Annotated in this window: 78 protein-coding genes, 1 pseudogene and 1 other annotated feature; of the genes and pseudogenes, 26 read left to right on the top strand and 53 right to left on the bottom strand. The window is 52.8% G+C overall.

The features are described 5' to 3' along the window. Positions 1-335, bottom strand: a 335-nt coding sequence (locus tag C814_RS09870; protein WP_016315545.1) for a DUF3102 domain-containing protein, incomplete at its 3' end; no start/stop codon positions are given. A gap of 429 nt (positions 336-764) precedes the next feature. On the opposite strand from C814_RS09870, the gene C814_RS22865 reads away from it, so the two are divergent. Then, positions 765-1,040: a helix-turn-helix domain-containing protein gene (locus C814_RS22865; RefSeq protein ID WP_081644926.1), complete on the top strand. Its 276-nt coding sequence runs from the start codon at positions 765-767 to the stop codon at positions 1,038-1,040. A 1-nt stretch (position 1,041) separates the two neighbouring features. Here C814_RS22865 and C814_RS24885 read toward each other — a convergent pair. The 4 genes and pseudogenes from C814_RS24885 to C814_RS09845 form a co-directional block, all read right to left on the bottom strand. Further along, positions 1,042-1,098, bottom strand: a pseudogene (locus C814_RS24885) (hypothetical protein); the annotation flags it as partial. 87 nt (positions 1,099-1,185) lie between these two features. Further along, positions 1,186-1,968, bottom strand: a complete 783-nt coding sequence (locus tag C814_RS09855) for a ParA family protein (RefSeq protein ID WP_016315542.1) — start codon at positions 1,966-1,968, stop codon at positions 1,186-1,188. A gap of 10 nt (positions 1,969-1,978) precedes the next feature. Next, positions 1,979-2,398 carry a single-stranded DNA-binding protein gene (locus C814_RS09850; RefSeq protein ID WP_016315541.1) on the bottom strand — a complete coding sequence of 140 codons (420 nt, stop codon included), beginning with the start codon at positions 2,396-2,398 and terminating at the stop codon, positions 1,979-1,981. Beyond that, positions 2,383-2,799: a hypothetical protein gene (locus tag C814_RS09845; RefSeq protein ID WP_016315540.1), complete on the bottom strand. Its 417-nt coding sequence runs from the start codon at positions 2,797-2,799 to the stop codon at positions 2,383-2,385. The genes C814_RS09850 and C814_RS09845 overlap by 16 nt, the downstream gene beginning before the upstream one ends. Positions 2,800-2,923: 124 nt before the next feature. Here C814_RS09845 and C814_RS23490 point away from each other — a divergent pair, with 124 nt between their 5' ends. After that, the gene (locus tag C814_RS23490) at positions 2,924-3,088 is read left to right on the top strand and encodes a hypothetical protein (protein WP_155846338.1); all 165 of its coding nucleotides are present in this window, start codon (positions 2,924-2,926) and stop codon (positions 3,086-3,088) included. Positions 3,089-3,303: 215 nt separating this feature from the next. Here the strand turns inward: C814_RS23490 and C814_RS09840 are convergent, their stop codons facing one another. The 3 genes from C814_RS09840 to C814_RS09830 form a co-directional block, all read right to left on the bottom strand. Continuing rightward, positions 3,304-3,573, bottom strand: a complete 270-nt coding sequence (locus C814_RS09840; protein WP_016315538.1) for a hypothetical protein — start codon at positions 3,571-3,573, stop codon at positions 3,304-3,306. Next, positions 3,570-3,794: a hypothetical protein gene (locus tag C814_RS09835; RefSeq protein WP_016315537.1), complete on the bottom strand. Its 225-nt coding sequence runs from the start codon at positions 3,792-3,794 to the stop codon at positions 3,570-3,572. The genes C814_RS09840 and C814_RS09835 overlap by 4 nt, the downstream gene beginning before the upstream one ends. Positions 3,795-4,182: 388 nt before the next feature. After that, a complete protein-coding gene (locus tag C814_RS09830) occupies positions 4,183-4,461 on the bottom strand; it encodes a hypothetical protein (protein ID WP_016315535.1) in 279 nt (92 codons plus the stop codon). Between the two features lie 100 nt (positions 4,462-4,561). Here C814_RS09830 and C814_RS09825 point away from each other — a divergent pair, with 100 nt between their 5' ends. The 3 genes from C814_RS09825 (at position 4,562) to C814_RS09815 (ending at position 8,136) form a co-directional block, all read left to right on the top strand. Continuing rightward, a complete protein-coding gene (locus C814_RS09825; protein ID WP_016315534.1) occupies positions 4,562-4,960 on the top strand; it encodes a hypothetical protein in 399 nt (132 codons plus the stop codon). A 473-nt stretch (positions 4,961-5,433) separates the two neighbouring features. Then, positions 5,434-5,952 carry a helix-turn-helix domain-containing protein gene (locus C814_RS09820; RefSeq protein ID WP_016315532.1) on the top strand — a complete coding sequence of 173 codons (519 nt, stop codon included), beginning with the start codon at positions 5,434-5,436 and terminating at the stop codon, positions 5,950-5,952. Between the two features lie 561 nt (positions 5,953-6,513). After that, complete coding sequence (locus tag C814_RS09815; RefSeq protein ID WP_016315531.1) at positions 6,514-8,136, top strand: recombinase family protein; 1,623 nt, start codon at positions 6,514-6,516, stop codon at positions 8,134-8,136. A 108-nt stretch (positions 8,137-8,244) separates the two neighbouring features. On the opposite strand, the gene C814_RS09810 is transcribed toward C814_RS09815, so the two are convergent. From C814_RS09810 to C814_RS09795, 4 genes are all read right to left on the bottom strand, one after another. Then, a complete protein-coding gene (locus C814_RS09810; RefSeq protein WP_016315530.1) occupies positions 8,245-9,654 on the bottom strand; it encodes a hypothetical protein in 1,410 nt (469 codons plus the stop codon). Between the two features lie 6 nt (positions 9,655-9,660). Beyond that, positions 9,661-14,799 carry a fibronectin type III domain-containing protein gene (locus C814_RS09805; protein ID WP_016315529.1) on the bottom strand — a complete coding sequence of 1,713 codons (5,139 nt, stop codon included), beginning with the start codon at positions 14,797-14,799 and terminating at the stop codon, positions 9,661-9,663. 324 nt (positions 14,800-15,123) lie between these two features. Further along, positions 15,124-15,909: a TPM domain-containing protein gene (locus C814_RS09800; RefSeq protein ID WP_016315528.1), complete on the bottom strand. Its 786-nt coding sequence runs from the start codon at positions 15,907-15,909 to the stop codon at positions 15,124-15,126. 214 nt (positions 15,910-16,123) lie between these two features. Then, positions 16,124-16,705 carry a LemA family protein gene (locus C814_RS09795; protein WP_016315527.1) on the bottom strand — a complete coding sequence of 194 codons (582 nt, stop codon included), beginning with the start codon at positions 16,703-16,705 and terminating at the stop codon, positions 16,124-16,126. Positions 16,706-17,227: 522 nt separating this feature from the next. Here C814_RS09795 and C814_RS09790 point away from each other — a divergent pair. Together C814_RS09790 and C814_RS23485 are read left to right on the top strand one after the other, a co-directional pair. Then, a complete protein-coding gene (locus C814_RS09790; RefSeq protein ID WP_016315526.1) occupies positions 17,228-18,979 on the top strand; it encodes a DEAD/DEAH box helicase in 1,752 nt (583 codons plus the stop codon). Positions 18,980-19,035: 56 nt separating this feature from the next. Continuing rightward, positions 19,036-19,191 (top strand): hypothetical protein, encoded by a 156-nt coding sequence (locus tag C814_RS23485; RefSeq protein ID WP_016315525.1) that lies wholly within the window; start codon positions 19,036-19,038, stop codon positions 19,189-19,191. Positions 19,192-19,457: 266 nt separating this feature from the next. Here C814_RS23485 and prfB read toward each other — a convergent pair whose 3' ends face one another. Then, positions 19,458-20,588 carry a peptide chain release factor 2 gene (gene prfB / locus C814_RS09785; protein WP_016315524.1) on the bottom strand — a complete coding sequence of 377 codons (1,131 nt, stop codon included), beginning with the start codon at positions 20,586-20,588 and terminating at the stop codon, positions 19,458-19,460. 371 nt (positions 20,589-20,959) lie between these two features. Here prfB and C814_RS09780 point away from each other — a divergent pair, with 371 nt between their 5' ends. The 7 genes from C814_RS09780 to ymfI all read left to right on the top strand — a co-directional run bounded on the left by C814_RS09780 (position 20,960) and on the right by ymfI (position 28,670). After that, the gene (locus C814_RS09780) at positions 20,960-21,502 is read left to right on the top strand and encodes a dihydrofolate reductase family protein (RefSeq protein WP_016315523.1); all 543 of its coding nucleotides are present in this window, start codon (positions 20,960-20,962) and stop codon (positions 21,500-21,502) included. Between the two features lie 149 nt (positions 21,503-21,651). After that, the gene (locus tag C814_RS09775; protein ID WP_016315522.1) at positions 21,652-22,659 is read left to right on the top strand and encodes an RING finger protein; all 1,008 of its coding nucleotides are present in this window, start codon (positions 21,652-21,654) and stop codon (positions 22,657-22,659) included. A gap of 76 nt (positions 22,660-22,735) precedes the next feature. Further along, complete coding sequence (gene galU / locus C814_RS09770) at positions 22,736-23,611, top strand: UTP--glucose-1-phosphate uridylyltransferase GalU (protein WP_016315521.1); 876 nt, start codon at positions 22,736-22,738, stop codon at positions 23,609-23,611. 66 nt (positions 23,612-23,677) lie between these two features. Then, positions 23,678-23,907: a binding site (T-box leader), on the top strand. Positions 23,908-24,000: 93 nt separating this feature from the next. Further along, complete coding sequence (gene pheS, locus C814_RS09765; RefSeq protein WP_016315519.1) at positions 24,001-25,020, top strand: phenylalanine--tRNA ligase subunit alpha; 1,020 nt, start codon at positions 24,001-24,003, stop codon at positions 25,018-25,020. 14 nt (positions 25,021-25,034) lie between these two features. Beyond that, the gene (gene pheT / locus C814_RS09760) at positions 25,035-27,416 is read left to right on the top strand and encodes a phenylalanine--tRNA ligase subunit beta (RefSeq protein WP_016315518.1); all 2,382 of its coding nucleotides are present in this window, start codon (positions 25,035-25,037) and stop codon (positions 27,414-27,416) included. Between the two features lie 169 nt (positions 27,417-27,585). Beyond that, complete coding sequence (locus tag C814_RS09755; protein ID WP_016315517.1) at positions 27,586-27,831, top strand: IreB family regulatory phosphoprotein; 246 nt, start codon at positions 27,586-27,588, stop codon at positions 27,829-27,831. A 98-nt stretch (positions 27,832-27,929) separates the two neighbouring features. Further along, positions 27,930-28,670 carry an elongation factor P 5-aminopentanone reductase gene (ymfI, locus tag C814_RS09750; RefSeq protein WP_155846337.1) on the top strand — a complete coding sequence of 247 codons (741 nt, stop codon included), beginning with the start codon at positions 27,930-27,932 and terminating at the stop codon, positions 28,668-28,670. Positions 28,671-28,731: 61 nt separating this feature from the next. On the opposite strand, the gene C814_RS09745 is transcribed toward ymfI, so the two are convergent. The 10 genes from C814_RS09745 to C814_RS09710 form a co-directional block, all read right to left on the bottom strand. After that, on the bottom strand, positions 28,732-29,034 hold the full coding sequence (locus tag C814_RS09745; RefSeq protein ID WP_016315515.1) for a hypothetical protein: 303 nt from the start codon (positions 29,032-29,034) through the stop codon (positions 28,732-28,734). A 154-nt stretch (positions 29,035-29,188) separates the two neighbouring features. Next, positions 29,189-31,570, bottom strand: coding sequence for an endonuclease MutS2 (locus C814_RS09740; protein ID WP_016315514.1), 2,382 nt, complete (start codon positions 31,568-31,570; stop codon positions 29,189-29,191). A gap of 56 nt (positions 31,571-31,626) precedes the next feature. Continuing rightward, positions 31,627-32,388: a DNA repair protein RecO gene (gene recO / locus C814_RS09735; RefSeq protein WP_158604927.1), complete on the bottom strand. Its 762-nt coding sequence runs from the start codon at positions 32,386-32,388 to the stop codon at positions 31,627-31,629. Further along, positions 32,333-32,521 carry a hypothetical protein gene (locus C814_RS24080; RefSeq protein WP_196809904.1) on the bottom strand — a complete coding sequence of 63 codons (189 nt, stop codon included), beginning with the start codon at positions 32,519-32,521 and terminating at the stop codon, positions 32,333-32,335. The genes recO and C814_RS24080 overlap by 56 nt, the downstream gene beginning before the upstream one ends. A 105-nt stretch (positions 32,522-32,626) precedes the next feature. Then, positions 32,627-33,520, bottom strand: a complete 894-nt coding sequence (gene era, locus C814_RS09730) for a GTPase Era (protein ID WP_016315512.1) — start codon at positions 33,518-33,520, stop codon at positions 32,627-32,629. A 28-nt stretch (positions 33,521-33,548) separates the two neighbouring features. Then, positions 33,549-34,025 carry a diacylglycerol kinase family protein gene (locus C814_RS0104075; RefSeq protein ID WP_016315511.1) on the bottom strand — a complete coding sequence of 159 codons (477 nt, stop codon included), beginning with the start codon at positions 34,023-34,025 and terminating at the stop codon, positions 33,549-33,551. After that, the gene (gene ybeY, locus C814_RS09725; protein WP_016315510.1) at positions 34,003-34,512 is read right to left on the bottom strand and encodes an rRNA maturation RNase YbeY; all 510 of its coding nucleotides are present in this window, start codon (positions 34,510-34,512) and stop codon (positions 34,003-34,005) included. The genes C814_RS0104075 and ybeY overlap by 23 nt, the downstream gene beginning before the upstream one ends. Continuing rightward, complete coding sequence (locus C814_RS09720) at positions 34,509-35,486, bottom strand: PhoH family protein (RefSeq protein ID WP_016315509.1); 978 nt, start codon at positions 35,484-35,486, stop codon at positions 34,509-34,511. The genes ybeY and C814_RS09720 overlap by 4 nt, the downstream gene beginning before the upstream one ends. Before the next feature lie 164 nt (positions 35,487-35,650). Continuing rightward, positions 35,651-36,874 (bottom strand): sporulation protein YqfD, encoded by a 1,224-nt coding sequence (locus C814_RS09715; RefSeq protein ID WP_016315508.1) that lies wholly within the window; start codon positions 36,872-36,874, stop codon positions 35,651-35,653. A gap of 34 nt (positions 36,875-36,908) precedes the next feature. Next, positions 36,909-37,202 carry a YabP/YqfC family sporulation protein gene (locus tag C814_RS09710; RefSeq protein ID WP_016315507.1) on the bottom strand — a complete coding sequence of 98 codons (294 nt, stop codon included), beginning with the start codon at positions 37,200-37,202 and terminating at the stop codon, positions 36,909-36,911. A gap of 84 nt (positions 37,203-37,286) precedes the next feature. Here C814_RS09710 and C814_RS09705 point away from each other — a divergent pair, with 84 nt between their 5' ends. The 3 genes from C814_RS09705 (at position 37,287) to C814_RS09695 (ending at position 41,541) form a co-directional block, all read left to right on the top strand. Then, positions 37,287-38,399, top strand: a complete 1,113-nt coding sequence (locus tag C814_RS09705; protein ID WP_016315506.1) for a sporulation integral membrane protein YlbJ — start codon at positions 37,287-37,289, stop codon at positions 38,397-38,399. Positions 38,400-38,446: 47 nt separating this feature from the next. Continuing rightward, positions 38,447-38,665 carry a hypothetical protein gene (locus tag C814_RS09700; RefSeq protein ID WP_016315505.1) on the top strand — a complete coding sequence of 73 codons (219 nt, stop codon included), beginning with the start codon at positions 38,447-38,449 and terminating at the stop codon, positions 38,663-38,665. Between the two features lie 68 nt (positions 38,666-38,733). Further along, positions 38,734-41,541, top strand: coding sequence for an N-acetylmuramoyl-L-alanine amidase (locus tag C814_RS09695; protein WP_016315504.1), 2,808 nt, complete (start codon positions 38,734-38,736; stop codon positions 41,539-41,541). A gap of 56 nt (positions 41,542-41,597) precedes the next feature. Here C814_RS09695 and C814_RS09690 read toward each other — a convergent pair whose 3' ends face one another. The 6 genes from C814_RS09690 to C814_RS09665 all read right to left on the bottom strand — a co-directional run bounded on the left by C814_RS09690 (position 41,598) and on the right by C814_RS09665 (position 48,242). Beyond that, entirely contained in the window at positions 41,598-42,074 is a 477-nt protein-coding gene (locus C814_RS09690; RefSeq protein WP_016315503.1) for a YbaK/EbsC family protein, read from the bottom strand. Positions 42,075-42,395: 321 nt separating this feature from the next. Then, positions 42,396-42,821 carry an ACT domain-containing protein gene (locus C814_RS09685; RefSeq protein ID WP_022788284.1) on the bottom strand — a complete coding sequence of 142 codons (426 nt, stop codon included), beginning with the start codon at positions 42,819-42,821 and terminating at the stop codon, positions 42,396-42,398. Positions 42,822-42,993: 172 nt separating this feature from the next. Further along, entirely contained in the window at positions 42,994-44,295 is a 1,302-nt protein-coding gene (locus C814_RS09680; protein WP_016315501.1) for a phenylacetate--CoA ligase family protein, read from the bottom strand. A 170-nt stretch (positions 44,296-44,465) separates the two neighbouring features. Beyond that, positions 44,466-45,041, bottom strand: coding sequence for an indolepyruvate oxidoreductase subunit beta (locus tag C814_RS09675; protein ID WP_016315500.1), 576 nt, complete (start codon positions 45,039-45,041; stop codon positions 44,466-44,468). After that, positions 45,041-46,786, bottom strand: coding sequence for an indolepyruvate ferredoxin oxidoreductase subunit alpha (iorA, locus tag C814_RS09670; RefSeq protein ID WP_016315499.1), 1,746 nt, complete (start codon positions 46,784-46,786; stop codon positions 45,041-45,043). The genes C814_RS09675 and iorA overlap by 1 nt, the downstream gene beginning before the upstream one ends. A gap of 148 nt (positions 46,787-46,934) precedes the next feature. Further along, positions 46,935-48,242: a phenylacetate--CoA ligase family protein gene (locus C814_RS09665; RefSeq protein WP_016315498.1), complete on the bottom strand. Its 1,308-nt coding sequence runs from the start codon at positions 48,240-48,242 to the stop codon at positions 46,935-46,937. A gap of 302 nt (positions 48,243-48,544) precedes the next feature. Between C814_RS09665 and C814_RS09660 the strand changes: the two genes are divergently transcribed. From C814_RS09660 to C814_RS09640, 5 genes are all read left to right on the top strand, one after another. Further along, a complete protein-coding gene (locus C814_RS09660; protein WP_016315497.1) occupies positions 48,545-51,277 on the top strand; it encodes a hypothetical protein in 2,733 nt (910 codons plus the stop codon). A gap of 268 nt (positions 51,278-51,545) precedes the next feature. Then, complete coding sequence (locus C814_RS09655; RefSeq protein WP_016315496.1) at positions 51,546-52,634, top strand: ABC transporter substrate-binding protein; 1,089 nt, start codon at positions 51,546-51,548, stop codon at positions 52,632-52,634. Further along, positions 52,612-53,373 (top strand): ABC transporter permease, encoded by a 762-nt coding sequence (locus tag C814_RS09650; protein WP_031219511.1) that lies wholly within the window; start codon positions 52,612-52,614, stop codon positions 53,371-53,373. The genes C814_RS09655 and C814_RS09650 overlap by 23 nt, the downstream gene beginning before the upstream one ends. A 4-nt stretch (positions 53,374-53,377) precedes the next feature. Beyond that, a complete protein-coding gene (locus C814_RS09645; RefSeq protein ID WP_016315494.1) occupies positions 53,378-53,974 on the top strand; it encodes an ATP-binding cassette domain-containing protein in 597 nt (198 codons plus the stop codon). A gap of 13 nt (positions 53,975-53,987) precedes the next feature. Continuing rightward, positions 53,988-54,857, top strand: a complete 870-nt coding sequence (locus C814_RS09640) for a radical SAM protein (RefSeq protein WP_016315493.1) — start codon at positions 53,988-53,990, stop codon at positions 54,855-54,857. A 57-nt stretch (positions 54,858-54,914) separates the two neighbouring features. Here the strand turns inward: C814_RS09640 and C814_RS09635 are convergent, their stop codons facing one another. The 7 genes from C814_RS09635 to C814_RS09605 form a co-directional block, all read right to left on the bottom strand. Then, on the bottom strand, positions 54,915-55,616 hold the full coding sequence (locus C814_RS09635) for an alpha/beta hydrolase (RefSeq protein WP_016315492.1): 702 nt from the start codon (positions 55,614-55,616) through the stop codon (positions 54,915-54,917). Positions 55,617-55,688: 72 nt separating this feature from the next. Beyond that, the gene (locus C814_RS09630; protein WP_016315491.1) at positions 55,689-56,504 is read right to left on the bottom strand and encodes a sugar phosphate isomerase/epimerase family protein; all 816 of its coding nucleotides are present in this window, start codon (positions 56,502-56,504) and stop codon (positions 55,689-55,691) included. Positions 56,505-56,569: 65 nt separating this feature from the next. Next, positions 56,570-58,549, bottom strand: coding sequence for a PASTA domain-containing protein (locus tag C814_RS09625; protein ID WP_016315490.1), 1,980 nt, complete (start codon positions 58,547-58,549; stop codon positions 56,570-56,572). Between the two features lie 28 nt (positions 58,550-58,577). Then, positions 58,578-60,248, bottom strand: coding sequence for an AMP-binding protein (locus tag C814_RS09620; RefSeq protein ID WP_016315489.1), 1,671 nt, complete (start codon positions 60,246-60,248; stop codon positions 58,578-58,580). A 619-nt stretch (positions 60,249-60,867) separates the two neighbouring features. Next, positions 60,868-62,415 (bottom strand): hypothetical protein, encoded by a 1,548-nt coding sequence (locus tag C814_RS09615; RefSeq protein ID WP_016315488.1) that lies wholly within the window; start codon positions 62,413-62,415, stop codon positions 60,868-60,870. A gap of 302 nt (positions 62,416-62,717) precedes the next feature. Continuing rightward, positions 62,718-64,094 (bottom strand): NAD(P)/FAD-dependent oxidoreductase, encoded by a 1,377-nt coding sequence (locus C814_RS09610; RefSeq protein WP_016315487.1) that lies wholly within the window; start codon positions 64,092-64,094, stop codon positions 62,718-62,720. Then, positions 64,087-65,373 carry a glycosyltransferase gene (locus tag C814_RS09605; protein WP_016315486.1) on the bottom strand — a complete coding sequence of 429 codons (1,287 nt, stop codon included), beginning with the start codon at positions 65,371-65,373 and terminating at the stop codon, positions 64,087-64,089. The genes C814_RS09610 and C814_RS09605 overlap by 8 nt, the downstream gene beginning before the upstream one ends. A gap of 234 nt (positions 65,374-65,607) precedes the next feature. On the opposite strand from C814_RS09605, the gene C814_RS09600 reads away from it, so the two are divergent. Then, entirely contained in the window at positions 65,608-67,059 is a 1,452-nt protein-coding gene (locus C814_RS09600; RefSeq protein ID WP_016315485.1) for a nicotinate phosphoribosyltransferase, read from the top strand. A 37-nt stretch (positions 67,060-67,096) separates the two neighbouring features. Here C814_RS09600 and C814_RS09595 read toward each other — a convergent pair whose 3' ends face one another. The 15 genes from C814_RS09595 to C814_RS23480 form a co-directional block, all read right to left on the bottom strand. Beyond that, the gene (locus C814_RS09595) at positions 67,097-68,758 is read right to left on the bottom strand and encodes a DAK2 domain-containing protein (RefSeq protein WP_016315484.1); all 1,662 of its coding nucleotides are present in this window, start codon (positions 68,756-68,758) and stop codon (positions 67,097-67,099) included. A 48-nt stretch (positions 68,759-68,806) separates the two neighbouring features. Continuing rightward, positions 68,807-69,163 carry an Asp23/Gls24 family envelope stress response protein gene (locus C814_RS09590; protein WP_016315483.1) on the bottom strand — a complete coding sequence of 119 codons (357 nt, stop codon included), beginning with the start codon at positions 69,161-69,163 and terminating at the stop codon, positions 68,807-68,809. A gap of 120 nt (positions 69,164-69,283) precedes the next feature. Beyond that, positions 69,284-70,822: an ABC transporter substrate-binding protein gene (locus tag C814_RS09585; RefSeq protein WP_016315482.1), complete on the bottom strand. Its 1,539-nt coding sequence runs from the start codon at positions 70,820-70,822 to the stop codon at positions 69,284-69,286. 265 nt (positions 70,823-71,087) lie between these two features. After that, a complete protein-coding gene (locus tag C814_RS09580) occupies positions 71,088-71,855 on the bottom strand; it encodes a TIGR00282 family metallophosphoesterase (protein ID WP_016315481.1) in 768 nt (255 codons plus the stop codon). Between the two features lie 262 nt (positions 71,856-72,117). Beyond that, positions 72,118-72,840 (bottom strand): amino acid ABC transporter ATP-binding protein, encoded by a 723-nt coding sequence (locus tag C814_RS09575; protein WP_016315480.1) that lies wholly within the window; start codon positions 72,838-72,840, stop codon positions 72,118-72,120. Next, a complete protein-coding gene (locus C814_RS09570; protein WP_016315479.1) occupies positions 72,827-73,525 on the bottom strand; it encodes an amino acid ABC transporter permease in 699 nt (232 codons plus the stop codon). The genes C814_RS09575 and C814_RS09570 overlap by 14 nt, the downstream gene beginning before the upstream one ends. 206 nt (positions 73,526-73,731) lie before the next feature. Continuing rightward, positions 73,732-74,598, bottom strand: coding sequence for an ABC transporter substrate-binding protein (locus C814_RS09565; RefSeq protein WP_016315478.1), 867 nt, complete (start codon positions 74,596-74,598; stop codon positions 73,732-73,734). 139 nt (positions 74,599-74,737) lie between these two features. Continuing rightward, entirely contained in the window at positions 74,738-75,616 is an 879-nt protein-coding gene (locus C814_RS09560) for an RluA family pseudouridine synthase (protein ID WP_016315477.1), read from the bottom strand. Further along, positions 75,613-75,789, bottom strand: coding sequence for a hypothetical protein (locus tag C814_RS24075; protein ID WP_016315476.1), 177 nt, complete (start codon positions 75,787-75,789; stop codon positions 75,613-75,615). The genes C814_RS09560 and C814_RS24075 overlap by 4 nt, the downstream gene beginning before the upstream one ends. Before the next feature lie 90 nt (positions 75,790-75,879). Beyond that, entirely contained in the window at positions 75,880-76,083 is a 204-nt protein-coding gene (gene rpmE / locus C814_RS09555; RefSeq protein ID WP_016315475.1) for a 50S ribosomal protein L31, read from the bottom strand. Positions 76,084-76,211: 128 nt separating this feature from the next. Continuing rightward, entirely contained in the window at positions 76,212-77,921 is a 1,710-nt protein-coding gene (locus C814_RS09550; protein WP_016315474.1) for a phospho-sugar mutase, read from the bottom strand. Positions 77,922-78,073: 152 nt separating this feature from the next. Further along, the gene (locus C814_RS09545) at positions 78,074-78,553 is read right to left on the bottom strand and encodes a response regulator (RefSeq protein WP_016315473.1); all 480 of its coding nucleotides are present in this window, start codon (positions 78,551-78,553) and stop codon (positions 78,074-78,076) included. Between the two features lie 417 nt (positions 78,554-78,970). After that, complete coding sequence (gene sigE, locus C814_RS09540) at positions 78,971-79,681, bottom strand: RNA polymerase sporulation sigma factor SigE (RefSeq protein ID WP_196809913.1); 711 nt, start codon at positions 79,679-79,681, stop codon at positions 78,971-78,973. Between the two features lie 68 nt (positions 79,682-79,749). Then, entirely contained in the window at positions 79,750-80,577 is an 828-nt protein-coding gene (locus C814_RS09535) for a sigma-E processing peptidase SpoIIGA (protein ID WP_016315471.1), read from the bottom strand. 335 nt (positions 80,578-80,912) lie between these two features. Then, positions 80,913-81,146: a hypothetical protein gene (locus tag C814_RS23480; protein ID WP_147407889.1), complete on the bottom strand. Its 234-nt coding sequence runs from the start codon at positions 81,144-81,146 to the stop codon at positions 80,913-80,915. A 354-nt stretch (positions 81,147-81,500) separates the two neighbouring features. On the opposite strand from C814_RS23480, the gene larE reads away from it, so the two are divergent. The 3 genes from larE (at position 81,501) to larC (ending at position 84,530) form a co-directional block, all read left to right on the top strand. Next, positions 81,501-82,247, top strand: coding sequence for an ATP-dependent sacrificial sulfur transferase LarE (gene larE / locus C814_RS0104060; protein WP_031219507.1), 747 nt, complete (start codon positions 81,501-81,503; stop codon positions 82,245-82,247). Positions 82,248-82,383: 136 nt separating this feature from the next. Continuing rightward, positions 82,384-83,145: a nickel pincer cofactor biosynthesis protein LarB gene (gene larB, locus C814_RS09525; protein WP_016315469.1), complete on the top strand. Its 762-nt coding sequence runs from the start codon at positions 82,384-82,386 to the stop codon at positions 83,143-83,145. Next, positions 83,142-84,530: a nickel pincer cofactor biosynthesis protein LarC gene (larC, locus tag C814_RS09520; RefSeq protein ID WP_016315468.1), complete on the top strand. Its 1,389-nt coding sequence runs from the start codon at positions 83,142-83,144 to the stop codon at positions 84,528-84,530. Before larB ends, larC begins: the two co-directional genes overlap by 4 nt. Positions 84,531-84,539: 9 nt before the next feature. Here the strand turns inward: larC and mnmA are convergent, their stop codons facing one another. Together mnmA and C814_RS0104055 are read right to left on the bottom strand one after the other, a co-directional pair. Beyond that, positions 84,540-85,580: a tRNA 2-thiouridine(34) synthase MnmA gene (gene mnmA / locus C814_RS09515; protein ID WP_016315467.1), complete on the bottom strand. Its 1,041-nt coding sequence runs from the start codon at positions 85,578-85,580 to the stop codon at positions 84,540-84,542. Positions 85,581-85,663: 83 nt separating this feature from the next. Continuing rightward, positions 85,664-85,963, bottom strand: a complete 300-nt coding sequence (locus C814_RS0104055; RefSeq protein WP_147407888.1) for a hypothetical protein — start codon at positions 85,961-85,963, stop codon at positions 85,664-85,666. Positions 85,964-86,329 lie beyond the last annotated feature (366 nt).

Genomic DNA, 86,329 nt, shown 5'->3' with positions numbered 1-86,329 from the left:
TCCTCCTCCGGGACCTGTAAAAGCGCCAGCATCTTGGTGTAGCCCAAATCGGCAACCGGTTGCCGATTTCCGTATTCGGTTGCCAGCCGCATAAAGTTGCGGGCTGAACGCTCGCTGAAGTCCACTGCATCCCGCAGCCAGTCCGCCCATTCCCCATGCGGCAGGCGCTCCTTGGCTTCGATCAGCCGCTTGCCGATCTCGATGATGTTCTGAACCGTCTGCGCCTTATAGAAATTGATCTCCACCGCGATCTGTTCCACTGTACGCGGCCTGTCCACTGTTTCTGTGCTGGATTCCTTCGGGACCATCATCTCTCGGACGTTAAACTTCCCCATTTGCTCCCTCCTAGACGTTTAGATTTTGAAATGTTGCTATGTAATAGATGTTCCCCTGTTCTTCACTTGAATTTACGATTTCATCGGCATTTCGCCCTTTCTCCCTGCGTTGGAAATGTTCGCAGGTGTCATACGCGAAGTAATATCTGCGGCGTTTCCGGAAAAACGTACAGTGTCCACCATCAAGCGGTGCCTCTCCTGTAACAAATATGGGGTCTTTTACGTAATGCTGGCAAAAGTACTCGCAGTTGATGCAAAACGGCATGTTCCGAATAGATGCTTTGTCTCCGCTATAATATAATTTGCTGCGCTCCTTGAGCGTCATTTTACATATCTCCTTTTTTGCACCCATTTTGGACGTATATTCCAAAATCAGTATAACGTACAATATGGGTGTATGTCAAGAAATTTTGACAGGAGGAATATAAAATGTTTAACGACCGGCTTCGTTCGGCACGCATTTTTCGTGGTTATACGCTCCAGAAAACTGCTGACGCGCTAGGGCTTTCTTTGCGCGCGATTCAAAAATATGAAGGAGGCGAACGAGAACCGAATTTATCTCTACTTGTGGAAATGGCAGATTTTTTTGATGTCCCTACGGATTTTCTTCTCGGTCGAGATGTTTACTTGTGTTCTCTCGGAGTATCCGTTGATGTACCCCCAGAAGGTCCTCCAAGGCGTCCCAAACCTCAAAAGAGCCCTTAAGATTTGCATATTCAATTTTTTGATAATGTCGCAGAGTGATTCCCAATTCATCCGCCATGTCCTGTTGGGTCATGTCTTTGTCTCGTCGGGCTTGCCGTAGATTTTCACGCACTTTTCATCAGTCCCTTTTTGCGTATTTTCCTGTTTATTGGGTACTGTTTCCCTCCTCTGCCTGCTCCAGATACTCCGCCACCAGCGCGACGTAGTCTTGCGTCGCTGTGCTGCGGGGCGCATGGATCAGCAGCGGTTTGCCCTCGTAGGTCGTTTCGGTGACCTTCACAGTGCTGCGGATGCGGGTTTTGAAGATAGGGTAATTCCCGGCGTCATGCAGCCAATCGTCTCCGCGCTGGTTGGCCTTGTTGCGCTGGTACATGGTAAAAAAACAGCCCGCAAACCGCAGGCTGGGATTGCTCTCCCGGATCTCATCCACCTGCTCGATCAGCTCCGCGAGGCCGTCGAACGCAAACTGATCGATCTTGACCGGTACGAGCACATCGTCTGCGGCCATAAGCGCATTGATGACGCCCACGTTGATGTCAGGGGCATTGTCGATCACGCAGAAGTCGTACGCATCCCGCACCGGGTCGAGCGCCCGTCGGAGCCGGTAGTCCCTGCCCCGGCTCATGTTGATGAGCAGCGAGCTGTTCGCCGAAAGCAGGGACATGTTTGCGGGGATCAGGTCGATCCCCGCAATCCCGGTCGGTCGGATCACCCGCCGGACGTCCAGCCCGGGTTGGGTAAGCAGCTCGGCGATGCCGGGCCGGTCATAGCTGTGCAGTCCCCAGAATTTGGTCGTGTTGCCCTGCTTGTCGTTGTCGATCATCAGGACGCGCTGATGGTGGACCGCAGCCAGCACATGGACGATATTGATCGCACTGATCGTCTTGGCCACGCCGCCTTTCAGGTTGATGATGTCAATCACTCTCATGCTGTCACCCCTAAAATGGAAGGTCTCCTTCCGGAGGCATCTCGGTAAAATCCGCCTGCTCTGTTTGCTTGGGCGCTGGCGGTGCCTCCGGCAGTCCTTTGTCTGTTTTGCTGCCATCCCCACAGAACCGGACGCTCTGGGCGATCACTTCGTAAAGTTTTCGCTTGATCCCGTTCTTGTCTGTGTAGGTGCGGGTTTCGATCCGGCCGTCCACCAGGCATGGCTTACCCTTGTGAAAATACTTGCTGACAAACTCCCCGAGTTCCCGCCAGGCGATGACATCGAAAAAGTCCGCCTGGCGTTTGCCGTCCTTGTCCGCATATTGGCGGTCCACTGCGATTGTGAAGGTTGCCACGCTGACCCCGCTGGGCGTCTGACGAAGCTCTGGATCCGCCGCCAGTCTGCCCATCATGATTACCTTTTGATACATCCGTCTATCTCCTCCGAAACCGTTTTGGGGCATACCGGTCTTGATGTATACGGCGGATGGACAGGCGGCACACCGATGCATCTGCCGCCTATATACGATGGGCAGGTGGTTGTCTGGTCGGTATACGCCATTCTGACCTGTCCATCCACCGGGCAGCTGCCATCCGATACAGGTAGCGCGAGCACCTGCAAAATCAGCTGCAAATCATCCAAAGCCAGGGCCTTTCTTTCGATCAGGCTGCCGAGCTTCACCAGATCTTCCGGCGATCCAGCGGGGACGAACCGACGCCAGACCAATCCTTTCGCTGCCTTTGCCGCCGCCTCGTTCAGCTCCACCTGAAGCTGACGGGACTTCTCAAGCAGGTCTTCCAATTCCTGATCCTTTTTTCTCATAAACTTCATCTTAATCCTCCTCATGAAATTTTATTACCTTATTCTTCCTTGAAATTTGCTATTCGGCTTGATTATTCTGGGATTATATGCTATAATTATATTGATTTTACAATTATTTTTTAAGAAAGGGGGGTTGGCTATCAATAAGAAAGTTTCAACACGTTCAGTTGAGGAAAAAGAACGCTTCTTAAAGGAAGGCTACGCAATAGTTTCACTGGCTCAATTTGTGCCTAACGGCAAATGGACTTTCCATCTTGAAAAAGGATCGGATTGGAGTCGGATGCTGGGTAGTAAATAGTCTTCGGATCTCTCCATGTAATGGCATGGAGAGATCATTCTTTTTAGCTCAATTACAAAGCAGGCGCGATAGATTTTTGCTCGCCGTTTCGAACACTATCCCGAAATTCTTTTAATGCGGAGTGTCGGTACATCAGCCTGCATCTGCACCTCAATAGTAAGCGGCTCGACATCCCCTTCTCTCGTTTCGATGATGATTTTCATAAGTTCCCTCCTTCAAAAAAATTGGATCAGCGCATTGGGGTAGTCGGGATCGTAGTCCAACACCATCTTAAACTTCTCATGCTTTAGCTCAATGTTGATGAACTCGGGCATGAATAAAAGTTTTTTTAGATATTCAGACTTATCCCAATGCTGGCGCCATTCTGATTCTTCCTGGATTTCTGAATATCCAAAATGGCGCAACGTATTTTCGATAGGACCTTTTGCGTCATACCGTCTCATGATTTCTTCGAATTCTTCTGCGGTTAATTTTCCTGCGGTCATTTTGGCTGTTCCTCCTCGGTTAAACGTTCCACGTATTTGTGATACATAACGGCCATATCCCGGATGATCCCGTCGCATACCCGCTCTTCGTCTTTGGTCATTCTGCCGGGCTTCGGTTCGACATCTACATCACGATAGATTTTTACGGTCCTAGCAATAGAGCCGTCCGGTGCGCGCAGACCGACTACGCCCGCCCAGACACGCCCTTTACGTTCCATCATACTTTTTCCTTTCCGCCGCCTGTCGGGCGGCTTTTTCTGATTGACTTTTCTAACATCTTGCAGTATTATGAGTTAAAATACATAAATTTACATGAAACGGAGAATTGTTCTATGTATGACACTGATAGGGTCGAACAATACGACCTACTTACTTCGGAGGAACGATCGCTCTTGTGCTCTTGGATAAAGGAAAATCTTTTTCCCATCAAAACATTTGCATGTCAGTCCACTTCCTACGGACTAAAACATATTTTTGAAAACAGTCCAAACGGATTTTACATTACCAACGGAATGTTCAAACAGGCCATGAAAGTTTGTGGTTTTTTGGTCAAGGATGAATCTGAAACCAACTGGACTTTCAATATTTCAAAAAAGTCTCCCGTCTTCCTTAGTCCACACAATCACTAAAATTAGCAACCTTGCATTGCAACTCCACGTCTAGACATATGTATTTTTGTTCATGCATCTCCAGCACCTGATAGCCATGCTTCTGCAGCACCTTACACAGAGTGCTTTTCCCCGTTGGACCCCGTCTCCCATCAATGATGATAAACCGCGACTCTTTTTCTTGGCTGCTCATTGAGAAGAGTTCCTCCGCCACGTCAGGGCCGACTATCGACATTAGATAATTAAAAAATGTAATGTTAGCAGTTGTAAAATGTCCCATAGTTTTCCTTCCCGCCGCCCGCCGGGCGGCTCTTTAGTAGTTGCTCCCTACATCCTTCTCTGTTATACTAATTTAATACACTATGAAAGAAGGATCGAAAATGTCAAACATTCCAGAAGACCTCTCATTTCAAATACTTGAACATATACAAAACAAGGCAGATATAGAAATGGATCTTTATCAAAAATCTCTGAATATGAATTCTGAAGAATCTGTACACGCCATGCTTCATGTTCCTTATTATGAAACAGAAGAATTCAAATGCAAAATTCAAGATATTATGCAATCCCAACGCGAAATAAAAGCTCGGGTTCAAGAGATTGAATTCAATTTTGAAGTTGAAAGACAATCCCGTGTCGAATCTGAAAAAAAAGCAATGGAGGTGGCTAATAGGCGAAAAAATATTGATCGCATTCGCTTCTGGACATCTCTCATCGCTACACTTATAGGCAGCATTGCTGCTGTAGGGAGTTTAGTCGCGACTATCGTTTTGCGTTAGGACCATACCATACATAGAAAAGTATCATAACGATAATATTACACACTGCTGTAACCGAGTTAAAAATGATTGTGATCATATGACCTGTCATCTCCAGCACCTCCTCTCCGCCGCCCGCCGGGCGGCTTTTTTATGCGCTGCGTGGTACGCTCTTCAGATCATCGCTCCTGCCGGGGCAAAAGGAAAGTTTGCGTGCTAGCCGTATCCCAGCAATTACGCCCTGAATCCGAAGACAATCCTCGTTGGAAAGCTCTTCTAACAGGATTGCAAGCTCCCGAGAATCCTGCTTTTGCTGTTCGCTCATAAAATTTAACCTCACTTTCTTTGAATATCAGAATATTGAGACGTCTATGACGTTATTATATTCGCTTAAGACGAATTTGTCAATATAGATTTACGCCATAGAAGAAAAAACTTGACAATGACGTATTTCAGCACTATACTAATAGCAATAAGGAAGGAGGAAGGAACTATTGACTTTGGGTGAACGTATAAGAAAAGTACGTAAAGACTTGGGCCTTACACAACAAGAGTTTGCGGGCCGTATTGGCACGACAGCAAATGTTCTTACTAACTATGAAACCGGACGCAGAAACCCTTCAGCATCAGCTTTTAATAACATCTGCAAAACATTCAATATTTCTGAAGAATGGCTTCGAATCGAGGATGGAGAAGTATTTCTGCCAACACCGGAGACAAGTATAGATCAGCTAGTGAAAGAGTTTCACTTAGGAGACATGGAAAAACAAATCATCTTAGAATTTGTCCAACTTGATGATAAGGATCGAAAGGGTGTGATTGAATACATCCGACGGCTGGCCCAAAACCGCGCTTTCCAAGGGAAGAAAAAGTCGACTCAACTATCAGAAAACGCTATAGAACAAGAAGCAGATAAATTCGCGGCAATGGCGCGAGCTCAATTTCTTGCCGAAAAGATTCAGGAATCCCCGACCTCGTCTGTGAAAGAATCCGTCGGGGCAAAACCAGCATAAAAAATCCCCCGCTCAAACGAACAGGAGAGCAGTGCAAGGTCATAGACATCTGCAATTTGCTGAAAAAATAAAAAAGCCGCCCCCGGCAAGTAACCGGAAGCGGCCGATTGACAATTTCATATTATGCGGTTATAATAAAAACAGAAGGCGCTGCCGATAGACGGTTAGCCCCTCGTGTAGTTACAAGAAGTAACCGCAAACATTGGGACGTGGGCGGTTACTTCTTTTTTTTACGCCGAAATTCCTTCAGGAGCTTCCGGGCTTCGTGAAGCACTCTTTCGAGTGCCAACAAAACGAGGAGCGTCCATATGTATTCCATAGCGTCACCCCCTCTCGAAGGAGGGGGCCGAGAAGTCCCCTCCTTTACAGAGGGACCAACCGCCTACCCGTTACTGGCAGCGCCATCCACATAATAACACAGGAAATCCTATTTGTCTACAAAAAATCCGCTCTCGGTGTTACCAGCACCGAAAGCGGATTCCATAGGGGCAGTAAAATTTTCACCAGCTTACTGCCCCTTTATTTTAGCATACTCTTATGCAAAAAGAAAGGGGATTTTTTATGAAACATGCAGGAGCCACCGCCCGAAACGCGGTTATATACGCCCGTTATTCCAGCCATGGACAAACCGAACAAAGCATCGAAGGACAGCTGCGCGATTGCTATGCCTACGCCCAGCGTGAAGGATATGTCGTCATTCATGAATATGTCGATCGTGCGCTGACGGGGCGGTCTGACGATCGCCCCGATTTCCAACGCATGATTTCTGATGCCCCCAAAGGGCAATTTTCAGCTGTGATTGTCTGGAAATTGGATCGGTTTGCCCGCAACCGCTTCGACAGCGCAAACTACAAGCACCGTCTAAAGAAAAGCGGCGTTCGCGTAGTATCCGCAACCGAACACATCAGCGATGATCCGGAAGGAATCATGCTCGAAGGGATGCTGGAAAGCCTTGCCGAGTATTACAGCGCGAATCTGTCCAAGCATGTGAAACGCGGACAGAGGGAAAGTGCGATAAAAGGAACTTACATAGGCGGCATCCCCCCTTTCGGCTTCAAAATCCAGAACAAGCGGCTTGTGGCCGACGAAGAAAAGGCGCCCATCATAAAATGGATTTTTGAGCAATATGCATCCGGTATATCAAAAAAACAGATTATGGATGAACTCAATGCACGCGGGGTAAAGAACTACTATGGCCGGCCAATGTCCCTATCCAGCCTCCAACATGCTTTGCGCAACCGGAAATACATAGGAGAGTATGTGCATAACGGCATGGAAGTCACCGGAGGCTGTGAGGCCCTTATTGATGAACAAACTTTTCTCCAAGTACAGAAACAGCTGGACAGGCTGCGTCATGCCCCTGCTATAAAAAAGGCGCGGGAAGAATACCTGTTGCAGGGTAAAGTCTTCTGCGGTTATTGCGGTACGCGACTGGTCGGGGATTGCGGCACCAGCAAAACAGGGGTGCTTCATCACTATTACGCTTGCGGCCAGCGAAAAAGGCTGCATACCTGCAAGAAACACAACGAGAAAAAGGATTTCCTCGAATGGTATGTCGTAGAGCAGACCGCCGAATATGTGCTCACCCCTTCCCGCATTGACTACATTGCCGGCCGTCTTGTTGAACAGTACGAAAAAGAGTTTGGCGGCAATAAAATAAAAGATATGGAACGCCAGATCGACAAGCTGGAAAGAGAGATCGCCAACGCTGTCGACGCTTCGATAGAATCTGACTCTCCACACGTTCGCAAGCGTTTCTTTGATAAAATCGAGTTGCTGGAAAGCCAAAAGGCCGATATAGAGCTCGATCTTTCAAGGCTACGTCTGGTCAATGGTATACACTATTCGAAAGAACAAATCATGGCATGGCTGAAAACATTTTGTGATGGAGATCCATGCGACAGCTTTTTTAGAAAAAGAATTATCGACGTATTTATAAATTCAGTGTATGTCTACGATGACAAGATCGTAATTTACTACAATATTAAAGACAGTAAGCAGGTATCTTATATGGATATGTGCGACGACTTGGAGGACTTGGAAAATCAGGACGCGGAAAGCGGTCCAGAGGCTGCTGCTCGCAGTGAAAACAAGGCGGCTCGCGTTCGGATAATAGATAATGTGGCCCGCCATGAGCCTGTCTACAGATTTTGTAGGCAGGCTTTTATTTTATTCACTGGCTGAAACAATTCTCCCAAAAATATATGTTGAGCGGGGTATAAAACATACCCCGCTCATAACATCATCAGGACTCATGCAGTTGGCCTATTGGCCAGCGCTTTTATAACATTTTTAATAATCATCTTCCCTGTTGGCACGCACTCGGAGGATGATTACCACTGCCACACCGACAGCTCCTGCGATCAGCAGCAGGATCACCACCGGCAGAATCCAGTTTGTACCGCCTCTGCTGGGCTCCTCGACCTCTGCATCCACCGGCTGTTCCGGCTCAAGATCGTCCGGCTCACTTTCGGAGGGGACTTCCTCGTCAGGCTCATCGGATTCATCCGGTTCTTCAACCTCATCCTCAGGCGGAACTGTGACATTAGAGCTTCCTCCAGCAGAACCGGTCGATCCAGATGGAGCTGTGGTTCCGCCCTGCTGTTGCTGCTGTGCCGGCGGTTCCCAAACATCTTTGGAAGCAATCACATATTTGGACGCATGGGTAAACGTGTAATCTATCATGCCGTTCGACGCCACTTTTGCACTCTCCAGATAGTCGAGGGTCGCTTCATTTTCATTATAGTAGGAAAGATGCGCTGTCTCCCCAACATAGTGACTGCCTACTCGGTAAGAGAGCGTCGCTTCACAAGGAAGCTGTCCGCTATAAGCAATCTCAAACTGCACCAGATCGGTGTTTTCCACCGCTGCGGAAAGGTTCTTATACCGTATCTTCTCAATCGAAAAATCATAATACATCCGGTTGGTGGGAATCGAAATTCCCTTGGTGATATGGAAAGTCCAGATGTAATCTCCGTAATCAAGTACTAGCTGAATTCCCTTCTGTGCGGCCTGGCGGAAGATCTCATGCCCGATCACCTGTCCCTCCCGGACGCGGATGGTCAGCACTTTCTGTCCGTCACTTTCTGTGACACGGCTGGAAACGTCATCCCAATCAAGGGTTTTGCTGCTATCGGAAGAAGAATCATCCGAATCAGAATCGGAGCCGCCTCCGCCGCCTCGATTGCCACCCGAGCTGCTGCTAGAACTGCTGCTCCCCGCAGTCGATCCAGTGACCTTCAACGTCGGATTCTGAAAGACCGTTTTTTCCTGATCCCCATCCAGTGCGATCATCTCGTTCCCGACTGAAATCCGGGAGCTCGGGATTGACTGGTCAAATGTCAGCTCCGCAAGCTCTATGCTGTTGCTGTTGGCAATCGGCCTGAGCCGGTCAATATAAACCGTCAGGATTGTTTTTCCGTCTTTCTGGCTTGTGTCGATTCTCTGGAAATGCGCCGAGGAATTGTCCCTCCAGGTTACCTCCGGCGCATTCACCTGGCGGTCGATGCAGATATCAAACTGCACCGATTCAAACCTGCTGCTGAACTCCTCCAGACGCAGGATATACTGGTTGCGTACGCCGCTTTCCTTCAGAACGATTCGGGGCTGTTGTGCGACAGCGGCAAATGCCGCCATCGCACAACAGGAAATCGCTGTCACTGCCGCAAGCAGTACGCCCATAAACTTTCCTAGCTGTTTCATCTGTGTTTAATCCTCCAGTATGATCGTGGGCATCGACTCGTATGTGGGAGAAGGAATCCAGCGGGTATCGCTTGTGATACGGCCGTTCCCCCCCTCTGGGACATCCTTCCGATGGAGCTCCGCCATGATCTGAGTTGGGAGTATGCTGCCGGCACATGCCGCAGAACCATCTTCCTGTACAGAGCCTGTTGTATCGCTCTGCTGTTTGGGAACAAAGATCCAGAGGCCGTTGTCGATCTCCGCCATATCCCCTTCTTTGGGCATTGCGGCAAAGAGATAGATCTCACCTTCGAGCGGAACCTTGTCGGTCTCGGTGTCGTTCTGCTCCTCTCCCGTATAATCAACATTCTGGCTCTTGCCATAAACCCGGATGGTATTGAACACCGGGTTGCCGCGGAAGCTGCCGGTTACGATGAGTTTGCCTGATGCAATCTCACCATAGCTCCTGCCCAGAATCCCGATCCCATTGATGCCAAATTCGATATTGTCTCCGGGATACGCTGCAAAGTCAATCTTCTCAGCAGAGATGCCTGCTGGCAGGCCGCTGACTTCAATTGTCTTTGCATCAAACGGGCAGATGCTTCCATCCGCTTCTTTCCGGGTGAAGAACCGCAGTTTCGCAGGATCCTTGCGGATTTCCTCATAGCTGATTTCCAGCACTGTTGTCTTCTTGCCGGCTGCATCGGTGACCACAACTTTGACAGTCCCACTTTCCGCTGCTTTTACCGGGGTTTCTTCTTCTGTAATTACCGGGAATCCAGGGCCGCTGTCCTTTACCGGAGCATTGGGCTGACTATTCGACGGTTCATCCATACCCGATGCTGGGGCAGAAGAAGTATTTTCCGTCGAACTTCCCGATACTTCGGATTCACTCTGTGAAGAAGCGGAAGAAGCATTTTCCGATGCACTGCTCGAGGATTCATCTGTACTCTGTGTGGGATCGGAAGAAGTGTTTTCTGACGGGCTGCTTGAGGTCTCTGTTATGTCAGACGAGGAACTTTCGCCCGAAACGGCTGCCGTCTGCCCTGCTGCTGGGAATTCATTGAATACGATGCCAGCGATCGACTGTGGGCTACTCCCGAAATCAACAGTCAAAAGACCGTCCGCCAAACTTGTGGTATACTTCCCTTTCTCAATCAGATTGTTATGCTCAACCTTGAGCTCTGGTGCGGAATCCTCCGCAATAACATAACCGAGGATATCAACCGCCTTGACTGAATAGGTAACCGCCTTGTTGTTTACCGAACCGAGTGAATCATCCCATGTAGTTTTTCCGGATTTTGCCGAGAGGAACGCTACCGGTTCGGTCTTGCCGTTCAGTGTACGGCTGATCTCATAGCCAAGCATCTTGGCCCCCGATGCAGGAGTGACGCTGACGGTCGCTTTTTTGGTTGCAGCATTGTACGATGCGCTGATCCCAACCGATCCGGACTGCCTGGATGTCCCGGCAATACGCTCTCTGCGGGATTCATCGGTCAGATACTGAATCTTGCGCTCCTCGGCGCCACCGCCCTGACCGCTCGGCTCCAGGCCCCAGCTCCGGAAGAATTCACTGAGGTCTTTGCCCGAGACCTGGCTGGCTGCGGCCATAAAGTTCGCGTCCCCGCCGCCGATCTTGTTCAGCTCGTTGTAGAAGTTGTCATCCGGACCGTCATACGCCAGATGCAGCTGCCAGTACATACCAAGGCTGACAAACACGTCGTTCGCCATCCCCTTCTGTCCGGAAGTGACCTTCTGGAAGATTGCCTCGTACTTGTTCGAGTTTTCCAGACGGGAATTCAGCGCGTTGTTCCTGCCATCGTAGGTCTGGGCGAAGAGAGAATAGATATTGTTGGTGATCTCGGCTTTTCCGAGGGTATCCATCACATGTCCAATCTCGTGCTGGATGCCCCATCCAAACAGTCCGTTGGCATTGTTCGCCCCGGTGACTGTGGTCGGCCTGCCGCCGATCATCCCAGAGCAGGAACCGTATCCGATGCCGATATGACTTCCGCTTGCATACATGAAGGCGTTGCCGAACATCCGCATATACCGGATATTGTGTCTCGAGGCAGACTTTTCAAGGTCCGCTTCGTCGATTCCGTGGGTCCTGTACATCAGCTTCATCAGCTCTTCCCACGCCAGGCCATCATTATAGAGGGCATTAGCACCGTTCGACCCAAGCCCGGCCCGTACCTGGCTGGCTGGCAGCGAAAGCAGCACATGTGGGAAAGCGATCTCGGTCGCATTTAGGATATGGGTTTGCAGAGTATTATTGTTCATTCCGCTCAACTTCGAGGTGTAATAGCTTTCCAGCTCGCTCACATAAGCGGAAATCCGCGCTTTTACTTCGCTCTCCCCGATCTCATGCCAATCGGAAAGTTCAAGAACCGGGATTTTGTTCCCGCCGCGCACCTGCATTTTGATCTCGCTGGCCTTCGACCCGCTGTATTGCAGATAGAGTGATCCGCCCTTCTGCGGAGAAACATCGTTCAGACGCGGGATTGTGATGATGTTGCGCCCGTTCTCCAGCTTGATTGCGCTTCCACTCCATCTGGCGGCCTCTGCGAAATGCTGGGTCGGGATCAAATTGACCGTCTCGCCTTCCGGAATCTGTGCATAGACTACAATCTGTTTTCCGGCCTCTGCGGTCACACCGAGCGGCTGGAAGGTATTGATCTTTTTCGGGTCTCTCGAGCTGTCGCGTGACTGTACCTGATCCATCACCGCGCCAATCCCGGACTTGTCGCCCTTCAGCAGCGATTCCGCCAGCGAAAGCTCATCCAACAGGATCTCCTTATTGACGTAATAGCCGTCCCCACTCTCAAGCCGGGCACGCAGTTCATCAATTTTGGCCTGTGTTGCCCCAGATGCCACCGCTGTGTAGGTATTGTCGGTAAACAGGCTGCGGATGCTGTCATCAATATCATCATAGGTATAGAACGCGATCTCAGCAAGCGAGGAAGGCTGCGGTGTACCGTCGCCCTGACGCACCAGCACTGAAATCTTCTTGATATGGTCGTTGCGCTTAAACGGCAGGATTGCATATCCGGTCTCTTTTGGATTGTTCCTGACAATCGGCGCGCTCCCCACATTTCCTTCGGGACGGTTGCCCAGCTTGCCCTCATCAGCGGTCAGCCAGGTCATATTCCCATCCTTGTCCCATGCTGCGATCGAATACCGCTGGAGCGACTCTGGGAACCCTTTGTTCAGACGGGGAACATAGATCAAGTAGTCCATGCTCTTCTCTTCGTCAAACTCAAAGGTGATTCTGCTGCTCTCCCACCAAGCACGTGCAGTCCAATGGGTTTCAAAGTCTCCGTCGTAGACCCACTTGATGTCAAATTTTCCATCGTATTCGCTGGAAACATTGTTCTTGTTTTCCAACTCCGCACGAATGATCGCCGAATTAGGGATCCGGTTGAGGGTAGGCAGCTCAGGAATTTTTAACGTTTCTTTTTCCGGTTTTCCAGTCGCAGTCAAGGAAGGCTTGCTGAATCCGATTTTATTGCCTGCTGTGACATAGAAATCATAGGATACGTCATTCGTCAGACCGCTGACCCGGAACGAAGTACCGGCCTGCTTCTCTTTTGCCAGTTTAAACTCACTTTCAGAGGATGCCTTGTAGTAAACGTTGTAGAACTCCGCATCCTCTGCATTTTTCCAGTTCACAACGATTGCGCTGTCTTCCGGCGTCAACGAAAGGTTATCTGGGGGCAGCGGCGCCTTATTTGGCTGCGGAACACAGGTTACCGTTGCAGAGGGGTCGCCCGTCCATTCTCCGCTATACGCTGACACCGTAAAGTAATAGGTTTTGAGGTTTTCCAGCCCAGTGATGACCGCTTCATTCGTGCCGACACGGAGCTGCTTGTTCAGTGCATTTGCGGAAAGCCCGTATTTTACAATATAACCATCCACATTGTCCACCGCGCGCCAGGTGAGCGATGCCTGTTTGGCGCCTGGTTCTGCGTAAACATTTTTGGGAATCGACGCACCAAGATCAATATTATCCGGTATGATATCCCTCAAAAATTCGATCTTCTCAATGACCGTATAACTGACCTTGCCGTTCTCCCCAATCACCTTCTCAATTGTGATCGTGATTTTCTTTACCGGCACCCGCTTGTTCAGCTTGATAACGACCGTACTATCCCCAGGGCTGCGTTCAATAGCGTGAGCCCCTGCAGGAGATGTGTTATCAAATGTGATCTGCTCGGTGGTACCGTCCTCGTATTCGATTTGCGCATTTCCCTTTTCGGGCGCTCCATTGATCGACGGGGACACAATCTCAATCTGCCCCATCACTTTTGGCGTCTCAAAGGTAATGGGAATCTGGAGCGGCCCGCCTTTGGTATTAACTAGCTTTACTGCCTGCCCGTTATCCTCAAACAGGTCCTCCAGACTGCCCTCAAGCTGGACACCGCTCTTCGAAAGCTCCTGTGCGATGGCATCTGTATCCAAAATCCCGGCTGTGACCATCGCACCCTCGTAAACCTCTGCGGGGCGCTTGGCCCCCATGTTATGGTGAACCAATGCAATATCTGTAATATCTACCTTTCCGTCAAAGTTCAGATCAGCGTCCCCAGAAGACTTTCCAAGTGCAGCAGATATCTTGCTGAAATCCGTCTGGTCAATCTTTTGGTCACCAGTGACATCCCCCAGTGCAAATCCGCCGCTCTCTGCACTGACACAAAGTTTCGGCACGTATTCGTTGATCGAAAGTTCCTGAGAGGTGAAGCTGCTGTATCCGTCCCCCTCAAAACTCACCCGATATTTGAGATTTCGGGGCAGATCGAAAAACTCCAGAAGATAAAATCCAACCTTGTCATTTCCAGCAAGCGGAACATCCTGTGGATTATGTAAGGTCAGCTTTACTTTGGCTTCTTTTCCGCCAAATGAAAACTTCTGCTCGCTGCCAATTTTGCTCAGTTCAAGCCGGCAGGACTCATTGTTATCCCCTGTCAATGTCAGTGCAAGGTTGCGTTTTGCGAGTGTTTCGGCAGCTTCTCGGTAACCCATCTGCAGCACAACGCTCAACCGCCCTGCATTCTGCGCTGGAGATGACATCACATTGATGACTTCAAGCGGCTCCTGTGCATAGGCCGGCAGCGGAAAACCAGACAGAACCAATGCCGCTGACAAAAACCCTGTAAGCATTCGTTTCATGGTTTCTACTCCTCTATCGTGGGATCGGCAATCTAAGCCAAGAAACAGTATAACACAAAGTTCGACCCTATTCCAGACATTTTTTGTAATCTTTTAACAAAAAACAACCTTTTGTTCTGTCTAAAGTGCAAAGCAAAAGAACTTTCCATTCTTGAATTTTCCATTTTTAAAAAAGGATTCTGTAAAGGTATTTTCCATTACATATAAAAACAGACGGGAACATCCCGTCTGTCCTTTTGTCTGCATCAAATCATTTTTTGCTGCCCGCCGCCAAGTGGAAAGGCCGGGACGACAGATCGTTTTGGACGCGAAGCTGGTTTCCTTTTAGAATCTTCTGCCCGCGCCGCCTCCGCCGAAGCTCCCTCCCCCGCCGAAAAATCCTCCGCCGGAGAAGCCTCCGCCGCTGTGGAATCCGCCTCCACCGAACCCGCCAAAGCCACCGCTCCCAAAACCGCCCCCGCCTGTAAACGGTGGCCATCTGCGATATCTGTTGTGTGGTCCATTGCCATTGACCAAAAAGACGAGGATAAGCACAAGCACAACAATCAGCATAACCAGATCGAATGTATCCTCAGCGCTGAGACCAGAAGAACCTTGCTCCATTTCTGGAAGATCCTCCAATCCGTACTCCTTCATAACCTCTGAAAGCAACGCCTGATAGAGCCGCAATGTTCCTGCATCAAAGGCTTTATTCCGGTAATCTTCGAGCGCGTATCGGTCGATCAGCCGCCCGACCTTCGCATCGTTCAGCACCCCTTCCAGACCGCGGCCAACCGCAGTATAGATTTGTCCTTCGTCTGGGCAGAGCAGCAGCAAAACCCCGTTGTTTTTCTCCTTATCTCCAATCCCCCACTGACGTCCGGCGTGGAGGGCATACTGTGCAGCCGGCTCACCATCAAGTGTTTTGACAGTCAGCACTACAATTTGTGCACCAGTCCGCTCCGCCAGAGAGGAGGACTGGCTGACGATATAGGATTCTGTCTCATTGGAGAGCACCTCTGCATAATCGTTTGCATAGAACTGCTCGGTTGGCTCGGGGTAAGCGGCGGCACAGAACAGAAAAAATGCTGCCGCTATCAGCCCTGCAACTATTGTCTTTGCTTTTTTCACAATCCTCTTTTGCCCCCTCTACTTCCAAAAACCGGGTAATCATGGAAGCCATTGAAAAGAGCTATTCCTAGCTCTTTTCAAGTCTACTTAAATCTACAACGCCTTGCCGCAGAATACTGCTATCGGCAGCCTATTTTCATTTACTATAGCCATCAGACGCACTTTGTATCCTGGCGGACTTTGCCTGTCATTTCAAAATGAAGTGTATTGGCTATCATCCGAGCAATGATCCCACATCCGGGACATTCTGCGCAGACTCAGGCGCTGTAAAGTATTCTGCCTTTTCAAAGCCAAATAACCCTGCAATTAGCTTATTGGGAAATGTTATCACTTTTTGGTTATATCTCTGCACAGCTTCATTATAGTCTATCCGCGCTGCTGCAATCCGGTTTTCAGTTCCTGCCAGCTCATCCATCAGTGAAGTATACGCCGGTGTAGATTGGATGTCTGGATAGTTCTCAACCACGACCATCAGGCGGGAAAGTGCACTGGTGAGGTTGTCATTCGCCGCAGCAAGCTCCTCCATCCCTCTGGCCCCAGCAAGTTGTGCACGCGCTTCGGTCACGCTGTCAATCACAGACTGTTCATGCGTTGTCAGACTCTTGACCGTACTGGTCAGATTTGGGATCAGGTCCGACCGCCTCTGGAGCTGGGTCTGGATTGTGGACTGTTGGGTATCCACTGTTTCGCGAAGGGTGGCCAAACCATTATAGGCGCCAAACAGCGACATTCCAACTACAACCGCCAAAACTGCAACCACAATCAAGATCATTTTTCCGGTTGACATTTTCTTCATAGAGAAACCTCCTTTTTTAAGATTCTGTCCGGCTCTCATTCTACCAGTTTCCGAATTTCAATACAAGCTTCCCCGTTATAATTCACAAATTATCTGCGGTTTATTTTTAAAAATTTCATGGAAGTTTTTTTGAAAATGGTGCGACAAACTTTTCTTTTTATGATATGATTATACGAAAGTATCTTAAAATCTTGTGTTACCTAGAACGGATGCTTCGTGGCAACCGCGTTCAAAATCAGTCTACAGGCGGGCAAGGAGATCTATCCTTGCTTTTTTTGAATGGCTGCTTCGAAAATCAGGAGCTGTTTAAAAAATCAAATAACTGTCTTTTTCTGAAAAAGCGGCATCTGCTGCGTCGGAAATCCATGGAATACACAAAGTATTTCTGTGCTTTTCTCCTTGTGCCGCCCGTCCATTATGAAAAAATTTCCAGTTTATCTGTTTTTAAACAGGCCCCATCCGAAACAACAACATAACCCATCTTTATTTCATTTTGAAAGAAACTTAGAAAGTGAGAGATTTATGAGCAATACCCTATTTGAAAGTATCGGGCTTTCTCCCGAACTCTGCCGGGCAGTCAGCGACATGAATTATACCGAAGCAACCGGCATTCAAGCGGGAGCAATCCCATTATTGATGCAGGGGTTGGACGTAATCGGCCGCAGCAGTACCGGAACCGGTAAAACTGCCGCATTCGGTATCCCCGCAGTTGAACGGGTGTCTGGAGGAGATCGTCGCGCACAGGTCCTGGTGCTCTCCCCTACCCGTGAACTTGCAATGCAGATTTCCGAGGAAATGCGCAAATATGCAAAATACAAAACCGGTATTTCGGTCGCGGCAGTTTATGGTGGCGCGCCGATGGATGCTCAAATCACCCAGCTTCGCACCGCCAACATTGTTATCGGCACACCGGGGCGGGTGATGGACCACATGCGCCGCCGCACTCTCAGGCTTGATACTCTTAAAATGGTGGTTTTGGACGAGGCGGACGAGATGCTCAATATGGGATTTCTGGAAGATATCCAGTCGATCCTTTCGGCGACTCCGGAAGACCGGCAGACGGTTCTTTTCTCAGCCACGATGCCACCCACAATCTTGAAGATCACTTCCGAGTTTCTGAAAGATCCGCAGACTGTCCATATCCGGACCCCACAGAAAACAATCGAAACGATCGACCAGTATTTTTACCAGGTACCGCAATCCCGTAAAATGGACGCGATCAACCTCCTTCTCCAGATGCAGGAGCCAAGCCGGTCGGTGATCTTCTGCAACACCAAGTCGATGGTAGATGATCTGGTGCAGTATCTGGGTGATCGAGGATTTCAGGCGCTCGGCCTACATGGAGACATGAAGCAGTCCGGCCGCACACAGGTGATGCAGAGTTTTCGTAATGGAAAGGCGAGCATTCTGGTTGCGACCGATGTGGCGGCCAGAGGAATTGACGTCGAAGACATTGAAGCGGTTTACAACTTTGACATTCCACAGGAGTTTGAGTACTATATCCACCGAATTGGCCGCACCGGACGGGCAGGAAAAAGCGGGACCAGCCATACGCTTGTGTGTGGTTTCCGGCAGCTCAATACGATGAAAGAGCTGCGCCGGTACATCAATGCAGACATCCGGGAAGCGCCACTCCCCTCAGCGGAAGATATTCTGCGCAGACGGCAGGAGCATTTTTCCGCCAAGGTGGCTCAGACACTCGAGTCAGGAGGATACGAGGCGTTTGGTGGGCAGATAGACGAAATTCTTCAGAATCAGGGTTGCGGCCTGCGCGATGTCGCCTGCGCACTTGCACAGATTATTTCTTCCAGTGAGAAAAAGACGATTCCTGTGGTGAAAGCCACTGTTTCTGCGGATTCTTCCAGGCGGGGTGGCAAACGGGTGGTACTCAACGCAGACATTGGAAGCGCCAATCGAATTGGAGCTAATTTTATTGTCGGCGCCATCGTGGATTCTACCGGACTCCCCTCCCGTTCGATCGGCAGGATTGACATTTTTGACGACCATACCCTGATTGAAATGTTTGAAAATGATGCACTTACCGTCCTCAATGAAATGTCCAGTGTGCGGATTCGGGGATGCGAGACCCATTTCACCCTCTCGACGGAAAAACCGCGCCCTGCCTTTCAGGGGAATCGACGTCCCCGTTCAGCGGAAGCCCCCTTTGCTTCCCGTGACCGGTTGAGTGGGAAGCCGTCCCGCCGGGGCCACCGCCGCAACAACGAAAAATGGTCTAGAAAACAGGAGCGCCGCAACCGTCTGGAGATCGACTAATCGGATATCCCCTGCTTGCGCGCTACGAAATAAGAAGTCATGAGGAGGCGAACACAATGGGAATTGGGGGATGGATTCTGCTGATCTTCGCAGTCGTGGTAGGTATCTATGCCTGCGTCGTGATGGATAAAGCGAAATCCAGATGCCATAAGGGTGGCTGTACCAAATGTGGCCGCTGCCACCGGATGCGCGAGGACGCGGAACAATCTTAAAACCTTTCGAGGGGTCTTTCTACAAGATAGAAAGACCCCTTCTTGCTGTCTCAGCAGTATGAAAAATCAACCTTTGTAACGTGGTGCTCTTGATTCAAAGTAAAAGAAAGCGCTTTTTAGGAGGGGGTTCTTCGAACCCTTTTTAAATATTGTAAAAGCGCCTTGCTGCGATTTCTTGTCTACCACTATGTAAAATCCCCCCTTGAGATCGGAGAAGGTTCCAATCCCAAGGGGGGGATATATATTCCAGAGGTCAGATAAACCGGTCAATCATCGGCAGGTTGGCCCAGAGTTCCTAGGCTTGCAGCCTTCAAATAGGCGTTGATAAAACCATCCAGATCACCGTCCATCACCGCATTGATATTGCTGTTCTCAAATTTGGTCCGCGTGTCCTTCGCCAGGGTGTACGGCATAAATACATAGGAACGAATCTGGCTGCCCCATGCAATCTGCGCCTGCTCCCCTTTGATCTCCTGAATATTCGCTAGGTGCTCGCGCTCCTTGATTTCGATTAGCTTTGCGGTTAGCATCTTCATACACATTGCTCGGTTTTGAAGCTGACTGCGCTCGTTCTGGCAAGCAACAACAATCCCAGTCGGCAGATGGGTCAGACGTACTGCGGAAGAAGTCTTGTTGATGTGCTGTCCGCCCGCGCCAGACGACCGGAACACATCCATTTTGATGTCCTCCGGACGGATTTCAACCGTTGTGTCCTCACTCAGCTCGGGTAGAACCTCAACCGAGGAAAACGAGGTGTGGCGCCGGCCGGACGAATCGAACGGGGAAATCCGCACCAGACGGTGCACCCCGCTTTCCGAACGCAAAAAGCCATAAGCATTCTCCCCTTCAATCATGATCGACGCACTTTTCAGCCCCGCTTCATCCCCATCCAAATAGTCCAGAATCTTATAGGTAAAGCCATGGCGCTCCGCCCAGCGGGTATACATGCGATAGAGCATCTGCGCCCAGTCCTGCGCCTCGGTCCCGCCGGCTCCTGCATGGAAGGTCACGATCGCATTGTTTGCGTCGTACTGCCCAGTCAACAGCGTGGTAAGCTTCTGGGTTTCCAGCATCTTTTCGAACCGCTCCACATCAGAGAGTGCTTCTGGATAGACGCTCTCGTCTTCCTCCTCGTTGCCCAGCTCGATCAGGGTCAGGGTGTCCTCATAGAGGGCCGACAGATCGTCATAACTTGCAAGCTTCGCTTTGACTTTTGCGGTCTCAAGCTGGTTTTTCTGGGATTTTTCCACATCATTCCAAAACCCCGGCACAGTGGTTTTCTCTTCAAGCTCGGCCAGCTTGCGCTGAAGCCCCTCATAACCGATCGCCTGCCGGTATTCCTGTACCTCGTCCTCGCGTGCGCTCAGACGGAGTCGCAGCTCTTCAAATTGCAGCATACTGGTGCACCGCTCCTTATCCGTTTGATTGGGGGCTGATCTGATGTTGGAATTCCCTGCCAACCCCCGGGTTCCAGACAATCCCTGCTTTTTGTAACAATTTATTATACTATTCTTTTCCGAAAAAGTAAAGCCGCCAGAGCCTGTTTCAAAGTAGAGAAAACGGATGACTAACAAACAATCAGCAGCTATAAAGAAAAAATGCAGAAATATATAAGTTCTGTTTTGATGAAGTGTTTAAAAAGCTGGCCAGCAGGCGACTTCAGATCGAAAGGGGCAGTCCCCATCTGGCTCCCTTGATGCAGGCAGGCACCTGTGTTATAATTGGACTGCTTTCCCAAGTGCAAAATTTCAGTTTTTCGGAGGTCTCTATGTGTAAGGTAATCCTGTATATTGCAATGAGTCTGGATGGTTATATCGCAGATCGGGACGGCGGTGTTGCCTGGCTCGACGGTGATGGCAGTGACTGCGGGCATCCGGGAAGTTATCCGGATTTCATCCAGACCGTTGATACCGTCGTCCTTGGGTACAGAACTTATCATCAGATTATTTCCGAACTCTCTCCAGAAAACTGGGTTTACCGCGGGCTGAAGAGCTATGTCTTTACCCATCGGAAGCTGCTTTCTACGGAAGAGATTCTGTTTACCGACCGATCCCCCGCGGATCTGGTTGCCGAACTGAAAAACAGCAGTAGTGGAATCTGGGTCTGCGGAGGTTCAGACATCGCCAACCAGCTTCTGGAGGCTGGGTTGATTGACGAACTTTTTATCTCAGTGATCCCTACCATTCTGGGAGGTGGCATTCGGCTGTTTACCGCCGAGCGCTCTATGGGCTTGATGCTCCTGTCTGTCCTGCATTATAACGGGATTGTAGAGATGAGGTACCGGTTAAAGGAGACACCAGATACTGTATGATTTTCAAGTAACAGGCAACAAATCAGCTGTTTTTGTAAAATTAGGCCGATTTGTTCATAATTACGCCCTTGAAAAATCTAGAAATCCATGTATCATATTCACATAAGGATCACACAAGCAAAGTTTTGAATGGTTCAGGAGTTGATTTTTTGGCACACTATACAGGTGTACATTGTCCGGTATGCGATAAAAAATTTACGGATGAGGATGATATTGTTGTATGCCCGGTATGCGGGACACCACATCACCGCGCCTGCTACCAACAGGAGGGCCGGTGCGCATTCGAAGAACAACATATCAAGGGGCATACCTGGGAGCCATCCGGGCGGGATACCTATACGGGACAAGAACGGACCGATCATGCGTCCAGCACAGCCTGTCCCTCCTGCGGTGCGAACAATCCGCCAAGCGGACTATTTTGCCAGATCTGCGGGACTCCGCTCCGGAAAACATCCGATCCGGCAGGTCAATGGCAGTGGCAGCAGCCCTCTCAACAGCCGGGGCCAAATCCTTACGCAAGTTCCAATGCCTATAATGCCTCTTTCGGAGGTCTGTCCCCGGACGACCAGATCAATGGCATATCGGTGCGGGATCTTGCGCTCTATATCGGGCCGAACTCCCACTATTTCCTGCCTCGATTCAAGCAGATGTCCGAACACAGTGGAATATCATTTAACTTTTCGGCATTCCTGTTCCATTTTGTCTATTTCTTTTACCGCAAAATGTATCTGGCTGGGACGCTCCTGCTTCTGCTTGCGGCAATGACCTTTGTTCCTGCACTGTTTATTGCGCGGGAATACACGATATTTGTGCTGGAAAACTTCTCAGATATCTCTGTTGGGATCATGCCGGTGTTCGAGCCGGTCAACCACCTCTGGGCCTATCGCCTACTTCCTTACACCCGAATGGTTATGCTCGGGATTATGTTCCTGCTCGCGCTTTTCGCCAATCAACTCTATATGCAGCATGTGTTCCATAAGGTCGCTAAAATCCGCGAACATTTGGGCAGCACGGTGAACGATCAAATCTATACCGATTCCCTTGTCCGCTGCGGACGGACCAGCCGTGTTGCAGTCGTTCTCTGTCTCGTTGGCGCAGCCGCAGCCTATTTTGGATCATGTCTGTTGATCGCTCTTACTGTCATCGCAGGGGCTTAGTGGATAGACGGAAGCTTTCTGCCAAAGACACCAAATAGCTTTTTTAGACAACGATTTGTGTTATGGAGGGTTCTCTATGAAAGTACGTAAAGCAGTCATCCCGGCAGCCGGTTTGGGCACACGGGTGCTTCCCGCTTCCAAGGCTGTCCCGAAAGAGATGTTACCCATCGTAGATAAACCGGCGATCCAGTATATCGTGGAAGAAGCGGTCGCCAGCGGGATCGAGGATATCCTAATCATCACCAACCGCGGGAAATCCCTGATTGAGGATCATTTCGACCATGCCCCTGAACTGGAGGACAAGCTCCGTTCGTCCGGCAAACAGGATTTGTTCGATCAGGTGGTTTCGCTGGCGCATCTGTGCAATATCCAGTATGTGCGCCAGAAGGAAACGCGGGGACTCGGCCATGCAGTTGGATGTGCAAAATCATTTGTCGGTAACGAGTCGTTTGCGGTGCTTTATGGGGATGATGTCGTCATCTCCCCGCCCGAAAAACCCGCAATCGGCGAACTGATCGCAGTCCATGAAACCTATGGAAAGAGTGTGGTCGGTATCAAAGAGGTGCCCGATGATCTGCTGCGCAGCTACTGCACGCTTGGAGTTAAGCCGGTTCAAAATGCGGTCTATGAAGTGTTCGACATGATCGAGAAGCCGCTCCCCGAAGAAGTGATTTCAAATTTTGCAATTCTGGGGCGGTGCGTTCTGACTCCGGACATCTTCGAGCTGATTGAGAATACCCCCCCCTCCCGAAACAACGAAGTCCAGCTGACCGACGCGATGCGCACCCTCGCCAAACGGGGAGATATGATGGGGATTGCCTACACCGGGAAGCGTTATGATATGGGGAACAAGCTCGGGATTTTGCAGGCAACCATTGAGGTAGGACTTACCCATCCTGAAATCGGAACCGGCCTGCGGGCCTATCTGAAGGAAATCGCCTCCACCCTTTAACAAAGGCAGGCGATCAAAAAAAGCCCCTTGCAAATTTGTTCAGGATATGCTATGATACCTCACAGTAACAACGCTGAGATCGGGAAAGTAGCCTGTCCCCCGCTGATTCAGAGAGGTTTGTCACCGGCTGAAAGCAAACTGCAGTGGAAACAGGTGAAGTTCGCCCGTGAGCGGCTCCGCTGAACCGGAAGAAGTAGGCGGCAGACGGTTTGCCCCGTTACCGGCAGCAGGAGTGCCCGGCCTTGGCTGGGAATATGGGTGGTACCACGGACGCTTTTCAGCGGTTCGTCCCTTTTGGAGGGACGGACCGTTTTTTATTTGGAGCGGACGATATTTCCCGGAAATCCTGCACCGCAGTTTTCAAAGGAATCATTAGGAGGAGAATCACCATGCTAAACGCACTGCAAACGATCAAGGAGCAGGCGGCACAGGCGCTGGCACAGGCCGGCGACCCCAAACTGCTCGATGAGCTTCGCGTCAAATACCTCGGAAAAAAGGGCGAACTGACTGCCATCCTCAAGCAGATGGGCAAGCTCTCGGCCGAAGAGCGGCCGAAAGTGGGTGCCTTCGCAAACGAGGTGCGCGCCTCTATCGAAGCGCTGATCGACGAAAAAGCCGCTTCGATCAAAGCTGAGATGCAGTCCAAAAAGCTGGAGGCTGAAAAACTCGACGTCACAATGCCCGGGAAGGCCGCCCCGATCGGCAAACCGCATCCGCTCACCAAGGTGTTGGACGAGGTTAAGGAGATCTTTCTCGGGATGGGCTTTTCGATCGCGGAAGGCCCGGAGGTAGAACTGGATTACTACAACTTTGAGGCTCTGAATATTCCGAAAGACCACCCTGCCCGGGATACACAGGACACCTTCTATATCTCGGACAACGTGCTTCTGCGGACACAGACTTCCCCTGTCCAGATCCGCACAATGGAAAACCAGAAACCGCCGATCCACATCATCGCTCCTGGAAGGGTCTACCGTTCGGATGCAGTCGACGCTACCCATTCCCCTCTCTTCCACCAGATCGAAGGACTGGTAGTCGATAAAGGGGTCACCATGGCGGATCTGAAAGGTACGTTAGAACTGTTTGTCAAACGGCTGTATGGTGAAGAATCGGTGGTCCGGTTCCGTCCGCACCACTTCCCGTTCACTGAACCGTCCGCCGAGCTGGATGTCCAGTGCTTCGCCTGCAAGGGTGAGGGATGCCGTCTCTGCAAGGGCGAAGGCTGGATCGAAATTCTCGGCTGTGGTATGGTGCATCCCAAGGTGCTTTCGATCTGCGGAATCGACCCCGAGGAGTACAGCGGATTTGCGTTTGGGATGGGGCTTGAGCGCATCGTCATGCGCCGCTACAACATCAGCGACATGCGCCTGTTCTTCGAGAACGACGTACGGTTCCTCAACCAGTTCTAAGGGGGTAAACGATCATGAATTTGTCGATCAGATGGCTACAGGATTATGTGGATATTGGACATGTCTCCCCTCGTGCATTCGCGGAGAAGATGACCATGTCCGGTTCCAAGGTGGAGGGTTATGAGATTGAAGGCAGCGAAATCCGCAATGTGGTTGTCGGTAAACTGCTTTCGGTGGACCCGCATCCGAATGCGGAAAAATTGGTAATCTGCAAGGTGGATGTCGGCTCGGGGGAGCCAATCCAGATTTGCACCGGCGCACACAACGTCAAGGCTGGCGATATCGTGCCGGTTGCACTGGATGACAGCGACCTGCCGGGCGGCAAGCACATTCGAAAGGGCAAGCTGCGCGGCGAGGAAAGCAACGGGATGCTCTGTTCGCTCGGCGAACTCGGACTGACGCAGCACGATTTTCCCTATGCTGACGAGGATGGTATCTTCCTGCTGGAAGAACCGGACGTCCAGCTCGGACAGGACATCCAGAGTGCACTCGGCTTAAATGATACCTGTGTTGAATTTGAGATCACATCCAACCGTCCCGACTGCCTGTCTGTAACCGGGCTTGCGCGGGAGGCGGCGCTCACCTTCGATGTCCCGCTGAACCTGCCCAAACCGGCTGTCAAAAATACAGTGGATGACATCCACAACTATCTCTCGGTAGAGGTCACCGCACCCGATCTCTGCCCGCGCTACGTCGCGCGGATGGTCAAAAATATCAAAATTGAGCCTTCCCCGCGGTGGATGCGCGAGCGCCTGCGTGCTTCCGGTGTCCGCCCGATCAATAACATTGTTGACATCACCAACTATGTCATGCTGGAGTACGGCCAGCCGATGCACGCATTTGACCATAAATTTGTTGAGGGCGGGAAGATTGTCGTCCGCCGCGCAACCGAGGGAGAAACGATTGTGACACTCGACGGAGTGGAGCGCACACTTACTCCAGATATGCTCACGATTGCCGATGCAAAAAAACCGTCCGCGGTTGCGGGCGTGATGGGCGGCGAGTATAGCGGCATCGTTGACGATACCAATATGATCGTCTTTGAGTCCGCCTGCTTCAACGGGCCGTCGGTCCGCACCACTGCCAAAAAGCTCGGGATGCGCACCGAAGCTTCCGGACGGTTTGAAAAGCAGCTTGATCCCGCAACCTGCATCCCTGCGGTTGAGCGGGCCTGCGAGCTGGTAGAGCTGCTCGGCGCAGGAGAGGTGGTCGGCGGTACGATCGACGTGGACAATGCGGACCGGACAGAACGCCGCATTCCATTCGATCCGGCATGGATCAACCGGTTCATCGGCATCGACGTGCCAGTCGAGAAGATGAAGGAAATTCTGACCCGCCTCGAATGCCGGATTGACGGCGGCGACGTGATCCCGCCCTCCTTCCGCCTCGATCTGGAGCATAAAGCAGATATCTCCGAAGAGATTGCCCGGTTCTATGGCTACGACAAAATCCCTTCGACTGCAATCCGCGGGGTTGCAAACGGCAGCTATACCGACAAGCAGAAGTTTGACCGCAGCATCCACTCGATCCTGCGGGCGCAGGGATTGTCCGAAATTTCGACCTATTCGTTCATCAGCCCGAAATATTACGACAAGATCGGCCTGCCCGCAGACAGCAGCTACCGCAACTGCGTGGTCATCAGCAATCCGCTCGGTGAAGATACCAGCGTCATGCGTACCACGACCGTCCCCTCGATGCTCGAAGTGCTCTCCCGCAACTACAACAACCGGAACAAGTCCGCTTCCCTCTATGAAATCGGTACTGTCTATCTGCCTCGAGAGGGACGGGAACTGCCGGAGGAAACTCCATTCATCACCTTGGGTGCATACGGGAGCGAACAGGATTTCTTCTCGCTGAAGGGGACTGTTGAAACCCTGCTCAACGGGCTGGGGATCGAAGGATATGAGTTTACCGCCTGTTCCACCCACCCCACCTACCATCCGGGACGCTGTGCAGTGATATCGATCGGTGATGCAACCCTTGGCATGATTGGTGAAGTGCATCCTTCTGTCTCCGAAAACTACGAGATTGGTACGCGGGTCTACCTTGCTTCACTCAGCGAGGCCGTGATGTTTGCGCATGTTGCTCCAGAAAAGGGTTACACTCCCCTGCCTAGGTTCCCGGCTTCCACCCGCGATCTTGCACTAATCTGCGAGGATGCCCTGCCGGTCGCCGAATTGGAAAAGGCAATCCGTGGTGCAGTCGGCAACATTCTGGAACATGTCTCTCTGTTCGACATCTACCGAGGCTCACAGGTTGCGGAAGGCAAAAAGAGCGTCGCATACAGCCTGACCCTGCGTGCAGATAACCGCACCCTTACCGATGAAGAGGCTGACGCGGCGGTAAAACGGGTTTTGAAGGCGCTCAAAACAATCGGTGTCGAAATCCGCAGCTGAAATCCGGTATAATCCAAACCGTTGTTGCATAAAATAAACCATATAAAACTTTGCATCCCCTTGCTATTCCTCGAACTTTGTAGTAAAATAAACTTGTCATCAATCAGCGCAGCGGTTTCCGGCAGGCTGATTGCATCGAGCGACGTACTATCAAAAAAGAGGTGATGTAATGCACGAGCCAACAATTTCGTTTTCAATCCATGAGGATAAGGAGCAGCAGTTAAAGGAGATTCTAACCGCCGTTTATGATGCTCTGCGTCAAAAGGGCTATAACCCCATCAATCAGATCGTGGGTTACATCCTGTCGGAAGATCCGACCTATATCACGACTCACAACAACGCACGCGCGCTGATCCGCAAGATCGACCGCGACGAGCTGCTCCAGCTTTTGGTTAAAAGCTACCTTAACGATTAGAAACAGCGGATTCAGACGCCCCCGCCGTAAAGACGGGGGCGTCTGTTTCACCCCTAGCAGATTTTTTTGCGAATGGTTCGATCACAAGATATGGAGGAATCCGGATGTCTAAAACGGTACTGATTACTGGCGGCTCCCGCGGGATTGGGGCTGCGGCTGCGATGCTTTTTGCACAGGAGGGATACCAGATGGCGGTCAATTACTGTGCAAACCGGCTCCGGGCGGTCGAGATCGCTACCCGTATCCGATCGCTTGGTCAGGATGCAGAGGTCTTTTGCGCAGATGTCTCTGACCGTATCCAGGTGGAAGCAATGGTGAATGCTGTTGAACGGCGGTTCGGCAGCATTGATGTTCTGGTCAATAACGCTGGAATCGCTCAACAGAAGCTGTTCAACGATATTTCCCCTGCTGAATGGGAGCGGATGCTCGCGGTCAATCTGACTGGGATGTTCCATACCTGCCAGTGTGTCCTGCCGCAAATGATCCGCCGCCACAGCGGAAAAATTATCAATATTTCCTCTGTCTGGGGGATCACCGGAGCTTCGTGCGAAGTCCACTATTCCGCATCAAAAGCCGCGGTAATCGGCCTAACCAAGGCGCTTGCCAAAGAGGTCGGGCCGTCGCACATCACGGTAAACTGTGTTGCGCCCGGAGTGATCTCCACCGAGATGAACGCCGCGCTCGATCAGGAGACGCTCTCCGCCCTTCAGGAGGAAACCCCGCTTGAGCGGATCGGCTCGCCGGAGGACGCTGCCCACGCGATCGTCTTTCTTGCATCCGAAAAGGCAGATTTTATCACCGGACAGGTCATCAGCCCTAACGGCGGGTTCGTAATCTGAAAAACCATCCCCACATCCAGAACACCGGATGTGGGGATGGTTTCATCTGCTGCACAAATCATCAGGACTTACTGCTCAGCTGACGTTCCAGCCAGATCGAGGCGATATTCAGCGCATCGTACAGATTGTTCTTCTCGGTCTTTTTGATGATCCGATCCCGCGGCCGCAGTTCATCATCAGTCGACCAGATTTGAACCGAAACTTTATTCGGAAGCATGGTGTCTTTAAAAGGAGACTCCCCCAGAATTTGCAGCATCGCCACATATTTGTCCCCCATGTCTCCGTAATAAATGGTCTTATCGCACCGAACCAAAGGACGCCCTTTGAAGGTCAGTGCGCCGGGTTGGGTAATCTTTTTTTCCATAAAATCCCTCGCAATCTATCTTCATTGATTTGTTTAACAAAAAACTCGTCTGAAACGAAAGCTCAAGCGCAATTTGCCCTTTCACATCATAATCCTGTCAAGGGGATACAAACACATTGTTCTTATGATAGCACATTTTCGCGTTTCTGTAAAGCTATTTCAGCTCTGCAACTGTAACCCCTGATTCCCCTTCCCCGTAAGCTCCCAGGCGGAAGGTCTTTATATTCTTATGGCTCTTGAGCCGCTGCTGGACCGCGGCACGCAGCACCCCTGTGCCTTTTCCGTGGATAATGGTGATCGACGGCACATTCGAAAGGACACAGCTGTCGATAAACCGGTCAAGCTCGACCAATGCTTCATCGGCGGTCATGCCGCGCAGATCTAGCTCCGTTTTTGCGCTGCGGACCGATTTGGAGGAAACGCCGCGGGTTGAGATGCCTGCATTATTGAAAGTTGTGCGTTTCTTGCCCATATCGACCAGCCTTACCTCCGACTGATGCACCTTTGTCTTGAGGATGCCCGCCTGTACAGTGACGTATCCCTGGCCATCCGGGGCGGACAACAGGGTTCCTTCCCTGTTCATCGAAAGCAATCGCACTGTATCCCCCCGTTTCAATGGGCGGGAAGGCGTATAGTTCTCCGGATTTTTGCGGGTCACAGGGTCCGCAAGGTCCTGTAATTTTCGCATATCAGCGCGGAACGAAACCTTCGCCTGAGCCAGCCGCTCCTCAAATGCAGCGGCATCCTTCGCCTTTTTCAGCTCGTCTAGTTCGTCAAGCATCGCCTGTGCCTGGGCATGAACCTGTTCTACAATCCCTCGCGCCTGCTGCCGCGCCCTTTCAAGTTCCCGCTCCCGCTCGGCCTGCATCGTCCGGCGCAGCTCATCGGCTTCCTGACTCGTCCGCTGCGCCTCGATCCGATTGGTTTGTGCCAGTTCCCGCTCATGTTCCAGTTCCTGGCGGGTCGCTTCAAGCTGGGAAACCACATCCTCGAACTGTGTATTCTCTTTTGAAATATGCGCCCTTGCGCTCTCGATGATCTCGACCGGCAAACCCAGCCGTTCACTGATTGCAAAGGCATTGGAGCGCCCAGGCACTCCGGTCAACAGACGGTAGGTCGGTCTCAGAGTGGCCACATCAAACTCGCAGCTCGCATTTTCGACGCCTTCTGTATTAAGTGCAAACATCTTGATCTCTGCGTAATGGGTGGTAGCAACTACCCGGGACCGCTGCGCTCGAAGCTGTTCAATTACCGCGACCGCCAGTGCCGCGCCTTCGACCGGATCGGTCCCCGCGCCCAGCTCATCCAGCAGGACCAGAGACTTTTCGTTTGCCTCCTGCAAAATCCGGATGATATTGGTCATATGCGCCGAGAAGGTCGAGAGGCTCTGTTCAATGCTCTGCTCGTCACCGATGTCGACTAGTACATTTTCAAAAACCGGGATCGAGCTTCCATCTGCCACTGGCAACATCAGGCCGCACTGCGCCATCAACACCAGAAGTCCCAATGTCTTGATCGCTACAGTCTTTCCCCCTGTGTTGGGGCCGGTGACTACCAGCGTGTCAAACCCGTCGCCAAGGCGCAGTTCAATCGGCACCACCTTCTCTTTCTCAATCAGAGGGTGCCGCGCTTTTTTCAGGAAAACCACCCCATTTTCATTGAGGTTTGGAATGGTTGCGTGCATCTCGTCAGCGAGCCTGCTCTTTGCAAAATAAAGGTCAAGTTCAACGATTGCCTCATAGCTGCCCTTAATGCTCTCGGCACATCCGCCGACCTGCGCAGACAGTTCCTGCAAAATACGCCGGATCTCCGCCTGCTCTCTGCTTTGGAGAAGACGGATTTCATTGTTCGCCTCAACCACTCCCATCGGCTCGATGAAAACGGTAGAGCCGGATGCCGAAGTGTCATGGACCAGACCTTTGATCTCGTTTCGATATTCGATTTTGACCGGCACAACGAACCGCCCATCGCGCTGGGTAATGATGTTTTCCTGCAAAAATTTCTGATAGGTAGCAGAGCGCACCATTCGATCCAGCACTTCTCGGGCCCTTGCCCCCGATTGACGGATCTTGCGCCGAATTTCTGACAACTCCGGACTTGCATTGTCGGCGATCTCGTCCTCTGAGAGGATCGTCGCCGAAATATTCCGCTGCAAAGTAGGGAGCGCGACCACCGACCCGAGTAAAATGTCGAGACTGGTAGGATCTCCCTCAAGCTGATGTCCCCAACGCTCGATCGTCTCAATCGCACGAAGCACGCGTGCCACATCCAGAAGTTCTCTCGGGGAAAGCTGCGCGCCGATCGAGGCACGCTTGAGTGCACCCGAACAGTTTTCGATCGAACCGATTGATGGGGTCGAATACCGGTTGGTCAGCGCATTTGCATCTGATGTGAACCGCATTAATGCACGTACATCCCGCAGATTATCTGCAGGTTCGACCGCAAGCGCCATTGCCCGGCTGTCCGCACAGCAGCAGTGCTTCGAAAGACGCAAAAGCACCTTGTCAAGTTCTAATGCTTTACAATATTTATTCATAAACTCCTCCCCTGCTCATGCAGGCCATCTCAACGCCTTATGTATCCATGTGTTGTTTAAATCTGCATAGAAAGATAAAAATCCAGCGTTTCAAGGCGTTTTTCAATCTGTGTCATGACATAATGTTGGGTGATCTCGTTCAGATCCATAAGCTGCTCTTTCGGAGCTGTAAAGGAAAATAACTTTTCAGACTCCGCGTAAAGAATATGCCGCATTGCAGCGAGTACCGTCCTCGAAAGGGGAACCCGAATCTGGTTTTCAGGGTAATTCTGGATACACGCCCCACAAGCGATCGACGCACTTTGCGGGAGGAAATAAACCACATCCGACTCGAAGCATCCACAGCCTGTGCAGGCAACCAGATTCGGCATATAGCCTGCCATCGTCATCAGACGCAGCTCGTAGACTGCCTTAACGAACCCGCAGCTCCTCTTCCCCCGGTCGAGCAGATAGAGTGAGTTGAGCAGCAGCCGCAGATAATCGAGAGCTGGCTCCTCATGGGGTGCCAGCTCTGCAGTGAGCTGGCAGAAATAAGAGGCCAGAGAAAGCTTCTCCACATCCCCACGCACCCCCATAAACAGGCTGTTTAAATCCGCTTTATCAACGCTGTACTTTCCCTTGTTCTCAAACAGCACAAAACACGAGTAGCTTAACAGCTCACCTGGGACTCGCAGAACCCCACGCGGCTTTTTCGCCCCTCGTGCATAGGCCGTAATGACGCCGCGCTCCTTGGTTAAGAGCGTCAGCACACTGTCATATTCTTCAACCGCCCGCTCCCGCAGTACGATCCCATCGGTCGTGATATGCACTGTTCTCACCTGTTGCCGTCCGAACATCGCCCAGCACCGGTCTCCCCTGCCCCTGCTGCTTGACATCCAGATAGTTCAAATAATCGGCTACCCTGCCGGTATGCAAAAAGGCATCGTATGCCTGCTGCTCATTTGGCTGCACCACAACCACCTCCATCAGACTCTATGGAAGTAGTGTTCGCTGTTTTTCTTCAGTTATCAGAGGGAATCGTTCTCACAATTTCCATCAATTTTTAGGTTGACAAACTCAGTTGAATCCGAATGAGCGGATCACATTTTCCCGGTTGCGCCAGTCCTCCCGGACCTTGACCCAACATTTCAGATTCACCTTGCAGCGGAGGAAATGCTCGATGTCCTCCCGAGCCTGACTCGCTACCCGCTTCAGCATTCCGCCGCCTTTGCCGATAATCATCCCCTTGTGACTTTCCTTCTCACAATAAATCTGTACTTCAATATCAATGAGCTGTTGTTCCTCACGCTCGTGCATCCGCTCAACAGTCACTGCCACACCATGGGGAATCTCGTCATACATGTTTTTAAGCAGCTTTTCCCGTACAATCTCGGCAACGATCACCCGCTCGGGCTGATCGGTCAGGGTATCCTCATCAAAAAAGAACGGGGACGGTGCTGCGAATTTTTCCAGCTCGTCCAGAACCGCGTCCACCCCATCCCCTTTCAGCGCGGAGATCGGAACCACAGCCTCAAATGGATATGCCTGGGAAAAGGCCAGAATCCGAGGCATCAGTTTTTCACGCAGGTCAAGTGTGTCGATCTTGTTGATCGCAAGAATAGCCGGAATCCGCTGCGCCTGAAAGGACGCTATCAGTTCCTGTTCGGCTTTCTGAATCTCGCCGGCCGGCTCAACCACCAGAACCGCGACATCCACATCTGCCACGCTTTCATTCACCTGTTTAACCATATATTCCGACAGCTTGGTGCGCGGCTTGTGCAGCCCAGGCGTATCAATAAACACAAATTGGGTATTTTCCCGGGTCAGCACACCAGTGATCCGTGTACGGGTTGTCTGCGGCTTATTCGAAACGATTGCTACCTTTTCACCGATCAGGGCGTTGAGCAGGCTCGATTTTCCAACATTCGGCCTGCCCACAATGGCAACAAACGCTGTTTTTGTCTCTTGCATGAAGTCACTCCTTCAAATGGGTAAAGGTTTATTTTTCGGGGGTACTAAAGATAAACCAACCGGACAGCAGCAGAGCGGCTACTGCCAGGACAAAATAGAGCGGGCTGGTCAATATCCGCAACCCAAGCGCAGCCAGCCTGTCCGGAATCCAGAAAAGCGAGATTCCCACCAGAACCGCTGCAAAAGCAGATACTGCGACCGCCCCAGCTGCCATATCCTTTGCAGCTTTGGCGAGCGGATGAGGGTTTGGAGAAGCCAAATCAACCAGCGACTCGATCGCCGAATTAACCAGTTCGAGCGAGATGACAGCACCCACAGTCAGGAACAAAAGCGCAAACCGCATCCGGTCCAGTTTGAGCGCCCAACCAAGCCAAAACGCATATCCCGCTGCTGTCAGGTGAATTCGAAGGTTGCGCTCTCTTCCGACACAGGCACGAATTCCCTCCGCTGCATAGCCGAAGCTGCGGAGGAGACGAGCGCATTTACCGCCTGTCCGATACGACATAACTGGTATCCCGCTCCAATCCAAGGCTCGTCAGAATGCTTTCTTCCTTTTCCCGCATCCGCACCTGCTCCAGCCCTCCGGATTCGTGATCGTATCCAAGCAGGTGAAGTATCGAATGGACGGTCAGAAACCCGATTTCGCGCTGGAGCGTATGCCCATAGAGCCTGGCCTGTTCGACTGCCTTTTCCACTGAAATCACCACATCTCCCAGCTGAAGCGCACCGGTTTCAAAATTGCGGTCGTAGTTTCCATTTTCCCCCAGCGGAAACGAAAGCACATCGGTTGGCATATCCTTGCCGCGGAACTCGGCATTGAGCTGCCGGATCTGCTCGTTAGTCACAAAGCTCACGCTGACCTCCGCATCGTCTGAGAATTTTTCAGCCAGCAGAACAGCATGGCAGCATCGGCGGATCAGCAGCCGTATACCGCTCGGAATTTTGACCAACTTCTGCCGGTTGGAGATCATTACCTTCACACTTCCCGTCATCTGCTTCTGCCCTCCTGATGATTGCTGTTGTAATACCTTTCGTATGCTTTGATGATCGCCTGCACCAACCGATGGCGCACCACGTCCTTCTCATTGAACTGGGTAATCCCGATATCCTCCACATTTTTCAGCACCTTCACCGCCTCGACAAGTCCCGATCGGCGGGCGTCAGGCAGGTCGATCTGGGTCACATCTCCGGTGATAATTGCTTTCGAGTTGAAGCCCAACCGGGTCAGGAACATCTTCATCTGTTCTGGCGTGGTGTTCTGTGCTTCGTCCAAAATGATAAAACTGTCGTCCAGAGTGCGCCCACGCATATAGGCAAGCGGCGCCACCTCGATGTTCTGCCGCTCGACATATTTCGCAAAATTCTCGCTGCCCAGCATGTCGAACAGTGCATCATAAAGTGGACGCAGATAAGGGTCCACCTTATTCTGGAGGTCACCAGGGAGAAAGCCAAGTTTCTCCCCAGCCTCGACCGCCGGACGAGTCAGAATAATCCGGTTGACCTCATGTGCGCGGAATGCCCGCACCGCCATTGCAACCGCGAGATAGGTTTTTCCAGTACCTGCCGGACCCACCCCGATGCTGATCGTGTTGTCCCGGATCGAATGGATATATTTTTTCTGTCCGAGCGTCTTTGCCTTGACCGGTTTGCCGGAAGCAGTGATGCAGATCACATCGTCCGACAGGGTTGATACCTGATCTTCGGTGCCCTCGCTGACCATCGCCATGACATAACGGACATTCTGTTCGGTGATCGCTTCCCCCTTGTTGATCAGGGAGAGCAACCCCGTAATCGTTCGTACCGCGAGGGATACCCCCTCCTCATCTCCGAATACCTTGATTTCAGAGCCTCGGCAGGTAACGGTTACCTTATATTCCTGTTCGATCAGACGCACATTTTCATCAAAACTCCCAAATAGTGCGAGAGCATGTTCCATCCGGTCGATATTTACCAGTTGTTCGATCATAACTGAACATCCGTCCTTTTTCTTTCAGCGTCTTCTTTAGTATAGCAAAACCCATCTCGTTTAACAAGCATTTTTCACATATTTTTGTGAATATTTTGTGAAATTCTTCCACTATACACAGGAATTCTACAAAATTTCTGCACAACCCATCAAAAAATTCTGTTTTAATAACCGCCCTCTCGCTTGTGAGATGTCTTTTTCTGTTCTTGTTTGTCAAAAACAGGTATTTCTACCTGGCGCGCAATATCCTGTTCGATCAGGTATCTGCCGGTCAGGCAGAGCACACCGTCCACCACTTCGGCGGACCGGTCTGCCGAAAGGATTGTATCCCCCCAGTTTTCTGTTTCCTGTCTGCGCAGCGCTCGTTCCGCGATCCGTAGGGCAGATTCCGGAGAGATCTCCTCCAACCGTGTTTCATAGAACAGATAGTTCTCCCGCGTGATGAGAAATGGCAGTTCCAGCCCAAACAGCTTTGGAGAACGGGTGATGCGTTCGAGCTTATAGTCCCCCTCCAGCCCGCAATAGAGGAAGAGTGGGAGCCGAACACCGAACAGTTCGAGATATCGCCGCTTTTTGATCTCGCCGGTCAGGACATATTCCTCCTGCACCAGCGGCACTTCGATCTTCAGCGATTCCGGGATATGCGCGATCACGCGGGCGTTTGCCCGCACCAGATGGGTCATTCCCCAGCGGTCCTCGTTCACCCCGCTGACGATGATCTCCCCTTCGCGCACTGTATCGCCTACCCGCAAAAGGGAGCGTCCATCGGTGACCTCCAACCGTTTGATCTGTCCATCCCGCGCTGCGACCACATTTGCCGGAACATCGGTGTCGATCTTTTCGGGAGGGCGCACCCGCTCCCGCACCAGCAGGGTCGCTGTCGTACCGCGGATATTGAGCGCTGCCCATGCAAGCCCATCCACCCGGATTACCAGTTCCTCCCTCAGAACCCCGGCGTCGATCCTGCCCTTGAACGACCCTCTGTGTACGCCAAGATCGGCGAGCGCGTTGGTGAGGATCCGGGAATCAATCTGCTCGTTTCCCTCGACCCGGATTACCCAAATAAACTGCTGCATGACCGTCAGGAAGAGTGCGAAGAACAGCACACCGATCAGGATACCCAGCCGTTTCCGGTAGCGATGGATCAAAAATGGAAGTCCATACCGCTCAGTAACTCGGGTGACTACCCCTGCCTTCCGAGCAAGACGATGCATTCTCCGATAGCCGCTTACCGTCGTGCAGCCGGAGAACGCCCCATCCGACCGTCTGCATTCCCATGAGGGAATATGGTGGTAAGCACACAGATTGATAAACCGTTCGATCGAGCCGGACCGGGCGGAGAATCGGATGTGTCCACGCAGCCAGCGCAGAAAAAAGATGATAAACAAACTCTTACACCCCTTTGGCGGCGCGCCGCCCTCATTACAAAAATGCGATTGAGGTAAAATACCCCTCTACCATCACGCCGTCGCCGGTCATATATTTGAGCATCAGATTCCTGCCGGTGATCCGTACCACCAGTTTCCCTGCATTGATCCGCACTACTTTGTCGTCATACTCAAGCACTCCCTGACAGTGCTCGATCACTGCTTCCCGGTTTCCAAGCAATTCGATCTCCGGAAGCCCTTCCAGTACATTGAAAGGCAGTTCAAACGTCCGAGAGAGCCGTTCCCGGATCGAACATTTTTCCTCCTGCCTGCGTCTTTTTTTCCACATGGGAAAAGCCTCCTTCCGCATTTTCAGTTTGCTCCCTAGCATAGGTATGAAAAGGCAATTCGATTTATGAAAAAGAGGGATTCTATGAAACAGATTCGATGGTTCTGGGCACCGCTCGCTATGATGACAGCAGCCGGGCTGCTTTGGAAAACGCAGGAGGTTTCCGACGGTGTGCGGGAGGGGCTGGCCCGCTGTGCCGCTGTGGTGATCCCCTCGCTCTTCCCTTTCATGATCCTTGCGGGATTGATTTCCGCCAGCCGTGTGGGTACCGTTTTAAGCCGGTGGATCGCCCGCCCCGCCGGATGGCTGATCGGGCTTCCCGATTCGCTCGGGGCGGTCTTTCTCATGAGCTTTGTCGGGGGATATCCGGTCGGTGCGCGGATGCTCGCGTCCATGCTTGAACGCCGGGAGATCGACCGCGATACCGCAGCAGCTGCACTCTGCTTGTGCGTTAACGCCGGTCCCTCCTTTTTAATCTCGGCAGTCGGTGCAGGAATGTTCGGCAGCCGAAGAGCAGGAGCCTTTCTGCTGATTGCGCAGGTCTGTTCTGCACTGGTGGTAGGCCGGTTTGCCTGTTGCACACTTCGACGCACCCACCCGATGACATTAACAGCAGATCGCTCAAACTCCAATGGGTTTGTCCATGCGGTGCAGGGGGCAAGCGCGGGCATTCTCGGTATCTGTGCGTTTGTGGTGGCGTTCTCCGCGATCATCGCCCTGTTAAACGCGCTTGGCATCCTGCAAGCAGTCGCCCGGATGCTGGGGGCATTCTTCCCCTCCCTCGGTGCATCGTTCTTTTCCGCATGGATCACAGGACTGCTCGAAGTAACAAGCGGTTGCACGCTCGCCGCCTCCCTGCATACCCGCGCCGGATTTGCGCTCTGCGGATTTCTAGTCTCGTTCTCCTCTCTCAGCATCCTGCTCCAGGTAAAGGCCTGCTTTCCCGATCTGCCTCGGTTCTGTCTGCGGCCGTTCTATCTTTCCCGGCTGGTACACGGAAGCCTGACAGCTCTCTTGTCTTGGCTGTTCTGGGGCCTGCTCCCTCCCGAGGAACTTGCCGCCGCAATTATACAGGGAACCCCGATCCCACACGCTGCGCCCAATATGTTCATTTCCTCCGCCTGCCTGATCGCGATGTGCTCTATTCTGCTGCTTCCAAATCGAAAAAACACTGGAAATGTTAATAATTACGCATAGAAATTTTTTGTCGATTCCTGTATACTGAAACAGTATGGAGGTGCGACATGTTTAAATCCAAACTCTTTTCCGATCAAATTCCCCCTTCCTGTGCCTACTGTAAATTCGGGTTTGTCTCCCAGAATGGCCGGTCGGTTCTCTGTGAAAAAAAAGGGGTGACTGAACCGCATGATTCCTGTAAAAGATATTTATACGCACCGCTCAAACGGGTTCCGAAACGCCCCCGCGCACTGCCGCAGTTTGACCACTCGGACTTTGAGCTTTGAATCGGGGCTGTCCGGAAAGCAGAATATTCAGTAAACCTTATCCTATCTGACAAGGGAGTTCTTCTGCCATGAAATACTATTCCAACCAACGGGGTACGGTAATCCGCACCCTGCTGGCTTCGCTTGCGATTCTCGCGGTGACTTTTACCGTACTCTCCGCATCCGACCTGTTCCACGGCGAAATTATAAAGCGGGAATTCCCGGAGGGAATCCCCGCTACCCCGGAAACCCTGCGCGCCATGACTGTCCGGACGCAAGGCAACGCCGATTTTCCCAGTGCACCCGGGCTCCCTGCCAAAGAGATGCAGGCGGAACTGGACGAAATCGCCGCATTTGCCAATACTTACGGCTATAATGCGATCTTTTTTGAAGCAGTCCCCGAATGTGACGCATTTTATCAGTCGGAAATCCTGCCTTCGAGTTCCTTCTGGACCGGCAAACAGGGCGGATTCACCTTTTTTGATCCTTTGCGCTATCTGACCAACATCTCAAAAACATACAACATACAGGTTTATGCGGTGGTAGATGCGTTTGGGGTTGCCGCTGAAGGCCGGGCGTCAGCGAGTCCGGTCGACAGTGATCTGATTGCCAACGGCCTGCTCGATCCGGACGCACAAAAGGTGCAGTCCCTGCTTCCGGCAGTTGTCAAAGAGCTGACCGGACGTTACGATGTGGCCGGCGTTGTCTTCGCAGGAGTGGATTCCAAGGCGCTCGACTCCCCCTCCTATGCGGAAAGCCTGTCAAAAATCCTGTCCGATTCCCATGACAGCATCCGACAGAAGGGGGCACAGCGGCTGGGCATTGTGGTAAACAGCAACCTGCTTTCGAATGAGCGTGACTTTGTGTCCGCACCGGTGCAGGCGGGGGATCTCGATTTTGTGGTGACCTCGATGGTCAGCGATGCGGATACTGCCGATGGCGTCAAACTGCTGCAAACCGAGCTTTCCGGCTGGGAGCAGCTCTGCGAAAATGCTTCGATCCCCTATTATCCGCTTCATATCGCCTCGGATGAGACCATCTTCACCCACTCGATCGACAACAGCTTCTACTTTGAGCGGCAGTTTGGCGCAGGCGGGTCGGTCATCAGTAACTATGGTTCGCTCCATACCGAACGAAGGATGGCAGCTTACTCGCTTGCCTCATCGTTCCGGCAGCAGCCATCCGAATCTATGCCAGACCTCTCCTACAGTCGGACGTTCCAAGTCACCCGGCCGGCAGAATCCATCACTCTGTCGGATACCGCATATACTACATGGAAAAATTACTTTATCACTGGCACTTCGAACCCTGATCTCCCTGTCCTCTACAACGGTAAGGAGATCGACCGTCCAAACGAAAATGGGCTTTGGGGTGTTCTGGTAGATGTGGAAGTTGGTACAAATAACTATACGTTCAGCCAGAACGGCACCGAGCGGACGGTACAGATCATCCGCAAGGAGCCTGCGCAGGCTCCGGATATCATCAGCACGATTACAAAAAGCTCGGTCTATCCCGCGAATCCGGAAGCGGTACTTGCGGGCAGAGGGCTGAAGCTCTCCTGCACTGCGCCTGCGGGCGGGAAGGTAACCGCCCGTGTCGGCGGCCTGACGACCGAACTGGAACCAGTCTCCTCCGCTGAGGATGGGGTGGCGGTCACCTACCAGCAGACCCTTGATCTCTCTTCGCTCGCCGTTGCCGGACAGGTCAAACGGATTGGGCCTGTCACCTATTCCCTCAGCTATAATGGGATGAACAGTTCCCAGCAGAGCGCGGGGGAGGTCTATGTGGCAGGAGCGGGTGCCGAACCGGTCGCGCGGATCAACAGTTCGTTTGTGCCCATCAGCAGCAACGGGAAGGACGACGGGGAATATACCACTGTACTGAAAGGGGGCTGCGTGGACACAATCGTTGAGAACAATGGCGGCGGGTATTACCTCCTTTCCTCGGGCGGATATGCGCTCAAATCCACCGTAGAAATTCTGGAAGGTAAAGAAACGGCGGTCAGCGAGGTTTCTTCAATCCTGTTGCGGCAGGTCGAAAAGGGTGAACAGCTCGTGATTACCGGCACCAAACGCCCGGCTTTCACTGGTGAAATGGCAGACGGGAGCGTCCGCGTTACCCTTTACAACCTTTCCGGTTTCGAACAGATGGACACTTCGGTGCTCAACAGTACCCTTTGTTCCTCCATCAAATCCTCCATTGCGGAGGACGGCAGTACAGTAACCCTGACCTTCCAACTCAATCCGGGCTGCGAACTGACCGGTTGGAATGTACAGTTTGACGGTGAAAATACAGTAATTTACCTCAAGCAGAAGCCCCGCCTCCAGCGCAATACTGGCACACCGCTTGCAGGCGTCACCATCCTGCTTGATCCCGGACATGGCGGAACCGATCCTGGCGCTGCTTCGGTTCCCTATAACGCGGGCCCGTGGGAAAACACCCTGAATTATGCGGACTCCTGTGCCCTGCAAAGCCGTCTGGAAGCGTTGGGGGCAACTGTCCATCTGACCCAGCGCAACGAGACCATGACACTTAATGAGCGGATGTCAATGGCCGAACAGGTAGATGCAGATATGTTCATCTCCAGTCACCACAACTCCCTCTCAGAACAGGTGGATTCCAATAAAGTGGAAGGGATTGAGGTCTACTACTACAACGGCCAGTCGCAAGTGTTCGCTGAAAACATCGGCGCGAACCTTGCCTCGGTCACTGGGCGCAAGCTCCGGTTTGTCAACTGGTCATGGTACCGGGTCACCATGCTGACCTCCTGCCCCGCAGTTCTGGTCGAATCCGGGTACATTTGCAGCCCTGCTGAATTTGACCGGATTGCAAGTGATTTCGGAATGTTCCAGTATGCGAATGGCGTTGCCGATGCGGTGCTGCAATATTTCCAATAACGGATAAAAACAGCCGTCCACAGAAGTTCTGTGGACGGCTGTTTGCGTTTCCTGCCTTATTCTGCCCAGTCTTTGCAAACATCTACCCATCGGGTCGCTTTCGCATAGGAAAAAAGCTCTTCACAGGTCAGCTCGATCGCCGAATTGCTGCTCCCACAGGCAGGATAGACCGACTCAAACCGTTTAAGTGAGCAGTCGAGCACCGTCTCTACCTGCGGGTTTTCGACCGCGAACGGACACACTCCGCCGACCGCGTGCCCGGTCATTTCGAGCACCTCCTCTGGAGTCAGCATCTTTGCTTTCATCCCGAAGGCATCCTTAAACTTACGGTTGTCGATCCGCGCATCCCCTGCTGCGACAATCAGCACACAGCCCTCTCCCTGCTTAAACGACAGGGTCTTTGCAATCCGCGCTGGGACCACGCCAACCGCCTGCGCCGCAAGCTCGACCGTCGCACTTGAAGTTTCAAACTCCAGCACATCCTGCCCGCGTCCGAGCGCTTCGAAATATGCCTTCACCTTTTCAATCGCCATTTTTCTGTTCCTTTCGCAAAAAGCGAGCGGCGGAATCTCCGCCGCCCACCGTTTTTTATCTGTATGTTATCGTAATTGTCATTGTCCCTTTGACATCCGTCAGTTCGATATCCATAGCGCCGACATATACATAGCATAGTTATACCAGCTCTGTCTATCAGCTGAAACTGTCAAAAGAGAATTTAAGCTGCTCGGTGCGGCATAGGCCCCAGTAGATGCACCCATAGCGAAAGCAGCAACTGTCCGCCAGACCTGCTGAGAACAGCCTGACGTTTTGGTGCATTCTCCTTGCTGCATCCGACTTTTCCGCCCCATCACCGTTCAGTAGATTTCCTCTCCGCTGAGAATCGGCACTCCATGTTCACAAAGCACTTTTTCTGCGACTGCGTTGTCCTCAACCCGCAGAACAACATACGCGGTTTTTTCCGCCTTACTGACAAACGCATACATATATTCCACTGTAATCTTGGCATCAGCAAGCGCTTTCAGGGCAGTCACAAGCCCGCCCGGCTCATCGGTGACGCCGACAGCGATCACATCGGTCTGCGAGACGGTGAAACCCTGTTCCCTGAGCGCAGATTCAGCGCGTGCGGGATGGTTGACAATCATGCGCAGGATCCCGAAATTGGTGGTATCGGCGATCGAAAGCGCCCGGATATTGATTTCCTTCTGGCGGAGCACCTCGCTGATCTCCGCCAAACGGCCCAGCTGGTTTTCTACAAAAACGGACAGCTGTTTGATAACCATTCGTAACACCCATTCTGCCATATGGCTTTTATTTCCCTGTCTATGGACAGGGAGCTACAGCTCCATCCGGGCTGTAGCGTTCCTTCCGGCAGTGTGCCGCAAAGCTGCACAGCCCTGCTCAACGGCAGGCACAAACCGGAAAAACGATTTTGCCTCTGCAACTATGATACCACTAAATCTTGCGTTTGTCGATAACGCGGACCGCTTTTCCTTCGCTGCGCGCGATCGTCTTTGGAGAAACCAGATGGACCTTTGCAGAAAGGCCGAGCATCGCTTTCAGACCTTCGACCAGCTCCTTCTCTCGTGCGGAAATGCCCTTCACCGTATCGTCGAACATCTCCTGTGTCATCTCGACCTGCACATCAAGGGTATCGGTATTCTTCACCCGGTCGACAATGATCTGGTAGTTTGCCGGATACCCGTGATTGAGCAGTACCGTTTCGATCTGGGACGGGAACACATTAACCCCGCGAATAATCATCATGTCGTCACTGCGTCCCATCGGCTTGCTCATCTTGACATGGGTGCGGCCACAGGGGCAAGGCTCGCGGTTCAGCACGCAAATGTCGCGGGTGCGGTACCGCAGCAGCGGGAATGCCTTTTTGGTGATGCTGGTGAACACCAGCTCGCCTTTCTCCCCCTCCGGCAGGACTTCTCCAGTCTCCGGGTTGATGATCTCCGCAATGAAATGATCCTCATTGACATGCATACCGGTCTGCGCCTCACACTCGAACGAAACACCCGGCCCGGAAATCTCGGTCAGGCCATAGATATCATACGCCCGTATCCCCAGCTTTTTCTCAATGTCCCGGCGCATCTCCTCGCTCCATGCCTCCGCGCCGAAAATGCCTGCTTTCAGGCTGATCTCATCTGGACGAATCCCCATTTCTGCAAACGACTCACCGATAAACGCGGCATAGGAAGGCGTACAGCAGAGGATGGTCGCCTGAAGATCCTGGATAAACTGGATCTGACGCTGGGTGTTGCCGGAGGACATCGGCAGGGTCAAGCAGCCGACTTTATGCGATCCACCATTCAGCCCGGGGCCTCCAGTAAACAGCCCGTAACCATACGCAACCTGCACGACATCTTTTTTACTCCCGCCTGCCGCCACAATCGCCCTGGCACAGCAGTCCTCCCAGAGGTCGATGTCCGCCTGGGTATAGAACGCGACCACCCGTTTTCCGGTGGTACCGCTGGTCGACTGGATGCGCACCGCGTCCTCAAGCGGAACCGCCAAAAGGCCATATGGGTAAGCGTCCCGCAGGTCGCCCTTGGTCAGGAACGGCAGCTTATAAAGGTCATCCGTGGATTTGATGTCGGCGGGGGTCAGCTTTTTTTCCTCCATCTTCTGACGATAGTATGGAACATTCTTGTAAACATGGTTGACCGTCTCTACCAGCCGCTCATCCTGCCACGCTTTGATCTGTTCGCGGGATGCGCGTTCGATCTCAGGCTGATAATAGTTTGACAATAGAACCAGTCCTTTCCTGTACGCCCGTTCTTTGTCCAGGCGGTTTCTGAAAGCCTGTATTCCCCATCGCCGATCCGCTCTGCAAAACAGAAAAAACGCAGACAGCCCTTTAAACGGCATGTCCAAGCAGCGTCAATCGGTTGTGAATACGGCTTTTTCCTTAAAATAGGTCAATGACCGCGCCCAAGCGCGAACGCCCGGCGGTTCAGCTCGAGGAACTTTGCCGGGACAGTCTTTTCGATCGTCTCCTGCCAGACCTCGTCCGGGAATTCCAGCATCGAGGAGAGCACCCCGATCAGCACAACATTGACCGCCTTGGCGCTGCCCGCCTGATGCGCAAGCGAAAGCGCGTCGAGCGCTGTCACATCGACCTGTTTTTCCCGGAGCTTCTCAAGAATCTCCTCCGGATACGCCATCGCGCCTGTAATGACCGGCATCGGAGAAATCTGCTGGTCGTTGACGATCAGCTTCCCACCCTGCTTGAGGTAGGGCAGCCAGCGCGCCGCTTCGAGTTTCTCAAACGCGACGATCACATCCGCTTCCCCCATCTCGATCACTGGGGAGTAGACCTTCTCACCGTACTTCACATAGGTAACAACCGAACCGCCCCGCTGTGCCATCCCATGCACTTCCGAAACTTTGACGTCGAATCCCTGCGCCATCAGCACATTTCCCATCAGCTTGGAGGCCAGAAGCGAACCCTGTCCGCCGACCCCAACGATCATAATGCTCTTTACCTGTCCCATCAGCCCTGCACCTCCTCGGAAGTTTTGATCGCGCCAAAGCTGCACATCCTCTGGCAGAGGTCGCAGCCGACACAGAGGGTATCGTCGATCACTGCATTGCCGCCCTCCATATGGATGGCCGGACAACCGATCTTCATACACATTTTGCAGGATTTGCAGCGCTCCGGATCGACTCGAAGCGGTGGATTGTGTTTGACCTGTTTGAGCAGGGCACACGGACGCCGGGTAATAATGACCGACGGTTCCTCCGCTGTCAGTTCTTCTTTCAGTATCGCTTCCAACGCAGCCAGCTCGTTCGGGTCGACTACCCGTACCCGTTTCACGCCTGCCGCCTCGCAGATTTTTTCGATGCTCACCTGCGGGGCCGGCTGGTTTTTCAGGGTCAGGCCAGTGGTCGGGTTCTGCTGATGGCCGGTCATGCCGGTGATCGAATTGTCAAGCACCAGGACGGTCGAATGGCCGCGGTTGTAGGTAATGTCAATCAACCCAGTGATCCCCGAATGGATAAATGTGCTGTCACCGATTACCGCCACCGATTTCTGCGCGGAATCCCCACCCCGCGCCTGGTTGAATCCGTGTAGGCCCGAAATCGAAGCGCCCATGCAGATGGTAGTATCAAGCGCACCGAGCGGCGGCAGGGCGCCGAGCGTATAGCAGCCAATGTCGCCGCTGACCATAACCTTGAGCTTGCTTAGAACATAAAAGAGGCCGCGGTGCGGGCATCCAGGGCAGAGCACCGGCGGACGCACCGGTACCTGCTCTCCAAACAAAACCGGCTCCGGGCATTCCTTCCCGAGTGCCTGCGCAACCTTGCGCTGGGAAAGTTCCCCTAGCAGGCCGAACAGGTTTTTCCCGCCATCCACACGGATGCCGTTGACCCTGCAATGGGTCTCGATAACCGGGTCAAGCTCCTCGACCACATAGAGCATTTCAACCTGCTTGGCAAACTCCCGGATCATCCTGACCGGCATCGGATGGACCATCCCGAGCTTGAGGACACTCGCCTGCGGGAACGCCTCTTTGACATACTGATAACAGATGCCGGCAGTCACAATGCCAATCTTCGGGTCTCCCATCTCGACCCGGTTCAGCCCGCTTGTCTCGGCAAATTCAGCGAGCTTCTGCATCCGTTCCTCGACAAATACATGCCGTCCGACCGCATTGGCCGGCATCATTACATATTTTTTAGGGTCCTTTGTGTACAGCCGGAGCGGCAGTTCGGTGCGTTCCCCTGTCTCGACAATGCTCTGCGAGTGCGCCACACGGGTACAGGTACGCAGAATGACTGGGGTGTCGAACTGCTCGGAAATCTCATAAGCTGCCTTTACAAAGTCGATGCACTCCTGTGAGTCGGCAGGCTCCACCATTGGTACCTTGGCGGAAGCCGCATAATGACGGGAGTCCTGTTCATTCTGGGAGGAATGCATCCCCTGATCATCAGCGACACAGATCACCATGCCCGCATTGACGCCGGTATAAGCTGCCGTAAACAGCGGGTCCGCCGCCACGTTCAGCCCGACATGCTTCATCGCGCAGAACGAGCGTGCACCGCCGATCGACGCACCAAGCGCAACCTCCATCGCAACCTTCTCATTCGGCGCCCACTCGGCGTAAACCTCCTCGTAGAGGCTGACCTGCTCGGTGATCTCGGTCGAAGGGGTTCCCGGATAGCTTGAAGCTACCCGGCATCCTGCTTCATAAAGCCCTCTGGCAACCGCCTGATTGCCCAACATCAACTGTTTCACTCGATCTCTCCTCATTCCTAAACATTGTAATCAAAATACGAAAAAGAATATTCCGATTCGTTTCCAGCCCGCGGCGAGACATATAGTTGTCATGTATGCAAAACATGCCTGCGGATTTTGCCCGCCGCTTAAAAACAAGTCCTGATTTTTAAGCATTCTGACTATGTCTCAGGTCCACCACACGTTTGGCCTTGCCCGCAAACCGCTCGATGCTCTTGGGTTCGACCAGCGAAACCTTCGCGTCGATCCCCAATACGGTGCGCAGTCTGTGACGGATCGCCGCGGTCAGGTTTTCCAGGTCCCGATAGCTGGCCAGCAGGCTCGCATCAACCAACTCGACCTTTACCTCAAGGGTATCTGTATACCCCTCGTGCCGGACGTACAACATATAATGCGGGCTGATCTGTTCAACCGGCATGAGCACACTCTCGATCTGAGATGGGAACACATTGACCCCCTTGATTTTGAGCATATCGTCGCTTCGGCCCATCACCTTGTCCATCCGCGCCATCGTACGCCCGCAGGCACACGGTTCTTTGTTCATCCGGGTCAGATCGCGGGTGCGGTACCGCAGCAGCGGCATTGCCTCTTTGGTCAGGGTGGTGACGATCAGCTCACCGGACTCCCCTTCCGCTTTTGCTTCAAGGGTATCCGGGTCAACGATTTCGGCAAGGAAATGATCCTCCGCGATATGCAGGCCGCATCGCAGCTCGCATTCCCCCGAGACACCCGGCCCAATCAGCTCAGACATCCCGTAGTTGTCGGTTGCAAACAGACCCAGCCGGTCCTCGATCTTGGCGCTCATTTCGGTCGTACAGCCCTCCGAGCCGAACAGCCCAATCCGCAGTTTCAGGTCCTCCCGCCTGTATCCCAGCTCATGCGCCAGTTCCCCTAGATAAAGTGCATAGGTGGGAGTGGCGATCAGAGTGGTGGTGCCAAAATCCTTCATCAGCATAATCTGCTTTTCGCTGTTGCCCGATGAGGAGGGAACCACAGCCGCCCCGACCCGTTCCAGCCCGTAGTGCAGGCCAAGCGCACCGGTAAAAAGCCCGTACCCGAAGCAGATCTGCGCCATGTCCTCCTCGGTCACCCCTGCTGCCGAGATGATACGTGCCATGATCTCCGACCACATATTGAGATCGTTGCGGGTATAGCCAACGACAGTCGGCTTTCCGGTCGTACCGGAGGATGCGTGGATGCGCACCACCTTGCTTCGTGGGACGGCAAACAGCCCGAACGGGTAGTTGTCCCGCAGGTCGTCCTTGGTCGTGGGGGGTATGTATTGGATATCGGACAGGGTTTTGATTTTATCCGGGTCCAGCCCGATCGAATCGAACCGGTCGTGGTAAAGCTTTACGTTGTCATAGCAGTATCGCACAATCCGTTTCAGCCGCTCGAGCTGGACAGCTTCGATCTCTTTGCGTGACATCGTTTCCGCTTCCCTGTTGAAAATCATTGTCGCTTCACTCCATTTCCTGCCGGACTTTTTCAAAAGCACTCTGCCAATTCCGCTTTAGCGCGTTTATCTATTAAACCCAGCCAATCTATCATACCGCAAACAGGGGCCAAAATCAACCCTTTGCCGGTCGAATTTTGCATAAATATCCACTGTCCCCAAATTGGTTCTATTTCGGTTTTATAGTTAGAAAGCTTTCTCCACAAAGAAAAAATCTGGAATCCTGTGCAGTCATTTCCCGGATTAGCGGCACTAAATGACCAAAGGATCATTTACCACCTGATTCGAAGGAGGCGTAACAAATGAAAAAACTAATTTCCCTGTTTTTGGCAATTTCCTGCATCCTCACCCTGCAGGTTTCTGCCTTTGCGGCCAAAAACATCGTTGGACAGATTGTAGATGCAGATGGCAACCTTGCCGCCGACCGGTATGACACCATCCGGCCAGGAAGCGACTATTACTATATCATCGGAAAATCGGATGACGGATACAACATCCTCACCAAAAAGAACACCGTCCGGTTCCGGCTGAAAAAGAAGACCAACGGAAAATACGTCAGCGACGCGGACCTGATTGAAAAGGTGTTTAACGGCGCGCGGTACACCTGTATCAAGTTCTCGATCAAGGATAACTTCACCGCAGACGAATATAAAATAGAGATGGAAGCCCAGTTCCGCGCCATGCAGGACCTTGTGGTCGTCAACTATGAGGAAGCACTGGCAGGCCGGGAATTCCCGCTGCTCCAGGTCGAGACCAGCCGTCTCTCAACCAGTTCTCTGCAAAACGCGAAAGCCGCCTATGAAAAAGCGGTCGAAGCCGAAAAAAAAGCGCGTGAAACCTACAATGCCAAAAAATCTGCCTACGATGCCACTTCTGAAACGGTCAAACAGGCGCAGGCCAAGTATGACGAAGCTGTGAAGAAAGAAGCGGAAGCAAAAAAAGCTTATGATGCTGCAAAAGCTGCCCATGAAAACAGCCAGCGCGGCCGCGGGTCATTGGCAGATGCAGAAGCCGCATATCAGCAGGCAGTCAAAGAGCAGGCTGCTGCCCAAGCCGCCTACAATCAGGCTGTCGCAAACTATAATCAAAAAGCAGAACAGGTCAAAACGCTGAAATCCGCTTATGATGCCGCAAAAGCTGCGTACGACAAACAGTATGCCGACTATCTGAAAGCCGCCTCCAGTGAGGATGCGATCCAGAACGCCAAGGATGAACTGGTAGCCGCGCAGAATGCCCTGTCCACCGCGCAGAGCGAGCTGACAAATGCCCAAAACAAACTGAATGCCGCAAACACTGCGCTCAAGATCGGAACCAGCTTTGATGCGGTGTTTGTCGCAGCAAATGGGGTCCAGGCCGCTGCACAGGCTGTCACAAATTCGATAGCTCCAACTGCTGTTACCGCTTCCCTGCTGCGGATGAACGATGAACCTTTTGATGATGCACCGCTCGAGACTGACCTGGACAATGCACTTGATGAGGAGAAACAGGAACCGTCCGATGAGCCGCAAGAACCGTCCGATGAGCTGCAAGAACCAGAAGAGCAGGACGATCCAGAGCCGCCAGAGGAAACCGAACCGCCGAAACAGCAGGAGCCAACCCCAGAACCTCCAAAGAATACCGCTCCTACTACCCCCGCTATCCCAACTCCCGACCCCGCAAAGGTGCAGGCTCTGAAGGATGCAATTGCGCTAGCAAACACTGCAATTCAGGCGTATAACACCCTGATCGACCCCAACAATGCAAATCCCAACTCCCATATTCCACTCTGTGTCACCAATGCAGATAATACCAATAACTGGAATTCTGTATACACCACGATTACCACACTCAAGGCCACCACTTATGCAGCCAATATCGCAGATCTGCAAGCGAATGTGACCGCCGCACAGGCAAACGTAAACACCATACAGACAGATGTCACAACCAAACAGGAGATCGTGAACCAGAAACAAACAGTGTTGAATCAGGTGCAGGCCAACCAGACACGTATCTCCCCGCCGAGCGACGAACCGATGAAAGCTGCACTGGCGAGTTATAACGCGGCCAACGCCGAGCTCCCCGCACTGGAAACCGCGAAGAACAATGCCCAGACCGCTTTAAATGCCGCAAACCAGAATGTCGCGGACAAAAAACAGGCCCGGGATCAGGCGCAGGCCGATGATCTGGAAAAACAGATGAAACAGGCAGAGCAAACCTGGAATAACGCAAAGGCAACCACTGCGCAGCTGCTGAAAGCGCTGAATGATGCGAAATCCAAACAGGATGCTGCAAAAAAAGAGCTGGACAATGCGGAAAAAGCATTGAATGCTGCGGTGAAAGACACCGAAGAAAAGCTGGAATTCTACAATGCCAACCAGAAGGCTGAAACCGATGTGAAGCCCAACTTCAAGAGCGGCGAAACGATGACCACCTATTTCACCTTCTGGATTCAGAATGAGAACATCGACGATGATGACGATGCAACTTTCAATGCCGGAGATAAGGGGATCGTGATAAAGCCGGTCAAGAACGCATGGAACACTGTCACATGGGAGAACAACGACGGCGCAATCGCGCGGGTCAAGTTCCTGGCGGACAGCGATTCGGATTTCTACTGCCCCGCCCTCTCGACCCGTTGGAACCGCAGTTATGACAAATACTTCGGCAGCGTTGACCTTGATGCATTCATGTTTGACTTTGTCGGAAACCCCAAGCTGCCCGCAACCTCCCGCGCTACCCTTGAGATCTATAACCCATTTGTGGATGAGGATGGCAGACTGACCGTCCCACTTACCGACCTTTATGTCTACGAACTTGTTGACGGGGAGCTGGTCGACCGGTCAAGCACCTTCACCGCCGGAAAAAATGAAGACGGCGATCAGGTAATCAGCCTGCGCACCCGCTCACTCGGCACCTATATCATCTCGGAAGGCCGCGCAAATCTCCCGAAAGAAGACCCGGTAAAACCATCCAAACCCAGCAAACCCGGGAATACAGATAAACCGACCACCCCTCCGAACTTCATCAAGGTCAATCCCAGCACCGGTGCCTGGTAATCTACAGATTTAAAATGGTTGGACGTTTCCCCCGTCTGTTTTTTCACAGACGGGGGTTCCCTTTTGTCTGGATTCCTGTTATAATCGAAATGCTTCAGAAGAATATTTTGGAGTCCGCAGCCTTTTGGCCGCAGGAAGCCGCCAGAAGCAGTGCTATATGGCTGCATATCTATGCATTTTTATACCAGAATGCAGATGACATCAGTGAATTTTGACGCCAATTTCGGAGCAATGTAACAAAAGGATACTGTTGAAAGGATGATGTAACATGAAAAAAATACTCCTGGTTCTGCTGTCTGCAGCGCTTCTTTGCGGCGCCCTTCCCGGCTGTTCGGGTGGGAAGGCCGCCCCCTCTTCTTCTGCGCCATCCGAGTCTGCACCCGCGTCAAGTGAGCCTGCCGCGAGCGAGAACGCGCCGGCGGCTTCTTCTGAACCGCCCGTCTCCCCTGCGGAAAAAACATCCATCCGAATCGGTGCGCTCAAAGGCCCGACCGCAATGGGCATGGTTAAGCTGATGGAGGATGCCGAAGCAGGTGATACCGCGAACGAATACAGCTTTACGATCTTGGCTGCGATTGATGAGGTCACCCCAAAAATCGTGCAGGGTGCATACGACATCGCTGCTGTCCCCGCCAACCTTGCGTCTGTGCTTTATAATAGTACAGACGGCGCAGTACAGGTGCTGGCAGTCAACACGCTCGGCGTACTCTATATCGTTGAGACGGGGGATTCGGTGCAGTCGGTCGCTGACCTGAAAGGGAAAACCATCTACGCAAGCGGCAAAGGCGCAACCCCGGAATACGCGCTCGACTATCTCCTTTCCGCAAATGGCATTGACCCTGAAAAGGATGTGACGATCGAGTATAAATCAGAGCACTCCGAATGTGTTGCCGCGATCGCCCAGACTGAAAATGGAATCGCCCTGCTGCCCCAGCCATTTGCTACCACCGCACAGGCCAAAAATGAGAATATCCGCATCGCGCTCGACCTGACTGAAGAATGGGAAAAAGTGCAGGAGGATGCAGAGGAAAAAAGCGCGCTGATTACCGGCGTGGTTGTCATCCGCAAGGAGTTCGCCGACCAGAACCCGGAGGCGGTTGCTGCATTCCTTGACGAGTATAAATCCTCAACCGATTATGTCAATGCAAATGTTGAAGAAGCCGCTGCGCTGATTGAAAAACAGGACATCGTGCCTGCCGCGGTCGCAAAAAAAGCCCTGCCTTACTGCAACATCACCTGCATTGAGGGGGCTGAGATGCAGTCGATGCTTGGCGGTTATCTCGGTGTGTTGATGGAACAGAACCCCAAAGCGGTGGGAGGCGCCCTCCCGGATGATGCGTTCTACTACAGCCGGTAAACGCCCGATCCGCCTTTGGGCGGTGGCTCTCTGGCTGATGGTCTGGCAGGCCGCAAGCTGGGCTGTGGGGCAGGAAATCCTGCTCGCCTCCCCTTTTGCGGTTTTGATCCGGCTGGGAGAACTCATGCAGGAAGCGTCGTTCTGGCGTGCGATCCTGTTCTCCTTCGTCCGGATTGTCTCCGGGTTCCTGCTTGCGCTGTCAGCCGGCTGTCTGCTCGCCGCTGCCGCCTCCTTCTGCGGCCCGATACGTGACCTGCTCGAACCGCTCCTGCTGACGGTTAAGTCGGTGCCAGTCGCCTCGTTTGTCATCCTCTGCCTAATCTGGATCCCTTCCCGCAACCTGTCGGTCTTTATCTCATTTCTGATGGTACTGCCGATCGTCTATACCAACCTGCTCGAAGGAATCAGAAGTACCGATCCACAGTTGCTCGAGATGGCAGAACTGTTCGGCGTGCCGCCGCTGCGCCGTGTACGGTACATCTATCTTTCTCAGGTACTTCCCTATCTGCGTTCTGCTGTTACCGTTTCGCTGGGGCTTTGCTGGAAAGCGGGCGCTGCTGCCGAGGTGATCGGGATTCCCAAAGGCTCGATCGGTGAACACCTCTATCAGGCCAAAATCTACCTTGATACCCCCGACCTGTTCGCATGGACGGTTGTAATCCTTCTGGTAAGCCTCCTGTTCGAGCGATTGTTCCTGTTCGGGCTTCACCTCCTTCTCCAGACCATCGAAAGGATGTGACCTGATGATAGAGATTAACCAGCTTTCCAAAACATATGGGGAAAAACAGGTGCTTTGCCGGTTCTCCGCTTCCTTTCCGGAGGGAGAAACCATCTGCATCATGGGCAAGTCCGGATGTGGGAAAACCACTCTTCTCCGCCTGATGATGGGTCTGGAGCCTCCTGACAACGGTTCTATTTGCGGCGTTCAGGGAAAACGGATCAGCGCAGTATTTCAGGAAGACCGTCTCTGCGAAAACCTCAGCGCAGTGTCTAACATCCGCCTGGTCTGTGCCAACCGGTTCTCCCGCCCCCAAATCGAACAGTCTTTTGCGGAAGTGGGGCTAGAAGGGTGTCTGGAGCAGCCTGTCAGGGAATTGAGCGGTGGGATGAAGCGCCGGGTTGCAATCGTACGCGCGCTGCTCGCAGATTTTGATCTGCTCTTTCTCGACGAACCATTCAAAGGTCTGGACCCGGAAACCGAACGGCTAACCGCCGCGTACCTGCTGCGGAAAACCGCTGGCAAGACGGTTTTTCTGGTCAGCCACAACCCCAGAGGGACCGAACGGATGCAGGGGCGTCTCTTCCGGATGCCGGACCCACCTATCCTATCTGAAAAATAAGGAGAGAAAATCTATGCGTTATACTGGCCGTGTTTTTCGCCCTCCCAGTGAAGCCTATAGCCTGATCGTACAGGCAACCATCGGATGCTCTCACAATAAGTGTGCGTTCTGCAACATGTATAAGGAAAAACAGTTCCGCGTCCGTCCCCTTGAGGAGGTGCTTGAGGATTTCGATATCGCGCGGGCATCCTATCCCCAGATCGGGCGTGTCTTTCTCGCGGACGGCGATGCGCTGATCCTGCCACAGGAACATCTGCTGAAAATCCTCAAAAAAATCCGTGAGGAGATCCCGGAGTGCGAGCGGGTCGGCATCTACAGTTCTCCCCGGAGCATCAAGAGCAAGACTCCGGAACAGCTCGCTGAACTGCATCAGGCCGGGCTTGGGATCGCCTATCTGGGGCTGGAATCAGGCAATGAGGAAATTTTGGCCCTGATGAACAAGGGAGAAACCGCTGCCGAGATTGTAGAAGCAGGCCGCAAGATAAAGGATGCCGGTCTCGCCCTCTCGGTGACAGTCATCAATGGCCTGGGGGGCGCGGAGCGCTGGGAACAGCATGCAGTCGATACCGCACATGCACTCTCGGCGATGAAACCAGATTATATCGGTCTGCTGACTCTGCGGGTCTACTCGGGCACCCCGCTTCAGGAATGGGTGCAAAACGGCGAGCTGACCCTGATGGACCCACCCGCCCTTGCGCGCGAAACCCGTCTGCTGCTCGAGCATATCGACAGTGAGGGCAGCGTGTTCCGCTCCAATCATGCATCCAACTATCTGCCGCTGGCAGGGACGCTGAATGCTGACCGCGTTTCGATGATTGCCCAGCTCGACAAGGCGCTCGCCGGAAAACGCCGGTTCCGTTCGGCGGTCGAGCTTGGATTCTGAGCGTTTTCTTCCCATATAGAGCAGCCGGAACCATTTTATGGTTCCGGCTGACTTTCTTTAAAAAGTTTTCTGCATCCATCTGTTCAGTGCTTGCAGCTGTTCTGGGGTATGGAAATAGTGTTCGGCCTCCGGCACTGTCTCTAACTGGCAGGAAAACTGCCTGACAAACTTGGAGATGGTATCCGCTTCGCACAGCTCATCCCGACTGCCATACAAAATATGGGTGGGTATCCCCCATTCACAGACCGGGTGTGTCTGCACATAAACATAGTAATCCCAATACAAAGTCTGCCCGATCGGTGTAGCAACTGTCTGCTGTTCCTGGAGCTGTTGTTCGGTTACGTGGAACCACCCCATCATATTTTGGATGATCCGCTGCATATCCACAACCGGCGAGAGAAACCATGCCCCATCCAGAGCCGCCCCGGCGTATGCCAGAAGGCTGAAATACGCCCCCATACTGTTGGCAAACAGGCGGATCTGCTTCCAATTTTTCTCTGCATACTGCAGAATTTCCCTCAATTCTTCCACGCAGTTCTGTACCTTGCAGAGGGTGGATTCCTGCTTACGGTCCCCATGTTCGGGTAGGTCGAAGCTCACAACCTGATACCCACGTGCACAGGCGTTTTCTGCCAGCAGTTCGATCGGCCGGTCCATCTTATGGGATTGATTTCCATGCACTGCAATAAATCCTTTTTCCGACGGGTTCCCCCATAAAACAGACGGAATCCCGTTGATCTGTAACGCTTTCTTTTCCATAAAAGCCTTCCTCCATTTTAAAATATACAGGAAACAGCCGCAACAGACATCCTCTGCTGCGGCTGTAAATTTTTACTTGAGCTGTCCCTTCAGGAAGTTCATATAGTTGATAAAGTGTGCGAATACGATTCCCGGCTCTTGGAGATCAGGGTTCCAACGTTTCACCCACTCAAGCGAGATAAACCCTGTGTAACCGTTGTCGTCGAGCAGTTTGAGCGCATCGAACACCGGTACATCCCCGTATCCCATCATCCGGTAAACAATCTTCTTGTCCTGGACCACCGAGTCTTTGACATGCATATACTTCACCCACGGGCCGATCAGCGCATAGGTTTCTGCCGGGGCCTCATGGAAATAGCGGTAGGGATGGTGCAGGTCCCAGAGAACCCCGCCCGATTCGGGGTCTACCCCGCGCATAAACGATTTCATCGCCCGGCTATCCGCCAGCATTCCCGCTGTTTCGATCAAAACGCAGACATTCTTCCCCTTCGCATAATTGCAAAGCTGGTCATAGAGCGCTTTGGCCTGGAGTAAATCCTCTTCATCGGTAGGGGCGGGGTTGGTGGTCACCACCACACGCACAAACGGCGTGCCGATCCGGGAGGCGCAGTCAATATAGGCTTTTGCCTCCTCCAGATAGCTGTCAACCTCCCCAATCAGCCCGAGACACGCCCCGGAAGTCAGCATCGGAATGGTCATCCCTGCTTTCTCCAGACGTTCTCTGGTGCGTCCGATATGCGCTTCATCCAGTGCTTTGATCTTCGGTGCGAACATCTCGTTGCCCACACCGCGGATTTCGATTCCATCCAGCCCCATATCCTTGGCTGTCGCAAAAATTTCATTCCACGACCATCCGGGGCATCCCAGTGTTGAAAATGCAATTTTCATCGAATTCCACCTCTTCTGCCGGCAATCCGGCGGTTTCCATTTTGGTTTTTCTGCTCTGCTTCGGTTCAGTCCACCCGGTCGACAATCTTGATGCCGCCCTTTCCGCGGGAAACTGTCCCTTTGCTGCTTGAAGAACTGCGGTCGTCCTCTTCCCGGTCATCCTCGTCATCGTCATCATCGTTCTTATCCGATGATTCCCTGATATAAAGCATCACAGTATCCCGGTTCTTGTCCAACATGGTCCCAGGCTCCCGGTCGGCGCGGACAATCACATCCGGCTCATAAGTACTGTTCTGTACCGGGATCAGATTGTATTTGATTCCCAGCCCATCCAGAAGTCCGGTCGCTTCCTCGATCTCCTTGCCCACAACTTCCGGCATCTCAATCCGCTCCGCTCCCTGGGAAACAAACAAAGTCAGCTTTCCGCCTTCCTCCAGCTCTGTTCCTTCCAGCGGCTGCTGGTCAAAGATCACGCCTTCCTCATACTTATCATTGTATTTTTCTACATAATCAATCTCATACCGGCGGCTCAGTTCCTTGTTGTTCTTCACCGAGCTGGCGACCTTGCCCACCAGCGGGGGAACCTTGCCTTCCTCCAGCAGGTCGTCATCTGAGAAGCTCTCTCCTGACGAGACTTCGGAACTGCTTGACTGCTTCGGCCGAGAGGACGGGTTGAGCAGGTCGTTCAGGTAATTGCTCGCAATCCAATAGAATCCTCCTGCGAGTGCACCGGTCGCGAGCAGCAGGGTCAAAAACCACGAAAGGAACGGATGGGACCGTTTCTGCTTACGCTTGCGGCGTTTTCCCATATTTTGTGCAGGGCGCTGCTGCCGGCGCGGTTCCAGCTCCTGTCTGGCATGGGGCATCGACTGCAAAACCGAAGCGGCAGGGTCCGGACGCGGCGCCTCCCGGACTGCCATCAGGTCGATGCCCTCTTCGTAGTCCAGTTCCTGCGCCGGTGAAAGGCGCTCTTCCCGGCGGCGGTTGGCCGCCGCCTGTAAAATCTCAGCGCGGTGGCGTTCCTCCTCAACCCGCTGTGCGTCAGGTGCTGAACGCTTGGAGGGGGCAGTATAGACAGCGGTGTTGGACCCCTCGTTTGCAAGAAGGTCAGCGATAAATGCTTCCGCTGTCTGGGTACGGTCCTCCAGCTCAACCGCCAGCGCTCGATTGATCGCCCGTACAGCGCTCTCGGGCATATCCGGGCACTGCCCCTCCTCGAGCAGGTCGTCCCCATAGACACGATCCTGCGCAGAAGGCGGGTTCTGCCCAGTGACTGCCCAGTATGCCAAGGCACCGAGCGCATAAACATCGGTCCATGTCCCCTGCCAGCTGTTCAGCGAGTACTGCTCCGGCGCAGCATAACCGGTGAACAGCTGCGCGGAAATCTCACTTTTATTGGTGCGGGCGGCGGCAATCGAAAAGCAGCTCAACCAAAGTGCCCCCGACTGGTCAAGGTGGATGGTGCGCGGGGACAGACCGCGATGGATCAATCCCGCCCGATGCGCACTGGTAACCGTGTGGAACAAAGGCATCAGCAGCTTTTTGGTGTGGCGCCAGCTCAAATGCCCGCCACTGCGCTGCAAAAACGATTCGAGCGAGATGGTTTTGATATAACGGTAAACCGCATAAACGGTATTGTTGGCAGGGACAACCCCGGTAACCGGAAGGATCTTCTCGGTTGGAGGAAGCGCGGCAATCGCGCGGCAGAGATCCTCAAAATCTGCCATCAACGCTTTGTACTGCGCCTCCGAACTCGGAAGCGGCTGTACCTCGCCGTCAGTCTGACGCCGGGTGATGTTCGAGGGGACATACTCCCGGATCCAAACCCGAAGTTCCTCGTCACAATCGTATCCAACATACCAAGCGCCCTCCGGGTCGCTGGCGACCAGCCTGCCTACCACATAACGTCCTGCAAGGGTGGTACAGGGCTGCAAGTACCGCGGGTCTCCCGGCGTATTCTGATCGTATCCACAGACGCTGCAAACGCCGCCGTCAAAGTTCGGAGACATACAGCCCATACATAGCCTATACTCATTGGCTGCCATCTATGTAAAACACTCCTAATTCAAAGGTTTATGCGGTCTCAATCGCCGCATCGCTCTCCAGGTGGAGCTTTTCAACCGCCATCTCCCGCAGCTTATACTTTTGAATCTTGCCGCTGGCGGTCATCGGGAAACTCTCCATGAAGAGCACATATTTCGGCACCTTATGCCGCGCCATATTTTCACGCACTGCGTCCTGAATATCCTTGCCGGTCAGCCCATCCTCCCATGCGCGCGGGATAACACAGGCACAGACCTCTTCCCCATACTGCTGGCTTGGGACGCCGATCACCTGCACATCACGCACAAACGGATGGGTATACAGGAATTCCTCGATCTCCTTCGGGTAGATGTTTTCTCCGCCACGGATAATCATATCCTTAATCCGGCCGGTAATCTTGTAATAACCGTTTTCATCAACCATCGCGAGATCACCGCTGTGCAGCCAGCCATCCTCATCGATCGCCTGGCGGGTAGCCTCTTCCATCTTATAATAGCCCTTCATGATATTGTAACCACGCGCACAGAATTCGCCCGGTGTATTGGGCGGGAGGGTTTCGCCCGTTTCAGGATCGACGATCTTGGTTTCGACAAACGGCATCGCCTTGCCCACCGTCGTGACCCGCAGTTCCAGACTGTCGTCCGTGGTAGTCATCGTGGTTGCAGGGGATGCCTCGGTCTGTCCATAGGTGATCGTGATTTCCTTCATCCCCATCTTGTCAACCACCAGCTGCATCACCTTGATCGGGCAGGGGGAACCCGCCATGATCCCGGTACGCAGGCGCGGGAATTTGTAATCATGGAAGGTCGGGTGTTCCAGCATCGCGATAAACATGGTGGGGACCCCATGTACAGCGGTACAGTTCTCATTTTGGATCGCCTTCATCACCTCGGTGGGGCGGTAGGTCTCAACCGGCACCATTGCAGTTGCATGGGTCAGGCTCGCCATAACCGCCAGCACCAACCCAAAGCAGTGAAAAAACGGCACACAGATACAGAGCTTATCCTCGTGGGTGAACTTCATGCAGTCCCCGATGCACTTCCCGTTGTTCACGATGTTGTAATGGGTCAGCATGACCCCCTTCGGGAAGCCGGTGGTTCCCGAGGTATACTGCATATTGGTCACATCATGGGGGTCCACCTGGCTGAACACCTCACGGAACTGTTCCTCCGAAACCGATTTTCCCTGCTCCGCAATGGTATTCCAGCCAACCATGCCGGCAGGCGTTTCCTCCTTGCCTGCATAGATCACATATTTCAGAAACGGCAGCATCGGATTGCTGCACTCCCCCGGTCTGGTGTCCCGGAGCTTCGGGCAGAGTTCATTGATGATTTCAACATAATTGGCATCCTTCAGCCCATCAATCAGTACCAGCGCTTTGGAGTCGGACTGCCGCAGCAGATATTCCAGCTCGAACACCTTATAGTTGGTGTTTACCGTCACCAGTACTGCCCCGATCTTTGCCGAAGCAAACAGAGCCAGCAGCCATTCGGGCACATTCGTCGCCCAAATTGCGATATGATCTCCATGTCCAAGCCCCATCGCAAGGAATCCCTTAGCGATCCGGTTGACCTCATCATCAAACTCTTTCCATGTCATATCGAACGGGCGGTCAATATATTTGATCGCCTGATCGTCCGGATACTGGCGGGCTACCTGTTCCAGCAGCCCGCCAACCGTGATAGATACTAATTCACTCACCGTATTTTCCTCCCTATCGTCATCGGGATTTCGGCCTCCCCAGCCTGCTCGCCGCAAAACGTCCGCATGGCACGGAAGCACTCTGCCAAGCATTCATAATCATTACGGGCCATAAAGCCCGCAGATATGACCAAAACACTTAAAAACAGGCATTGTCTGCCTTTAAGCGGCCGGAAATCCCACGAGCACGCTTTGCATGCTCGATATGACTACGTAAACTGAAGCACAAGGCTGCTTTACGGCAGTTCTCTGCAGCGATACCGCCACAGGCTTAAAAAGAATCGGCAGGACTCTTTTCAAGTGCTTCGATTATAAACCGCAAAGCGGTTTGTTCGTTAGACCTTATTATAGACGCTGACAGCTCGTTTGTAAAGAAATTTGTCGGATTTTTATAAGCGAAGTATTGGGAAAGCCGTTTTATTCCCTTGCTTTCAAGTTCATGATTGGTGTGAGCCATATTTTTCTTCTGCAACAAGCGGTATCTGCCTTTTTGCAGACTACTGGGAAAAAACCTTCGCCTTTACCCTTACAGACGCCTGTTTCTTATAGAAAGCCCATACTCTGTTTCGATCAAGACCCTTCCCCCGCGATCCCCAGCTTTTCCCGTTATTCGGATCTCTTATTTCTGAGATGATTTCCATCGTTTTCCAAGCAGAAACATCGCAGCCATTCCCGCTGCTGCCGCCCCAGTCGAAACCGCCGGAAGTTCCTTTTTCCGGTCTGTATCCACCTGTGATCCCATCGTACGGACGATAACCTGCGGACTGGAGGATATTGGTTGTGTAGATTCTCCATCCTGTGGTTCGGTTTGATCCTGCTCCTGCGCAGATATTGGAGGCTGAACCTGCGGCTGCTGCATCATAATCACAGGGGCAGGCGGCAAATTGTTGTCCGTCGACCCCCACATAATCAACGGCGATTCATCCTCTGGTTCCTCTGTATTACGGCTCCTGCGGCGGTGAGGACGCGGTCTGCGCTCAGGGTCCGGTCCGAGGATTGGTTCCTCCGCGCTCTGCTGCGGTTCCGAACTGGAAGGATTGGGCTGCTCCGATGGACCGGAGGAGATATCTCCTGGTTCCGAAGAGGACGGCGAATCCGGAATAGATGGACCTTCCGAAGAGGAGGGTGGATTCTCTGGTACAGACGGTTCCGAGGAAGAGGGTGGTTCCTCTGGGATGGATGGCTCCGAAGAAGGCGGTTTCTCTGGGTCGGACGGTTCCGAGGAAGAGGGCGGTTCCTCCGGCGTAGAAGTCTCCGAAGAAGAGGATGGTCCTTCGGAGGAAACGGGCGGGGGCTCCGAAGAAGCCGCATCATCCTTGGATGAGGACGACTCCGACCCGGACGGCTCCTCCTCTGAAGAGGATGGCGGAGCCGGCATCTCCGGCCCAACCTCTAGAGACTGCCCATAAAATGCGACTTCCGAAAGCAGGAACAGATTCTGCTCCACAGGTGCATCCGGCATATCAAACCCCGGGACCGCCCGATGTTTCTGGAGCTGAATCCTGACATAGGACGCACCCGCTGGAATCTCTGCGGTATAGGTCTCGTGGTAGTAGAATCCGTTGGCCTGTTTCCGATAAGAGGTCAGCCGCACCTGTGATAGATCAAAAAAATTATTGCCATCTGGTGAATATGCGATGTTTACCCCATAAAATGGATTGGGAAGATGCAATCCCTCTTGATCTGTTTCCGAAAAATACAGGCCGATCGGAGCTGCCCGCAGAAGATATGCTTTTCCGCCGTCCACCAGAAATATCCGATCCTGCACAGCATCATAATGGCAGCGTATTGCATCCGAGAGTGCGCCTCGCTCCGACTCCCCCAGAATATAGGCTCCATATTTTCCTCCATAAGAGGTTGGCATCGCAAACGAACCATTTTTGACGTAGACGCTCACCTGGACTGTCTCACTTCCCCGCACCTGATAAATCGCCGATGCCTGTTGCGCCTGCTCCCGCATGGGCAGCACCGTCTGATCCGGACAGGCGGACCAGCCCGAGAAGTCAGAAAAGTTTGAAATCTGCGCTCCAAAACCGCTGTAGGTTTTGACCGCATCGCCTGACACAGAATCACATGTATCAATATAAGGGCTGGAAGATGCGTATACTTCAAATCCACAAAGGACGCAGGCCAATAGGAAGCAAATCCCCAGAACCCATCGTTTCATCTGTAATCCCTCCGCTGTCTTTCTCAGTCCATTATAGCAAAATTCGACCTGAATTTCAATTTTTCGACATTTTGAATTTTCTCAAGAAACAGCGGATTGGATATATTTTCCTGTATGGCCTCCGGCTGACTGCACATACTATCTTCGGCAGGGTTCTGCCAACCGTTTGAAAACGCGCATCCTGCGCGGGCAGCCAACCCTGTAAGGATGGGAAACCATCCCGTCCTTTACATAATAAGAAAACCCCACCAGCAAACTGGTGGGGGCCATCCTTCCAAAGATGAGACGGTTTTTCAGACCTCTCACGTACGGGTTAAGAGGTCCGCGACATAAAGCCCATTTGCAGCCGCCTGAGAGAGGGAACGCGTAAAACCTGCACCATCCCCAACAGCATAAATACCCTTGCAGCCATCAATTTCAAATTCGGTCGCTTTCGGGCGCGCAGAGTAATATTTACATTCGATGCCATAAAGCAGCGTATCATAGTTGGCTGTTCCCGGAGCGATCTGATCGAGTGCATGCAGAGCTTCCACAATGTTGTCAAGCTGCCGTTTCGGAATACAAAGGCTCAAATCACCTGGAACGGCACTCAAAGTTGGACGGACACTCCCCTGCCGCAGCCGCTTTTCATCGGTCCGCCGCCCGTTTTCGAGATCCCCCAGCCGCTGTACCAGCACGCTGCCGCCGCTGATGAGGTTGGCAAGAGACGCAACATGACGCGCATATTCGATCGGCTCGCGGAATGGCTGGGTAAAATTGGTGGTTGAGAGGAGCGCAAAGTTGGAATTCTGGGTTTTCCGGGACTCATCCCGATAGCTGTGCCCATTGACGGTAAGTACCCCATTGGTGTTTTCGGTAACAACCAGTCCGCGGTCGTTGAAACAGAACATACGGATGATGTCACCGTACTGTTTGGAACGGTACCGGATTTTCGGTTCATAGATTTTTTTGGCGAAGTCCTCCCAGACCATTGCAGGAAGCTCGACCCGCACGCCAACATCTACCTGATTATTGGAAAGCGGTATCTGGTTCCGTTCGCACCAGTCGGAGAAGAACAGGCTGCCGGCCCGTCCAACCGCAAAAATAATCCTGTCGGCAGTACAGGTCTGCTCCCCATCCTGATTGGAAAACTCGATTGTGTGGGAGTTCTTGTCTACATTGGTGACACAGGTGCCGGTCAGCAGGGACACCTTATCCCGCAGAGAATTGACCAGATGCACCATTGTATCAAAGTTGGAGTCGGTCCCCAGGTGCTTGAGCTGCGCCTGGCTCATGTGAAGGTCAAACTCCAGGCAGCGTTTTTTCAGTTCATTATTGGGCATGAACCGTTCGGTGGTCGCCCCAAAGCTGACCAGGATGCTGTCCGCCTGCTCAATATAGTCGATCACCGTTGCATCCGGCAGAAATTCGGTCAGCCAGCCGCCATATTCAGTGCTGATGACATATTTTCCATCCGAAAATGCACCCGCACCTGCAAGGCCCTCCATAATGGCGCAGGATTTGCATTTGATGCAGGTGGACACCTTCTTTGCGACAATCGGGCAGACACGGCGCTCTAGTGGATGCCCCTTCTCAAACAGGACGACCGAAAGGGCGGGGTTGCGCTCGGTGAGGCGGTAGGCGGCCATCAAACCGCTGATCCCACCACCAATGATGGCTACATCATACTGTTTAGACATGGGATTCGGAGTCTCCTTTCCGGTGTATCTTAAATCTCGGCCGGTTGAGCCGGAGTTTTTTCCTTTTTTTGCGAAGTGCTCGGCTGTAGAGCCGGAAGGGATGGTTCTTGCGGGTACGCTCCCGCAGGGCATTGCGATAGACCTTGATGACATAATTGGCGAGGTCAAGCGCACCGCTTTTCTCGACCGAACGGCGTGCAGATGCGCGCAGGCTGGAAAGCTGCTCCTCTGTCATTCCACGCAGCAGGCGGATCTTCTCAGCCATCTCCTGTGCAGAGCTGAATATAAACCCGTTTACGCCATCCCGCACCTGCCCTTCATTGAGCGGGTCGGTGATCTGTAGCACCGGGAGGCCGGTTGCCATCCCTTCGAGCATTGAGATCGAGTTGGTGTCCGAGGTGGACGCTGTGATATAGAAATCACAGGCTGCAAAGTATGGGGGAATCTCATCATGCAGAATTTTTCCCGCAAAGGTAACCATATCGGAAATTCCGAGATCCCTGCTGAGTGCCTCCAGTTCCTCCTTACACGGCCCGTCCCCAACGATCAAAAGCCGAATCTGCTCCTCTGGCTGGATGGTTTCCTTCCAGTGGTGCAGCAGAAGATCAACACTTTTTTCGCGCCCCAGCCGCCCCACAAAGATGCCGATCATCATCTGTTCGGTATATCCGAACCGCTCCCGGAATGCCTCTTTTTTAACCGGGTCGATCTTTTCGGGATTAAATGCCTCAAGATCAACCGGATTGGGGATCACGTTCACCGTTTTATAGACCCCCTCTTTGCGGAAATACTCCTCACATTTTTTCGAGGGACCGGTCAGAGCCTGTGCAGATTTTGCAAACAGCTTTGTATACTTGTGTGAGAGCCTGGTCGCCATTGGTGCAAGGGGTTGCGGCGCAACATAATAGATGTATTCGTCATACATCGTATGCAGGGTATAAACCAGTGCGATCCGCAGCACGCGTGCAATCATGATCCCGGAAAGCCCGATTCCAAATTCATTGTGGACATGGATCACATCCGGCTGAAACCGGCTGACCATCTTGAGACGGGTGGTTGAGAGCGGCATGGCAACCCCATAACCGTAAAAGCGTTCGGAGGTGTGGGCCGGGCAATGAAGCACCCCGTCCGCGATATAATGCCGATGGGCGTCGGCATCCGCCGTTACGACCAGCACCTCATGCCCAAGCTGCTCAAGGCCGTCCTTTAAAGATTTTACATGGGTGACAACCCCATTGATATGGGGAAGATAGGTTTCGGTAAACAATGCAATTTTCATACGTTCTACTCCCGAACAGGTAAAGTCAATCAATATATAGTATAACACACTCCCGCAGCAATTCCAAGTAGGAGCCGGAAACTCGCATAAATTTGTTGCCATTTTCAGAAAAAAGGTGTAAACTGTCTTTAAAAGTCTGCGCAAAAGAACGCAGCGCCGAAAGAAGCAATCCGTTTCCCAAGAATAACAGGCGGATATTGATATATCGCCAAAACATGTAAGGAAGTGTGAACAATGTCCATCGACATGAAACGAAATCTGACCATGCTTACCGATTTTTATGAAATTACCATGTCAAACGGTTATTTCCAACACGGATTTCAGGATCGGGAGGCCGTATTCGATATGTTCTTCCGCCGGATTCCGGATGATGGCGGCTTTGCGATTTTCGCAGGGCTGGAGCAGCTGATTGAATACCTGCAAAATCTCAGCTTCACGTCAGATGATATTGACTATCTTCGGTCGAAAGGTCAGTTCAGCGAAGCGTTTCTTGACTATCTGAAGCATTTTTCGTTCCAGTGCGACATCTGGTCGATGCGGGAGGGTACGCCGATCTTCCCATATGAGCCGGTTGTGATCGTGCGCGGCCCGATCATTCAGGCACAGCTCGTCGAAACGATGGTCCTGCTCACCATCAACCATCAATCCCTGGTGGCTACCAAAGCGAACCGCATTGCGCGCGCAGCGGCCGGTCGGCCGGTCTCCGAATTTGGCTCACGCCGGGCGCAGAGCTACGATGCAGCGATTCTTGGCGCGCGCGCAACCTACATTGGCGGATGCTCCTCGACCGCCTGCGTCATTGCCGACCGTGAGTATGGAATCCCAGCAGTCGGCACGATGGCACATAGCTGGGTTCAGGTGTTCGACAGCGAATATGAAGCCTTTAAAAATTATGCCGAGCTCTACCCGGACAACAGCGTTTTTCTGGTCGATACCTATAATGTACTGAAATCCGGCGTCCCCAATACCATCCGGGTAGCCAACGAGGTGCTCAAGCCGCTGGGATTTCGGCCCAAAGCGATCCGGATCGACAGCGGAGACATTGCCTATCTGTCGAAAAAGGCCCGGAAAATGCTAGATGATGCAGGGTATCCAGACTGCAAGATCATGGCATCCAACTCGCTCGACGAATATCTGATCCGTGACCTTCTGGTTCAGGGTGCGCAGCTTGACCTGTTTGGCGTAGGCGAAAACCTGATTACCAGCAAATCCGATCCTGTGTTTGGGGGGGTCTATAAGCTGGTTGCGGTCGAGCAGAACGGGACCCTCGTTCCAAAGATCAAGGTGAGCGAGAGCATCGAGAAGATCACCACCCCTTGTTTCAAAAATCTCTACCGGTTCTATAACCGGGATACCGGGCGCGCAATCGCCGACTATGTCACCATGCACGATGAAACCGTGGACGATACCCGCCCGGTTACCATCTTTGACCCGGTTGCAACCTGGAAGAAAAAGACGATCAGCAATTTCCGAGCCGAGTGCCTGTTGGTGCAGGTGTTCGAGCGCGGTAAATGTATCTATCATTCGCCCACGCTGGAACAGATTAAGCAGTATTGCGCCGCTCAGATGGAGACTCTTTGGGATGAGGTCAAACGGTTCGAGCACCCGCACCGCTACTATGTGGACCTTTCCGACAAGCTATGGAAAGAACGAAACGACCTGCTGGAAAAAATCAGCGCTGACTGATTTAAAAATCCCCCGCTGTGTTGCAGCGGGGGATTTTTTATTCGACCGAAATCACAAAGTAGTAAACCGGCTGTCCGCCATTGATGAGCGCAACCTCCACATCCTCCGGCATCTTCGCGCTTACCGCGCGGTAGACTGCCTCGGCTTCCTCTTCAATCACGTCTTCGCCAAATAACAGGGTCACAAAGCTGCTGTCCCGGCGCACCAAAGACTTGGTCAGACGGACAACCGCCTTGGTCAGGTCGTGCTCGGTGAAAGCCAGCTTCCCGTTTTCCAATGCAAGCAGTTCGCCTTCCTTGATTTTATGCCCATCAAAATCACTGTCCCGAGCTGCAAAGGTAATCTGCCCGGTCCCAACCCGTTCATACGCTTTCTGCATGGTGAGCTGGTTGGACTTGACATCTGCATCTGCATCGAACGCGAGCATTGCCGCCAATCCCTGCGGGATCGTCCGGGTCTGCAGCACCACCACATTCCGATCCGCGAGCTTGGTCGCCTGCTCCGCTGCCATAATGATGTTCTTGTTGTTGGGCAGCACGAACACTGTTTTTGCCGGGGTCGCGTGCACCGCCGAAAGGATGTCGTCGGTCGACGGATTCATCGTCTGACCGCCCGAGACGATGTTATCCGCTCCGAGGTCCTCGAAAAGCTGGTGCATCCCCTTGCCTGCCGCAACTGCAACAAACCCATATTCCCGTGAGGGATCGACCACCGCATACCGGAACCCCTGGTCTGAAACCGGTTCCACGATCTTTTTCTTCTGGTTTTCAAACTGCTCCCGCATATTTTCAATCTTCATATTGGTGAGCTGTCCATTTTCAAGCGCTTTCTGAAGGGCAAGGCCCGGATTGTCGGTATGCACATGGGTCTTGATGATCTCATCATCGTCAACCACTACAACGCAGTCACCAATCGTCTCAAGATAGGTGCGCAGCGGCTGCGGGTCTACTGTCCGCTCCTTTTTCAAAATGATAAACTCGGTGCAATAGGTGAAGGTGATTTCTCCTTCGTACTCCCCTGCTGCGTTTTTATCCGGGTGTATCGAATCCGAGTCGTTTTTCGCGCTCTCTTCGGCAAGCTCTATGATCCCGTTGCCGTCGAATACCGACGCCATCCCCTGGAAGATCACCAGCAGGCCCTGTCCGCCCGCATCGACCACGCCTGCCTTTTTGAGAACCGGCAGCAGCTCGGGGGTTTGGTCCAGCGCTTCCTGTGCCGCAGAAACCACTACCCTCCAGATCTCGGCGGGGGTAACCTCGTCGGTGAGTACCTCCCGCGCCGCAACGGCCGCCAGACGGGCAACCGTGAGAATCGTCCCTTCGGTCGGCTTCATTACCGCCTTATAAGCTGCCTCCACGCCCTTTTCGAGAGCCGCCACGAGATGCTCCGCATCCGCCTGCTTCTGATCTTTCAGCCCGCGGGAAAATCCACGGAAAAGCAGCGAAAGGATCACGCCGGAATTCCCGCGCGCTCCCCGCAGGAGCGCAGATGCGCAGACATCCGCCGCCTTGGAGACATCCGATCCGTCCGGGAGCCGGATCAGCTCCCGTTTTGCCGCCGACGCGGTCATCGACATATTGGTTCCGGTATCGCCGTCCGGCACCGGGAAAACGTTCAATGCATCTACTGCCTGCCGTTTGTTCGTGATGTGGTTTGCTCCCGAGATAAACGCGTCCCTGAGCATCTGTCCTGTAATCACAATGTTTGACCCCCATATATCCAGTATTATCGGTTCAGAAAGGATGCATCAGACGCCCTCGGTCTTCATCGCGTCGACAAAAACATTGACTTTTGACACGTCCAGATTGGTTGCCTGTTCGACGGTATAACGCACCTTATTGACAATGCTTTTGACAATCGCAGAAATGTTCACCCCATAAACAACGGTGATGTGCAGATCAATCACCAGGCCGCCGCCCGAAGCGCGCACACGGACACCGGTATCCTGCGTCTGTCTGCCAGCGATTGCCGAGCGAAGTCCCTGCGCCGCAGTACCGACCATCCCAGCCACTCCAAAACACTCGGAAGCCGCCTTGCCTACCAGGTTAGAGAAATACTCCTGGGAAATTTCTATTTTTCCATACTGATTTTCTATGCTGACCAAATCTTGAGTCCCCCTTTTCTTTCCGTTTCTAATCAAACAATTTTGCTGGAAGTGCTTGGTTCTATAGCAGTTTGAAAACAGGACGATTTTTCAGGCAATCATCCAAATACCCGTATAAAACTACCATTCAACTATATTATAAAATAAATCCTGCTCTGTTGCAATCATTTCTGCCTGAAATTCCCGATTAAACGAAATTTGTCCTTGACGGTAGAGCAATGGCAAAAACAGGCATTCGGCCTCAAATGCCTCACAAAAGGCTTCCAACCCTTCCCCTGTCCCCTTATAGGCAGCGTAAAGTGTCTCAAGCTGTTCGCTGTACCCCACCGAATAAGCAAGTGCCCCTCCGCTCATCAGCGGCGAAATATCCATATTCTCAAACAGGCGGACCTCTCCCAAATACAGGTCATAGCCGCCTCGGGCGAGGCTCTCCTCGTACTGGGAAAACGACTGTGAGACCACCTCTACACGAATTCCGATCTGGGAAAGCTGTTCGACAATCAGGGTTGCAGCAGCGGTGCGGGCCGCGTTCTCGCTGTTGGTCAACAGGCGCAGCCGAATTGGTTCCCCTAAAATGCCGAGCCGATAACCATATTCATCCGTCTGTGTCAGCCCCAGCCGGTCAAGCAGGGCATCTGCCTGTGTAAGCTGGCGGGGCGCTGAACGGTTGAGGGCTCCGAGCCGGTAGAACGATGGATGAAACGGATAGCGGGAAACTTCAGCGCAGGACATATAAGCAGTTGAGACCAGCTCGTCCCGGTTCAGCGCCAAATCAAGCGCACGCCGGAACGCCGGCTCGGCCAGCACCCCCTGCTGCCTGCCGTTTATTCCAAGAAATACCATACGGTTTTGTGACACCACACGCCCGGAAGTGGACAGATTGTTTGTCTCTGAGCCGCTCAAGTCAGAGTAATGCAGGTCGATCTCCCCTGATTTCAACGAGAAAGCCAGTGCGGACGGATCGGTGGAGGAAACCAACCGGATTGTTTCAATCGAGCCTTTCTCACCATAATAAAGCGGGTTCGCCGAAAGCATAACACCGGTATTTCCCCAAGTCCCGGAAACATAGTACCGGCTGATTCCGGTCGGGAAGTCGGCATCCGCATGCCCTTCCTTGATGATTGGAAAAGAAAGCAGCGCAGCAAAATCTGCGTCCGGTTGAGAAAGGGTAAATATGACGTTCCCTTCTTGATCGACCTCACATCGCTCGACATTCTGCAAACGCATTGCAATGCTCTGCCCTGAAGCGACCGCCGTACGGAACGAATAGACCACATCTGCCCCCTGCAACAGTGATCCATCCGAAAAAAGGATGTTCCTTCGCAGCTTGACAGTACAAATATTCCCATTATAGGTCACTGACTCCGCAAGCCGGTTTTCAGGCCGGTAGGAAGGGTCGATCCGTGTCAGGCTGTCATAAAGCAGAGGGATCAGCTGGCGGTTCAGTTCGGTCTTCATCTTATATGGGTTGAGCGAGTCCGAAGCGCTGTACGCCAACCGCAGTTCACTGACCGGCTGCACCTGCTCCGGCTGCGAAGTAACTGGAGCAGGCACCGGTATCTGCTCCGGAGAAATATCCTCTGGTTCAGGTTCGGAGACCGCACAACCGGAAACTGCGACTGCAACCGCCAACAGAAGCGCATAATATCTTTGTTTCATCTGGTTCTCCATCTGGTTCAAAATCGGGCAGCCCACCCATAGACGGAACATATAAGCCATCTATACAGCAATATTGGGGTCCATGGACCTGTGAATAAACCGAATAGCGGTTTACCTGCCAGAATCTATTATACCCGATAAAGGTTCCATTTTCAATGAAGATTTGGAAAGTATCCCGTAAAATCTCGTGATCATAGCGAAAGCACTGGCTATATCCCGCCATCTCCAAGCAACTTGGTGTCACGATGCGGCCGCTGCTTTACGGCTATTGCACCACAATTCGTTCGATTGACTCAACCTTCCCTGCCTTCCCAAACCGCAGCAGGACTCCATGCAGCTCGATCCGGTCAGGGTCGTTGGCAAACCGCTTGGGCAGGCCGGTGCGGAGTTTTTCAATCGCGCGTTCCCGTTCAACCCCCAGGATCGAATCTCGCCCGCCGCACATCCCTGCATCTGTGATGTAGGCAGTCCCGTTTGGAAGCAGGCGCTCATCTGCGGTCTGAACATGCGTATGGGTGCCAACTACCGCTGAAACGCGGCCATCCAGATAGTATCCCATTGCCAGCTTTTCGGCGGTCGCTTCCGCATGAAAATCTACCAGAATATTTGGGCAGTCGATCTGCTTCAAAAGGAGATCGACTGCATCAAACGGACTTTGGTGCACCGGTTCCATATAAACCCTTCCCTGCAGATTGATAACACAGAGGGAAAAAGCGGGATGATCGTAGAGGAACACCCCTGAACCAGGCGCGGAAGGGTGGTAGTTTGCCGGACGAAGCACGCCGGTCTGCTCCTCCAGCAGATCGTATATCTCCCGCCGGCGCAGGCTGTGGTTTCCGGTCGTAATGATATCAACGCCGCTGTCGAACAGATGGCGTGCACTATGCGGAAGAATCCCGTTTCCCTCTGCTGAATTTTCTCCATTCGCAACCACCACCCCCGCCTGGCAGACCTGTTTCAGACGCGGAAGTTCCCGGCGCAGACGCTCACATCCCGCCTGCCCCACAACATCCCCGAAAAACAATACATTCATCCAATCACCATCCAGTCCCTGTATTCTGGTTTTTAACAGGCTTGAGGGACATATTCCATGTCCCCAAATTTTACTCGATTTTCTTTGTTTGATTCAAAATCCGCCTTCAGCGGCTACACTCTGAAAGGTTCGCCGGCCATTGGGAAGGATGCGGTTTCCAAAGGCTTCCATATTTGACCGCACTCCACAGAATACAGCGTCCCCAAAAGATTCTAAAATGTAGGAAGGAGCCTTTTTATCAAAAAAGGCTCCCTGTTCTTCCTCAAAGCACTTTTGAAAGAAAATCCTTGAGGCGCGGATTCTGTGGATTGCCAAAAAAGACATCCGGAGGGTTCTGCTCGAGGATCTGTCCCCCATCCATAAACAGAACACGGGTTCCCACCTCACGCGCAAATCCCATCTCATGGGTGACGACGACCATGGTCATTCCCTCAGACGCAAGCTGCTTCATCAGCTCCAATACCTCGCCAACCATCTCCGGGTCGAGCGCGGAGGTCGGCTCATCAAACAGCATGACCTCTGGGTTCATCGCCAACGCCCGTACAATCGCGATCCGCTGCTGCTGGCCTCCCGAAAGCTGGTTCGGATAGGAATTGGCTTTTTCCGCCAGTCCAATCCGGCTCAGAAGCTGCATCGCTTTTTGATCCGCCTCCGCCTGTGTCATCAGCCCCAGCTTAACCGGTGCAAGGGTGATGTTTTCGCGCACGCTCAAATGCGCAAATAAGTTGAACTGCTGAAACACCATTCCCATCTTCTGGCGCAGCTTATTGATGTCACATTTTTTATCCACAATGTTGACGCCATCAAACCAGATCTCCCCGCTGGTCGGTTCCTCGAGCCGGTTCAGGCAGCGCAGAAAGGTCGATTTCCCGGAGCCAGATGGCCCGATGACAACCACCTTTTCGCCTTTTTCAATCTTCTCGTCAATCCCCTGAAGGACGCAGTGCCCATGAAAGGATTTTTTCAGGTTTTTAACGTCGATCACCTTTCGCCAGCCTCCTTTCGAGTTGTTTCTGAATCTGGGTCATGCCAACCACCAGTACCAGATAGATGACCGCCGCAATGAAAAGCGGCTCCCCAACAAACGCCCGGCCTTTGATCCCGTCCGCCACCTTAGTCAGGTCACGTACCGCGATATAGCCGGCAACCGAAGTTTCTTTCAGCAGAGTAATGAACTCGTTGAAGAGGGCAGGCAGAATGTTTTTGATCGCCTGCGGAAGAACAATCAGACGCATCGTCATCCAGGAGGTCAAGCCGAGTGAACGCCCCGCTTCGGTCTGCCCGCGGCTGATCGAAAGGATGCCGGAGCGGAAAATTTCTGCAACATAAGCACCCGAATTCAGGCCAAATCCCACGATTGCAACCGGGGTGCCGTTGGTCATGGAGGTAAAGACCGCAGTATACAGAATCAGGAGCTGCACCACCACTGGCGTGCCGCGGATTACCGTCAGATAGAGATTGCAGATCGCCTCGAGCGGCCATAATTTACGGTTGTTCACCGCCGAAACCTTGATGACTGCTACGACCAGCCCGATCAGAATACCCATCACAGTTGCACATGCAGCGATCAGCAGCGTGCGCCCCAGTCCTTCCAGGTATTGTTTCCATCTGTCTGCCTCAATCAGCGCGACATACAGATTATAGTAGTGCGTCTGTAAAAATTCCGCCATCACTTTCTCCAGCCTTTCCATGTCCGAAGGAAGGGACTCTGTGTCCCCTCTGTGCACCGCTTCCAAACCGTATCATCATAATTATACATGAATATTGATTAAATGCAAGGAAAACGCTCCCGATTGCGGGTGAATCGGTAAACTTCAGAGAAAAAACAGGGCGGAGGTATCGGAAATACCCCCGCCTGTCGTATCCAGCATTCTGATTACGCTGCGGTCATATGCTTTGTGACCAGCTCATCGATTTCTCCATTGGCGACCATCTGCTCCAGCACCTTGTTCACCGCATCCAACAGATCCGGGCACTCTTTCTTGACCGCAATCGCATAGCTCTCTTCGGTCAGGGAGTCCGGCAGAACCTCCAGTGCACCGTTGCTGTTGGCAGCAATCGACTCGGCGGGCAGCTTGTCGATGATAACCGCGTCGCACTTGCCTGCCGACAGCGCCGCACCAGCGTCAATGCCGCTCTTGAACCGCAGGACTTCCTTTGCCGCAACCTCATCGGTCGCATAAAAATCACCAGTGGTCAGTTCCTGCACCGCAATGGTCAGGCCATCAAGCGCATCAGCAGTGACGCCGCTGCCCGCTTTGACAATGACATACTGCGCAGATTTTACATATTCGATCGAGAAGTCGACCTGTTCCGCACGTTCCGGCTTGATGGTCATACCTGCTGCCGCAATGTCGCCCTTGTCGGTTTTCAGCGAGTCGATCAGAAGATCGAAGTTCATGTCGAGAATCTCCAGCTCAACCCCCAGATCATCTGCGATCGCCTGTGCGACATCCACATCAACCCCGGCCGGCTTCCCATCGTCCCCGATATACTCGAACGGAGGGAACGAAGCATTGGTCATCATCACCAGTTTCCCAGCGGATTTGATCCGGTCGATGTTCGGGGTGCTGTCCGACGCTTCGGACGAGCTGCTCTCGGCGGGGGCCGATGCCTCGGCCGAGGAGGACGGTGCTGCGGAAGATGCAGGAGCCGCCGAAGAAGAAGGTGCGCTGCTGCCGCCACAGGCTGCGAGCGAGGCCGCCATGGTCATTGCAAGAATGCCTGCCAAAATCTTTTTCATTTCGAATTTCCTCCCTAACCATTCTATACATTTTCAGAATGTTGTTTGCATGTGATGACATTATTATACATGTATTTCGGAGAAAATCAAGCTTTTTTATGAAAAAATATTCAAAATGCAGATTTTTTATGCATCTTCACTATGATTTCTCACAGCGATCCAATAAGTTTTGCATATCTTGAGGGAAAGGCGCGTCAACCACAAGCGGATTCCCGCCCACCGGATGGGCAAATGAGAGGCTTGCGCAATGCAGAGCCTGACGTACAATCCATTCCTGCGGCCCTCCATAAAGCAGGTCGCCAAGCAGCGGGCATCCAATCTGCGACAGATGCACCCGGATCTGGTGTGTACGCCCGGTCTGTAACCGGCAGCGTACCACGCTGCACCCTTCCCCGCGTGCGATAACGGTATATTCTGTCACCGCGCGCTGCCCGTCCGGCAACACCATCCGATGCGGATCGGAGCGGTCGGGCTGGCCAATCGGCAGGTCGATGATCCCGGAGACAGGGTCCGGAGTCCCGGAGGCCACCGCAATATAGCACTTTTCCACCCGTCCGGTCAGTGCCGCAGCTGCAAACGCATTGCGGGCGATCAGCACTGCGCCGGTCGTATCCCGATCTAACCGGTTGAGGATATGGCAGGTCTGCGCGATGCCCTGTTCCGCGCAGTGGTGCGCAAACACATTGGCAAGCGTCCCCTGCTGGAGGCTGCGCACTGGGTGGCACGCCATCCCGGATGGCTTGTTGTAGACGATCAGGTCGTCATCCTCGTAGAGGATAGCCACCGGCAGGCTGCACTGCTCCAGCGGCTTTGGCGTATCGTGCAGGGTAATTTTTATCTGATCCCCAGTGTGCACCCGGTCAATCGTGCGGACCTGCTGCCCGTTGCGGAGAATCCCGCCTGGGCAGGTCTTGAGCGACCGGACGAGCGAATAGGAGCATCCCGCCCCTCCCCGCAGAAAATGCAGCAGCTTTCGCCCATCATACTCCGGAGGGACCGTATAATTGAGAACCCTCAAAACGGGAGTGCGTCCTCGTCCTCTTCTTCATCGTCGTATCCCCAGCCGCCGTAAGAATTTCCATTGTTGTTGCCGCAGTAGATTCCCTTCTTGACCGGTGCGAGCAAAAAGCCGACGATAACCCCTGCCAGCAGGCAGACCAGACCGATTAAAGTTGTCATTTTCCGATCCATATACAGGCCCCTTTCCTCTTTTCAACTATGTAAATTTTGACGCAAAAACGCAGCCGTAGTGGCTACGGCTGCGCAGTTGATCCGCAGAAATTACTTATCCATGCCAAAACGCTTTTTGAATCTGTCAACACGCCCGCCGGTATCAACCAGCTTCTGACGGCCGGTGAAGAACGGATGGCACTTGGAGCAGATTTCGACGCGGATATTCTCCTTAGTCGAACGGGTATGGATCACTTCGCCGCAGGCGCAGGTAATCGTAGTCTCCTTGTAGTTCGGATGAATGCCCTGTTTCATGATTGTTTCACCTCTCTCTGACATCTATATTGGATGTCATAAATGTAACATATGAATATTACCACAAGTATATCCCGAAAGCAAGTCTTTTTTTCAGATTTCCGCTTTTTCTGCCAAACTCTGCCGGATCAGACCCCCAAAAGCTGTTTCATCGAGCTGCCAATCGCTTCCGAGCGGGCGCCGATCTCCGCTTCTCCGCTGCCAACAAGCGACAGGTAGAGCTTGATCTTCGGTTCGGTGCCGGACGGACGGACAATCGCAGTGCAGCCGTTTTCCAGTCGGTACTCCAGCACATTGGATTTGGGCAGATCAATCGTGCTGACGCCCGCCGCACTGGTTGCGGTCGAGAGTTGGTAATCGAGCACCTCGGATACCGGCGAGCCAGCGATTTCCTTGGGCGGATTGCCGCGCATGGTGGACATGATCTCATCCATCTTCTTCATGCCCTGTGCACCCTCAAACTGGAAATTCGCGACACTTTCAACATACCGTCCGCATTTCTCATAGATCGCATTGAGCGCATCAATCAGGGTCATCCCCTTCTGCTTGTACCAGGAGGCCATCTCGACAATCAGCATCGAGCCGACAACCGCATCCTTGTCTCGGACATGGGTGCCCGCGAGATACCCATAACTCTCCTCAAAGCCGAATACGAACCGCTCGGGATGTCCCGCCGCTTCCGCAATCGCGATCTGCTCGCCGATGTACTTGAAGCCGGTCAGGACATTTTTAACCTCAACCCCATACATTTTACCAATCGCGTTGGTCAGCTTGGTAGAAACGATGGTGGTCACTGCAAACGGGTCTTTCGGCATGGTACCGTTTGCCATCCGGTTCTGACAGATATAGTCAAACAGAAGTGCTCCGACGTGGTTTCCGGTCAGCAGATGGTAGCCGTCCGCTGCCTTTACTGCGATACCCACCCGATCGCAGTCAGGATCGGTTGCGAGAAGCAGATCGGCGCCGATCTTTTCGGAGAGCTCCAGGCCCTTTTGCAGTGCCTCCTTAATCTCGGGATTGGGGAACGGGCAGGTCGGGAAGTTACCATCCGGCATCTCCTGCTCGGGGACGACGGTAACATCCGCCACGCCGATCTTCTTGAGCACCCGGCGAACCGGCTTATTGCCCGAGCCGTTAAGCGGCGAATAGACCAGCTTCAGGCCCGCCTGTGCACAGACGCCCGGATTGACCTGCTGAGCCAGCGTCGCCTGAATGAAACTGTCAATCAGTTCGTCGGTGATATAGGAAATACTTCCATCCGCAAGTCCCTGCTCGAAGGCGACTCGTTTGATCCCATCGAAATAGTCAAGCGCATTGATTTCTGCAAGCACCGCATCCGCTGCAACTTCAGTAAGCTGTCCGCCGTCGCTTCCATAAACCTTGTAACCGTTGTATTTTGCGGGATTGTGGGAGGCTGTAACCATAATCCCCGCCTCGCAATGCAGCTCACGGGTTGCAAACGAAAGGGTCGGGACCGGCATCAGTTCCTGGTAGATATGTACCTTGATCCCATTTGCCGCGAGCACCCCTGCCGCCTCTTTCGAGAACAGGTCGGACTTGATCCGGCTGTCGTACGAGATTGCAACTGTCGCGTGTTCAAATTTCTGGTTCAGATAGTTGGCGAGACCCTGAGTCGCACGCCGGATGGTGTAAATGTTCATCCGGTTGGTCCCTGCGCCGATAATACCGCGCAGTCCAGCGGTTCCAAAAGCCAGGTCTCTGTAAAACCGCTCAAAAATTTCTTCCTCCTGCCCTTTGATAGATTCCAGCTCTACAGATAGGTCAGCATCCTCAAGGTTGGTTCCCAGCCAGCGTTGATACAGATCGTTATGGTTCATAAACTACCCCTCCAATAATTCCGGAAATTTAGGCAAATTGCTATTCTTATGATATCCTTTTCCTGTCTCAAAGTCAATCAATCTGACCAAAAAAATCCTGTTTTGCACAAAAAATCCCTCTGATGGCCAAACAACAGAGGGATTCCTGACTTCTATTGATCTTTCTTATCGTCCAACGCAGCTAACGCGACATCGAATATCTTGTTGACCCGTGTTTTCAGTTCGAACAGCTTCCTTTTCAGGAACTCATTCTGACGCTTGATTTCTACCACCTGGATATAACGGCGCACCTTAATCTTCATCAGCTCCGCATTTACCGGCTTCTGGAGATAATCCACTGCGCCAAGCTGGAGACACTCCAATTCAAAGTTGCGCCCTTCCATGCTTGTAAGAAAAATCACAGGAATATTGCACAATTTCGGGTCCTGTTGGAGAATCTTCAACACATCCTGCCCGCTTTTGGTCGGCATAACCATATCCATCAGGATCAGATCAGGGCTGTCGTACTCTTTCAGATAGCCCAGCGCCTGCAAGCCCGATTTCATCGTCAGCACCTCATATTCACCGCTCAGAAGCGCTTTGCCGATCGCCAAGCTGGTTGGATCGTCATCCACAATCATTATTTTATACATAGCGCTCCCCCTACGATGCCTTTCTATCCTTCCTCTATACATAGAGAAACCTACACTTTTCCTGATGAAGTATCCGCCCCATCCAAAAAGTGTAGATTTTTGGGTGTCGACAGTTGAGGTCGAACTGACACAATATCACTATCGACCAATTTTGTGTGCCGCCATTGAAAACAAATTACTCTGAATTTTATATAACCTGACAAACCTTCCTTGTGAGGCCATTTAAACACTGTTTTTTTCTGCCCTCAAAAACAAAAAAATGTTTTTTCTAAATTATAACAGACAGCAATCTCATTGTCAAGTGGCGTCTCCATAAAGGTGTGAGAATACGCAACAGAAACGGTTGGAATACCTGGGTTATTCTGGAACTCTATCCCCAAATGGCATGCAAAGCTTTAAGACAGCAGCCCACTGGTATTAGATGATTTTCTCCAGCTCTTTTTTCAACTTTTTGATGATCCGCTTTTCCAGACGCGAAATATACGACTGTGAGATCCCGATGATGTCTGCTACCTCCTTCTGGGTCTTTTCCTCCTGCCCCATCAGCCCAAACCGCAGATACATAATCGTACGTTCCCGCTCCCCGAGATGGCTGATCGCGTTGAGCAGCAGATTTTTTTCCGCTTCGTCTTCAATCGGACGGTTGATGCTGTCTGGATCGGTTCCAAGAATGTCCGAAAGCAGCAGCTCATTTCCATCCCAGTCGATATTCAGCGGTTCATCAATCGAAACCTCGTTTTTGTGCGACTGATTCTTCCGAAGGTGCATCAGAATTTCATTTTCGATACAGCGGGATGCATAGGTCGCCAGCTTGATGTTCTTCTGTGGGCGGAAGGTATTGACCGCCTTAATCAAACCGATCGTCCCAATCGAAATCAAATCTTCCACATTGATCCCTGTCGATTCAAATTTTTTCGCGATGTAAACCACCAACCGCAGGTTATGTACGGTCAGAATTTCGCGTGCAGCCTCATCGTTCCGCTCCAGACGCAGAAATACCTCCTTCTCCTCTTCCCTGGAAAGCGGGGCAGGCAGTGTCTCCGGTCCGTTGATATAGTAAATTCCCCGCAGTAATCCCAGTCTGCCAAGCAGGCGTTCCCACCAGAGGGCGACCCTCTTATTCCGCATTGCCATTTTCATCATTGCTACACCCTTTCCCTTCTCAATCAAAATTACTTAACATTCACGGAGCGCTTCTATATGGACCTGCTCAGGGATTCGCCGACCAGACAGGGATTCATCACAGCTTGATATTCCCCGCCAATCGGCTGCCTGCTCACTGCTATGTATACATCGGAAGTCTGTATCTGTGCCCCCTCTCCACTGATTCGGACCTCGTCCGGACGGAATGCCTCCAGCGCACCGTCCCCTGTCACGGTCACACAGGGAATAATCCGGAAACGGGTCTGCTCCTGCGGGCGGATGCGCTCTGCAAGTCCCCGGTCGCAGACGATCACCGGTGCACCCGAAAATGGCTCCTTCAGGTTGCTGCCGGTATCCGCAAGTCCTTTGAGCGAAATCTGTTTCCCTTCGGAGGTGATTACAAGGTCATAGAGATGCTTCGGGGCAGACCGGCTGAAAAACAGCCGGTCAACCAGCCAGAGCACCAGATATGCCCCTGTACAGCAGCCGACCAGAAGCAGCATCGGAAGATCGAAGTAAACGACGCCATTGTAAAAAAACATCCCAACCGGCTCTGCCAGAAACGAAAGCAGAAACAGAAGCCCCCCCATCCCGACCGCAGAAACGGCGACGGCCAGCAGAAGTTTTAAAAATCTTCGCCGATTCTGCCAGCCAAATGCCGCCAATACCATCACACAGGAAAGCAGCAGTTTGTAACCTGCCTGAAACCACCAGCCGATATAGGGCAAAAAGATAACCAATGCCCCCAGCGCACCCGTCAGAGCGCCCAGACCGAGCCTCCCACGGCGGGTGACCACCCCCGCCAGCTTTGCAGCTGCCATCAGCACCAGCAGGTTGATGACATAATTCACCACTACCAGAACATCTGCATAGACTTCCATAAGACGCCCCCTCAAGCCGGACGATCGTTTTCCGGCATCCGGGTTTGAAACAAACCCGCTTCTTTTTTATCTGCTGACTCTATTATAGGGAGCGGACAAGTCTTGATTCTGTCGAAAGCGGGTGGACAGGAAGATATTTCCCGGACAATCGCAAGAACTGCAAAGCCTGCATACTATGGGAAAGAGCGGCATAAGCACCTGTTCTGTACCATCCATCGTCAGCTTCTGATCCCTGCTCTCCCATATCAGAAAGTATGGCGCAGGTGCCAGATGAACTGCCGCCCAACTGCTGCATTTTATTTTATACAAAAGGTGTGATTATGAATGGCTTTCTGCTACAACAATGGAGGATGCTGCTGTAATTGCTGTGGTTGCTGCAACTGCTGCGGTTGTTGTAACTGTTGCTGTTGCTGCTGCGAGAAAAAGCGGCCAACAGTCAAAAACGACTGCAAAATCCAGCCGGTCAGCGGCTGCACCGGGAAAGACTGCGAATGGTATCCGGTCGAGGAAAACTGCCCTGATTCCCGGGAAATGCGCATCTGCCGCGACCAGAACGGCTTCTGCGGCATGTACCCTGCCGATTGCAGAAACAGATTCTGGCCAGATTTTGCCCATCCACGCTGGCTCTGCTGCCAGGACCTCTATTGCGCTCGGTAATGTCCGGAACAAAACATATCAAAAAGCGGCTTGAACCTGTACGGTTCAAGCCGCTTTTTTCCCTTATTCACTCCGAAGCCGGCATAGCGTCAAACCAAATGTTATGCAATCTTTTCAAGGAAGCCATGGGGTTCTATTGACAACCCCGCCTGCGTATTGTACTATAGAAAAAACGCTGAAGCGTACGGATGCGGCAGAAGCCGCCTGCTGAAACAGCCTGAAGGCTCACCTTTGGTGGGCCTTTTTATCGTAAAGGAGGACTTTCTCTGAATCTGCAAACCTTTTTTCTGTTCCATCCCAAAGCTGCCCTCGCCTTTTCGGGTGGCGTTGACTCTGCCTATCTGCTCTATGCGGCGAAGCAGATGCACTGCGATCTTCGCGCATACTTTGTTCAGTCCCAATTCCAACCGGAATTTGAACTTCAGGACGCCCAACGGTTCACCGAACAGCTCGGTATCCCACTCACTGTCCTGCCCTGCGATATTTTGCAGCATCCATTGGTAGTGGAAAATGGCCCCTTGCGGTGCTATCACTGCAAAACTGCCCTTTTCACCGCTCTTTGGGAGCGCGCGCGTATGGATGGCTACCCCCTGCTTCTGGACGGCACCAACGCCTCTGACCGTACAGATGACCGCCCCGGTATGCGGGCACTCGAGGAACTGGAAGTGCGCTCTCCCCTGCGGGAATGCGGACTTACCAAAGCTGACATCCGAAGCCTTTCCAAGGAAGCTGGGCTGTTTACATGGGACAAGCCTGCATATGCCTGCCTTGCCACCCGCATCCCCACCGGCACCTCGATTACGGCAGAACAGCTTGAGCACGTAGAGCGGTCGGAGCAGATCTTGTCCTCCCTCGGCTTTTCAGATTTGCGGGTACGGACCGAAAACGGCAGTGCCTGCCTGGAGCTGCCTCACCCCCAATTTATCAGAGCAGTGCAGCTGCACCAGGAGATTCGCACCGCTCTTTCCCCTTATTTTAAAAGGGTTCTGCTCAATCTGGCTCCCAGAGATTAGGGATTGTTTGAAAGGGGAGAAAAACGGTTATTCCGTCTTTCCCGGCAGCTTTTGCGGGCCACGTCCTGGAAAGATTCTGCGAACATATGAAATCGTTTGGCAACACACCAATTGCCAACAGAGCACAGGAGGAATTATGGCACAGGAAAAACTATTGGAACTTCTGCGCCGGGTGCAGGAGGGTACAGTCTCCCCCGAGCAGGCGGTCCTGGAGTTGAAAGTCAGCCCATTCGAAGATTTGGGATATGCAAAAGTAGACCACCACCGGGCAATCCGCCAGGGGATTCCGGAAGTGATCTTTGGGAGCGGAAAAACCGCCGAACAGATTCTTGGCATCGCTTCCGCAATGCGGCGGCGCGGCAACGAAAATATCCTGATTACCCGTCTTTCGGATGAGAAAGCCAGAATCCTCGCAGAACAGTTTCCCCTTACCTATGACCCGGTTTCCCGCATCGGAATCATCGGCCAGAAAGGGGAGGTCACCGCATCAGGGACGATTGTCGTGGCGACAGGAGGAACCAGCGATCTCCCGGTCGCAGAGGAAGCTGCACTCACCGCCGAGGCTCTCGGCAACCGGGTAGAACGGCTCTACGATGTCGGTGTCGCCGGCCTGCATCGGATGCTGGCGCATCTGGACGCCATCATGGAAGCCCGGGTGATTGTCGCGGTCGCTGGGATGGAAGGGGCGCTCGCCAGCGTGCTCGGAGGGCTGGTCGACTGTCCAGTGATTGCCGTACCCACCAGCATCGGTTACGGCGCGAATTTTGGCGGGCTTTCTGCCCTGCTTTCGATGCTCAATTCCTGTGCAAGCGGGGTAAGTGTCGTGAACATCGACAACGGATTCGGTGCGGGCTATCTCGCCAGCATGATAAACCACATGGGAGGAGAAAACAAATGAAAACACTCTATCTGGAATGCAATATGGGGGCTGCTGGCGACATGCTGATGGCTGCCTTGTTTGAAATCTGTCCAAACAAGCAGGCGTTTTTGCAGCAGATCAACCATCTGGGACTTCCGGAAATCACTGTAGAAGCCATACCTGCGCAAAAATGCGGGATTAACGGCACACAAATGCGAATTCTGGTGCGTGGACAGGAGGAACCAGCCAACGACCACCTGCACGACCACGATCACCCGCACGACCACGATCACTCGCACGACCACCACGATCACAGCCACCCGCACGATCACAGCCACCCGCACGACCACAGCCACCCGCACGACCACAGCCACCCGCACGACCACGATCACCCGCACGACCACGATCACCCGCACGACCACGATCACCCGCACAACTACAGCCATCTGCATGACCACAATCACTCGCATCACCACTACAGCTATGCGGACATCTGTGAACGGATCGAGCAGCTCGATCTGCCGCAAACCGTCAAAAAAGATGCTGCGGCAGTCTATCGCCTGATCGGTGACGCAGAATCCCATGCTCACGGTGCCCCGATCGACCAGATTCATTTTCACGAGGTCGGTTCCCTAGACGCGGTTGCGGACGTCGTTGGATGTTGTCTGCTGTTTCACTTGATCGGCGCAGATGAGGTGGTCGTCTCCCCTATCCATGTCGGCTGTGGAACGGTCCGCTGTGCACACGGCGTTCTCCCTGTTCCAGCGCCTGCCACCGCCCATATCCTGCAAGGGGCCCCAATCTACGGTGGGCGGATACCTGGGGAGCTTTGCACCCCTACTGGTGCGGCCCTGCTCCGGCATTTTGCCTCTCGGTTCGGCGAAATGCCACAGATGTCAGCTTCTGGGATTGGTTACGGAATGGGACATAAAACTTTTGAAGCCGCCAACTGCCTCCGGGCGTTTCTGGGCGAAACCGGCCATGCCCAGGAAGAGATTGTTGAACTCTGCTGCAACCTTGATGATATCACATCGGAAGCGCTCGGATTTGCAGCAGACCTCCTATTGGAAAATGGTGCACTGGACGTGTTTACCACCCCAATTTACATGAAAAAGAACCGCCCTGCCTATCTGCTGACCTGCCTCTGTACGCCCCAGGAGCAGGAAAAATTCACCCATCTGATGTTGCTGCACACAACCACACTCGGTGTGCGCAGCCGCCTTTGCAAGCGTGAAACGCTCGAATATCAAATCTCCACGGTGGAGACCGCTTTTGGCCCAGTTCGGGTAAAAACTGCATCCGGTTATGGAGTCCGCCGCACAAAACCGGAATTCGAGGATCTAAAAAAGATTGCGGCAGAACAGGGCCTGACGATGGCCGAAGTCTGCCGCTTAGTAGAATCTGCTCTGCATCATGAAATTTGAGGTTTCGATCTAGCGGATCGTCGCCCCTCCGAGTACCCGGTCACCCTCATAAAAGACAACCGCCTGTCCTTTGGTGACCGCCCTCTGTGGCTGTGCAAACTGCACCTGCACAGACCCATTCCCCAATGGATGGACGGTCGCTGAGGCTGGCCTGTGGGCATAGCGAATTTTGGCTGTACAGGGAAACGGTCGTTCCGGGGTGGAATCGTCTGTCATCCGCAGATCGTCTGCAAAAAGTCGGTCCGTGTAAACAGCGCTGTCATCTGAAAGGGTCACCGTGTTCGACACCGGATCCAGATGGCTGACTGTCCGTTTCACTCCCAGCGCGATCCCCAGCCCTCTGCGTTGCCCGATCGTGTAATACAGAACCCCTTTATGCCGTCCAATCACCGTCCCATTATCGTCCAAATAATCCCCTTCCTGCGGAATCTCTCCCGTATAGCGGGTGATGAAACCAGCATAATCCCCATCCGGCACAAAGCAGATGTCCTGGCTGTCCGATTTGGAAAAGACAGGAAGTCCAGCTTGAGCCGCGATCTCACGTACTTCCGCCTTGCTGTAACGGTCGATCGGGAGCAGAAGCCGCGAAAGCTGCTCCTGCGATAGATGGTAGAGCACGTAGGACTGGTCCTTTCTCTCCTGCTGGCTCCGCAAAAGCCAAAACTGACCACTCTGTCTGTCGAACCGGACGCCCGCATAATGACCGGTCGAAATAAAATCAAAGCCGAGCCGCTCCGCATCTTCTGAAAACGCTCCGAACTTGATCGTCTTGTTGCAGGCGATGCAGGGATTCGGGGTTTCTCCGTTCTGATAGCCGTGTATAAAGTAATCGAGTACGCCTTTTGAAAAGCGTTCCCGATAGTCAAACACAAAGTGCGGGATGCCAAGCCGTTCACAGACCCGTCTGGCGTCTCCGGTGTTGTCCTCAGAGCATCCGTCAAACAGTTCAAACGTCGCACCCGCAACCTCGTAACCCTGCCTTTGTAGGAGCAGTGCGGCAACCGAACTGTCCACACCGCCGCTCATCGCAACCAGTACCCTTTTCTGCATAGTTCTCCTTTTCCTTCTGGAAATACAACAGGCAAAGCCATCGCTCTCCCGTGGCTCCGCCTGTCTGTCGTGTTCTCAATTCTTTATGCAATCAACCCGAAATACAGCCCTGTTGCAACCGCTCCGGCCAACAAAAGCACTCCCACAATTAAAAGCAGTTTCAAAGCGATATGCGGCGCTTTTGGCTCCATCGGCGGAGGCTCCGGCCTTCGAGGATGGTTCCCCTCTTCCCATCTGGAGAGTGTATCCTGCCCGCGCCACTGGCTTTCTTTCGACTGCTCCCACTTCAGTTCAGGAGGGGTTTTTTTCTCCTGCTCTATCACGGGAGTCTCCTGCCATGTAAATCTATCTGTGGTCTTGGACGGTTCCGGATTGGTAGGCATCTTTCCTGGTTGCTGTTCCCATCCAGGCGGCGGACTGGGCGGTACTTCCCACCCGGGAGCTGTGTCCGACTGCTGTTGTTCCCATCCAGACGGCGGACTGGGCGGTGCTTCCCATCCAGGTGGCGGACTAGGCGGTGCTTCCCACCCGGGGACTGTGCCCGGCTGTTGTTCCCATCCAGGTGGCGGACTAGGCGGTGCTTCCCACCCAGGGACTGTGCCCGGCTGCTGTTCCCGCATAGGCGGTGGGCTGGGCGACATTTTCCACCCGGGAGCTGTGCCCGGCTGCTGTGCCCGCACAGGGGGCGGGCTGGACGGTGCTTCCCATCCGGGGGCTGTGCCCGGCTGCTGTGCCCGCACAGGGGGCGG

Origin of the sequence: Anaerotruncus sp. G3(2012), assembly GCF_000403395.2 — a bacterium.
In the GTDB taxonomy this organism is placed as follows: Bacteria; Bacillota; Clostridia; order Oscillospirales; family Ruminococcaceae; genus Anaerotruncus.
This window is presented reverse-complemented; position numbering and strand designations above follow the sequence as displayed.

Excerpts from the sequence above, each read along its gene's own strand:
- C814_RS22865 (WP_081644926.1), top strand. The coding sequence starts at position 765 with ATGTTTAACGACCGGCTTCGTTCGGCACGCATTTTTCGTGGTTATACG.
- C814_RS09855 (WP_016315542.1), bottom strand. The coding sequence starts at position 1,968 with ATGAGAGTGATTGACATCATCAACCTGAAAGGCGGCGTGGCCAAGACG.
- C814_RS09850 (WP_016315541.1), bottom strand. The coding sequence starts at position 2,398 with ATGTATCAAAAGGTAATCATGATGGGCAGACTGGCGGCGGATCCAGAG.
- C814_RS09845 (WP_016315540.1), bottom strand. The coding sequence starts at position 2,799 with ATGAAGTTTATGAGAAAAAAGGATCAGGAATTGGAAGACCTGCTTGAG.
- C814_RS09840 (WP_016315538.1), bottom strand. The coding sequence starts at position 3,573 with ATGACCGCAGGAAAATTAACCGCAGAAGAATTCGAAGAAATCATGAGA.
- C814_RS09835 (WP_016315537.1), bottom strand. The coding sequence starts at position 3,794 with ATGATGGAACGTAAAGGGCGTGTCTGGGCGGGCGTAGTCGGTCTGCGC.
- C814_RS09830 (WP_016315535.1), bottom strand. The coding sequence starts at position 4,461 with ATGGGACATTTTACAACTGCTAACATTACATTTTTTAATTATCTAATG.
- C814_RS09825 (WP_016315534.1), top strand. The coding sequence starts at position 4,562 with ATGTCAAACATTCCAGAAGACCTCTCATTTCAAATACTTGAACATATA.
- C814_RS09815 (WP_016315531.1), top strand. The coding sequence starts at position 6,514 with ATGAAACATGCAGGAGCCACCGCCCGAAACGCGGTTATATACGCCCGT.
- C814_RS09810 (WP_016315530.1), bottom strand. The coding sequence starts at position 9,654 with ATGAAACAGCTAGGAAAGTTTATGGGCGTACTGCTTGCGGCAGTGACA.
- C814_RS09805 (WP_016315529.1), bottom strand. The coding sequence starts at position 14,799 with ATGAAACGAATGCTTACAGGGTTTTTGTCAGCGGCATTGGTTCTGTCT.
- C814_RS09795 (WP_016315527.1), bottom strand. The coding sequence starts at position 16,705 with ATGAAGAAAATGTCAACCGGAAAAATGATCTTGATTGTGGTTGCAGTT.
- C814_RS09790 (WP_016315526.1), top strand. The coding sequence starts at position 17,228 with ATGAGCAATACCCTATTTGAAAGTATCGGGCTTTCTCCCGAACTCTGC.
- C814_RS23485 (WP_016315525.1), top strand. The coding sequence starts at position 19,036 with ATGGGAATTGGGGGATGGATTCTGCTGATCTTCGCAGTCGTGGTAGGT.
- prfB (WP_016315524.1), bottom strand. The coding sequence starts at position 20,588 with ATGCTGCAATTTGAAGAGCTGCGACTCCGTCTGAGCGCACGCGAGGAC.
- C814_RS09780 (WP_016315523.1), top strand. The coding sequence starts at position 20,960 with ATGTGTAAGGTAATCCTGTATATTGCAATGAGTCTGGATGGTTATATC.
- galU (WP_016315521.1), top strand. The coding sequence starts at position 22,736 with ATGAAAGTACGTAAAGCAGTCATCCCGGCAGCCGGTTTGGGCACACGG.
- pheS (WP_016315519.1), top strand. The coding sequence starts at position 24,001 with ATGCTAAACGCACTGCAAACGATCAAGGAGCAGGCGGCACAGGCGCTG.
- pheT (WP_016315518.1), top strand. The coding sequence starts at position 25,035 with ATGAATTTGTCGATCAGATGGCTACAGGATTATGTGGATATTGGACAT.
- C814_RS09755 (WP_016315517.1), top strand. The coding sequence starts at position 27,586 with ATGCACGAGCCAACAATTTCGTTTTCAATCCATGAGGATAAGGAGCAG.
- C814_RS09745 (WP_016315515.1), bottom strand. The coding sequence starts at position 29,034 with ATGGAAAAAAAGATTACCCAACCCGGCGCACTGACCTTCAAAGGGCGT.
- C814_RS09740 (WP_016315514.1), bottom strand. The coding sequence starts at position 31,570 with ATGAATAAATATTGTAAAGCATTAGAACTTGACAAGGTGCTTTTGCGT.
- era (WP_016315512.1), bottom strand. The coding sequence starts at position 33,520 with ATGCAAGAGACAAAAACAGCGTTTGTTGCCATTGTGGGCAGGCCGAAT.
- C814_RS0104075 (WP_016315511.1), bottom strand. The coding sequence starts at position 34,025 with ATGTCGTATCGGACAGGCGGTAAATGCGCTCGTCTCCTCCGCAGCTTC.
- ybeY (WP_016315510.1), bottom strand. The coding sequence starts at position 34,512 with ATGACGGGAAGTGTGAAGGTAATGATCTCCAACCGGCAGAAGTTGGTC.
- C814_RS09720 (WP_016315509.1), bottom strand. The coding sequence starts at position 35,486 with ATGATCGAACAACTGGTAAATATCGACCGGATGGAACATGCTCTCGCA.
- C814_RS09710 (WP_016315507.1), bottom strand. The coding sequence starts at position 37,202 with ATGTGGAAAAAAAGACGCAGGCAGGAGGAAAAATGTTCGATCCGGGAA.
- C814_RS09705 (WP_016315506.1), top strand. The coding sequence starts at position 37,287 with ATGAAACAGATTCGATGGTTCTGGGCACCGCTCGCTATGATGACAGCA.
- C814_RS09700 (WP_016315505.1), top strand. The coding sequence starts at position 38,447 with ATGTTTAAATCCAAACTCTTTTCCGATCAAATTCCCCCTTCCTGTGCC.
- C814_RS09695 (WP_016315504.1), top strand. The coding sequence starts at position 38,734 with ATGAAATACTATTCCAACCAACGGGGTACGGTAATCCGCACCCTGCTG.
- C814_RS09690 (WP_016315503.1), bottom strand. The coding sequence starts at position 42,074 with ATGGCGATTGAAAAGGTGAAGGCATATTTCGAAGCGCTCGGACGCGGG.
- C814_RS09685 (WP_022788284.1), bottom strand. The coding sequence starts at position 42,821 with ATGGTTATCAAACAGCTGTCCGTTTTTGTAGAAAACCAGCTGGGCCGT.
- C814_RS09675 (WP_016315500.1), bottom strand. The coding sequence starts at position 45,041 with ATGGGACAGGTAAAGAGCATTATGATCGTTGGGGTCGGCGGACAGGGT.
- C814_RS09665 (WP_016315498.1), bottom strand. The coding sequence starts at position 48,242 with ATGATTTTCAACAGGGAAGCGGAAACGATGTCACGCAAAGAGATCGAA.
- C814_RS09660 (WP_016315497.1), top strand. The coding sequence starts at position 48,545 with ATGAAAAAACTAATTTCCCTGTTTTTGGCAATTTCCTGCATCCTCACC.
- C814_RS09655 (WP_016315496.1), top strand. The coding sequence starts at position 51,546 with ATGAAAAAAATACTCCTGGTTCTGCTGTCTGCAGCGCTTCTTTGCGGC.
- C814_RS09650 (WP_031219511.1), top strand. The coding sequence starts at position 52,612 with ATGCGTTCTACTACAGCCGGTAAACGCCCGATCCGCCTTTGGGCGGTG.
- C814_RS09645 (WP_016315494.1), top strand. The coding sequence starts at position 53,378 with ATGATAGAGATTAACCAGCTTTCCAAAACATATGGGGAAAAACAGGTG.
- C814_RS09640 (WP_016315493.1), top strand. The coding sequence starts at position 53,988 with ATGCGTTATACTGGCCGTGTTTTTCGCCCTCCCAGTGAAGCCTATAGC.
- C814_RS09635 (WP_016315492.1), bottom strand. The coding sequence starts at position 55,616 with ATGGAAAAGAAAGCGTTACAGATCAACGGGATTCCGTCTGTTTTATGG.
- C814_RS09630 (WP_016315491.1), bottom strand. The coding sequence starts at position 56,504 with ATGAAAATTGCATTTTCAACACTGGGATGCCCCGGATGGTCGTGGAAT.
- C814_RS09625 (WP_016315490.1), bottom strand. The coding sequence starts at position 58,549 with ATGGCAGCCAATGAGTATAGGCTATGTATGGGCTGTATGTCTCCGAAC.
- C814_RS09615 (WP_016315488.1), bottom strand. The coding sequence starts at position 62,415 with ATGAAACGATGGGTTCTGGGGATTTGCTTCCTATTGGCCTGCGTCCTT.
- C814_RS09610 (WP_016315487.1), bottom strand. The coding sequence starts at position 64,094 with ATGTCTAAACAGTATGATGTAGCCATCATTGGTGGTGGGATCAGCGGT.
- C814_RS09605 (WP_016315486.1), bottom strand. The coding sequence starts at position 65,373 with ATGAAAATTGCATTGTTTACCGAAACCTATCTTCCCCATATCAATGGG.
- C814_RS09600 (WP_016315485.1), top strand. The coding sequence starts at position 65,608 with ATGTCCATCGACATGAAACGAAATCTGACCATGCTTACCGATTTTTAT.
- C814_RS09585 (WP_016315482.1), bottom strand. The coding sequence starts at position 70,822 with ATGAAACAAAGATATTATGCGCTTCTGTTGGCGGTTGCAGTCGCAGTT.
- C814_RS09580 (WP_016315481.1), bottom strand. The coding sequence starts at position 71,855 with ATGAATGTATTGTTTTTCGGGGATGTTGTGGGGCAGGCGGGATGTGAG.
- C814_RS09570 (WP_016315479.1), bottom strand. The coding sequence starts at position 73,525 with ATGGCGGAATTTTTACAGACGCACTACTATAATCTGTATGTCGCGCTG.
- C814_RS09565 (WP_016315478.1), bottom strand. The coding sequence starts at position 74,598 with ATGAAAAAGATTTTGGCAGGCATTCTTGCAATGACCATGGCGGCCTCG.
- C814_RS24075 (WP_016315476.1), bottom strand. The coding sequence starts at position 75,789 with ATGGATCGGAAAATGACAACTTTAATCGGTCTGGTCTGCCTGCTGGCA.
- rpmE (WP_016315475.1), bottom strand. The coding sequence starts at position 76,083 with ATGAAACAGGGCATTCATCCGAACTACAAGGAGACTACGATTACCTGC.
- C814_RS09550 (WP_016315474.1), bottom strand. The coding sequence starts at position 77,921 with ATGAACCATAACGATCTGTATCAACGCTGGCTGGGAACCAACCTTGAG.
- C814_RS09545 (WP_016315473.1), bottom strand. The coding sequence starts at position 78,553 with ATGTATAAAATAATGATTGTGGATGACGATCCAACCAGCTTGGCGATC.
- sigE (WP_196809913.1), bottom strand. The coding sequence starts at position 79,681 with ATGCGGAATAAGAGGGTCGCCCTCTGGTGGGAACGCCTGCTTGGCAGA.
- C814_RS09535 (WP_016315471.1), bottom strand. The coding sequence starts at position 80,577 with ATGGAAGTCTATGCAGATGTTCTGGTAGTGGTGAATTATGTCATCAAC.
- C814_RS23480 (WP_147407889.1), bottom strand. The coding sequence starts at position 81,146 with ATGCCGCAGAAGCCGTTCTGGTCGCGGCAGATGCGCATTTCCCGGGAA.
- larB (WP_016315469.1), top strand. The coding sequence starts at position 82,384 with ATGGCACAGGAAAAACTATTGGAACTTCTGCGCCGGGTGCAGGAGGGT.
- larC (WP_016315468.1), top strand. The coding sequence starts at position 83,142 with ATGAAAACACTCTATCTGGAATGCAATATGGGGGCTGCTGGCGACATG.
- mnmA (WP_016315467.1), bottom strand. The coding sequence starts at position 85,580 with ATGCAGAAAAGGGTACTGGTTGCGATGAGCGGCGGTGTGGACAGTTCG.
- C814_RS0104055 (WP_147407888.1), bottom strand. The coding sequence starts at position 85,963 with ATGCCTACCAATCCGGAACCGTCCAAGACCACAGATAGATTTACATGG.